At 66.7% G+C, this 109,796-nt stretch carries 110 protein-coding genes, 1 other RNA gene and 1 riboswitch (1 of these 112 cut by a window edge); of the genes, 60 read left to right on the top strand and 51 right to left on the bottom strand.

What is annotated here, in order from left to right:
* Both AC07O0_RS16760 and ffs read right to left on the bottom strand, forming a co-directional pair.
* Positions 1-823: the 5' end (the start) of a DNA polymerase III subunit gamma/tau gene (locus tag AC07O0_RS16760; RefSeq protein WP_494624816.1), read on the bottom strand. Its footprint begins 1,031 nt before the window's first position; only the first 823 of its 1,854 coding nucleotides appear in the window; its start codon is at positions 821-823; the stop codon falls past the left edge of the window.
* 106 nt (positions 824-929) lie between these two features.
* Positions 930-1,026: signal recognition particle sRNA small type (gene ffs / locus AC07O0_RS16755), an RNA gene on the bottom strand.
* A 234-nt stretch (positions 1,027-1,260) separates the two neighbouring features.
* On the opposite strand from ffs, the gene rpmH reads away from it, so the two are divergent.
* The 5 genes from rpmH (at position 1,261) to yihA (ending at position 5,209) form a co-directional block, all read left to right on the top strand.
* On the top strand, positions 1,261-1,395 hold the full coding sequence (rpmH, locus tag AC07O0_RS16750) for a 50S ribosomal protein L34 (protein WP_038364779.1): 135 nt from the start codon (positions 1,261-1,263) through the stop codon (positions 1,393-1,395).
* A 55-nt stretch (positions 1,396-1,450) separates the two neighbouring features.
* Positions 1,451-1,834: a ribonuclease P protein component gene (gene rnpA / locus AC07O0_RS16745; RefSeq protein WP_494624815.1), complete on the top strand. Its 384-nt coding sequence runs from the start codon at positions 1,451-1,453 to the stop codon at positions 1,832-1,834.
* 40 nt (positions 1,835-1,874) lie between these two features.
* Complete coding sequence (yidC, locus tag AC07O0_RS16740; RefSeq protein ID WP_494624814.1) at positions 1,875-3,764, top strand: membrane protein insertase YidC; 1,890 nt, start codon at positions 1,875-1,877, stop codon at positions 3,762-3,764.
* A gap of 137 nt (positions 3,765-3,901) precedes the next feature.
* Positions 3,902-4,534 (top strand): CatB-related O-acetyltransferase, encoded by a 633-nt coding sequence (locus AC07O0_RS16735; protein ID WP_494624813.1) that lies wholly within the window; start codon positions 3,902-3,904, stop codon positions 4,532-4,534.
* Positions 4,535-4,543: 9 nt separating this feature from the next.
* Complete coding sequence (gene yihA / locus AC07O0_RS16730) at positions 4,544-5,209, top strand: ribosome biogenesis GTP-binding protein YihA/YsxC (RefSeq protein WP_494624812.1); 666 nt, start codon at positions 4,544-4,546, stop codon at positions 5,207-5,209.
* A 3-nt stretch (positions 5,210-5,212) separates the two neighbouring features.
* On the opposite strand, the gene AC07O0_RS16725 is transcribed toward yihA, so the two are convergent.
* A complete protein-coding gene (locus AC07O0_RS16725) occupies positions 5,213-6,286 on the bottom strand; it encodes a LacI family DNA-binding transcriptional regulator (protein ID WP_494624811.1) in 1,074 nt (357 codons plus the stop codon).
* A 112-nt stretch (positions 6,287-6,398) separates the two neighbouring features.
* On the opposite strand from AC07O0_RS16725, the gene AC07O0_RS16720 reads away from it, so the two are divergent.
* The 5 genes from AC07O0_RS16720 (at position 6,399) to AC07O0_RS16700 (ending at position 12,581) form a co-directional block, all read left to right on the top strand.
* Complete coding sequence (locus tag AC07O0_RS16720; protein WP_494624810.1) at positions 6,399-7,415, top strand: TRAP transporter substrate-binding protein; 1,017 nt, start codon at positions 6,399-6,401, stop codon at positions 7,413-7,415.
* Positions 7,416-7,447: 32 nt separating this feature from the next.
* Positions 7,448-9,325, top strand: a complete 1,878-nt coding sequence (locus AC07O0_RS16715) for a TRAP transporter large permease (protein ID WP_494624809.1) — start codon at positions 7,448-7,450, stop codon at positions 9,323-9,325.
* 22 nt (positions 9,326-9,347) lie between these two features.
* Entirely contained in the window at positions 9,348-9,887 is a 540-nt protein-coding gene (locus AC07O0_RS16710; protein ID WP_494624808.1) for a VOC family protein, read from the top strand.
* A gap of 124 nt (positions 9,888-10,011) precedes the next feature.
* Complete coding sequence (locus tag AC07O0_RS16705) at positions 10,012-11,292, top strand: ribulose-bisphosphate carboxylase large subunit family protein (protein ID WP_494624807.1); 1,281 nt, start codon at positions 10,012-10,014, stop codon at positions 11,290-11,292.
* A gap of 2 nt (positions 11,293-11,294) precedes the next feature.
* Positions 11,295-12,581 carry a four-carbon acid sugar kinase family protein gene (locus AC07O0_RS16700; protein ID WP_494624806.1) on the top strand — a complete coding sequence of 429 codons (1,287 nt, stop codon included), beginning with the start codon at positions 11,295-11,297 and terminating at the stop codon, positions 12,579-12,581.
* 12 nt (positions 12,582-12,593) lie between these two features.
* Here the strand turns inward: AC07O0_RS16700 and AC07O0_RS16695 are convergent, their stop codons facing one another.
* A complete protein-coding gene (locus AC07O0_RS16695; RefSeq protein WP_494624805.1) occupies positions 12,594-12,917 on the bottom strand; it encodes a hypothetical protein in 324 nt (107 codons plus the stop codon).
* Positions 12,918-13,139: 222 nt separating this feature from the next.
* Here AC07O0_RS16695 and AC07O0_RS16690 point away from each other — a divergent pair, with 222 nt between their 5' ends.
* From AC07O0_RS16690 to AC07O0_RS16680, 3 genes are all read left to right on the top strand, one after another.
* On the top strand, positions 13,140-14,663 hold the full coding sequence (locus tag AC07O0_RS16690; RefSeq protein ID WP_494624804.1) for a serine hydrolase domain-containing protein: 1,524 nt from the start codon (positions 13,140-13,142) through the stop codon (positions 14,661-14,663).
* Complete coding sequence (locus tag AC07O0_RS16685) at positions 14,660-16,243, top strand: ABC transporter substrate-binding protein (protein ID WP_494624803.1); 1,584 nt, start codon at positions 14,660-14,662, stop codon at positions 16,241-16,243. The genes AC07O0_RS16690 and AC07O0_RS16685 overlap by 4 nt, the downstream gene beginning before the upstream one ends.
* Positions 16,244-16,329: 86 nt before the next feature.
* A complete protein-coding gene (locus tag AC07O0_RS16680; RefSeq protein WP_494624802.1) occupies positions 16,330-16,551 on the top strand; it encodes a hypothetical protein in 222 nt (73 codons plus the stop codon).
* 2 nt (positions 16,552-16,553) lie between these two features.
* Here AC07O0_RS16680 and AC07O0_RS16675 read toward each other — a convergent pair whose 3' ends face one another.
* The gene (locus AC07O0_RS16675) at positions 16,554-16,931 is read right to left on the bottom strand and encodes a hypothetical protein (protein WP_494624801.1); all 378 of its coding nucleotides are present in this window, start codon (positions 16,929-16,931) and stop codon (positions 16,554-16,556) included.
* Between the two features lie 120 nt (positions 16,932-17,051).
* Here AC07O0_RS16675 and AC07O0_RS16670 point away from each other — a divergent pair, with 120 nt between their 5' ends.
* From AC07O0_RS16670 to AC07O0_RS16650, 5 genes are all read left to right on the top strand, one after another.
* A complete protein-coding gene (locus AC07O0_RS16670; protein ID WP_494624800.1) occupies positions 17,052-18,173 on the top strand; it encodes an anhydro-N-acetylmuramic acid kinase in 1,122 nt (373 codons plus the stop codon).
* A 33-nt stretch (positions 18,174-18,206) separates the two neighbouring features.
* The gene (gene rfbC / locus AC07O0_RS16665; protein ID WP_494624799.1) at positions 18,207-18,785 is read left to right on the top strand and encodes a dTDP-4-dehydrorhamnose 3,5-epimerase; all 579 of its coding nucleotides are present in this window, start codon (positions 18,207-18,209) and stop codon (positions 18,783-18,785) included.
* Positions 18,782-19,837, top strand: a complete 1,056-nt coding sequence (gene rfbB, locus AC07O0_RS16660; RefSeq protein WP_494624798.1) for a dTDP-glucose 4,6-dehydratase — start codon at positions 18,782-18,784, stop codon at positions 19,835-19,837. The genes rfbC and rfbB overlap by 4 nt, the downstream gene beginning before the upstream one ends.
* Positions 19,838-19,918: 81 nt before the next feature.
* Positions 19,919-22,081: a protein-disulfide reductase DsbD family protein gene (locus AC07O0_RS16655; protein WP_494624797.1), complete on the top strand. Its 2,163-nt coding sequence runs from the start codon at positions 19,919-19,921 to the stop codon at positions 22,079-22,081.
* Positions 22,082-22,121: 40 nt separating this feature from the next.
* Entirely contained in the window at positions 22,122-22,760 is a 639-nt protein-coding gene (locus tag AC07O0_RS16650) for a thioredoxin family protein (protein WP_494624796.1), read from the top strand.
* 197 nt (positions 22,761-22,957) lie between these two features.
* Here the strand turns inward: AC07O0_RS16650 and AC07O0_RS16645 are convergent, their stop codons facing one another.
* From AC07O0_RS16645 to ugpB, 6 genes are read right to left on the bottom strand one after another with little or no spacing between them, the layout of a single operon-like run.
* Positions 22,958-24,037, bottom strand: a complete 1,080-nt coding sequence (locus AC07O0_RS16645; protein WP_494624795.1) for a sn-glycerol-3-phosphate import ATP-binding protein UgpC — start codon at positions 24,035-24,037, stop codon at positions 22,958-22,960.
* Positions 24,038-24,044: 7 nt separating this feature from the next.
* Complete coding sequence (gene ugpE, locus AC07O0_RS16640) at positions 24,045-24,893, bottom strand: sn-glycerol-3-phosphate ABC transporter permease UgpE (protein ID WP_092158190.1); 849 nt, start codon at positions 24,891-24,893, stop codon at positions 24,045-24,047.
* Complete coding sequence (locus tag AC07O0_RS16635; protein WP_494624794.1) at positions 24,893-25,651, bottom strand: creatininase family protein; 759 nt, start codon at positions 25,649-25,651, stop codon at positions 24,893-24,895. The genes ugpE and AC07O0_RS16635 overlap by 1 nt, the downstream gene beginning before the upstream one ends.
* Positions 25,648-26,178, bottom strand: a complete 531-nt coding sequence (locus tag AC07O0_RS16630) for a hypothetical protein (RefSeq protein ID WP_494624793.1) — start codon at positions 26,176-26,178, stop codon at positions 25,648-25,650. Before AC07O0_RS16630 ends, AC07O0_RS16635 begins: the two co-directional genes overlap by 4 nt.
* Positions 26,178-27,059 carry a sn-glycerol-3-phosphate ABC transporter permease UgpA gene (gene ugpA, locus AC07O0_RS16625; protein ID WP_494624792.1) on the bottom strand — a complete coding sequence of 294 codons (882 nt, stop codon included), beginning with the start codon at positions 27,057-27,059 and terminating at the stop codon, positions 26,178-26,180. The genes AC07O0_RS16630 and ugpA overlap by 1 nt, the downstream gene beginning before the upstream one ends.
* Before the next feature lie 60 nt (positions 27,060-27,119).
* The gene (gene ugpB / locus AC07O0_RS16620; RefSeq protein WP_494624791.1) at positions 27,120-28,436 is read right to left on the bottom strand and encodes a sn-glycerol-3-phosphate ABC transporter substrate-binding protein UgpB; all 1,317 of its coding nucleotides are present in this window, start codon (positions 28,434-28,436) and stop codon (positions 27,120-27,122) included.
* 203 nt (positions 28,437-28,639) lie between these two features.
* Between ugpB and AC07O0_RS16615 the strand changes: the two genes are divergently transcribed.
* Positions 28,640-29,818, top strand: a complete 1,179-nt coding sequence (locus tag AC07O0_RS16615; protein ID WP_494624790.1) for a fumarylacetoacetate hydrolase family protein — start codon at positions 28,640-28,642, stop codon at positions 29,816-29,818.
* Positions 29,815-30,837, top strand: a complete 1,023-nt coding sequence (locus AC07O0_RS16610; RefSeq protein WP_494624789.1) for a proline racemase family protein — start codon at positions 29,815-29,817, stop codon at positions 30,835-30,837. Before AC07O0_RS16615 ends, AC07O0_RS16610 begins: the two co-directional genes overlap by 4 nt.
* A 6-nt stretch (positions 30,838-30,843) precedes the next feature.
* On the opposite strand, the gene tolA is transcribed toward AC07O0_RS16610, so the two are convergent.
* Positions 30,844-31,155 (bottom strand): cell envelope integrity protein TolA, encoded by a 312-nt coding sequence (tolA, locus tag AC07O0_RS16605; RefSeq protein ID WP_494624788.1) that lies wholly within the window; start codon positions 31,153-31,155, stop codon positions 30,844-30,846.
* 210 nt (positions 31,156-31,365) lie between these two features.
* Between tolA and AC07O0_RS16600 the strand changes: the two genes are divergently transcribed.
* Positions 31,366-33,072, top strand: coding sequence for a hypothetical protein (locus tag AC07O0_RS16600; protein WP_494624787.1), 1,707 nt, complete (start codon positions 31,366-31,368; stop codon positions 33,070-33,072).
* Here the strand turns inward: AC07O0_RS16600 and thiE are convergent, their stop codons facing one another.
* From thiE to AC07O0_RS16555, 9 genes are all read right to left on the bottom strand, one after another.
* Entirely contained in the window at positions 33,073-33,741 is a 669-nt protein-coding gene (thiE, locus tag AC07O0_RS16595) for a thiamine phosphate synthase (protein WP_494624786.1), read from the bottom strand.
* On the bottom strand, positions 33,738-34,505 hold the full coding sequence (locus AC07O0_RS16590; protein WP_494624785.1) for a hydroxyethylthiazole kinase: 768 nt from the start codon (positions 34,503-34,505) through the stop codon (positions 33,738-33,740). Before AC07O0_RS16590 ends, thiE begins: the two co-directional genes overlap by 4 nt.
* A gap of 40 nt (positions 34,506-34,545) precedes the next feature.
* Complete coding sequence (locus tag AC07O0_RS16585; protein ID WP_494624784.1) at positions 34,546-35,517, bottom strand: HesA/MoeB/ThiF family protein; 972 nt, start codon at positions 35,515-35,517, stop codon at positions 34,546-34,548.
* Positions 35,518-35,530: 13 nt separating this feature from the next.
* A complete protein-coding gene (locus AC07O0_RS16580) occupies positions 35,531-36,301 on the bottom strand; it encodes a thiazole synthase (protein ID WP_494624783.1) in 771 nt (256 codons plus the stop codon).
* A gap of 4 nt (positions 36,302-36,305) precedes the next feature.
* Positions 36,306-36,503 (bottom strand): sulfur carrier protein ThiS, encoded by a 198-nt coding sequence (gene thiS, locus AC07O0_RS16575; RefSeq protein WP_494624782.1) that lies wholly within the window; start codon positions 36,501-36,503, stop codon positions 36,306-36,308.
* On the bottom strand, positions 36,487-37,473 hold the full coding sequence (gene thiO / locus AC07O0_RS16570; protein WP_494624781.1) for a glycine oxidase ThiO: 987 nt from the start codon (positions 37,471-37,473) through the stop codon (positions 36,487-36,489). Before thiO ends, thiS begins: the two co-directional genes overlap by 17 nt.
* Before the next feature lie 5 nt (positions 37,474-37,478).
* The gene (thiC, locus tag AC07O0_RS16565; protein WP_494624780.1) at positions 37,479-39,356 is read right to left on the bottom strand and encodes a phosphomethylpyrimidine synthase ThiC; all 1,878 of its coding nucleotides are present in this window, start codon (positions 39,354-39,356) and stop codon (positions 37,479-37,481) included.
* A gap of 78 nt (positions 39,357-39,434) precedes the next feature.
* Positions 39,435-39,539: riboswitch (TPP riboswitch) on the bottom strand.
* 103 nt (positions 39,540-39,642) lie between these two features.
* Entirely contained in the window at positions 39,643-39,843 is a 201-nt protein-coding gene (locus AC07O0_RS16560) for a hypothetical protein (RefSeq protein ID WP_494624779.1), read from the bottom strand.
* A 66-nt stretch (positions 39,844-39,909) separates the two neighbouring features.
* Positions 39,910-40,353 (bottom strand): hypothetical protein, encoded by a 444-nt coding sequence (locus AC07O0_RS16555; protein ID WP_494624778.1) that lies wholly within the window; start codon positions 40,351-40,353, stop codon positions 39,910-39,912.
* Between AC07O0_RS16555 and AC07O0_RS16550 the strand changes: the two genes are divergently transcribed.
* The gene (locus AC07O0_RS16550; protein ID WP_494624777.1) at positions 40,343-41,347 is read left to right on the top strand and encodes a hypothetical protein; all 1,005 of its coding nucleotides are present in this window, start codon (positions 40,343-40,345) and stop codon (positions 41,345-41,347) included. The two genes, AC07O0_RS16555 and AC07O0_RS16550, sit on opposite strands and share 11 nt — an antisense overlap.
* 52 nt (positions 41,348-41,399) lie before the next feature.
* Here the strand turns inward: AC07O0_RS16550 and AC07O0_RS16545 are convergent, their stop codons facing one another.
* From AC07O0_RS16545 to AC07O0_RS16520, 6 genes are all read right to left on the bottom strand, one after another.
* Positions 41,400-42,476, bottom strand: coding sequence for an OmpA family protein (locus AC07O0_RS16545; RefSeq protein ID WP_494624776.1), 1,077 nt, complete (start codon positions 42,474-42,476; stop codon positions 41,400-41,402).
* A 1,264-nt stretch (positions 42,477-43,740) separates the two neighbouring features.
* Positions 43,741-44,634 carry a polysaccharide deacetylase family protein gene (locus AC07O0_RS16540; RefSeq protein WP_494624775.1) on the bottom strand — a complete coding sequence of 298 codons (894 nt, stop codon included), beginning with the start codon at positions 44,632-44,634 and terminating at the stop codon, positions 43,741-43,743.
* A gap of 73 nt (positions 44,635-44,707) precedes the next feature.
* Positions 44,708-46,429 (bottom strand): dipeptide ABC transporter ATP-binding protein, encoded by a 1,722-nt coding sequence (locus AC07O0_RS16535; protein ID WP_494624774.1) that lies wholly within the window; start codon positions 46,427-46,429, stop codon positions 44,708-44,710.
* Positions 46,426-47,304: an ABC transporter permease gene (locus AC07O0_RS16530; protein ID WP_494624773.1), complete on the bottom strand. Its 879-nt coding sequence runs from the start codon at positions 47,302-47,304 to the stop codon at positions 46,426-46,428. Before AC07O0_RS16530 ends, AC07O0_RS16535 begins: the two co-directional genes overlap by 4 nt.
* A complete protein-coding gene (locus AC07O0_RS16525; protein ID WP_494624772.1) occupies positions 47,304-48,275 on the bottom strand; it encodes an ABC transporter permease in 972 nt (323 codons plus the stop codon). Before AC07O0_RS16525 ends, AC07O0_RS16530 begins: the two co-directional genes overlap by 1 nt.
* Positions 48,276-48,297: 22 nt before the next feature.
* Positions 48,298-49,062 (bottom strand): creatininase family protein, encoded by a 765-nt coding sequence (locus AC07O0_RS16520; RefSeq protein WP_494624771.1) that lies wholly within the window; start codon positions 49,060-49,062, stop codon positions 48,298-48,300.
* 31 nt (positions 49,063-49,093) lie between these two features.
* Here AC07O0_RS16520 and AC07O0_RS16515 point away from each other — a divergent pair, with 31 nt between their 5' ends.
* The 11 genes from AC07O0_RS16515 to AC07O0_RS16465 all read left to right on the top strand — a co-directional run bounded on the left by AC07O0_RS16515 (position 49,094) and on the right by AC07O0_RS16465 (position 61,111).
* Positions 49,094-49,645, top strand: coding sequence for a MarR family winged helix-turn-helix transcriptional regulator (locus AC07O0_RS16515; RefSeq protein ID WP_494624770.1), 552 nt, complete (start codon positions 49,094-49,096; stop codon positions 49,643-49,645).
* Positions 49,642-51,246 carry an ABC transporter substrate-binding protein gene (locus AC07O0_RS16510; RefSeq protein ID WP_494624769.1) on the top strand — a complete coding sequence of 535 codons (1,605 nt, stop codon included), beginning with the start codon at positions 49,642-49,644 and terminating at the stop codon, positions 51,244-51,246. Before AC07O0_RS16515 ends, AC07O0_RS16510 begins: the two co-directional genes overlap by 4 nt.
* Before the next feature lie 175 nt (positions 51,247-51,421).
* A complete protein-coding gene (locus AC07O0_RS16505; RefSeq protein ID WP_494624768.1) occupies positions 51,422-52,369 on the top strand; it encodes an isoaspartyl peptidase/L-asparaginase family protein in 948 nt (315 codons plus the stop codon).
* On the top strand, positions 52,366-53,406 hold the full coding sequence (locus tag AC07O0_RS16500) for a ketopantoate reductase family protein (protein WP_494624767.1): 1,041 nt from the start codon (positions 52,366-52,368) through the stop codon (positions 53,404-53,406). The genes AC07O0_RS16505 and AC07O0_RS16500 overlap by 4 nt, the downstream gene beginning before the upstream one ends.
* Positions 53,379-54,134 carry an SDR family NAD(P)-dependent oxidoreductase gene (locus AC07O0_RS16495; protein WP_494624766.1) on the top strand — a complete coding sequence of 252 codons (756 nt, stop codon included), beginning with the start codon at positions 53,379-53,381 and terminating at the stop codon, positions 54,132-54,134. Before AC07O0_RS16500 ends, AC07O0_RS16495 begins: the two co-directional genes overlap by 28 nt.
* Positions 54,135-54,267: 133 nt before the next feature.
* Positions 54,268-55,392, top strand: a complete 1,125-nt coding sequence (locus tag AC07O0_RS16490; protein ID WP_494624765.1) for a TIGR03364 family FAD-dependent oxidoreductase — start codon at positions 54,268-54,270, stop codon at positions 55,390-55,392.
* Positions 55,389-56,228 carry a phosphonoacetaldehyde hydrolase gene (phnX, locus tag AC07O0_RS16485; protein ID WP_494624764.1) on the top strand — a complete coding sequence of 280 codons (840 nt, stop codon included), beginning with the start codon at positions 55,389-55,391 and terminating at the stop codon, positions 56,226-56,228. The genes AC07O0_RS16490 and phnX overlap by 4 nt, the downstream gene beginning before the upstream one ends.
* Before the next feature lie 214 nt (positions 56,229-56,442).
* The gene (locus AC07O0_RS16480; RefSeq protein ID WP_494624763.1) at positions 56,443-57,651 is read left to right on the top strand and encodes an ABC transporter substrate-binding protein; all 1,209 of its coding nucleotides are present in this window, start codon (positions 56,443-56,445) and stop codon (positions 57,649-57,651) included.
* 108 nt (positions 57,652-57,759) lie between these two features.
* On the top strand, positions 57,760-59,652 hold the full coding sequence (locus AC07O0_RS16475; RefSeq protein ID WP_494624762.1) for an ABC transporter permease: 1,893 nt from the start codon (positions 57,760-57,762) through the stop codon (positions 59,650-59,652).
* On the top strand, positions 59,649-60,410 hold the full coding sequence (locus AC07O0_RS16470; RefSeq protein ID WP_494624761.1) for an ABC transporter ATP-binding protein: 762 nt from the start codon (positions 59,649-59,651) through the stop codon (positions 60,408-60,410). Before AC07O0_RS16475 ends, AC07O0_RS16470 begins: the two co-directional genes overlap by 4 nt.
* On the top strand, positions 60,407-61,111 hold the full coding sequence (locus AC07O0_RS16465) for an ABC transporter ATP-binding protein (protein WP_494624997.1): 705 nt from the start codon (positions 60,407-60,409) through the stop codon (positions 61,109-61,111). The genes AC07O0_RS16470 and AC07O0_RS16465 overlap by 4 nt, the downstream gene beginning before the upstream one ends.
* A gap of 303 nt (positions 61,112-61,414) precedes the next feature.
* Here the strand turns inward: AC07O0_RS16465 and AC07O0_RS16460 are convergent, their stop codons facing one another.
* The 5 genes from AC07O0_RS16460 to AC07O0_RS16440 are packed head-to-tail and all read right to left on the bottom strand — an operon-like array spanning position 61,415 to position 64,473.
* Entirely contained in the window at positions 61,415-62,212 is a 798-nt protein-coding gene (locus AC07O0_RS16460) for a MetQ/NlpA family ABC transporter substrate-binding protein (protein WP_494624760.1), read from the bottom strand.
* Positions 62,213-62,255: 43 nt separating this feature from the next.
* The gene (locus AC07O0_RS16455; protein ID WP_126114307.1) at positions 62,256-62,921 is read right to left on the bottom strand and encodes a methionine ABC transporter permease; all 666 of its coding nucleotides are present in this window, start codon (positions 62,919-62,921) and stop codon (positions 62,256-62,258) included.
* Entirely contained in the window at positions 62,911-64,020 is a 1,110-nt protein-coding gene (locus tag AC07O0_RS16450; protein WP_494624759.1) for a methionine ABC transporter ATP-binding protein, read from the bottom strand. Before AC07O0_RS16450 ends, AC07O0_RS16455 begins: the two co-directional genes overlap by 11 nt.
* 7 nt (positions 64,021-64,027) lie before the next feature.
* On the bottom strand, positions 64,028-64,222 hold the full coding sequence (locus tag AC07O0_RS16445; protein WP_494624758.1) for a hypothetical protein: 195 nt from the start codon (positions 64,220-64,222) through the stop codon (positions 64,028-64,030).
* Between the two features lie 11 nt (positions 64,223-64,233).
* Positions 64,234-64,473: a hypothetical protein gene (locus tag AC07O0_RS16440; protein ID WP_494624757.1), complete on the bottom strand. Its 240-nt coding sequence runs from the start codon at positions 64,471-64,473 to the stop codon at positions 64,234-64,236.
* 469 nt (positions 64,474-64,942) lie between these two features.
* On the opposite strand from AC07O0_RS16440, the gene AC07O0_RS16435 reads away from it, so the two are divergent.
* The gene (locus AC07O0_RS16435; RefSeq protein WP_494624756.1) at positions 64,943-65,659 is read left to right on the top strand and encodes a hypothetical protein; all 717 of its coding nucleotides are present in this window, start codon (positions 64,943-64,945) and stop codon (positions 65,657-65,659) included.
* A gap of 3 nt (positions 65,660-65,662) precedes the next feature.
* Here the strand turns inward: AC07O0_RS16435 and AC07O0_RS16430 are convergent, their stop codons facing one another.
* The gene (locus AC07O0_RS16430; RefSeq protein ID WP_494624755.1) at positions 65,663-65,878 is read right to left on the bottom strand and encodes a hypothetical protein; all 216 of its coding nucleotides are present in this window, start codon (positions 65,876-65,878) and stop codon (positions 65,663-65,665) included.
* Between the two features lie 121 nt (positions 65,879-65,999).
* Between AC07O0_RS16430 and AC07O0_RS16425 the strand changes: the two genes are divergently transcribed.
* A complete protein-coding gene (locus tag AC07O0_RS16425; protein WP_494624754.1) occupies positions 66,000-66,386 on the top strand; it encodes a SpoIIAA family protein in 387 nt (128 codons plus the stop codon).
* A 59-nt stretch (positions 66,387-66,445) separates the two neighbouring features.
* Here the strand turns inward: AC07O0_RS16425 and AC07O0_RS16420 are convergent, their stop codons facing one another.
* A complete protein-coding gene (locus AC07O0_RS16420; protein ID WP_494624753.1) occupies positions 66,446-66,868 on the bottom strand; it encodes a DUF2267 domain-containing protein in 423 nt (140 codons plus the stop codon).
* 125 nt (positions 66,869-66,993) lie between these two features.
* On the opposite strand from AC07O0_RS16420, the gene AC07O0_RS16415 reads away from it, so the two are divergent.
* Together AC07O0_RS16415 and AC07O0_RS16410 are read left to right on the top strand one after the other, a co-directional pair.
* Positions 66,994-67,290: a hypothetical protein gene (locus AC07O0_RS16415; protein WP_494624752.1), complete on the top strand. Its 297-nt coding sequence runs from the start codon at positions 66,994-66,996 to the stop codon at positions 67,288-67,290.
* A 991-nt stretch (positions 67,291-68,281) separates the two neighbouring features.
* Positions 68,282-68,755, top strand: a complete 474-nt coding sequence (locus AC07O0_RS16410) for a cytochrome P460 family protein (protein ID WP_494624996.1) — start codon at positions 68,282-68,284, stop codon at positions 68,753-68,755.
* A 455-nt stretch (positions 68,756-69,210) separates the two neighbouring features.
* On the opposite strand, the gene AC07O0_RS16405 is transcribed toward AC07O0_RS16410, so the two are convergent.
* The 3 genes from AC07O0_RS16405 to uvrB form a co-directional block, all read right to left on the bottom strand.
* Positions 69,211-70,002: a DUF1828 domain-containing protein gene (locus AC07O0_RS16405; RefSeq protein ID WP_494624751.1), complete on the bottom strand. Its 792-nt coding sequence runs from the start codon at positions 70,000-70,002 to the stop codon at positions 69,211-69,213.
* The gene (locus AC07O0_RS16400) at positions 69,999-70,481 is read right to left on the bottom strand and encodes a hypothetical protein (protein ID WP_494624750.1); all 483 of its coding nucleotides are present in this window, start codon (positions 70,479-70,481) and stop codon (positions 69,999-70,001) included. Before AC07O0_RS16400 ends, AC07O0_RS16405 begins: the two co-directional genes overlap by 4 nt.
* Before the next feature lie 88 nt (positions 70,482-70,569).
* Positions 70,570-73,230: an excinuclease ABC subunit UvrB gene (uvrB, locus tag AC07O0_RS16395; protein ID WP_494624749.1), complete on the bottom strand. Its 2,661-nt coding sequence runs from the start codon at positions 73,228-73,230 to the stop codon at positions 70,570-70,572.
* Between the two features lie 141 nt (positions 73,231-73,371).
* On the opposite strand from uvrB, the gene AC07O0_RS16390 reads away from it, so the two are divergent.
* A complete protein-coding gene (locus AC07O0_RS16390; protein WP_494624748.1) occupies positions 73,372-76,815 on the top strand; it encodes a class I SAM-dependent DNA methyltransferase in 3,444 nt (1,147 codons plus the stop codon).
* Between the two features lie 4 nt (positions 76,816-76,819).
* Here AC07O0_RS16390 and AC07O0_RS16385 read toward each other — a convergent pair whose 3' ends face one another.
* Together AC07O0_RS16385 and AC07O0_RS16380 are read right to left on the bottom strand one after the other, a co-directional pair.
* Positions 76,820-77,164, bottom strand: a complete 345-nt coding sequence (locus AC07O0_RS16385) for a hypothetical protein (RefSeq protein ID WP_494624747.1) — start codon at positions 77,162-77,164, stop codon at positions 76,820-76,822.
* The gene (locus tag AC07O0_RS16380; RefSeq protein ID WP_494624746.1) at positions 77,161-77,382 is read right to left on the bottom strand and encodes a hypervirulence associated TUDOR domain-containing protein; all 222 of its coding nucleotides are present in this window, start codon (positions 77,380-77,382) and stop codon (positions 77,161-77,163) included. Before AC07O0_RS16380 ends, AC07O0_RS16385 begins: the two co-directional genes overlap by 4 nt.
* A 77-nt stretch (positions 77,383-77,459) precedes the next feature.
* Here AC07O0_RS16380 and AC07O0_RS16375 point away from each other — a divergent pair, with 77 nt between their 5' ends.
* From AC07O0_RS16375 to AC07O0_RS16365, 3 genes are all read left to right on the top strand, one after another.
* Positions 77,460-77,906, top strand: a complete 447-nt coding sequence (locus AC07O0_RS16375) for a tetratricopeptide repeat protein (protein ID WP_494624745.1) — start codon at positions 77,460-77,462, stop codon at positions 77,904-77,906.
* A 92-nt stretch (positions 77,907-77,998) separates the two neighbouring features.
* A complete protein-coding gene (locus AC07O0_RS16370) occupies positions 77,999-79,369 on the top strand; it encodes an esterase-like activity of phytase family protein (protein WP_494624744.1) in 1,371 nt (456 codons plus the stop codon).
* Positions 79,370-79,570: 201 nt separating this feature from the next.
* Positions 79,571-79,933 (top strand): SPW repeat protein, encoded by a 363-nt coding sequence (locus AC07O0_RS16365; RefSeq protein ID WP_494624743.1) that lies wholly within the window; start codon positions 79,571-79,573, stop codon positions 79,931-79,933.
* Between the two features lie 50 nt (positions 79,934-79,983).
* On the opposite strand, the gene AC07O0_RS16360 is transcribed toward AC07O0_RS16365, so the two are convergent.
* The 4 genes from AC07O0_RS16360 to typA all read right to left on the bottom strand — a co-directional run bounded on the left by AC07O0_RS16360 (position 79,984) and on the right by typA (position 84,814).
* A complete protein-coding gene (locus AC07O0_RS16360; protein ID WP_494624742.1) occupies positions 79,984-81,216 on the bottom strand; it encodes a COG3904 family protein in 1,233 nt (410 codons plus the stop codon).
* Positions 81,217-81,369: 153 nt separating this feature from the next.
* Complete coding sequence (locus tag AC07O0_RS16355) at positions 81,370-82,308, bottom strand: aldo/keto reductase (protein WP_494624741.1); 939 nt, start codon at positions 82,306-82,308, stop codon at positions 81,370-81,372.
* Positions 82,309-82,421: 113 nt separating this feature from the next.
* Complete coding sequence (locus AC07O0_RS16350) at positions 82,422-82,988, bottom strand: hypothetical protein (RefSeq protein WP_494624740.1); 567 nt, start codon at positions 82,986-82,988, stop codon at positions 82,422-82,424.
* 2 nt (positions 82,989-82,990) lie between these two features.
* Positions 82,991-84,814: a translational GTPase TypA gene (gene typA / locus AC07O0_RS16345; RefSeq protein WP_494624739.1), complete on the bottom strand. Its 1,824-nt coding sequence runs from the start codon at positions 84,812-84,814 to the stop codon at positions 82,991-82,993.
* 194 nt (positions 84,815-85,008) lie between these two features.
* Between typA and AC07O0_RS16340 the strand changes: the two genes are divergently transcribed.
* Together AC07O0_RS16340 and AC07O0_RS16335 are read left to right on the top strand one after the other, a co-directional pair.
* Positions 85,009-85,470 (top strand): Rrf2 family transcriptional regulator, encoded by a 462-nt coding sequence (locus AC07O0_RS16340; protein ID WP_494624738.1) that lies wholly within the window; start codon positions 85,009-85,011, stop codon positions 85,468-85,470.
* Positions 85,445-86,350, top strand: a complete 906-nt coding sequence (locus AC07O0_RS16335; protein WP_494624737.1) for an NAD(P)/FAD-dependent oxidoreductase — start codon at positions 85,445-85,447, stop codon at positions 86,348-86,350. Before AC07O0_RS16340 ends, AC07O0_RS16335 begins: the two co-directional genes overlap by 26 nt.
* A 7-nt stretch (positions 86,351-86,357) precedes the next feature.
* On the opposite strand, the gene AC07O0_RS16330 is transcribed toward AC07O0_RS16335, so the two are convergent.
* Together AC07O0_RS16330 and AC07O0_RS16325 are read right to left on the bottom strand one after the other, a co-directional pair.
* Positions 86,358-86,693: a hypothetical protein gene (locus AC07O0_RS16330; protein WP_494624736.1), complete on the bottom strand. Its 336-nt coding sequence runs from the start codon at positions 86,691-86,693 to the stop codon at positions 86,358-86,360.
* Between the two features lie 75 nt (positions 86,694-86,768).
* Positions 86,769-88,064 (bottom strand): TAXI family TRAP transporter solute-binding subunit, encoded by a 1,296-nt coding sequence (locus AC07O0_RS16325; protein ID WP_494624735.1) that lies wholly within the window; start codon positions 88,062-88,064, stop codon positions 86,769-86,771.
* A gap of 88 nt (positions 88,065-88,152) precedes the next feature.
* Here AC07O0_RS16325 and AC07O0_RS16320 point away from each other — a divergent pair, with 88 nt between their 5' ends.
* The 12 genes from AC07O0_RS16320 (at position 88,153) to AC07O0_RS16265 (ending at position 98,003) form a co-directional block, all read left to right on the top strand.
* The gene (locus AC07O0_RS16320; protein WP_494624734.1) at positions 88,153-88,836 is read left to right on the top strand and encodes a phosphoribosylanthranilate isomerase; all 684 of its coding nucleotides are present in this window, start codon (positions 88,153-88,155) and stop codon (positions 88,834-88,836) included.
* Complete coding sequence (gene trpB / locus AC07O0_RS16315) at positions 88,833-90,080, top strand: tryptophan synthase subunit beta (protein WP_494624733.1); 1,248 nt, start codon at positions 88,833-88,835, stop codon at positions 90,078-90,080. The genes AC07O0_RS16320 and trpB overlap by 4 nt, the downstream gene beginning before the upstream one ends.
* Positions 90,080-90,436 (top strand): hypothetical protein, encoded by a 357-nt coding sequence (locus tag AC07O0_RS16310; protein WP_494624732.1) that lies wholly within the window; start codon positions 90,080-90,082, stop codon positions 90,434-90,436. Before trpB ends, AC07O0_RS16310 begins: the two co-directional genes overlap by 1 nt.
* A gap of 170 nt (positions 90,437-90,606) precedes the next feature.
* On the top strand, positions 90,607-91,344 hold the full coding sequence (locus AC07O0_RS16305; protein WP_494624731.1) for an SIMPL domain-containing protein: 738 nt from the start codon (positions 90,607-90,609) through the stop codon (positions 91,342-91,344).
* Between the two features lie 85 nt (positions 91,345-91,429).
* Positions 91,430-92,113, top strand: a complete 684-nt coding sequence (locus AC07O0_RS16300; protein WP_494624730.1) for a winged helix-turn-helix transcriptional regulator — start codon at positions 91,430-91,432, stop codon at positions 92,111-92,113.
* Positions 92,110-92,496 carry a DUF488 domain-containing protein gene (locus AC07O0_RS16295; RefSeq protein WP_494624729.1) on the top strand — a complete coding sequence of 129 codons (387 nt, stop codon included), beginning with the start codon at positions 92,110-92,112 and terminating at the stop codon, positions 92,494-92,496. Before AC07O0_RS16300 ends, AC07O0_RS16295 begins: the two co-directional genes overlap by 4 nt.
* Before the next feature lie 81 nt (positions 92,497-92,577).
* Complete coding sequence (locus AC07O0_RS16290; protein ID WP_494624728.1) at positions 92,578-93,519, top strand: PLP-dependent cysteine synthase family protein; 942 nt, start codon at positions 92,578-92,580, stop codon at positions 93,517-93,519.
* 48 nt (positions 93,520-93,567) lie between these two features.
* On the top strand, positions 93,568-94,416 hold the full coding sequence (gene trpA, locus AC07O0_RS16285) for a tryptophan synthase subunit alpha (protein ID WP_494624727.1): 849 nt from the start codon (positions 93,568-93,570) through the stop codon (positions 94,414-94,416).
* A 27-nt stretch (positions 94,417-94,443) separates the two neighbouring features.
* Positions 94,444-95,343 carry an acetyl-CoA carboxylase, carboxyltransferase subunit beta gene (gene accD, locus AC07O0_RS16280; protein WP_494624726.1) on the top strand — a complete coding sequence of 300 codons (900 nt, stop codon included), beginning with the start codon at positions 94,444-94,446 and terminating at the stop codon, positions 95,341-95,343.
* 34 nt (positions 95,344-95,377) lie between these two features.
* Positions 95,378-96,700 (top strand): bifunctional folylpolyglutamate synthase/dihydrofolate synthase, encoded by a 1,323-nt coding sequence (locus tag AC07O0_RS16275; protein ID WP_494624725.1) that lies wholly within the window; start codon positions 95,378-95,380, stop codon positions 96,698-96,700.
* 25 nt (positions 96,701-96,725) lie between these two features.
* The gene (locus AC07O0_RS16270; protein WP_494624724.1) at positions 96,726-97,145 is read left to right on the top strand and encodes a hypothetical protein; all 420 of its coding nucleotides are present in this window, start codon (positions 96,726-96,728) and stop codon (positions 97,143-97,145) included.
* A gap of 15 nt (positions 97,146-97,160) precedes the next feature.
* On the top strand, positions 97,161-98,003 hold the full coding sequence (locus tag AC07O0_RS16265) for an aldo/keto reductase (protein WP_494624723.1): 843 nt from the start codon (positions 97,161-97,163) through the stop codon (positions 98,001-98,003).
* 4 nt (positions 98,004-98,007) lie between these two features.
* On the opposite strand, the gene AC07O0_RS16260 is transcribed toward AC07O0_RS16265, so the two are convergent.
* Both AC07O0_RS16260 and AC07O0_RS16255 read right to left on the bottom strand, forming a co-directional pair.
* Positions 98,008-98,943 carry an acetamidase/formamidase family protein gene (locus tag AC07O0_RS16260; protein ID WP_494624722.1) on the bottom strand — a complete coding sequence of 312 codons (936 nt, stop codon included), beginning with the start codon at positions 98,941-98,943 and terminating at the stop codon, positions 98,008-98,010.
* 17 nt (positions 98,944-98,960) lie between these two features.
* Complete coding sequence (locus AC07O0_RS16255; RefSeq protein WP_494624721.1) at positions 98,961-100,055, bottom strand: DMT family transporter; 1,095 nt, start codon at positions 100,053-100,055, stop codon at positions 98,961-98,963.
* A gap of 243 nt (positions 100,056-100,298) precedes the next feature.
* Here AC07O0_RS16255 and AC07O0_RS16250 point away from each other — a divergent pair, with 243 nt between their 5' ends.
* Positions 100,299-101,393: an AbrB family transcriptional regulator gene (locus AC07O0_RS16250; protein ID WP_494624720.1), complete on the top strand. Its 1,095-nt coding sequence runs from the start codon at positions 100,299-100,301 to the stop codon at positions 101,391-101,393.
* 6 nt (positions 101,394-101,399) lie between these two features.
* On the opposite strand, the gene AC07O0_RS16245 is transcribed toward AC07O0_RS16250, so the two are convergent.
* Positions 101,400-102,200 (bottom strand): WecB/TagA/CpsF family glycosyltransferase, encoded by an 801-nt coding sequence (locus AC07O0_RS16245; protein ID WP_494624719.1) that lies wholly within the window; start codon positions 102,198-102,200, stop codon positions 101,400-101,402.
* A 371-nt stretch (positions 102,201-102,571) separates the two neighbouring features.
* Between AC07O0_RS16245 and AC07O0_RS16240 the strand changes: the two genes are divergently transcribed.
* The 3 genes from AC07O0_RS16240 to AC07O0_RS16230 all read left to right on the top strand — a co-directional run bounded on the left by AC07O0_RS16240 (position 102,572) and on the right by AC07O0_RS16230 (position 106,205).
* Complete coding sequence (locus AC07O0_RS16240) at positions 102,572-104,026, top strand: undecaprenyl-phosphate glucose phosphotransferase (protein ID WP_494624718.1); 1,455 nt, start codon at positions 102,572-102,574, stop codon at positions 104,024-104,026.
* A 103-nt stretch (positions 104,027-104,129) separates the two neighbouring features.
* On the top strand, positions 104,130-104,876 hold the full coding sequence (locus AC07O0_RS16235) for an SDR family NAD(P)-dependent oxidoreductase (RefSeq protein ID WP_494624717.1): 747 nt from the start codon (positions 104,130-104,132) through the stop codon (positions 104,874-104,876).
* A 69-nt stretch (positions 104,877-104,945) separates the two neighbouring features.
* Positions 104,946-106,205 carry an allantoate amidohydrolase gene (locus tag AC07O0_RS16230; protein WP_494624716.1) on the top strand — a complete coding sequence of 420 codons (1,260 nt, stop codon included), beginning with the start codon at positions 104,946-104,948 and terminating at the stop codon, positions 106,203-106,205.
* An 81-nt stretch (positions 106,206-106,286) separates the two neighbouring features.
* Here AC07O0_RS16230 and msrQ read toward each other — a convergent pair whose 3' ends face one another.
* The gene (gene msrQ / locus AC07O0_RS16225; protein WP_494624715.1) at positions 106,287-107,174 is read right to left on the bottom strand and encodes a protein-methionine-sulfoxide reductase heme-binding subunit MsrQ; all 888 of its coding nucleotides are present in this window, start codon (positions 107,172-107,174) and stop codon (positions 106,287-106,289) included.
* Between the two features lie 127 nt (positions 107,175-107,301).
* Between msrQ and AC07O0_RS16220 the strand changes: the two genes are divergently transcribed.
* Complete coding sequence (locus AC07O0_RS16220; RefSeq protein ID WP_494624714.1) at positions 107,302-107,913, top strand: HAD family hydrolase; 612 nt, start codon at positions 107,302-107,304, stop codon at positions 107,911-107,913.
* Between the two features lie 92 nt (positions 107,914-108,005).
* On the opposite strand, the gene AC07O0_RS16215 is transcribed toward AC07O0_RS16220, so the two are convergent.
* Positions 108,006-108,734, bottom strand: a complete 729-nt coding sequence (locus tag AC07O0_RS16215) for a hypothetical protein (protein ID WP_494624713.1) — start codon at positions 108,732-108,734, stop codon at positions 108,006-108,008.
* Between the two features lie 490 nt (positions 108,735-109,224).
* Positions 109,225-109,770, bottom strand: a complete 546-nt coding sequence (locus AC07O0_RS16210) for a hypothetical protein (RefSeq protein ID WP_494624712.1) — start codon at positions 109,768-109,770, stop codon at positions 109,225-109,227.
* Positions 109,771-109,796 lie beyond the last annotated feature (26 nt).

Below are 109,796 nucleotides of genomic sequence, written 5' to 3'. Positions count from 1 at the left end.
AGAGGCCGAGCATGTTGCGGACCTCGTCCAGCGTGATCCTGCCGCCGGCATGGGCGATCGCCTGGTCGAGGATCGAGAGCGAATCGCGCACCGAGCCCTCGGCGGCCCGCGCCACCGCGGCGAGCGCCTCCTCCTCGGCCTCGATGCCTTCAGCCCGGCAGATCCTGTCGAGATGGCCGACGAGCAGGGCAGCATCGACGCGGCGCAGGTCGAAGCGCTGGCAGCGCGACAGCACCGTCACCGGCACTTTCCGGATCTCGGTGGTGGCGAAGATGAACTTGGCGTGCGGCGGCGGCTCCTCCAGCGTCTTCAGGAAGGCGTTGAAGGCGCCTCCCGAGAGCATGTGGACCTCGTCGATGATGTAGACCTTGTAGCGCGCGCTGGTCGGGGCGTAGCGCACGGCGTCGTTGATCTGGCGGACATTGTCGACGCCGTTGTTCGAGGCGGCGTCGATCTCCATCACGTCGATATGGCGGCCCTCGACGATCGCCTGGCAATGCACGCCGAAATTCGTGAGATCGGTGGTCGGCGCGCCGCTGCCGTCGGCATTTTGGTAGTTCAGCGCCCGCGCCAGGATGCGCGCTGTCGTGGTCTTGCCGACGCCGCGCACGCCGGTCAGCATCCAGGCCTGCGGGATGCGGCCGGCGGCGAAGGCGTTGGTCAGCGTGCGGACCATGGCGTCCTGGCCGATCAGGTCGCCGAAATGCGCCGGCCGGTATTTGCGCGCCAGCACGCGATAGCCGGCGGGCGCTGCGGCCGGGGCTGGCGGCGGGGCCATGCCGGGGAAGCCCGGCTCGTCGGCGGGGACGGTCTCGTCGGTCATGCCCCTGCTTTCGCCAATCGCGGCGCGGCGGTCAACGCCGCATCTGCCGCAGGCGGCGCGAACACGTCAGCAATGTGAGAATAAGGCGCGTCGCGAGCGGCGCTGAAGTAGGAGGTTGGACGAAGACCCGTTCGGTCTCGTTACGGCTGCTTCCTTCCGGACCTGACCGGGTTGGCGAGTGAGACGTCCCTCGCCAACCTCCCGAGCGCTATATCGGCGCTTTGGCGGGCGAGCGCAAGTCCGCGGCAAAATGCGCCGCTGCGACGGCGCGGCGCAGGCGTTTCAGCATTGACTCAGGTCTCCCCATCCGCCATAAGCCCGCGACCTGCGCTGCCTACCGGGCGGCGCGGACCCTTTTTGCATGACAGGCCTGGCTGGCATCGGCTTTCCTGCGAAAGCTGTGCTCGCCCTGCCGATCAAGGCCCCGGAGACGGACCGTGAAGAGAACCTATCAACCCAGCAAGCTGGTGCGTAAGCGCCGCCACGGCTACCGCGCCCGCATGGCGACCAAGGGCGGCCGCAAGGTCATTGCCGCCCGTCGCGCCCACGGCCGCAAGCGTCTGTCGGCCTGATGAGCTCAAGGCGCGCGGTCAAGGCGCGCCCGTTCCGGAAGACTGGCCAACCGCCATGCGCCTCGCCCGTCTGACGCAACGCAAGGACTTTCTCGCGGCGGCCGAGCACGGCCGCCGTTTTCGTTCGTCCGCCTTCACCGCGCAGGTCCTCGACAAGCCGGAGCAGGAAAGCCTGCGCCTCGGGCTGACCGCCTCGCGCAAGACCGGCAACGCTGTGGTGCGCAACCGCATCCGCCGGCGCCTGCGCGCTGCCGCCGCGCTCGCTTTGGCGGAGCAGACCGGCAAGCCCTGCGACCTCGTGATCGTCGCGCGGCCCGAGACCGTGAACGCGGCATTCACGGTCATGGTCGACGACATTGCGATCGCGCTCGACCGTGCCCGCCCGAGCAGCGGCAAGCGCCGCCCCGATCGGCGCTCATCTCCGCGCCAAGCCTCATAAGGCCCGTCAGGGCCGCCAGCGAGACCGTTTTCAGACGATGATGAAAGAAGATAACCGCAACCTGCTGCTGGCGATCACGCTCTCGGTCGTCGTGCTGCTCGGCTGGCAGTATTTCTACGGCCTGCCGCAGGCCGAGAAGCAGAAGCAGATCGCCCAGCAGAACCAGCAGACGCAGAGCCAGCAGGCGACGCAGCCCTCCGGGGCGCCTACCGCCTCCGGCGCCGCTCCGGCGCCCGGCGCTGTACCGGCCCAACCCGGCCAGGCGCCGGTCACGGCGGCCCCTGCCGCAGCGACCCGCGAAGCGGCGCTCGCCGCCGGTCCGCGCCTCAAGATCGACACGGGGAAGATCGCCGGCTCGCTCTCGCTGACCGGCGCACGCATCGACGACGTCTCGCTCAAGGCCTATCACGAGACGGTCGACCCGAAGAGCCCGATCATCGTGCTGCTCTCGCCCGCCGGCGGGCCCAACGCCTACTACTCCGATTTCGGCTGGGTCGCCGGGCCGGGCGCCAATGTCCCGCTGCCGAACGCCGCGACGGTCTGGACGGCCGACAGCGATGTCCTGACCTCGGCCAAGCCGGTGACGCTCACCTGGGACAACGGCCAGGGCCTCACCTTCAAGCGCACCATCGCAGTCGACGACAACGCCATGTTCTCGATCCGCGACGAGGTCGAGAACAAGGGCGCGAACGCAGTCTCGCTCTACCCCTATGGCCAGGTCGTGCGCGTCGGCAAGCCGGCGACCCTCGGCTACTACGTGCTGCATGAGGGCATGATCGGCTCGCTCGGCGAGCAGGGCCTGCAGGAGTACACCTACGACGCCATCGACAAGGAGCCGGCGCTCGGCTCGGCGACGCATGGCAAGGCCTGGAAGGATGTCGTCGGCGGTTTCGTCGGCATCACCGACAAGTACTGGGCCGCGGCCGCGATCCCGGACCAGGGCAAGAAGTACGAGGGCCGCTACTCCTCGGTGCAGACCGGTTCGGTGCGCACCTACCAGGCCGACTTCCTCGGCGAAGCTGTCAATGTCGCGCCGGGCGCCTCGGCCAGCGCCTCCTCGCGCCTGTTCGCCGGCGCCAAGGAAGTCGCGGCGATCGACGGCTACGAGAAGAACCAGGGCATCAAGCGCTTCGAGCTGATGATCGACTGGGGCTGGTTCTACTTCATCACGAAGCCGATGTTCTACGTGATGGACTGGGTCTACAAGCATGTCGGCAATTTCGGCATCGCCATCCTGGTCGTCACCGTCCTGCTGAAGCTGCTGTTCTTCCCGCTCGCCAACAAGTCCTACGCCTCGATGGCGAAGATGAAGGCGGTCCAGCCGGAGATGATGGCGATCCGCGAGCGCTATGCTGACGACAAGATGAAGCAGCAGCAGGCGCTGATGGAGCTGTACAAGACGCAGAAGATCAACCCGCTCGCCGGCTGCTGGCCGGTGCTGGTGCAGATCCCGGTCTTCTTCGCGCTCTACAAGATCCTGTTCATCACCATCGAAATGCGGCACGCGCCGTTCTATGGCTGGATCAAGGACCTTGCCGCGCCCGATCCGACCAATCTCTTCAACCTGTTCGGCCTCCTGCCCTTCACGCCGCCGGCCATGCTGCATCTCGGCATCTGGCCGATCCTGATGGGCATCACGATGTTCGTGCAGATGAAGATGAATCCGGAGCCGCCGGATCCGGTCCAGAAGATGATGTTCACCTGGATGCCGGTGTTCTTCACCTTCCTGCTCGGCTCGTTCCCGGCCGGCCTGGTGATCTACTGGAGCTGGAACAACCTGCTCTCGGTCGCCCAGCAGGGCTACATCATGCGCAAGCACGGCGTGAAGATCGAGCTCTGGGACAATCTCAAGGGCATGTTCAGCAGGAAGCCGGCCGAATCGACGGCGAGCGCCACGGCGCCGAAGCCCGCGAACAGCAACAAGAAATAAGGCGCGGGGCGAGAGCCCCGACCGCAACGACATGAAACGCCGGATGCCTCCTGGGCTCCGGCGTTTTGCGTTTGCTGCCAGGTTTGCGCCGCTTCACGGCTTGTCCCTGATGATGGCGATGTGCTTAGTGCCGGGCCATGCCTCTTCCCGACCCGAAAACCCGCCATCCGATCGCCGGCTGGAAGGGCACGGCCTTCCTCAAGGCCATCGTGGATCACCCGCTCGTGGAGGTCGGCGACTACTCCTATTACGACGACTCGCGCGGCCCGGAGCATTTCCTCGCCCGCTGCGTGCGCTATCATTTCGACTTCATCGGCGACCGGCTGATCATCGGCAAGTTCGTCGCGATCGCCCAGGCGGCGCAGTTCATCATGAACGGCGCCAACCATCCGATGGGCGGCTTCTCGACCTACCCGTTCGGCATGTTCGGCTTCGAGAACGTGCCGGACTTCACCCGTGACGGCCTTGGCTTGCGCGGCGACACCGTGATCGGCAACGATGTCTGGATCGGCCGCGAGGCGGTGATCATGCCGGGCGTCAGCATCGGTGACGGCGCGATCATCGGCACCCGCGCGCAGGTTTCCCGCGACGTTCCGCCCTATGCCGTCGTCGTCGGCAATCCCGGCCGCGTCGTGAAGATGCGCTTCCCGCCGGAAGTGGTCGCGGCGCTGCTCGAGATTCGCTGGTGGGACTGGGAGCCGGAAAAGATCGCGCGCAACCTGCCATTGATCGCGGGCGCGGACATCGACGCGCTGCGCGCCGCCGTGTAGGCAGGGGCGATGACCACAGATCAGACTACGCCCTTCAGCGACGACGAACTCGAATCCGCCCGAAAACTGTTCGAGGGCCCATGGGACTTCGTCTGGGCCTCGACCCGGATCGACGACCTGCCGCCCATGGTCGGGCAGGAGATCGCTTTCGCCGGCCGCTCCAATGTCGGCAAGTCGAGCCTGATCAATGCGCTCACTCGCCGCAATGCCTTGGCGCGGACTTCGCACACGCCGGGCCGGACCCAGCAGCTCAATTTCTTCCGGCAGGTCGGCCATGACGAGCGGCTGACCGTCGTCGACATGCCCGGCTATGGCTATGCTGCGGTCGGCAAGGAGAAGGTCGCGGCCTGGACCAGGCTGATCCATGATTATCTGCGCGGCCGCGCCAATCTGATGCGCGTCTACGTCCTGATCGACGCCCGCCACGGCCTGAAGGATGTCGACGACGACGTCCTGAAGACGCTCGACAAGGCGGCGGTGTCCTATCAGGTGATCCTGACCAAGGGCGATGCGCTCAAGAAGTCCGAGCAGGAGGCGACGATCGCGGCGACGGCGGAGAAGATCAGGCGCCGCCCTGCCGCCTTCCCCGAGGTGCTGCTGACCTCCAGCGAGAAGGGTCTCGGCATCCCCGAGTTCCGGGCGGCGATCGCAAGGGCGCTGGCCGAGCGCGCCTAACGATCAAGGCAGGTTCTCGCGCAGCACGATCTCGATGGCGGGCCGAGCCGTGCCCTCGGCTGCCGGCCGCCCGGCGCGCAGATTGGCGAAGATCGAAACGCAGCTCATCAGCGTCGCGAGCGGCTGCTGGGTGATGACCGCGTCCATGGTGCCGTCGACGAGCAGGCCGCGCGTCTCCGGCGTCAAGCCGTGGCCGACGAAGACCACATCCTGCCGCCCGGCCTCCTTCAGCGCCCGGGCGATGCCCTCCGGCCCCCCGCCGATATTGTAGATGCCGGCGAGGTCCGGATGCTGGCCGAGCAGGGTCTTGGTCTGGCGGTAGTTCTTGGCCTCGTCGTCATGGCCTTCGCGCAGGCCGACAACCTTGATGTCCGGATAGAGCTCCTCGAAGAGATGCAGGAAGCCCATCTCGCGCTCCTCATGGGCGCGGTAGCTCAGGCTGCCGGCGATCATGGCGACTTTGGCGACCTTCGCCCGGCGCGGCCCGATGAAGCGGGCGATGAGCTGCCCCGCCGTGCGCCCGGCGGCGCGGTTGTCGAGCCCGACATAGGCGGCCCGGGCGGTATTGGCGATGTCCGAGATCAGCGTGACGCTCGGCACGCCGCGCTCGGCGAGGGCATCGACCGCCTCGCGCACCATCGGATGCTCCAGCGCCATGAAGGCGACGCCGTCGACCTCGCGGCCGATCCGCCGGAGCTCGTGGGCGAGCAACTCCGGCTTGAAGCTCTCGATATGCTCGACACGGGCGCGCATGTTGAAGGAGGCCAGCTGGCCCTGCGAGCCGGCGATCAGCCGGCCGAGCAGGCCGAGGAAACGGTTGTTGCCAGCCGGCAGCAGGAAACCGAGCCGCAAGGGACGGAGCGCGCTCGCCGGCAGGGCGCCCTCCATGACATAGCCGAGCTCGCCCGCTGCCTTCAGCACGCGCTGCACCGTCGCAGGCCGCACGCCTGGCCGCTGGTTGAGCACCCGGTCGACCGTCGCGGTCGATACCCCGGCCAGGCGCGCGACATCCTCGACCCGCGCCATCTGGCGGCGGCGCGGCACCTCATCGGCAAGCTTGGGTATCGGCGCATTCATTCAATCAAAAACCATCAGAAAATGAGCTTGAAGACCATCAGAGGCGATTTCTATGCTGAGCGTCAAGCACTCAAGAGCGATCAAATCGCATCAGTCGTCCAGGGAGGACATCATGACCGGACCGAGCCGCCGCACGCTCATCAAGGGCCTCGCCGCCGCCCCCGCCGCATCGCTGATCGGCATGCCAATGATCGCGCGCGCCGCCGAGATCGAGCTGAAATACGGCAACAACCTGCCGCTCAGCCACCCGCTCAACATCCGCGCCCAGCAGGCGGCCGAGCGCGTCGCCAAGGAGACCAACGGGCGGGTCGAGATCAAGATCTTCCCGAACAATCAGCTCGGCGGCGACACCGACATGCTGAGCCAGGTCCGCAATGGCGGCATCACCTTCTTCACCCCGTCGGCGCTGGTGATCGCGACGCTGGTGCCGGTCGCGGCGATCAATGCGGTCGGCTTTGCCTTCGCTGATTACGACCAGGTCTGGAAGGCGATGGACGGGCCGGTCGGCGCGCATGTCCGCGCCGCCATCGAGAAGGTCAATCTCTATGCCTTCGAGAAGATGTGGGACAACGGCTTCCGCCAGATGACCACCTCGGGCAAGGCGATCGAGCAGGCGGCCGACATGGCCTCGCTGAAGATCCGCGTACCGGTCTCGCCGCTCTCGATCTCGATGTTCAAGGCGCTCGGCGCGGCGCCGGCCAGCCTGCAGTTCTCAGAAGTCTATTCGGCCCTGCAGACCAAGGTGGTCGACGCGCAGGAGAACCCGCTGCCGATCATCCAGGTCGCCAAGCTCTACGAGGTCCAGAAGAGCTGCGCGGTCTCGAACCATATCTGGGACGGCTTCTGGTTCATCGCCAATGGCCGCGCCTGGCGCGGCCTGCCTGCTGACATCCAGAAGATCGTGGCGTCCGCGATCAACGATGCCGGCGTCGCCCAGCGCGGCGACATCAAGAGCCTCAACGAAACCGTGCAGGCCGATCTGCAATCCAGGGGGCTTGCCTTCAACAAGACCAACCCCGACAGCTTCCGGGCCAAGCTCCGCGACGGCGGGTTCTACAAGGAATGGCAGGAGCGCTTCGGCGCCGAGGCCTGGGGCCTGCTCGAAGGAGCGGTCGGCAAGCTCGCCTGAGCCCTGCCGGGACCGGATCTCGAGGACACGCCATGGACGTTCACGCCGTCACCCTGCCATCGCCGGCCATGCCGGCGACCGGCCTCGGTCGCCTCGCCGACAGGCTCGATCGTGCCGTCGGCACGGTGGTCGAGCTCGTCGCGGCCGTGCTCGTCCTCGCCGAGATCATCATCCTCGGAGCGGGCGTCACCGCCCGCTATGCCTTCCACGCACCTTTGGTCTGGTCGGACGAGCTCGCCTCGATCCTGTTCCTGTGGCTCTCCATGCTCGGCGCGGTGGTGGCGCTGCGCCGTGGCGAGCACATGCGCATGACCGGGCTCGTCACCCGCGTCGGGCCACAGGCGCGCCTCCTGCTGGAGGCGCTCGCCATCACCGCCGCGATCGCCTTCCTGGTGATGATCCTGCCGGACGCGCTCGAATACGCCGAGGATGAGCGCTTCATCGTCACGCCAGCGCTGGAGATCGCCAATTCCTGGCGCGCCGCGGCGCTGCCGATCGGCATCGTGCTGATGCTGTTCGCCGCCTTCTGCCGGCTGCTGCGCTTCGGTGCCTGGAAGACCGTCGCGCTCGCGGTCGGGATCACGGTGGCGCTCGTCATCCTGTTCTGGCTGCTCGGCCCGGCGCTGAAGCCGCTCGGCAAGCTCAATCTGGTGATCTTCTTCGTCGGCGTCGTCGCGGCTAACGTCTTCGCCGGGGTGCCGATCGCCTTCTCCTTCGCGCTCGCCACCTTCGGCTATCTCTCGCTGACGACCTCGACGCCCATGGTCGTGATGGTCGGCCGGCTCGACGAGGGCATGAGCCATCTCATCCTGCTCGCCGTGCCGCTGTTCATCTTCCTCGGCGCGCTGATCGAGATGACCGGCATGGCGCGCGCCATGATCCAGTTCCTGGCCTCGCTGCTCGGCCATGTCCGTGGCGGCCTGTCCTATGTGCTGGTCGGCGCGATGTATCTGGTCTCCGGTATTTCCGGCTCGAAGATCGCCGACATGGCGGCGATCGCCCCGGTGCTGTTCCCGGAGATGCAGAAGCGCGGCGCCAAGCCCGGCGACCTCGTCGCGCTGCTCTCGGCGACGGGCGCTCAGACCGAGACGATCCCGCCCTCGATCGTGCTGATCACCATCGGCTCGGTCACCGGCGTCTCGATCGCGGCGCTGTTCACCGGCGGCATGCTGCCTGCGGTCGTGCTCGGCATCGCGCTCTGCTTCGTCGTCTGGTGGCGCAACCGAGGCGAGGATCTCAGCCACGTCACCAAATATTCGAAGCGCGAGATCGGCAAGCTCTGCCTGATCGCGGCACCCGCGATCGCGCTACCCTTCGTCATCCGCGCCGCCGTCGTCGAGGGCGTCGCCACCGCGACCGAGGTCTCGACCATCGGCATCGCCTATGCGGTGCTGGCCGGCATCCTGATCTACCGGCAATTCGACTGGCGCCGGCTCAAGCGCATGCTGGTCGACACGGCATCGCTCACCGGCGCGATCATCTTCATCATCGGCTGCGCCACGGCGATGGCCTGGGGGCTGACGCAATCGGGCTTCTCGCAGGACCTCGCCAGGATCATGGCGGCGGTGCCCGGCGGTACCTGGGGCTTCCTCACCATCTCGATCGTCGCCTTCGTCATCCTCGGCAGCGTGCTCGAGGGCATCCCGGCGATCGTGCTGTTCGGACCGCTGCTCTTCCCGATCGCTAAGCAGATCGGCGTGCACGAGGTGCACTACGCCATGGTCGTGATCTTCGCGATGGGCATCGGGCTTTTCGCCCCGCCCTTCGGCGTCGGCTATTACGGCGCCTGCGCGATCTCGAAGATCAATCCCGACGAGGGCCTGAAATACATCTGGGCCTATGTCGCCGCCCTTCTGGTTGGCCTCGTCGTCGTCGCCGCCGTGCCGTGGTTCTCCATCGGCTTCCTCTAGGCATCTTCGCAGGAAAGCACCCATGAGCCGTCATTTTGGCCAGATCCGTCAGGCCGGCTATGTCGTCCCCGATATCGAGGCGGCGATGGACTATTGGAGCCGGGTGCTCGGCGTTGGCCCATTTTTCTACAATCCAAAAGTCCCGATCCGGAACTATCGCTACAAAGGCGAGGCCTATGAGCCGCATAATTCAGTGGCGCTCGCCAATTCCGGCCCGCTGCAGATCGAACTGATCCAGTGCCGCAACGCCGTGCCGTCCATGTACAAGGACTTCACCGATGCCGGGCATTCCGGCCTGCAGCATGTCGCCTACTGGACCTCGGACTATGATGCCGACCTCGAGCGGCTCCTCGCCGAAGGCTTCAAGCCGGTGATGTCGGGCGAGGTCGGCGAGCGCGGCCGCTTCATCTATTTCGACACGCATTACCATCCCGGCACGGTGATCGAGTTGTCCGAGGTCGCCGGCCCCAAGGGCGAGATGTTCCGGCTGATCCGCGAGGCGGGCGAGAACTGGGACGGCAAGGACCCGGTGCGTCCGTTCCCCGATCTCAGCAAGCTCTGAGCGATCATGGCGACCTTCGGTCATTGCGAGGAGGCGAAGCCGACAAAGCAATCCAGAAGGATTGCGCGAGACCTCCTGGATTGCTTCGCTACGCTCGCAATGACGGGAGCGACGACTTCGGAACATGACCATGGCGACTGACCGCTTCACAGCCACCTATCTGATCGAGACGCCGCTCGATCCACGCAAGGTCGCGGACGTCATGGCCGGCGAGCAGTCGAGCGGCACCTTCACCCGCGTCGCCGGCGAGACCGACGAATTGCGCGACCGAACCCGCGCCGTCGTCATCGCGGTCGAGGACCTCGGTAGCGCTGCCGAGCCGAGCCTGCCCAATGCCTGGCTGGCACGGAAAGGCGTCAGCGGACCATGGCGCCGTGCCCGGATCACGCTCTCCTTCCCGGTCGACAATGTCGGCGCCAATCTGCCGACGCTGGCCTCGATCGTCGCCGGCAACCTGTTCGATCTCGGCGAGGTCACGGGCCTGCGCCTAGAGAGCATGGCCCTGCCGACGGCCTATCGCCGCCTCTTCCCGCTGCCGACGCGCGGCATCGCCGGCACCCGCCGGGCGACTGGCGTCATACAGGGGCCGATGATCGGCTCGATCATCAAGCCCAATGTCGGCCTGCGCCCCTATGAGACCGCCGAGCTGGTCGGCAAACTCTGCGCCGCCGGGCTCGACTTCATCAAGGATGACGAGATCTGCGCCGATCCGGTGCATGCGCCGCTGGCCCAGCGCGTGCCGGCGGTGATGGCCGCGGTGCGCCGCCATCAGGACCGCACCGGCAAGGCGGTGATGGTCGCCTTCAACATCACCGCCGAAACCGACCAGATGCGCCGCCATGCCGAGCTGGTCGAGCGTGAGGGCGGCACCTGCGTCATGGTCAGCCTGAACTGGTGCGGCTTCTCGGCGGTCGAGACTCTGCGCCGCTCGACCAGCCTCGCTCTGCACGGCCACCGCAACGGTTTTGGCGCGCTCTCGCGCCATCCTTTGCTCGGCATCGGCTTCCAGGCCTACCAAACCCTCTGGCGGCTCGCCGGCGTCGACCACATGCATGTGCATGGCTTGCAGGGCAAGTTCGCGCAGGAGGACGAGGAAGTCGTGACCTCCGCGAAAAACTGCGTCACGCCGCTCACCGATGGCATCGACGACCGCGTCCTGCCGGCCTTCTCCTCCGGGCAATGGGCCGGCACGGCGCAGCCGACCTGGGATGCGCTCGGCCATGACGACCTGCTGTTCATGGCCGGCGGCGGCATTCTCGCCCATCCCGGCGGCCCGGCGGCCGGCGTCGCCAGCATCCGCCAGGCCTGGCAGGCGGTCGCGGCCGGCGTGCCGCTGAGCGACGCGGCGAAGAGCCAGAACGAGCTCGCGCAGGCGCTCGCCTTCTTCGGCAAGGGCGGCGGCTGAGCATGGCTGAGGCAGGCCCACGCTACGGCTGGTATGGCGACGACTTCACCGGCGCGACCGATACGCTCGCGACATTGGCGGAAGCCGGACAGCGCGCTCTGCTCTTCCTGCGCATTCCGACATCCCAGCAGCTCGCCAGTGCCGGTGCGCTCGACGCAGTCGGCATCGCCGGCGCGACGCGGGCGATGGCGCCGGAGGCGATGGCGCGAGAGCTGGACGAAGCCGGGCGCTTCTTCGCCGCGCTCGGGATCGGCCTGCTGCACTACAAGTGCTGCTCGACCTTCGACAGCGCCCCTGCGGTCGGCAGCCTCGGTGCGGCGGCGCGCGCCTTGCGGCCGCATTTCCCGAACCCGCTGCTGCCGGTGATCGGCGGTCAGCCCAATCTCGGGCGCTACTGCCTGTTCGGCACTCTCTTCGCCGCGGCCGGAGCCGGCGGCGCGGTCCACCGCATCGACCGGCACCCGACCATGAGCGTCCACCCGGTGACGCCGATGGGCGAGGCTGACCTACGCCGGCATTTGGCGGCGCAGGGGCTGGAGTGCGTCGCGCTCGTCGATTATCGGAGCCATGAGGGTGATGGAGCCGGACAGGCGCTCGATGCAGCGCTGGCTGGAGAGCCTCAGGCCGTGCTCTTCGATGTCTCGCGCCCGTCGGATCTCACGGCGATCGGCGTTCTGCTGCGCGAGCGGCTGAGCGCGGGCCCGATGCTCGCGATCGGCGCGAGCTCGGTGGCGCAGGCTTTCGCCGGCTTCCCGCAGACTGCACAGCCGGCAATGCCGAAGCTCGTGCGAGCCGGTTCCGGCGGCAACCTGCTCGCCCTGGTCGGCAGCCTGTCGCCAGTGACCCGCACTCAGGTCGAGCTCGCCGAGGGCTATGACCGGATCGCGATCGACCCGGCGCAACTGACCAACGAGCCCGCTTACCTCGACGCACTACGCGCCGAGGCGCTCGCTCGCCTCGCCGAATGCAATGTCATGCTGATCACCGACAAGCCGGCCAATGCACCAGCCGAAACCGGCAAGGTCGCCGCCGCCACTGGGGCGTTGCTGCGCGCGATCATGAACGAGGCGAAGGTCGCGCGGCTGGTCGTCGCCGGCGGCGACACCTCGACGCTGGCGATCCGCGCGCTCGACCTCTGGGGCCTGTCGTATCGCTCGCCCTGCACGCCGGGCGCGCCGCTCTGCCGCGCCCATAGCGACGATCCCCGCTTGGACGGCCTCGATATCGTGCTCAAGGGCGGCCAGATGGGCACGCCCGACTTCTTCAATCGCGTCGCCGAGACAGCTTGAGCCGGTCCGCGCTTACGGGCAGACGAAGCCCCCCTGATTGTCGGGCACGCAGCGTGAGCCGTTCGGCAGGTTGAGCGCGCCGGAGCGGTCACGCCGGACATAGGCGCCATTGGGCAGGCTGAAGCCGCCGTTCTGATCGGTCTGGACGCGCGTCCCATCGGGCAGCTGAAGGCCACCGGCACCGTCGCTGACAATGCGCTTGGTCATCACGGTGGCGCCGGGCGCAGGACTGGGTGCCAGGCCGGGAGGCGGGGCGCCGAAGCGTTGCGGCTGCGAGCAACCCGCCGCGATACCGGCGAGGCCGATAGCACCGGCCACGATGAATGCGCGTCTCATCCCAATCCGCCTCCTCAATATCGCTTCATCAAATCCGCAGTCTCCGACAGGTCCGGGCTGCGGTCCAGCGCACCGCCGCGTGCGCGGCGGCAGGATCGACCAGTGATTGTGCCGCTTTCATGACGAGTAGGTCGGCTTCCGACGCATGGCCGGGAGGATTGCCTAGCCGCCCCTTTATCCGCGACAGTTCCATCCGGGACGGACGCCGGAGACAAGAAGCGCATGGTCGACTGGACGAAGGGGCGCGCCGAGGCACAGGCGATCGCCGAGCCCTGGACGCGGCAAGGCGGGCCGGGCGGCGCCATCGTGCTGTTCGACCGCGACGGCGTGCGCGAGAGTGCGAGCGGCGGCTTTGCCGTGATCGAACATCGCCTGCCCTTCACCGCCGATACGCAGAACCGGCTGGCCTCGATCAGCAAGCATATCTGCGCGGCCCTGCTGCTGCGCGAAGGCGTGCCGCTGGAGGAAACCCCCGGCAGCTTCATCCCGGAGCTGCCGGAAGCGCTGGGCACAGTGCCGCTCGGCCGGGCGCTCGACATGACCGGCGCGCTGCCGGACATGATGGAGGCGCTCTGGCAGCAGGGCACGCCTTTCACCGCGAATCTCAGCGCCGCCGAGATCTTCGCCTCCGCCTGCCGCCTGCCCGGGCTCAATGCTGAGCCCGGCACGGAGATGGCGTACTCCAACACCGGCTGGCGCCTGGCGCAGGTGATCCTCGAACGCCGAACCGGCAGGAGCGCGGCGCAACTGGTCGAAGAGCTGATGGCGCCGGCCGCGCTGCCGATCCGCTTCGTTTCCGACGAAAGCGAGGTCGTCCCCGGCCTCGCCACCGGCTACTGGCATGACGGGCAGGGCTGGCGGCGCGGTTTCTACGGCTTCAACTTCTCGGCCTCGGGCGGCATGGCCGGCAGCGCGGCGGGGCTGGCGCGCTGGGCTGCCGGCCTGATGGCCGGGCGCGGCTCCCAAGCCGGCCTGCTCGACCGGCTCACCGCGCCACGCCAATTCGAGGATGGCAGCGAGAGCCTCTACCGGCTCGGCCTGGTCGCGACGCAGCTCGGCGCTACACGGGTCATCGGCCATGGCGGCTCGCTCACCGGCTACCGCAACCACATGCTGATGGCCCCGGAGCAGGGCGTCGGCGTCGTTGTCCTGACCAATCGCGAGGAGGACGCGCTCTGGCCGGCCCTGCGCACGCTGGCGGCGCTGCTCGGCGAGGACTTGCCGGGCGATCCCGAGCGCGTTCCGACCGGGCTCTACGCCGCCGAAGACGGGCCGTTCTGGGCCGAATTCGCCGGCAGCGCGATCAGCTTCATGGGCGGCTATGAGAAGCTCGTCTCGGATGGCGAGGGCGGAATGCGCAGCCTGCCGGCCTATCTCGACATCAGGCTGAGGACCGAAGCCGATGGCGCACTAGTGGGCAAGATCGGCGGCGTTGCACGCCGGCTGCTGCCGGTGCCGGCCGAAACCGCGCTCGATGAGCGCCTCGTGGGGCGTTGGCGTGATGACCGGCTCGGCGTCGCGATCGCCATCCGCGCCGACGGTACGGCATCCTGGCCCTGGGCCGGTACGATCGGCCGTGAGACCCGGCTGACGCCGTTGCCCGGGGGGCGGGCGCTGGCCGATCTCAGGCATGGCCCGTGGCGACACCGGCCTTGCCTCTGGCTGCCGCCGGACGGAAGCTTGCGGCTCGCCGGCCATCGTTCGCGCATCCTACATTTCCAACGCATCGAGGGAGGCCAATCATGACCCGTTCCCGTCTTGCCGCGACACTCATCGGCACGGCCGCGCTGTTGCTCGCCGCCGGCGCAGAGGCACAGCCGGCGCCGAAGAATGTGCTGCGGGTCGCGCCACATGCCGATCTCAAGACGCTCGATCCGGTCGCCGCCTCGATCGTCATCACCCGCATGCACGGGCTGATGATCTACGAGACGCTGTTCGCCTGGGACGCCAACCTCCAGCCCAAGCCGCAGATGGTCGAGAGCTTCTCGACTGCGCCGGACGGGCTCAGCTGGACCTTCACGCTGCGGCCGGGCCTGAAATTCCATGACGGCCAGCCGGTGACCACCCGCGACGTCATCGCCTCGCTGACACGCTGGATGAAGCGCGACACGATCGGCGGCAAGCTCGGCGAGTACACGGACGGCATGGAGGCGAAGGACGAGCGGACCTTCGTGCTCAAGCTGAAGAAACCGATGGCGCTGGTGCCGTTCGCGCTCGGCTCGGCCGTCGGCCAGATCCCGGTGATCATGCGCGAGGCCGAAGCCACGACCGACCCGATGAAGCCGGTGACCGAGACGATCGGCTCCGGCCCGTTCAGGTTCAACCGCGCCGAATGGCGCAGCGGCGCCAAGATCGTCTACGACAAGAACCCCGACTATGTGCCGCGCGCCGAGCCTGCCGACGGGCTCGCCGGCGGGCGCGTCGTCAAGGTCGACCGGGTCGAGTGGATGATCATGCCCGACGCGGCGACGGCGGCAGCCGCCTTGCAGACCGGCGAGATCGACATCTGGGAACAGCCGAGCCAGGACCTGATCCCGGTGGTTGCCGCAGCCAAGGACGTCAAGGTCGAGCGCTATTCCAACCTCGCCAACCAGGTGATGCTGCGGCCGAACAGCCTGCATCCGCCCTTCGACAATCCGAAGGCGCGGCTCGCTCTGGCCTATGCCACCGACCAGGCCGAGTTCCTGGCTGGCGGCTTCGGCGACGAGGAATGGTGGAAGCGCTGCGCCGCCTATTTCATCTGCGGAGCGCCCAATGGCACGCAGGCCGGGACGGAAGGCTATGCCAAGCCCGATCTGGAGAAGGCGAAGCAGTTGCTGGCGGAGGCCGGCTACAAGGGCGAGAAGCTGGTGCTGACCACCAGCAACGACATCGCCGCGATCGGCCGGATGGCCGAGGTCGCCGCCTCCCAGCTCAAGAAGGCCGGCGTCAATGTCGACGTCCAGTTCTCCGACTGGGGCACCGTCACCACCCGCCAGCAGAACAAGAGCCCGCCGGACCAGGGCGGCTGGAACCTGTTCGTGACCTATGCTTCTGGCGCGACCATGCAGTCGCCGATGACCAATATCGGCACCAACATGGCCTGCGAGAAGGCCTGGGCCGGCTGGCCCTGCGACTCCGAAGCGGAGAAGCTGCGCGGCGCCGTGGTCGATGCGCCCGACGATGCCGCCCGCAAGGCCGCGGTCGAGGCGCTGCACAAGCGCCTAGCCGAGATGCAGCCCTATCGCGTGCTCGGCCAGTTCGACCAGCCCTATGCCCGGCGCGCTACCGTCTCGGGCGTGCTCGCCGCGCCGGTGATGCTGTTCTGGAACGTCGAGAAGAAGTGAGGCCGACGCGGCGTTAACCGGTTCCTGACCGATTGCGGACGAGACTCAGGCGGAACGATTCGCCTTCTTAGTCTCGTGAGAGCGTAATGGGTCAGGTCCTGATGGGTCAGGTGTTGCAGTTCCGTTTGAAGCCGCCCGCCGTCGAGCATGACGGCGATGCGCTCGATCTCATGTCGGCGATCGACTTCGCCCTGCGCGACCTCGCCGACATCACCCCGCACATCCTGCACGAGCCCAGCCGCGAGCAGGCCCGGCAATGCCGGCAGATGCTGCAGGACGCCTTCGACGCGGCGCTGCGTGTCGGCTGAACTCAGTCTCGCCTGACGTCGACGACATAGCCCTCGTCATTGATGACGACGCGGATGTCTTCGCCCTCATCGTCGGTGCCCGAGACGATCCACATGCCGCGACGGCGACCGACGTTCTCGACATCGACGACGCCGCGACGGCGGGCGATGCGGACAGCATCGCGTCGGCTGATGCCGTAGTCATCGTCCTCGTCATAGGTCGGCGCCGGCACCCGGGGCGGGCGCGGCGGCGCGATGGGCACCTCGGGTGGCGGAACCTCGATCGGTGGCGGCACGGCGCGCGGCGGCGCACCGACCCCGCCGCTCAACGCCTGCGCAAGCGCCGGCGCGGCCGGAACGAGGCCGAGGCAGGCGGTCAGGACGAAGCGACGGGTCAGCATGGCCGATCTCCAGCGGAGGTTCGCCTTTGCGTAGGCAGAGATTGGGTCAGAATCTGGTCGGGATTGCGGGCGAACCTTGCCTGTGACAGGCATCGCTCGGGGCGAGAGGAGATGCGGCGCATGCAGCCAGCCTGGGCGATCGGCCTGATGACCGGAACGGTCCTCGACGGCAATATCGACATCGCCGCCATCCGCACGGACGGTGCTGTTGTCGCCGAATTCGGGCCGTGGCGGCTTTCGCCCTATCGCCAGGAGGTTCGCGGTTTGCTGGCGGAGGCCGTAAAGGCAGCGCTCGGCTGGCGTTTCGAGGGACCGGAGCCGGCGATCTTCGCTGAGGCCGAACGTGCCCTGACGCTGGCGCAAGGCGAAGCCGTCGCCGAGTTCCTCGCCGCGGAAGGAATCGCTGCCAGCGATGTCGCGGCCATCGGCTTCCACGGCCAGACCGTGCTGCATCGCGCCCCGACCAGGGAACGCCAGGGCGACACCCGCCAGCTCGGCGACGGGGCGCTGATGGCTGGGAAGCTCGGCATCGATGTCGTCTATGATTTCCGTACCGCCGATGTGCGCGCCGGCGGCCAGGGCGCGCCGCTCGTCGCGAGCTACCACGCCGCGCTGATGCGCAGCCTCGGCGCGGGACAGGAAACCGCCGTGCTCAATCTCGGCGGCGTCGGCAATCTCAGCGCCTTCGCCGACGCGACCCAGGTGCTGGCCTTCGACACCGGGCCGGGCAATGCGCCGCTGAACGACTGGATCAAGCAGCATGGCAAGGGCGAGATGGATCGCGACGGCGCCTTCTCGCTCGCCGGCACGGTCGACGAGGAGAGGCTCGCGCGCCTGCTCGAACACCCCTACCTCTTCGCGCCCTATCCGAAATCGCTCGACCGCCATGATTTCACTGCCGCCATGGCCGAAGGCCTCTCCTTCGAAGACGGTGCGGCGACGCTGACCGCCTTCACCGCCGGCGCGGTCGGGCGCGGACTCGACCTGCTTCCGGCCAGGCCGCAAAGGCTGATCGTCTGCGGCGGCGGGCGGCGCAATCCAGCGATCATGGCGGCGCTCAATGCCCGCACCGGCACCGAGACGATTCCGGCCGAGGCCGTCGGCTGGCGCGGCGACGCGATCGAGGCGGAATGCTTCGCCTTCCTCGCCATGCGCCGCAAGGCCGGCCTGCCGATCTCCTTCCCGCTGACCACCGGCGTGCCGGCGCCGATGACAGGAGGGAAAATTGCCCACGCAGATTGACAGCAATGTCATCCCCGACGTTTAGAGAGGGCCATGAGCAAGTTCGCCTTCGAGCCCCTCGCCATTCCGGCTGTCGTGCTGGTCCGCCCGAAGAAGTTCGGCGATGCGCGCGGCTACTTCATGGAAACCTATAGCTCCGAGGCCTTTGCGGCCGCGGGCATCGATGCCGCCTTCGTCCAGGACAACCAGTCGCTCTCGGCAGCGCGCGGCGTCGTACGCGGTCTGCATTTCCAGGCACCGCCCGCGCCGCAGGCCAAGCTGATCCGGGTGCTGAGGGGCGCGGTCTTCGACGTCGCCGCCGATATCCGCGTGGGGTCGCCGAGCTATGGCAGATGGTGCGCGGCGACGCTCACGGCAGATGGCGCGGAGCAGCTCTTCGTGCCGCGCGGCTTCGCCCATGGCTTCTGCACGCTCGAGCCCGGCACCGAGGTCGTCTACAAGGTCGACGGCCCCTACGCGCCTGAGACCGAGGGCGGTATCGCCTGGAACGACCCAGAGCTTGCGATCGACTGGCCGATCGCAACGGGCGAGGCGCAGCTCTCCGGCAAGGACGCCGTCCTGCCCGGCTTTGCCGGCTTCACCAGCCCATTCCGCTACGAGGCCCAGCCGTGAAGCGCTATCTCGTCACCGGTGGCGCCGGCTTCATCGGCTCGGCCGTGGTACGCCATCTGATCCGGCAGACGCCGCACCAGGTTCTGGTCGTCGACAAGCTCACCTATGCCGGCAATCGCGACAATCTCAGCTCCGTCTCGAACGATCCGCGCCTCGCCTTCCTGCAGGCCGATATCGGCGATGCGGCGGCGATGCGGCAGGCCTTCGCCGAGTTCAGGCCCGACATCGTCATGCATCTCGCCGCCGAGAGCCATGTCGACCGCTCGATCGATGGCCCCGCCGCCTTCATCGAGACCAACATCGTCGGCTCCTTCGTGCTACTGCAGGAAGCATTGCGGCACTGGCGCTCGCTTGCGCCGGCGGAGCAGACAGGCTTCCGCTTCCACCAGATCTCGACCGACGAGGTCTTCGGCTCACTCGGCGAGGACGGGCTGTTCAGCGAGACCTCGCCCTACCAGCCGAACTCGCCCTATTCGGCCTCGAAGGCGGCCTCGGACCATCTCGCGCGCGCCTGGCACCACACTTACGGGCTGCCGGTCGTGCTCTCGAACTGCTCGAACAATTACGGGCCCTATCACTTCCCCGAGAAGCTGATCCCGCTGATGATTCTCAACGCGCTCGAGGGCAAGGAGCTGCCGGTTTACGGCTCGGGCGCCCAGGTCCGCGACTGGCTGCATGTCGAGGACCACGCGCGGGCACTCGCCTTGATTGCCGAGCGCGGCCGGATCGGCGAGAGCTACAATGTCGGCGGCTCGGCGGAGCGCAGTAATCTTCAGGCGGTCAAGGCGATCTGCGCGCTGATGGATGAGCTTGCGTCCGATGCCGCGATCGGCCCGCGCGCGAGCCTGATCCGCTTCGTCGCCGACCGGCCGGGCCACGACCAGCGCTATGCGATCGATGCCTCCAAGATCGAGCGCGAGCTCGGCTGGCGGCCGCAGGAGAGCTTCGAAAGCGGGTTGCGCAGCACGGTCACCTGGTATCTGGAGAACCGCGACTGGTGGAGCCGGATCCGCTCCGGCGTCTATCGCGGCGAACGCCTCGGGGCCGGCTGACTGGTCTGAAAGCTGCGACCTCGCGCCGCTATCACCCGCTTGTCATTGGCTTTTCCCCGCGGAAGCGGGCATCTGATCGGCATGATCGCGACGAGCCTCCCGCGCCGGACCGCATTCCGGCTGTTGCAGCGCGCCTCATTGGCGCTGGCCCTGCTGGCGCCTGCGCCGCTGCTCGCCGCCGAATCCGCCGCCGTGACCTCGCCGCGCGTCACCGCCACCTTGCTGTCGAGCCGCGATGCCGTCGCCCCGGGCGAGCGTTTCCAGGTCGCCCTTACCCAGAAGCTGGCGCCGGGCTGGCACAGCTACTGGCAGAACCCCGGCGATTCCGGCGAGGCGACGCGGATCGAGTGGACCTTGCCGGAGGGCGTCAGCGCCGGCGCGATACAGTGGCCAGCGCCAAAGGCGATCCGGGTCGAGCCTCTCGTCAATTTCGGCTTCGAGGACCATGTCCTGCTGCCGGTCGAGATCACGGTTCCCGCCAATGCCAAGCCGGGCGAGACGCTGACGCTCTCGGCCAAGGCGACCTGGCTGGTCTGCGAGAAGATCTGCATTCCCGAAGAAGGCGCCTTCAGCCTCGACCTGCCGATCGCGCCGGCCGGCTCTGTCGATACTACTGCGGAAGCGCGCATCGATGAGGCTCGTGCCGGCCTGCCGAAGCCGGCGGGCTTCACAGCCAAGCTGACGGCGAAGGGCGAGGACAAGCTCGCGCTCACCTTGCCCGGCCTGCCGGCCGGTGCCAGCAACATTCACTTCTTCCCGGTTTTGGATACGCTGATCGAGCATGCGGCCGAGCAGCCGGTCGCGAACGGCGCGGTCACTCTCACCCGCTCCACTGCCTTCAAGGTGGGCACACCGACGACCGACGGCGTCCTCACCTTCGACGAGGGCGGCACCAGGCGCGCTTTGGCGCTCAGCGCCGAGGTCGAGCCTGCCCTGCTGCAGGCCGCAGCCGCCCCGGCACAGGCGCCCGCGAAGGTCGTTCTGCCGCCGCCTCCGGCAGAGGACCTGACGCTCTTTCTGGCGCTGGCCTTTGCTTTTGCCGGTGGTTTGATCCTCAACCTGATGCCTTGCGTATTGCCGGTGCTATTCATCAAGGCGCTCGGCTTCGCCCAGGTGGCGCAGGCGAGCCGGAGCGAGGTCCGCCAGCAGGGCCTGCTCTTCCTCGCCGGCGTGCTCGCGACCTTCTTCGTGCTGGCCGCGGCTGTGATCGCGCTCGGTGCCGGCTGGGGCTTCCAATTGCAGTCGCCGCCGCTCGTCATCCTGCTCGCCGTGCTGATGACGCTGATCGGCTTCAACCTGATCGGCGCCTTCGAGATCGGCGGCAGACTGCAGGGCGTCGGCGACGGGCTCGCCAGCCGTAGCGGGCCGGTCGGCGCCTTCATGACCGGCGCGCTCGCCGTCGTCGTCGCGACCCCCTGCACCGCCCCCTTCATGGGCGCGGCGATGGGCTATGCGCTGACGCAACCGCCCGCGGCGGCGCTGTCGATCTTCATGGCGCTGGCGCTCGGCTTCGCAGCGCCGGTGGTTGCGCTCTCCTTCGCGCCCGGGCTGCTGCGCCTGCTGCCCAAGCCGGGCCGCTGGATGATCATCCTGAAGCAGGCCTTCGCCTTCCCGATGTTCGCGACTGCGATCTGGCTGATCTGGGTCGCCACCATGCAGGCCGGTGCCAATGGTGCGCTCGCCGCGCTCGTCGCGATCCTGGTCGCCGGTTTCGCGCTCTGGCTGATCGGCGTGACGCGCGGCAGCGGCCGGGGCCTTCGCGCGGTCGCGGCTGCGGCGGCCATCCTGCTCGTCGGCGCGGCCTCAGCCTTCGTGATCGAAAGCGCGACGCCGGCGCCGCAGGCGACCGCCCAGTCCGGGACGGATGCGCCAGGCGTCTGGTCGCCGGCGCGGGTGGCGGAATTGCAGGCGCAGGGCAAGCCGGTCTTCGTCAATTTCACCGCGGCCTGGTGCATCACCTGCCTCGCCAATGACCGGGTCGCGCTGTCGCGGCAAGAGGTGAAGGACGCTTTCGCCAAGCTCGGCGTCACCTATCTCAAGGCCGACTGGACCAATCGCGATGCGACGATCGCCGCGACGCTGGCCGAGTACGGCCGCGCCGGCGTACCGCTCTACCTGTTCTATCCGGGAACGAAGGGCGCGCAGGCCGAGGTGCTGCCGCAATTGCTGACGCCCGAAACCGTGGTGAGCGCCGCACAGCGCGCCGCCGGCAAAGAGGTGAAGACCGCATCAAGCCAGAAGTGAAGCCAAGCCCCGACATTTCAACCTCAGAAGGAGACTGAAGATGAAAGCCGTGAGCCGACAGACCTTCCTCGCCGGCCTTGCCGCCACCGCATTGGCCCTCGCCTCCGGCGCCGCCTTTGCACAGAGCGTAGCGAAGCCCGGCGCGAAAGCCCCCGATTTCTCGGTCGTCGATGTCGACGGCAAGCTGCAGAAGCTCTCGGATTATGCCGGCAAAACGGTGGTCCTCGAATGGACCAACCATGACTGCCCCTATGTCCGGAAGCACTACAACAGCGCGACCATGCAGACCCTGCAGAAGGACATGGCCAAGGATGGCATCGTCTGGCTCTCGGTGATCTCCTCGCCCGTCGGCGAGCAGGGCCATGTCGACGCGGCCAAGGCCAAGGAGCTGAGCAAGACGCGCGACGCCGCCCCGGCCTCGATCCTGCTCGATCCGAAGAGCCAGCTTGCCCGCGCCTATGGCGCCCAGACGACGCCGCATATGTACATCATCGATCCCAAGGGCACTCTCGCCTATGCCGGCGCGATCGACGACAAGCCCTCGTCGAGCGCCTCCAGCCTGACCGGCGCCAAGAGCTATGTCCGCCAGGCGGTGGCCGAGCTCAAGGCCGGCAAGGCCGTCTCGGAGCCGGCGACCAAGGCCTATGGCTGCGTGGTCAAATACGCGCCGGTGAGCTGAGGCGAAGCAGCGCCATCGACGAGAAAGGCGCGGAAACCCTCTCCTGTAAGGAGAGGGTAGGGTGAGGTGTAGGTGGTTCACCCAGTTCCGCGAGGCCTGACTGCGCAGTCGGATTCAGGCCAACGTTTCCAGTCCGAACACCTCACCCCTGCCCCTCTCCTTACAGGAGAGGGGTTCTCCGTTGGGGTTCGATAGCCCTAAGCCCGTCCCAGCCGGACACCGCTCTCCGCGTCGAAGACGTGGACCTTGTCCGGATCGACGCTGATCCAGAGCCGCCCGGCCTGGGCCGCGACCTCGCCGGTCGCCGCCTGCATGACGAAGGGCTTGCCGGCGAGCTGGCCGTGGAAGAGCTGGGTCGCGCCGAGTTCCTCGATGAACTCGACATCGAAAGGCAGCGAGCCGGCCGCGCCCTCCGAGGCGATCTCGATATCCTCCGGCCGCAGGCCCACCTCGACCGCGGTGCCTACAGCTAAGTCCTCGCGCAGGTCGCGCGCCTGCAGCAGGGCATCGCCGAGCGCGATGATGCCGGCGCCGTCGACCTTGGCCGCCAGCAGGTTCATCGGCGGCGAGCCGATGAAGGTCGCGACGAAACGGCTGGCGGGCTTGCGGTAGACCTCGGAGGGCACGCCGATCTGCTCGACCTGGCCGCCATTCATCACCACCAGCTTGTCGGAGAGCGTCATCGCCTCGACCTGGTCATGGGTGACGTAGATCGCAGTGACGCCGAGCGCGCGCTGCAGCTTCTTGATCTCGACCCGCATCTGCACGCGCAATTTGGCGTCGAGATTGGAGAGCGGCTCGTCGAACAGGAAGACCTGCGGCTTGCGCACGATGGCGCGGCCCATGGCGACGCGCTGGCGCTGGCCACCGGAAAGCTGGCGCGGGCGGCGCTGCAGGAAGGGCTCGATCGCGAGGATGCGGGCGGCCTCGGCAACGCGCTTCTCGATCTCGTCCTTGGGCGTGCCGCGGTTGCGCAGGCCATAGGCCATGTTGTCGTAGACGCTCATATGCGGATAGAGCGCGTAGTTCTGGAAGACCATGGCGATGTCGCGGTCGGCCGGCTCGACCTGGTTGACGACGCGGGGACCGATCGCGACCTCGCCGGCCGAGATCGTCTCCAGCCCGGCGACCATGCGCAGCAAGGTCGACTTGCCGCAGCCGGAGGGGCCGACGAGGACGCAGAAGCCGCCATCGGGGATGTCGAAGGAGACGCCCTTCACCGCCTCGACGCCGCCGGCATAGATCTTCTTGACGTTGTTGAGCGTGACCTGAGCCATTGGCGGGCTACTTTTCTGTCTCGACGAGGCCCTTCACGAAGAGCCTCTGCATGGCGATGACGACGAAGACCGGGGGCAGCATGGCGAGCATGGCGGTGGCCATGGCGAGCTGCCATTCGGTCAAGGCGTCGGAGGTGGTGATCATCTTGCGAATGCCGATCACGATGGTCTGCATCGAGTCCTTGGTCGTGATCAGCAGCGGCCAGAGATACTGGTTCCAGCCATAGATGAACTGGATGACGAACAGCGCCGCGATCGTCGTCAGCGAGAGCGGCAGCACCGTGTCCTTGAAGAACTTGAACGGGCCGGCGCCGTCGATCTTCGAGGCTTCGAGCAATTCGTCCGGGATGGTCATGAAGAACTGCCGGAACAGCAATGTGCCGGTGGCCGAGGCGATCAGCGGCACGGCGAGGCCCTGATAGCTGTCGAGCATGCCGAGATCGGAGACGATCTTGAAGGTCGGGAAGATGCGGACCTCGACCGGGAGCATCAGCGTGACGAAGATGATCCAGAACGCTGCCATCCGGAACGGGAAGCGATAGTAGACGATGGCGTAGGCCGAGAGCACCGAGATGAAGATCTTCCCGATCGCGATCGTCATCGCCATCACGAAGGAGTTCAGCATCATGCTCGCCACCGGCTCACGGGTCGAGCCGGAGGTGCCGACGAAGAGGATGCGGTAGTAGTTGTCCAGGAAGTGCGGCCCTGGATAGAGCGGCAACTGCCCGTTGATGATGGTAGCGTTGTCCCAAGTCGAGGCGACGAAGGTCAGCCAGACCGGAAAGGCGCAGATGAGTACGCCGATCGTCAGGATGATATAGGCGATCGCATCGCCGAGGCGGCGGTCTTCGACCATCAGCCATGTCCTCCGCGGTCACTCAAAAGCTTCGCCAGTGCATCCGCCGCAGCGTCGAGAAAGGCCGTGCCTTTCTCCGGCGTCGCCTTGCGGGCATCGCCGATCACGCCGGTTTCAGTCATCTGACGGAAAGGCTGGTAGCGACCGACTGTCGGGCGGGTCAGTGCGGTCAGGTCGGCACCGAGCATGCCGAAGGCTTCCGGCAACCGCTCCTGCCTGACTGTCTCCGGCGCCAGCACCATCATCATCGAGGTCTCGACCTCGCAGGCATGCAGCACGCTGACCTGATCGTCCATGAACGGCGCCATCGCCTCCTGCGCCAGCAGGAAATAGGTGGTGGCGCGGATCTGGAGCGAGGTCTCGCGGGCGAAGTCCGGCAGGAAGGCCGCGAGCGCGGCGATGTTGCCGCCATGGCCGTTGACGATGACGACACGGTGGAAGCCGTGGCGCTCGAGGCTCTTCAGCAGGGCCAGCAGCATGGCGCGATAGGTCGGGATGTCGAAGGTGAAAGTGCCGCCGAAGGCCATGTGATGCTCGGCCATGCCGCACCACAAGGTCGGCGCGACGACCACCTCGACACCTTCGGCACGCTCGGCCGCGAGCTTGCAGACGCCGCCGCACAGGATGGTGTCGACGCCAACCGGCAGATGCGGGCCATGCTGCTCCATCGAGGCGACCGGCAGCACGACGACGGCGTCCCTGGCCGCCTTCTCGCGCAGTTCCTCGGCGGTGAGATCCTGCCAGAGCACCGAGGTCATGGCCGCGCCTTCAGCATCGGGACGAAGAACAGCTCCGCCAGCGTCTGCGCCACCCAGGGCGCCCGGGCGGCGGCCTCGCCCTCGTTGATCGAGATCATCGGCGTGTAGCTCAGCAGCTTGTAGGGTCCGTCCTTGCGCATCTCGAACAGCGAGCCGGCGCTCAAGGACCGCAGGACGAGAGTGAGGTCGCGGTTCTTCAGGCTGCCTGTCGGCTGCGAGACGCCGAAGCGGACGTGGATGATGCTGAAGATATCGAGCCCCTCTTCGGAGGCGCGGCGGTCGAGCGTCACGTCGTCGGAGGGGGTCGGCACCGCGACGAAGGCGATCTTCGCGGCATCGGCCTGCTTGCGCATCTCGCCAATCAGCAGCTTGCAGATGCGATCGGCCCAGGCCAGCTCCGTGCCCGGGCCGCAATTGAGCACCACACCCTTCCAGGCGTCGATCATCCGGCCCTGCGCTGACGCCAGGGTTGGTACGAGGCAGAAGCCCGCGAGCGCCGCGAAGCCAAGGCGACGGCCCCACCGCATCAATAGTTCACCTTCCGCTCGATGAAGCGGAACTGGAAGGCGGTCATGGCGATGACCATGGCGAGCAAGATCACCGACTGTGCCGCCGAGCCGCCAAGATTGGTGCCGCCCTTGCCGTCCGAATAAACCTTGTAGACCAGCGTCTCGGTCGCGCCCGAAGGGCCGCCGCCACTGACCGTGTCGATGATGCCGAAGGTGTCGAAGAAGACGTAGACGAGGTTGACGACGAGCAGGAAGAAGGTCGTCGGCGAAAGCAGCGGGAAGACGATGGTCCAGAAGCGCCGCATCGGCCGGGCGCCGTCGATCACCGCCGCCTCGATCACGCTCTTCGGGATCGACTGCAGGCCGGCGAGGAAGAACAGGAAATTATAGGAGATCTGCTTCCAGGTCGCGGCGAGGATGACCAGCGTCATCGCATCATTGCCGTTGAGGCGCGGATTCCAGGCGATGCCCAGGCTTTGCAGTCCACGCGCCAGCATGCCGAGGGAGGGATCGAACATGAAGATCCAAAGCACGCCGGCGATGGCGGGCGCGACGGCATAAGGCCAGATCAGCAGCGTCTTGTAGATCTCGGCACCGCGGATGGCGCGGTCCGCCATCACCGCAAAGAGCAGCGCCAGCGAGAGCGAGAGCAGCGCGACGAAGACCGAGAAGATGCCGGTGTTGATCAGCGCCTTGTAGTATTCGGGCTTGGAGAACAGGTCGCGATAGTTCTCGAACCAGACGAACTCGGTCGATATGCCGAAGGCGTCCTGCAGCAGGAAGCTCTGCCAGACCGCCTGGCTCGCCGGCCAGTAGAAGAAGACGACCGTGATCGTGAGCTGCGGCAGGAGCAGCAACAGCGGGATCGTCAGCCCCTTGAAGTGAGCGTATTTCTGCATCGGCCAGCCCGGCAGCAAGGAAGGCCGGGATTATGGTCCCGGCCTTCGATCATTCTTGTTTCACTTGGCGGTGCGCTCGAATTGGCGCAGCGCCTGGTTGCCACGGTCATTGGCCGCATCGAGCGCCGCCTTCGGCGTCTTCTGGCCGTTCAGGGCCGCCTCGATCTCCTCCGACCAGATGTCGCGGATCTGGACCAGGCCGCCGAAGCGGACGCCGCGGGAGTTGTCGGTCGGTTCCTTATTGTTGAGCTCGAGCAGCGGGGTCTCGAGATAGGGGTTCTGCTTGTAGAAGCCCGAAGCCTTGACCTTCTCATAGGCCGCCTTGGTGATCGGCAGATAGCCCGACTCGGTGTGCAGTTTCACCTGCCGGTCGACGTCGGACAGGAAGGTGAAGAACTTGGCGACGCCCTTGTACTCGTCAGCCTTCTTGCCGCCCATGACCCAGAGCGAGGCACCGCCGATGATCGAGTTCTGCGGGGCGCCGGCGACATCCGGATAATACGGCATCGGCGCATTCGACCAGTCGAACTTGGCGTTGGCCTTGACGTTGCCGAAGAAGGCCGAGGAGGTCAGGAAGAGCGGGCACTCGCCCGAGGTGAAGCGGCCCTCGCCGGTGTTGGTGCGGCCGGAATAGGAGAACACGCCTTCCTTCTGCAGGTTGGCGAGGTTTGTCAGGTGCTTGACGAAGAGATCGCTGTTGATGCGGAACTCGGTGTCGAAGCCATCGAAGCCGTTGGCCTTGGTGCCGACCGGCACGTTGTGCCAGGCGCCGAGCTGCTCGATATTGGCCCAGGTGGTCCAGGCGGTCGAGAAACCGCACTTGTCGAAGCCGGCGGCCTTCAGTTTCTTGGCGGCCTCGAACACTTCGGGCCAGGTCTTCGGCGGGGCTTCCGGCAGGCCGGCCTTCTTCAGCGCGTCCTTGTTGTACCACATCACCATCGAGGACGAGTTGAACGGGAAGGAGAGCATCTCGCCCTTCGTCGTCGAATAGTAGCCGGTGATCGCCGGCAGATAGCTCTTGGGATCGAACTTCTCGCCCGCGTCCTTCATCACGTCGGCGACCGGCTTGATCGCGCCCTTGGCCGACATCATCGTCGCGGTGCCGACCTCGAAGACCTGCATGATGTGCGGGGCGTTGCCGGCGCGGAAGGCGGCGATGCCGGCGTTCAGCGTGTCCGGGTAGGAACCCTTATAGGCGACGACGACCTTGTAGTCCTTCTGCGAGGCGTTGAACTCCTCGGCCAGCTTGACGACGACGTCGTTGTTGGCGCCGGTCATGGCGTGCCACCACTGGATTTCGGTCTGCGCCATAGCCGGCGAAGCAGCGGCGAGTGCGAACACGCCGGCCGCGGTCAGGGTCTTGAATTTGAAGGTCATGATCAGCTCCCTCTCAGCCCCCGATACGCGCGGGCGTTCTTGTCGTTGGTGCGCAAGCTAGCATGAAGCCGGGGCGACAGTTCAATGACAAAACGATGACATTTCCGCCCCGCTGTGGACGCGCATCCGCGCACTTGCGATTTCCTGCGGAAGCGGCTGTTCTTGCCACCCTTCCTGTACACTGCACACAAGCTGGATCAGCCATGGCCTCGCTCTCGCTCACGCCCGCCAACACCTTGCCGGCCGATGCCGACCGCGCCGCGCTGGCCGGCCGCGTCTGGCGGCCGGATCTCGCTGGGCCGTCAGTGATCAAGCTCGAAGGCAACGAGGTCATCGACGTCACCGCGACCTTCCAGACCATGCGCGACCTCTGCGAGACCGCCGACCCGGCGACAGCGCTGCGAGCCGCGACCGGCGAGAGCCTGGGCTCGCTCGCCGACCTCCTCGCCAACAGCTCGGCCGCAGACCGCAACGACGGCAAGCCCTGGCTGCTCGCCCCGGTCGACCTGCAGGCGGTCAAGGCCGCCGGCGTCACCTTCGCCGTCTCGATGCTGGAACGCGTCATCGAGGAGAAGGCCCGCGGCAACCCGGCGGCCGCGGCCGCGATCCGCACCGAGATCGGCAAGCTCATCGGCGACGACCTCTCCAAGCTGAAGCCTGGCTCGCCCGAGGCGATGAAGCTGAAGGAGGTGCTGATCGCCCAGAACAGCTGGAGCCAGTATCTCGAGGTCGGGATCGGGCCGGACGCCGAGATCTTCACCAAGGCGCCGCCGATGTCGGCGGTCGGCACCGGCGCGGATGCCGGCCTGCATCCGGGTTCGAGCTGGAACAATCCCGAGCCGGAGATCGTGATCATCGTCGCCTCGGACGGGCGGATCGTCGGCGCCAGCCTCGGCAACGACGTCAACCTGCGCGACTTCGAGGGCCGCTCGGCCCTGCTGCTCGGCAAGGCCAAGGACAACAACGCGGCAGCGGCGATCGGCCCGTTCATCCGCTTCTTCGACGGCGACTTCTCGCTCGACCATGTCCGCAGGACGACGGTGAGCCTCACCGTCGAGGGCGAGGATGGCTTCACGCTGGAGGGCTCGTCCTCGATCGCCATGATCAGCCGCGACCCGGCCGATCTCGCGGCGCAAATGCTCGGCCCCAACCATCAATACCCGGACGGGGCGGTGCTCTATCTCGGCACCATGTTCGCGCCGATCAAGGATCGCGACGCGCCGGGCGGCGGCTTCACCCATAAATACGGCGACGTCGTCACCATCGCGGCGCCCGAGCTCGGCGCGCTGGTCAACCGCATGCGCCGCACCGACGAATGCGAGCCCTGGCGCTTCGGCGCCTCGCATCTGATGCGCAATCTCGCCAAGCGCGGACTGCTGTGACGCGGCTCTCCTACATCGACTACCACACCTGCGGCGAGCCGGTGCGCATCGTCACGTCGGGCTACCCGCAGCTCACCGGCGCCGGCATCCTCGACAAGCGCCGGCAGGCCCGCGAGCAGCATGACAACCTACGCCGCGCGATGATGCTGGAGCCGCGCGGGCATGACGGCATGTACGGCGTCATCCCGGTCGCGGCGAGCCATCCCGAGGCAGCCTTCGGCGTGCTGTTCACGCACAATGAGGGCTATTCGACCATGTGCGGCCACGCGACCATCGCGCTCGGCCGCTATGCGATCGAGCAGGGGCTGGTTGAGGCGACCACGCCGGTCACCCGCTTCGCCATCGAGGCGCCCTGCGGGCTGGTGCGCCTCGCCTGCAAGGTCGAAGGCGGCAAGGTCGGCGACGTCAGCTTCGAGAGCGTGCCGGCCTTCGTCGAGGCACGTGATCTCGTAATCACAGTACCCGGCTACGGCGATGTCATCACCGACATCGCCTATGGCGGCGCCTATTACTGCATCCTGCCGGCCTCGCGCTTCGGGCTCGACCTGATGCAGACGCCGGTCGAGGAGATCGTCGCGGCAGCAGGCGCGCTGACCGACCAGGTCCGCGCGAGCCGCAGGATCACGCATCCGACCGAGCCCGATCTCGGCTTCCTCTATGGCACGATCGTCACCGACGAGGCTGCACCGGGTGAGGACAGCTTCAATCTCTGCGTCTTCGCCGAGCGCCAGATCGACCGCTCGCCGACCGGCTCGGGCGTCACCGCCCGGATGGCGCGCGACCATGCCAGGGGGCTGATCCCGATCGGCCGGAGCCGCAGGATCCGCAGCATCACCGGCGGCACCTTCACCGGGACGGTGATCGGCCCGGTCGACTTCCCCGCGGCCGGCGCGGTCACGGTCGAGGTTGGCGGACGCGGTCATCTTTCCGGCGAGGGCAGCTTCGTCATCGAAGCAGACGATCCGCTCGGCCACGGCTTTTCCCTGCCGAAGCGCTTCGCCGAGATCGCAGGCATCTGAGCCGGCTTATTCGGGCTGTCGAAAATTCAGGACGATTTCACGCCAGCGCCGATAGAGGGCGCCGTGCCGCTTCAGCCCGTCATAGGGAGCGCAGCGGATGATGGCGCGCCGCGCGCTCTCGGCCAGTCGCGCAGCACCTGTTTCCAGGGGTTGATCGAGCACGACTGGCTCGCCGACCACTGCGCCGGCGCGATCAAGCTCAAAACGGATGCGCACGATCGTGCCCGCCGGCGCTGCGCCGGGGGCAACGTTCCAGCACGAGACGACCTTGTCATGCACATAGCGAACGGCGTCGGCGAAGGCACGATCCTCGGCCACGGCGGGAGCCGCTACGAACAACACCAATGCCGAACCTAGGAGCCCGGCGGCGGGCGGCAGTCGGCGCGCCGGCTGTCTTGCCATCAGGATGACCTCGCAGCCATTCGAGAACGGGCGGCTCAGTCGAGGTAAACCCCCTTTTCATCTTGTCGGGAAGGGGCCCGGTAAGATTCTTCTGCTACTTCGCGGTGCGTGACGCGGGAACGAACCATGGACGCGAGCCCGGACCGGCCGATCGCCGCAGCAGACGCGAAGGAGTTCGTCTCCGCGCGTCCCTGGGCTGCTCCGTCGATCTGGATCGCTGCCTTCCTCGCCTTCGTTCTCGCCGGCCTGCTGCTGCCGCTGCGCCTGCCGCTGGGACCGTATTACTGGGACACGGCGGTCTATTTCGACGCGGTCCAGCGCATCCGCGACGGTCAGGTTCCGAACATCGACTTCTTCACGCCGGTCGGCCCGCTCGGCTATTATCTCGTCTCCGGCCTCGACCGGCTGTTTCCGGACGCGCACCCGCTACTGACCGCGAACTGGGCGCTGCTGCCGATCGCACTGCCTCTGCTGGCGATCCTCGTCTTCCATATCGCGCAGCGCTCGCAAGGACAGGCACTGGCGCTGCTGCTGCCCTTCCTGCTCTTCGCCTCGCTGCCGATCAACCTGCACGAGGTCTACCCGCTACCGGGCTTCGACGGCTACGGCCATTACAACCGGCACGTCGCGCTGCTGCTCTACACCCTGATCGCCGTGCTGATGTTCGTGCGCGAGCGCGCGCTGACGATCTGGCTCGTCGCGGCGCTGATGCTGACGCTCTTCCTGGTCAAAGTCACCGGTGCGGTCACCGGAGCGATGCTGATCGGCTACGCCATCCTCGCCGGGCAGATGCGCCTGCGCGACGCCTGCCTTGCCGCCGTCGCAACGATCGGAGCCCTCGCTTTCATCGATCTGGCAAGTGGTGGACTGACCCTGGCCTATGTCGACGACATCCTGATCCTGCTCAAGCTCAATACAGGGGCACTGCTGCCGCGTTTCCTCACCGTGGCCTCGTTCAAGTTCGAGGTCATCGGGCCAACGCTCGTCCTGATCGGTCTGCTCACCTATTCGTCCTGGCAGGCGAGATCGGCTGGCACCCTGCCCTGGCTGCGCGAGCTCGCCATCTCGCCAGTGGGCTGGCTCGCCATCGCCTTGCTGGCCCTGACCTTCTTCGAGACGCAGAATACCGGAAGCCTCGAATTCATCGGAGTCTGGCCGATCCTGCTCGTGCTCCTGCTCGACTGGCGTCGGCGCAACGACAAGCTGCGGCCAGCGGTGCTGCTGCTGATCTGCGTCATCGCGGCGCCCTCGGCCGTGAGCTTTATCGAGCGCGGCGCCCGCGCTGCCTTGGGCGCGCCGACCTATCTGCCGCTCGCGGTCGACGATGTCGGCAAGCTCGGACGCGTCAGCGTCAAACCCGAGATCGCCGAGCGGGCTCCGACCATGCTGCAGCACTATGCCAAACATCAGCCCGCCTATGCCGATCTCGCCGCGACCGGACAGAAGCCTTCGCTCACGCTCTACTCCGAGATCGACCACCACGCGATCTGGCTGCTCGAGGTCGAGCAAGGCATCGCGGCGATCAAGGCCTGGGAGCATGCCAACAGGCGCGAGCTCAACAGCATCTTCACCCTCGACTTCGTCGACATCATGAACCTCCTGCTCGACCGCAGGCCACCGCGCCATGTCCCCATCGGCATCGATCCGACGCGGAGCACTCCGCGGCTCGAAGCGCAGATGATCGAGAGCCTGCACCAGGTCGACGCGATCCTGGCGCCGAAATGCCCGCCAACCTCGATTCGCGCCACGATCTTCAAGCACTTCGAGCCGACACTGGACGGCCGCAGCAAGATCGCGCTGGCGCCCTGCTGGGACATGTATCTGAAACCCTGATCAGGCGCTCGCCGCAACGCGCTGCGACAAGGCGGTCTCGATCGCGAGCCGAAGATCGCGCGCCGCCTCGCGGATATCGTCGCCGCCGAAGAGCGCGCCGATCACGGCAACGCCGTCGGCGCCCGCCGTGATGACCGAGCCCGCATTGCCGGCGGTGATGCCGGCAATGGCGCCAATCGGCAGAGCACCGAGCGCGCGCGCCGCCGCGAGACGCAGGGCGGCGAGCCCATCCAGCCCGAGCGGGGCGTCGGCATTGTCCTTGTGCGCGGTCGGGAAGACGCCGCCGATGCAGGCATAGTCGATCTTCGCCGCGGCGAGCTCGGGCAATTCGCTTTCATGCTTCAGCGTCGCGCCGATGATGGCGCGCGGCCCGAGCAGGCGGCGAGCATCGACCAGCTTCATGTCGTCGGCGCCGAGATGGACGCCATCGGCTCCGGAGGCGAGCGCGACGTCGACGCGATCGTTGATCAAGAGCGGCACATTGGTGCCGTGCAGGGCCGAGCGGATGGCGCGCGCCTCGCGCACCATCTCGCGCGTCGTCTCGGTCTTGGCGCGCAGCTGGATCAGCGTCGCGCCGCCCTCGACCGCCGCGCGCGCCATATCGGCCATGGAGCGGCCATTGGCGATCTGTGGATCGACGATGCCGTAGAGGGTGATGTCGACGCTCATCGTCCGGTTCCCATTCGTGCAGCCAGTGTCGCCGCATCCATAGCCACGACCGCGTCGATCAGCTCGACTTCGAAGCTGCCCGGGCCGCGGCAGTGCTCGGCCGCGATTTCGCCGGCAATGCCATAGGCGGTCAAGGCCGCTGCCGCCGCGACCGCCTTGTCGGCCTCGACGGCACAGCAGGCCGCGATCAGCGCCCCGGCGGCGCAGCCGATGCCGGTGACCCTGGTCATCAGCGGGTGGCCATGCGCGACGGCGAAGCTCGCTGTCTCGTTCTCGATGCGGTCGACCTTGCCGGTGGTGACGCGGGTGACGCCCTCTGCCGCAGCCAGATCGGCGGAGAGCGCCGCCATCTCGGTGGCGTTTCCGCGCACCAGGACGTCGGGCAGGCGCAGCACCTGCCCGGCGATATGCCGGCGCAGCGGCGAGAGCTCGACGAAGACCGGGTCGAAGACCACAGGCTTGCCGCGATCGCGCGCCACCTCCAGCAGCTTGGGAATGGCGAGCTCGCTCTCGGCATTGATCGTGCCGATATTGATCAGGATCGCGCCGGCGCCCTCGGCCATCGCCGCGACCTCGTCGACATGGATCGCCATGGAGGGGATCGCGCCGAAGGCGAGCAGCATGTTGGCGGTGATGTTCTGCGCCACCGTATTGGTGAGGCACTGCACGCGCGGCCGGATCTTGGCCACGCGGGCGAGGACGGCGGCGACCTCCTGCGGCAGCAAGGTCCGCGCCGGCATGATCTCGGTGGTGTCGCTCGTCATCTCGTCTCCATCGGGCTCACCAAGGGATATGGGGGAGAATCTAGCCCAGCGCCATCAGGGCCAGATCGCCGGCGCCCCGCGCTGCGAGTTTGCCGGCGGCGCGCGCCGCCCTGATACCCGTGCGGCAGCAGAGCACCACGCGTCGGCCATCGATTTCATCCAGCGAAAGCCGGTCGATCTCGTCCACCAATACCCTGATGGCGTCCGAAGCCGCCGGGATTGGTGCCTCCTCGACGCCGCGCAGCTCAACCACGATATCGCCGGCAGCAAGTTGCGACGGCGCGATGAAGCGGAACGAGCCGGCAACTGGCTCCGGCGCCCCGGCGAAGGAGAAGCCGCCGAAGCCGAGGCGGCGCGCGTCGAAGCTGATCACCCGGCCCAGCGGCGATGGCTCCAGGCCCAGCGCCAGCAGCAGGGCCATCTGCGCCTGCAGCAGGCCGAGGGTGGCGACCGCCGGGCCGAGCACGCCGGCCGTGGCGCAATCGGCGGCGCGCGCCGGCATCTCCGGAAAGACGGCGCGATAGCTCGGCCCACCGCCGCAGAAGGCACCGACATAGCCCGACAAGCCGACGATCGAAGCACTGATCAACGGTTTGCCAGCCTCACGGCAGGCATCGCTCAGGACGTAGGTCGCGGCGAAACTGTCGGCGGCGTCGACGACGATATCGGCCCGCGCCACCAGCTCCGAGGCATTGTCGGGCGCTAGCCTGAGCGCCAGCGCCTCGACCGCCACGCCAGGATTGTAGCCAGCGAGCGCTTCCACTGCCGCCTCGACCTTGAGCCGCCCAACATCGCTCATCCGATAGAGCGGCTGGCGGTGCAGATTGCTTTCCTCGACCCGGTCGGGATCGACCAGGACGACCCGACCGATGCCGGCACCAACCAGGTATTGCAGCACCGGACAGCCGAGCCCTCCCGCCCCGACGACGAGGATGCTTGTGCGGGCCAGCCGCGCCTGTCCCTCGGGGCCGATCTCCGGCATGACGATCTGGCGGGCGTAACGGTCGGTCATTGCTCCCTCCTTGTCAGCCCAGCAGAGCCCGGCCGAGCACCGGGGTCGAGGGCGCGGCCATGTCGCGCGGCTCCATCGGCCCGGCTTCGAAGGCGAGACGTCCGGCCTCGACGGCGCGGGCGAAGGCCGCTGCCATCGAGGCGGGATCGCCGGCCTTGGCCACGGCGGTATTGAGCAGCACCGCGTCATAGCCGAGCTCCATCGCCGCGGCGGCATGCGAGGGCAGGCCAATGCCGGCGTCGACGACCAGCGGAATATCGGGAAAATGTGCCCGCAGCGCGCGCAGGCCATAAGGATTGTTCAAGCCCTTGCCGGTGCCGATCGGCGCACCCCAGGGCATCAGCACCCGGCAGCCGGCCTCGACCAGCCGTTCGGCCACGACGAGGTCCTCGGTCATGTAGGGGAAGACCTCGAAGCCCTCGGCACAGAGAATGCGCGCCGCCTCGACCAGGCCGAAGACATCGGGCTGGAGCGTGTCGGCCTCGCCGATCACTTCGAGCTTGATCCAGGGCGTGCCGAAGACCTCGCGCGCCATCTGCGCCGTCGTCACCGCTTCCTTGACCGAGTGGCAGCCGGCCGTGTTCGGCAGCACCCTGACGCCAAGACCGCGGATCAGCGCCCAGAAGTCCTGGCCGCCGCCGAGCCGGCCGGCCTCGCGGCGCAGCGAGACGGTGACGACGTCGACACCGGCCGCCTCGACCGACTTTTGCAGCACGGCTGGCGAGGGGTATTGCGCCGTGCCGAGGAAGAGGCGCGAGCGCGGGGCGAAGCCGTAGAAATCCATCGTTTCAGCCTCCCTGCATCGGCGCGAGAATCTCGAGCCGGTCGCCGTCGGCGAGGACTGTCTGCGTCCGCGCCCCAGCGGGCACGAAGGCCTCGTTCACGGCCGTGGCGACGACCGCGCCGGCATAACCGAGCTCGGCCAGCGCCTCGGCCAGAACGGGGGCGGCGACTTCACGCGTGTCGCCGTTAACGATGATGCGCATCGGACAACTCCCTGGATACGAGAAGACGATCGGCCACCTGCCCGGCCAAAGCCGGCGAGAGCAGGAAGCCGTGGCGGAACAGGCCGTTGAAGCGCAGCACCCGGCCGTCCTCCACGATCTCCGGCAGATTGTCGGGAAAGGCCGGGCGGACATCGGCGCGCAATTCGACGATCTCGGCCTCACCGAAAGCGGGATGCAGCGCATAGGCGGCGCTGAGCAGCTCGATCGTCGAGCGGGCGCTGACCTGGCTACGATCATCGCTCTCAATCATCGTCGCGCCGATCATGAAATGCCCGTCGGAGCGCGGCACGACATAGAGCGGAATGCGCGGATGCAGCAGCCGGACCGGGCGGCTCAGCCTGATCTCGTCGGTGCGCAGCACCAGCATCTCGCCACGCACGCCCCGCAAAGTACCGATCTGGTCGCGGGCAGACAGGCCCCGGCAATCGACGATCCGATCGGCATCGACAGCCGTCTCGTCAGCCTCGACGCCGTAGTGGATCGGTACGCCGGCCGCCTGCAGCGCTTCAGCGAGCGCCGCCATGGCGAGGCGGGGGTCCAGATGAGCCTCCTGCGCGAAGAACAGGCCCTGCCGGAAGCGACCGGCAAGATCAGGCTCCAGAGCGGCGACCTCATCAGCGTCGAGCCGGTCGAATCCGGCCGTTCGCGCCGCGAAACGCGTCAGCTCGCCGGCATCACGGGCTGGGGCAAGCACCAGCGTGCCGTGGGCGAGCGTCCCGGGATAATGGCGCGACCACCAGTCGAGCGCCTGTTGGCCGAGAGTGACGACAGCCTCTTCGGCGCTCTCGCGCTCGCACCAGGGCGCCAGCATGCCGCCGGCGGCCCAGGAGCAGGCCTGCTCGCCGAGGGCTGCACCGCGTTCGAACACGTCGACCGCGATGCCCCGCTCGGCCAGCTCGAGCGCCGTCACGAGGCCGGCGACGCCGGCCCCGATCACAGCGACGCGCATGACCCCTACTCCGCCGCCGGCAGATAGAGGTTGCCGCCCTTCTTCAGGAACTCCTCCGATTTTTCCGCCATGCCCTGCGAGGCCATGGCTTCAAGCGCCGCCCGCTCATTGTCGCCCATCGCCTGTACCTCGGCACGCAGGTCCTGGGTGATCTTCATCGAGCAGAACTTGGGGCCGCACATCGAGCAGAAATGTGCGACCTTGTGGGCATCCTTCGGCAAGGTCTCGTCATGGAAGGCGCGGGCCGTATCGGGATCGAGCGCCAGGTTGAACTGGTCCTCCCAGCGGAAGTCGAAGCGGGCGCGGGAGAGTGCGTCGTCGCGCAGCTTCGCCGCCGGGTGGCCCTTGGCGAGATCGGCGGCATGGGCGGCGATCCGATAGGTGATGACGCCGGTCTTGACGTCGTCGCGATCGGGCAGACCGAGATGCTCCTTCGGCGTGACGTAGCAGAGCATGGCGCAGCCGAACCAGCCGATCATCGCAGCCCCGATGCCGGAGGTGATGTGGTCATAGCCGGGCGCGATGTCGGTGGTCAGCGGTCCCAATGTGTAGAACGGGGCTTCGCCGCATTCGCGCAGCTGCTTGTCCATGTTCTCCTTGATCTTGTGCATCGGCACATGGCCGGGGCCCTCGATCATCACCTGGCAGCCCTTGTCCCAGGCGACCTTGGTGAGCTCGCCCAGCGTCTCCAGCTCGGCGAACTGGGCGCGGTCGTTGGCGTCGGCGATCGAGCCCGGACGCAGGCCGTCGCCGAGCGAGAACGAGACGTCGTAGCGCCGCATGATCTCGCAGATCTCGTCGAAGCGCTCGTAGAGGAAGCTCTCCTTGTGATGCGCCAGGCACCAGCGCGCCATGATCGAGCCGCCGCGCGAGACGATGCCGGTGACCCGGGAGGCCGTCAGCGGGACATAAGGCAGCCTGACGCCGGCATGGATGGTGAAATAGTCGACGCCCTGCTCGGCCTGCTCGATCAGCGTGTCCTTGAACACCTCCCAGTCGAGCTTGATCGGATCGCCGCCGACCTTCTCCAGCGCCTGGTAGATCGGCACCGTGCCGATCGGGACCGGCGAGTTGCGCAGGATCCAGGAGCGGATGTTGTGGATGTTGCGGCCGGTCGAGAGGTCCATGACCGTGTCGGCGCCCCAGCGGATCGCCCAGACCAGCTTCTCGACCTCCTCGGCGGCGCCGGAGGTCACGGCCGAATTGCCGATATTGGCGTTGATCTTGACCAGGAAATTGCGGCCGATCGCCATCGGCTCGAGCTCGGGATGGTTGATGTTTGCGGGGATGATGGCGCGCCCGCGGGCGATCTCGTCGCGGACGAACTCCGGCGTGACGAATTCGGGAACCGAGGCGCCGAAGCTTTCGCCATCGGCATGACGCTCGCGGGCGCCATCCAGCATGGCGGCGCGGCCGAGATTCTCGCGGTGGGCGACGTAGATCATCTCGGGCGTGATGACGCCGGCTTTGGCGAACTCGTACTGCGTCGCCATCTGGCCGGACCTGGCCTCGAGGATCGGGCGCTGGGCCGGACAAGCCGGCACCAGCTGCTCGGCCGAGATATTGCCGTTGTCGGCGGCAGTGACGGCACGTCCCGCGACCGTCTCGAAGCCGCGGGCGTCGAGCCAAGCGCGGCGCGGCTGCACCAGGCCGGCATTGAGATCGATCTTCGCATCGGTCTCGGTATAGGGGCCGGACGGATCGTAGATGCGGACCGGCGGCTCGGCGTCGGTGGTCAGCACGACCTCGCGGAAGGGCACGCGCATCCCGGGATGCTCGGGTGCGGCGACATAGATCTTGCGCGAGCCGATGATCGGGCCGGTCGTCACGCTTTGCGGCGCGGCCTTGACGCTGTTCTTCTGCGGTTTGGTGTGGGCGTTCATCGTAAGGATCTCCTCCCTTGCAGGTCCAGGAGATCCGGGGCGTCTGACGGTCCAGTCGCTGTCTGCGGATGCATTTGTGGCGCAGCCGCGTTCCAGTCCCTCCGCCGGTATGACCCGGATCAGGTTCGATGGGTTCGGCCGTCAGGCCATCTCAGCTCTTATCGAGCACCCCTCGGAACGAGGTGGAGGTTAGAACCGTCCTGATCTCAGCGCAACTGGCAAAGGAGCACGGCTTCACGCTGCACTGGCATGCGCCATAGGCATTGCACGCGATGGAGAGGGAGAATCAGGCCGTGATGTCGAGATTGCCGCCCTGGCCGGCGGGTAGCATTGCCTGCTGCTGCTCAGTGGCCTGCTGGAGCATGGCGACGAGAGCCTGGTCGGAATCGGCGTTCTGCTTGACCATTTCGAGCTGCATGGCCTGCTGCGTCGCAGCCGACTTCATGCTCATCAGGCTCTGGGCGATCACGACCGACATCTCACTCATGGCAGGCTCCTCGCCGTCACCATAGGTAGCGATCGTTACCTGAATCTAAACCTAAAGCCGCAACCGCTATCGAGCAGGCGCGATGATCGACGGCACCGGCTTCGGCATCGGAATCTCGCGGTTCGGCTCCGGCGGCGCGGAGCGATCGCGCGCCAGCTGCTCACGCTCGCGCCGCGCCTCGACACGATCGGAGCGCGGTTCGAGCTTCTGCACCTCGCCCGCATTCGGCGCCATTGGCACGCCAGGCGCCCGCTGACGCTGCGGTGAAGGCGACTGAGCGGCAACGGCCTCAGCTGCGACAATGCCTACGAAAATCAATCCGACGAGGAACCAGCGACGCACGTGCATGACACCCCCTCCAGTCGGGCCGGCAGCCATGACCGGCCTGATGGAACAACCCGCGCGGGCGACGCCGGTTCCAGCGTGGCAGTGGGATTGTCCGCACTTCGCGCCGTTGTAATAGTCGCCGCAAATAGAGCGACGTGCCGGCAGGACCACGATGACCGACAAGGACTCGGCCGCCACATTGCTGCGGCAGTTCATCAACCTCCAGGGGAATGCTCTCGCCACCGTGCCGCAAGCCGAGTTCGCGGCGCTGCAACACGCCTACCGCGGATTTCTGCCGCTGAAGAATGGGCTGCCCCTGCTCTGGCTCTTCGGTTTCGACGAGAACGGGCCGGTGGCCGGCGGGCCGACGGTGGATACCTCCGCGCTGAAGCAACGCCTCAAGCTGCTGGCCTATGTCGGCAAGTTCACCAACCTGCCCGGGCAGCGCGCCAAGGCCAGGAACTTCGTCGCCTTTGCCGGTGAGGGCGAGCGCTTGCTCGCGACGCTGCGCCATCTTGGCTATCGGCACGTGAAGCGCGACGACGGCTATTGGGTCACCCAGCTCGACTTCTGGGGCATGGTGCTGATCGTGCTGCTGACACCGGGCGCCCGCGTCGCGCTGCTGCAGGATTTCCTCGACGGCAGGCTGAATCTGCCGCGGCAGGACGAACACCATGCCATTCTGCTCGGCCATGCCGAAGCCGCCTTGCCTCTGACTCAGCCGGCCGAGCCGGAATTCATCGCCCTGATCGAACGCCTGTCACAAGCCGAGCGCGCACGCCGCGCCAAGAGCGAAAGCATGGGCCTGGCGAAGGCGCTTGGTCTCGGCCTCGCTGGCGACGACTGGGTGATCGGGATCTCGGTGCCAGAGGCATGCGGCTCGGGCTACGGCTACCTGCTCGGGCTGTCGCTGCGCCCAATGCCCGAATTCGACTGGTCGCTCCATATCAGCGACCGCGACAACCATAGCCGCTTCGACGAACGGAACGGCACGATGCTTCGGAATGATGCCGGGATCACGCCGCTCGGCACCGGCAACCTCCAGGCCTTCCCGCGCTGGCTGAAACAGGCTGAGCGAGAGCTGGGAATCCGCTTCGATCTCGGCGCCTCCAACTTCACCGTCGGCCGCAAGCGCTCGGCCGTGGCGCCTCTGCGCGCCTGGATCGAAAACGGCTGAAACGAGACGAGGCGGCGCCGAGCGCCGCCTCGCAAACTGCGTTGGTCTTGTCTTACTGCTGGTTCTGGCCGGTGAGCAGCGGCGTGATCCGGCGCAGGGTCACGCGCCGGTTCTCGCGCGAGTCGCCCTGCGTCTGGACCTTGGGATACTGCTCGCCATAGCCCTGCGTCGTCAGGTTCTCGGCGGGAATGCCGAAATCGCGGGTCAGGATCTCGGCGACCGACTGCGCCCGCCGGTCCGACAGCGACAGGTTGTCGACGTCGGCGCCGACCGCGTCGGTATGGCCCTCGACCATGAAGACCTCGTTCGGTGCGCGCTCGACCGCCTGGCGCACCGCCTGCGCGATGACCTGCAGGCGCCCGGCCTGGTCGGGCGTGACCGTCCAGGAGCCGGAATCGAAGTTGATCGTGTCGATGTCGACGCTGCGCATATGGGCGCGCAGATCGGGCGAGTAGCGGACTTCGTCGAGCGTGTAGCGGCGTGGCACCGGCGCGACCGGCGGAGCGGTGATCGTCTCGTAGATCAGTCGCTCGTCGGCGCGCTCGGCATCGACGATATAGCGCTCGCGCGGGATGCGCAGCGGCGGCGGCGGCAACTCGACCACCTCCTCGGCGAAGCGGGCCTGCGGCCCGTCGCGGCGGACATTGTCGATGATGACGAATTCGCCGCCGTCGCGCTCGCGCCGCGAGCGGCGGATCAGCCGGCCTTCGGCGTCGGTCACCGTGACGATCTGCGTGCCATCGGGACGATTGTAGACCGTCACCGTCTCCTCGCCCCGACGCTCGCTGCGGGTATCGAGGCCGAGATCGCGGAAGCGCTGCGTCTCGTCATAGCGGATAACGGCCCGATCATCGTCGCCGCGAATGATGGTGCGGCCGGGCTCGCGGATGATGGTGACATCGCCCTCGCGACGCTCCTCACGCCTGCTGCGGATGTCATCGAGCCGGCTCGCGCCCTGCGTCGCCATGATGCCGCCAATCGCGGCGGCGCCGAGACCGATCGCGGCGGCGCCGCCAAGCCCGATGCCACCGCGGCGACCTTGCCGATCGGGCACGGGCTGGCCGGCCTGACCGGGGATGCCGGGTTGGACCGGCTGCACCTGGCCGGGCGCAGCGCCCGGTTGCGACAAGGCTCCAGGCTGCTGGCCGGGAGCTGGCGCAGATTGCGTCGGCGCGGTTCCGGGCTGCGATAGAGCGCCCGGCGTACGGCCGGCGTTCGGAGCCGGGGCAGGCTGGCCGGTAGTCGGCTGACCAGTGCCGCCGAGCCCACCTTGACCGGGCGCCGGCTGCGCAGGTGCCGCTTGACCCGGAGCGGTCTGCCCGGGCTGACGGCTCAGGCCCGAGGGCTGCTGGGATGGAGCTGTCGGTGCCGGCGCGCTGCCGGGCTGCGACAGAGCTCCTGGCGCGCGACCAGCGGGCGGCGCGGCAGATGGCTGGGTCGGCGCAGGCTGGCTCGGGGCCGCCTGGCCGGGCTGGCGATTCAGGCCAGGGGCCTGCTGAGAGGGCGCCGGCTGCGATGGAGCCGTTCCGGGCTGCGACAGAGCCCCAGGCGCGCGGCCGGCCGGCGGCGCGGCCGAAGGTTGGCCGGGTTGGGGCTGAGCGTTGCCGCCGGGGGCAGCCTGACCCGGCGCGGGGCGAGCGGGCACTGCCGGCGACGACGGTGCTGCCGCGGGCGGCTGGCCTGGCGCAGTCTGCGCGGGCGCTGGGCGGCGCTGGGGCGCGTCTCCCGATGGTGCTCCAGAAGCGTTGGGCTGGGCTGCCGGAGCACCCGGACGGGCAGGCGAAGGCTGCGGCGCGATCTGGCCGGCAGCCGGCCGCTGCGGTGCGGCCGGGGCCGCCGAGGGGGCACGCGGCGCGCCTTGCGGGGCAGATGGAGCGACCTGGCCCGGTGCAGCGCCTGCGGGCGGCGTGGGGCGACGCGGCTGCTCGGTCTCGGCCGGTGCGGCCCGGCCGGCAGGCGAGGTGGGGGGAGGCGCGACCGCAGGCGAACGGGGAGCGGAAGGCGGCGCGGCTGCCGGACGTTCCGGCGCCGATGGCGCAGCGGGGCGGGCCGCCGGCGGCTGGCCCGGTGCAGGACGGGCACCAGGACGTTCCTGACCGCCTCGATCGGGGCGCTCCTGCCCGCCGGAACCGCGCGGGCGGCGCGGGTCCTGCCGGTCGTCATCGCCCGACTGGGCCTGGGCGAGTTGGAGCGATGGAGCGGCGAAACTGCCCTGCGACAGTGTGATGGCGGGGATGAGGGTGCCGAGCAGGAGCAGGTTCTTAGTGCGCATCATGACATCCGTTTCCAGTTGTTCTTCCGGAGATGAACGCCCCCGCGCCCTGAATTCCGAATGAACCGAAAACGGCCGAAATCGGGCACGGTTCCACGACCGACCCGATTTCACACAGAGCTCAGAGCCCCGCCTGCTCCTTCACATAGGCCGCGATCTCAGCATGCGTCGCGAACCAGACATCGCCCTTGGCCTTGGCGTGGCGCACCAGCTCCTCGAGGATCCAGAAGCGCGAGCGATAGGTGATGACATGCGGGTGCATGGTCAGCAGGAAGAGCCCGCCTTCGGCGTATGCGCCGTCGAATTCGCGCTTGAAGATGTCGAACACCGCCTCGGGCGCCGTATAGGGCCGCAGCGCCTGGAAGCGGTTCATGTTGAAATAGACCGCATCGTCGCGGATCCACTCGACCGGCAATTCGACCATGCCGGTCGGCTCGCCCTTCTCGATCAGCTCATAGGGGTCGTCATCGGCGAAAAGCGATGAATCATAGATCAGGCCGAGCTCGCGCTCGACGGCGAGCGTCACCTCGGAAAAGTCCCAGGACGGCGTGCGCATGCCGACCGGCCTGACGCCGGTGACCTTCTCCAGTGTATCGGCCGAGCGCAGATGCAGCTCCCGCTCCGCCTCGGGCGGCACCGCTGTGTTGACCTCATGGATCCAGCCATGCAGGCCGATCTCGTGACCTTCTGCAATCACGCGGCGCTGCTCGTCGGGATAGAGCAGCGCGGTCACCGCCGGCACGAAGAAGCTCGCCTTGATCTCCTCGCGCGCCAGCATGGAGAGGATGCGCGGCATGCCGGCGCGGTTGCCGTACTGGCCCCAAGAGAGCCGGCCGACCGACTTGCCGCCATCGCGCAATTCATTGGTCTCGTGGTCGACGTCGAAGGAGAGCGCGACGGCGCAGCGTGCCCCGCCCGGCCAGACCTTTGGCTTGAGGTTGCGGCCGGCGCGGACCTGCTCGACCTTGCCGCGCCAGGTCTCCTCCGGCCATTGCCAGGGTTTCAGTTCGGTCATGGCGTTCCTCCTCTGGCATCGGACCGAAAGTGGATTCCACTTTTCGGTCCGATGCGATCACGATGATCTATGCTCAGGCCGCCGCTACGGGCAGCACTGGCACGGCCGCGAGCAGCCGCCTGGTGTAGTCATGCTGCGGGTTGTCATAGACCTCGCCCGCCGGCCCTTCCTCGACAATGCGGCCGCGATACATCACCGCGACCCGGTCGCAGAGATGTCGGACGACCGAAAGATCGTGCGAGATGAAGATCAGGGTCAGGCCGAGCTCGGCCCGCAGGCGCATCAAAAGGTTGATGATCTGCGCCTGGATCGAGACGTCGAGCGAGGCGACCGGCTCGTCGCAGACGACGAGGTCGGGCTGCATGGCGAGTGCGCGGGCGATCGCGACGCGCTGGCGCTGGCCGCCGGAGAACTGATGCGGATAGCGCTCGGCGAAGGCCGGATCGAGCCCGACCGCGGCAAGCCAGTCGCGGACATAGTCGCGAGCGCCGGCCTTGCCGACGAGCCCATGGGCGAGCGGCCCCTCGGCAATGCCGTCGCCGATGCGCATGCGTGGATTGAGCGAGGCGAACGGGTCCTGGAAGATGGTCTGGATGCGGGTGGTGAGCTTGCGCGGCTCCTGCCCCTCGCTCATCACCGGCCAACCCTCGAAGCGGACGGTACCGGAAGACGGCGCGTAGATGCCGGCGGCCATGCGCCCGAGCGTCGACTTGCCCGAGCCGGACTCGCCGACCAGCCCGAGCGCCTCGCCGTGCGGCACGGTCAGGCTGACCTCGTCGACGGCCATCACGGCGGGAAGCGGCTGCACGAGACCAAGTTTCTGGCCTAGTCCGCGCAGCGCGCCGGGCCGCGACTCGAAGCGCTTGCTGACGCGGTCGGCGACGAAATAGGCCGCGCCGGGCACCGGCGCGGCGACCGCTGCCGCCGGCTGGCGGGCGGGCGGGGCGGCATCGGGAACGCCGCCGCCCCGCAGCAGGAATTCACCGGGCCTGGCGCGCGAGGGCAGCGCGTCGAGCAGAGCGCGGGTATAGGCGTGCTGCGGGCGCGTCAGCACTTCGAGCGTCGGGCCGGCCTCGACGATCTTGCCGAGCCGCATCACCGCGACGTGCTGGGCGATCGAGGCGACGGTGGCGAGATCATGGCTGATCCAGATCAGCGCCGTGCCGAGCTCGGTGACGAGCTCCTTCATCTCGGCCAGGATCTCGGCCTGGATCGAGACGTCGAGTGCCGTCGTCGGCTCGTCGCAGATGATCAGCTTGGGATGGTGCAGCAGCGCGATCGCGATGGCGACGCGCTGGCGCATGCCGCCGGAGAGCTGGTGCGGATAAAAGTCGACCGTCGCCTCCGGGCGCGGGATCCGGACCTGGACAAGGCCGGCAATGGCGCGCTGGCGCGCCTCGGCAGCGGAAACCTTCTGGTGCGCTTCCAGCGCCAGCCTGATCTGCTCACCGATGGTCAAGACTGGATTCAGCGTCATCAGCGGGTCCTGGAAGACCATCGAGACGACGCGGCCGCGCAGCTTTCGCAATTCGTCCGGAGGCAGCCCGACGAGCTCGCGGCCATCGAGCTTGACCGAGCCGCCGGCGACGCGGCCAGGTGGATCGATCAGGCCGATGATCGAGAAGCCGGTGACGCTCTTGCCCGAACCGGATTCGCCGACGAGCCCCATCACCTCGCCGCGCCGAAGCGAGAAGGAGACGCCGTCGACCGCCTTGACCACACCGGCCCGGGTGAAGAATTGCGTGGTCAGGTCTTGGACCTCCAGAAGCGGCGCCGCGGCCGCGCCGTCGCTCATCGCTTCAGCCTCGGGTTGACCTGGTCGCGGATCTGGTCGCCGACCAGGTTGATCGCAACAATCAGCAGGATCAGGGCGAGGCCGGGATAGATCGAGATCCAGTAGCGGCCGGAGAGCATGTACTGGAAGCCATTGGCAATCAGCGAGCCAAGCGAGGGCTCGGTCACCGGTAGACCGACGCCGAGGAAGGACAGTGTCGCCTCGAGCGCGATCGCATTGGCGACCTGCACGGTCGCGACCACGATCAAGGGCGGCAGGCAGTTCGGCAGGATGTGGCGCCAGATCACCTGACGCGCCGGGAGCGGCGTCGAGAGCGCCGCCTCGACATAGTCCTTGCCGCGCTCGGCCGAGGCCGCGCCATGGGCGGTGCGGGCGAAATAGGCGTATTGCGCCGCGACCAGCGCGGCGATCAGCTGCGCCTTGCCTTGGCCGAGCAGCGCCGAGATCACCAGCGCGAGCAGGATCGCCGGGAAGGCGAGCTGGAGGTCGATGACCCGCATGATGAAGGCCTCGCGCCGTCCGCCGAGATAGGCAGCGGAAACGCCGAGCGTCACGCCGATGCTGAAGGCGATCGCGCCGGCGACCAGCCCCATCTGCAGGGAGATGCGCAGGCCGTAGAGGATGGCCGAAAGCAAATCCCGGCCCTGAGCATCAGTGCCGAGCCAATGGGTATAGCCGCTGGAGCCGACATAACCAGGCGGGCGGCGCGCATCCGAAAGGACGAGATTGGCGAGGTCGTAAGGGTTCTGCGGCGCGAGCAGCGGTGCGAGCAGGGCTACGCCGATCATCAGGGCGACGACGACGAGCGCCGCGACCGAGACGCGGCTCTCCTTGAACTCGCTCCAGAAGCGGGCGATCGGCGTTTCCGTCCGCATCACGCCCGTCCCTTCCGCAAGCGCGGATCGAGCGCGAAATAGGTCAGATCGACCAGGAAGTTGATCATGATGAAGACGAAGGCGACCAGCATCAGATAGGCGACCATCACCGGCCGGTCGAGCGACTGGATGGAGTCGATGATCAGCTTGCCGATGCCGGGCCAGGAGAAGATCGTCTCGGTCACCACCGCGAAGGCGAGGGTCGAGGCGAATTCGAGCCCGAAGACGGTGACGAGCGGGATTGAGATCAAACGCAGCACGTGCCGGCGCAGGATGACGCCTTCCGAGATGCCGGCGGCGCGGGCGAACTTCACCGTATCGGTCAGCATGATCTCGCGCGTGCCGGCCCGCGCCAGTCGCGTCATCAGGGCGAGCTTGAAGAAGGCGAGGTTGAGCGCCGGTAAGAACAGATGCGAGAGACCGTTCAGCGTCAGAAAGCTCCACTGAACACCGAAGAGCGCGGCGGTCTCGCCGCGCCCGCCGGCTGGCAGCCATTGCAGCTCGACGGCGAAGGTCATGATCAGGACGAGGCCGATCCAGAAGGTCGGCACCGAGAAGCCGAGAATGGACAGCGCCATGATCAGCTTGGACAGCTGGCTATCCGGCCGGTAGCCGGCATAGATGCCGGCGGGGATGCCGATCAGCGCCGCGCCGAACACCGCCGCGAGCGTCAACTCCAGCGTCGCCGGCAGGCGCGACAGGATGAGCTGGAGCACCGGCATGCCGAAGACAAAGGAGCGACCGAAATCGCCGTGCAGGACGCGGCCGAGGAAGGTGAAATACTGCTCCCAGAGCGGCTTATCCAGGCCGTAGCGGGCGATGGTGTCGAGCCTGATGTCCTGGCTGACATCGGGGCCGATCAGCACATCGATCGGGTTGCCGATGGCGTAGACGCCGACGAAGACCAGCGCCGACATGACGAGCATGACGGCGAGCGCCTGCAGGATGCGCTCGATGACATGGGTCAGCATCGGTGCCGTCCCATTGCTGACCTCACGGCCAGCTCTCGACCATCACCGCCCGTGTCTCCTCGACGCCGACGGCCCAGAGTGCCAGCATTTCCTCGTCCGGTCGCTGGTAGCGGCCGTGGAAGTTACCATCGCCGAGGATCTCGCGCTTCCGCTGCGGGTTGGCGGCCTGGTAGAGCGCGGTATCGAAGGGCGGCTTCACCGCATCCGGCAAGGTCACGCCCTCGAGCCGGGTCCAGGGGAAATTCTCCATCCAGGAGGCGTGCGAAGCGGCCATGTCGACTGCCCTGACCGCCTTCTGGAAGCGCGTCCCCGCCCACCAATTGTGCATCTTGACGCTGGCGTCGGGGCGCTTGCCCATCCATTCGGTCACCGCCGTCATCACCGGCGCGTTGCCGCCATGACCGTTGACCAGCACGATGCGGCGGAAACCGGAGCGGTAGACGCCTTCGAGCAGGTCCTCGATCAGCGCGATATAAGTGGTCATTCTGAGCGAGATCGTGCCGGGATAGGCGGTGAAGCCGGGTGTCATGCCATAGGCCAGCACCGGGAAGACCGGGATGCCGAGCGGCTCGGCGGCCTCGGCCGCGACACGCTCGGACAGGATCGCGTCGGTGGCGAGGCTCAGATAGGCGTGCTGTTCGACGCAGCCGAGCGGCAGCACGCAGCGATCGTCGCGCTTCGCCTGTTCCTCGATCTGCATCCAGTTCATCCGGGCGACGAGCACGGTCTGATCCTTGCGTTTCGGCGAAACCGCGTCATCCTTGACAGTCGCATCAGCGACCGTCAAGTTCCATATGGAACTAAATTGGATGTCCGAGATGGCACGCGCCCCGACTTCCTTGTCCAAGCTCGATCGGGAGCGCGAAGCGGCGCTGCGCGAGCTCGATCCGCTCACCGTCACCAAGCTCTGGGACAATCCCTGCTGGCTATCGTTCCGGCTCAATTTCATCGCCTTCCGCTTCAACGACCCGGTCTATCGCTGGATCGAGACCCGCTACGGGCTGGTGCGGCCGGAATTCGTCGCGCTTTATGCCGTCGGACTCAAGGGCGGCGTCGCAGCCAAGAACATCGTCTCCTCCTCAGGCCTGCCGAAGAACACGCTCTCGCGCGCAATCCAGAAGCTGCTGCAGCGGCGCCTGCTCAAGCGCGAGACCGATCCGGAGGACCTGCGCAGCTATGTGCTGGCGCTGACGCCCGCCGGGCGCGCCATCTTCGACGAAACCATGCCGATGATGGTGGGACAGCAGACCGCGATGCTCTCGGTACTGACCGAGGCCGAGCAGCGGCAGCTCTGCGAGCTGATGGACAAGATGGTGATCGCCTCCCCGAGCTGGCCTGCCGATCTCGAACCTGAAGGGACCAAATCATGACCAAGCCGCTGTCGCACCGGTCCCCGCTCTGGCGGACCGCCGCCCTCGCCGCGCTGATCGGACTGCCGCTCTCCGGCGCAGTCTCGGCGCAGACGCTGACCATCGGCGTGCGGGCCGGGCCTGAATCGATCGACCCGCACTTCACCGCGACCGGCACCCATGCCGAAGCGCTGAAGCATGTCTTCGACACCCTGACCTGGTCGGGCGACAAGCTGCAGATCGAGCCGCGCCTCGCCACGAGCTGGAAGGCGATCGAGCCCTCCGTCTGGGAGTTCAAGCTGCGCCCGGGGGTCAAGTTCCATGACGGCTCCGACTTCACCGCCGAGGACGTCAAGTTCTCGATCGAGCGCATCCCGGTCGTCGCCGGGCCGAACCCGACGACGATCTATGTCCGGCGCGTCAAGGAGGTGAAGATCGTCGATCCGCTCACCGTCCACATCGTGACCGACGGGCCGGCGCCGAACCTGCCGAACGATTTCATCCGGCTGTTCATCGTCTCGCACAAGGCGGCGGCCGGGCTGACCAAGGACAGTGCCAACGACGCCTTCAACACCGGCAAAGCGGCGATCGGCACCGGCCCCTACAAGTTCGTGTCCTGGACGCCGAAGGACCAGCTCGTGCTCGAGCGCTTCGACGGCTACTGGGGCGAGAAGGAGCCGTGGCAGCGCGTGCTGCGCAAGGAATTGCCGAACGACGCCGCCCGCGTCGCGCAGCTCAAGGCCGGCCAGGTCGACATCATCGTGCGCGCCCCGGCCTCCGACGTGCCGACGCTGAAGCGCGACGCCAAGCTCACGGTCGCCACGATCGACACGGTCTATGTCTTCAACATGGAGCTCGACATGCGGGACAAGTCCCCGCAGGTCAGCGCCAAGGACGGCTCGGCCTTAGCCAAGAACCCGCTGCAGGACGCCAAGGTGCGCGAGGCGATCGACCTCGCCATCGACCGGCCGGCGCTGGCCGAGGTCGCGATGGAAGGGCTCGGCGCTCCGGTCAACCAGCTGGTGACGCCGGATATCGCCGGCTACAACAAGAGCCTGCCGCCACTGAAGCCCGACCTCGCCAAGGCCAAGAAGCTGATGGAGGAAGCCGGCTACCCGAACGGCTTCAAGATCGGCTTCTCCTTCACCAATGACCGTCTGCCGGGCGACCGCCAGGTCGGCACCTCGATCGCGCAGATGCTGGCGCGCATTGGCATCGAGGTGAACGCCAATGCCCAGCCCGGCGCCGTCTTCTTCCCGGCGCGCCTGCGCGGCGAGTTCTCGATGTCGATGTCGGGTTGGGGCACGCTGACGGGCGAAGCGAACTACACGCTCTCCTCGGTCGTGCACTCGAACGACCCGGCCAAGAAGCTCGGCGCCTTCAACGTGCTCAATTACAAGAACGCCGATCTCGACAAGCTGATCGAGGACGCCGCCATCGAGATGAACGAAGCCAAGCGCAACGACCTCTTGGCGCAAGCCAACGCCATCGTCGCCAAGGACCGGCCCCGCCTGCCGATCGTCGCGGTCGGCTCGGCCTGGGCGATGCAGAAGGCCAAGGTGACGATCCGCCCGCGCGTCGATGAAGATACCCTCGCGATGGACATCAAGCCGGCGAAGTAAGGCTCTTCCTTCTCCCCACGGGGGAGAAGGTGGCAGCGCGAAGCGCTGACGGATGAGGGCCGGCCGCACAGCGCAGGCCGGACCTTGTTCACCCAGCCGCACTGCCCTCATCCGTCTGCTTCGCAGACACCTTCTCCCCCGAGGGGGGAAGGATTCATGTCGAGGATAACCCAACATGACCATCGCCCTCGCCATCCATGGCGGCTGCGGCACCTTGCCCAAGGCCGAAATGACCGACGCCGAATGGGCCGAGGCCAAGGCCCATCTCGCCAAGTCGCTGCGGGCCGGCTGGGCGATCCTCGCCAAGGGCGGCAGCGCGGTCGACGCGGTCGAGGCCGCCGTGCTGGTGATGGAGGATTCCGTCCATTTCAACGCCGGCCATGGCGCCGCCTTCAATGCCGATGGCGAGCACGAGCTCGACGCCTCGATCATGGACGGCTCGACGCTGGCCGCCGGCGCGCTCTGCGCGGTCAAGCGCATCCGCAACCCGGTCAGCGCCGCCAAGGCGCTGATGCATCGCGGCGACCCGCTGCTGCTGACCGGCCCGGCCGGCGACGCCTTCGCCCAGACCGAGGGTCTCGACATGGTCGAGAACGAGTATTTCTCGACGGAGCGGCGGCGCAAGAACCTCGCCTCGATGAAAATCCGCGAGCTCGTCGGCACAGCCGGAGAAGCGAGCGAAGCCGAGAAGCACGGCACGGTCGGCGCGGTCGCGCTCGATGCCGACGGCCATCTCGCCGCCGCGACCTCGACCGGCGGCTACACCAACAAGCCACCGGGCCGCGTCGGCGATTCCCCGATCATCGGCGCTGGCACCTATGCCCGCGATGGGCGCTGCGCGGTGTCGGGCACCGGCAAGGGCGAGTTCTTCATCCGCTACTGCATCGGCCATGAGATCGCGTCGCTGATCGGCTATGCCGGCCTCTCGTTGAAGGACGCATCCGACCGCGCCATCGCCGAGTTGACCCAGCACAAGATCGGGGCCGGCCTCGTCGCCGTCGGGGCCGATGGCGCGATCGTCGCGCCTTACAACTCCGAGGGCATGTATCGGGGCTGGGTGACGTCGGACGGGCTGGTCCATGTCGGAACCCATGCCGACGTCGAAGTGATGGGGCAGGCATGAGCAGTGGGCCCATCCTGATCTGGGGCGCCGGCGCGATCGGCGGCACGCTCGGCGCCTATTGGGCAAGGGCCGGGGTGCCGGTGCTGCTGGTCGACATCGTGCCTGAGCATGTCGAGGCCTGCCGGACATCGGGGCTATCGATCACCGGGCCGGTCGAGGAGTTCCGGCAGGTCGTGCCGGCGGTGACGCCGGATGAGCTGACCGGCACTTATTCGCGCATCGTGCTGGCGGTGAAAGCCGGCGCCACCGAAGCCGCGCTCGCCGCCTTGAAGCCGCATCTTGCCGCCGATGGCTTCGTGCTCTCGGCCCAGAACGGGCTCAACGAGATCGTTATCGCCAAGGCGGTCGGCGCAGCGCGGAGCATGGGCTGCTTCGTCAATTTCGGCGCCGACTGGCACGGGCCGGGCGAGATCCTCTACGGTAATCGCGGCGCCGTGGTCGTCGGCGAGCTCGACGGCGCGATGAGCGAGCGGGTGCGCGAGATGCACCGGCTGCTCGCGATCTTCGAGCCGGACGCGATCCTGACCGACAACATCTACGGCTATCTCTGGGGCAAGCTCGCCTATGGCGCGATGCTGTTCGGCACCGCCCTCACCAACGACTCGATGTCGGCGAACTTCGCCGATCCGAAGCGGCTGCCGGTCTGGCTCACGCTCGGGCGCGAGGTCGGCGCGGTCGCGGCGGCGCGCGGCGTCACCTCGCTCGGCTTCGGCGAGTTCGACCCCAGCGTGTTCGCGCCGGGCGCACCGGAAGGTCCGCAGATCGAGACGATCGCCTGGCTCACCGACTACACCTCGAGGACGGCCAAGACCCATTCCGGCATCTGGCGCGACCTCGCCGTGCGCAAGCGCAAGACGGAAGGCGGGCCGCAGATCGGCATCATCTCCGCGCTCGGCCGCGAGGTCGGCGTCGCCACGCCGGCGTTGGAGCTACTGGTATCCCTGATCCAGGACATCGAGGAGGGCCGCCGCCCGATGTCCCTGGACACGCTGAAGGTTCTGATCGACCAATGCAGATCCGCTTCGACGACCGCGTAGCCCTCGTCACCGGCGCCGCCCAGGGCATCGGCCGCGCCATCGCTGCGGCGCTGGCGCAGGCTGGTGCGAAGGTCCATGTCGCCGATCTCGATGCCGACGGCGTCGCCGCCAGCGCGGAAGCACTCGGCGCGAAGGCTCATGTCGCCGATCTCGGCAGTCCGGAGGCCGCGAAGGAGCTGGTCGACGCGATCCTCGCCGCCGAAGGCCGGCTCGACCTCCTGGTCAATGCCGCCGGCGGCGTGCGCGGCCAGGTCGGCCGGCCGATCGAGGAGATCTCGGAGAGCGACTGGCGTGCCGTCTTCGCCGCCAATGTCGACGCCGCCTTCTTCCTGTCGCAGGCGACCGCGCCGGCGATGAAGCGGGCCGGGTATGGCCGCATCGTCAACATCTCCTCGGGCGCCGGCCTGCGGCCGAGCCTGACCGGCATCCAGGCCTATGCCAGCGCCAAGCATGCGCTGGTCGGCCTGACCAGGCAGCTCGCCTGGGAGTTCGGGCCTGATGGCATCACCGTGAATTCGGTCGCGCCCGGCTTCGTCCGCTCCAACCCGGCGACCGAGCGGCAATGGGAATCCTATGGCCCGGACGGCCAGAAGCGATTGATCGAGGGCATCCACACTCGCCGGCTCGGCACGGCCGAGGACATCGCCCATGCCAGCCTGTTCTTCCTCTCCGAGCAGGCGGGTTGGGTGACCGGACAGATCCTTTCGGTCGATGGTGGTCGCTCCTGACTATGCACAATTGCACGCAATGCGTGCAGTGAGCCGGCTGCAATCCGCACTTCGTCACAGTTCTGCATTGCAAGGGCCTTAAGCGGCCCCGAATGGCATGGCGCGAATCGCAAGAGCGCCGGGAGGAAAGTTCGTGGAGCGTAGTTTCGATCTCGCCATCGTCGGCGCCGGCATCGTCGGCCTCGCCCACGCGCTCGCGGCGGCGCGGCGCGGGCTGAAAGTGGTGGTGATCGACCGCGATGCGCAGGCCAACGGCGCCTCGATCCGCAATTTCGGCTTCATCACCGTGACCGGCCAGCAAGCCGGCGAGACCTGGCGGCGAGCGAAGCGCTCGCGCGATGTCTGGGCCGAGATCGCGCCGAAGGCCGGCATCGCCATCGCCCATGCCGGGCTCTGCACGACCTCGCGCCGGCCGGAAGCGACCGCCGTGCTCGAAACCTTCCTGAAGACCGAGATGGGCGAGGGCTGCGAGCTGCTGAGCAGCAGTGCGCTCGGCAACCGTTTCCCCTTCCTTGCCGGCCAGGAAGCGGCGCTGTGGAGCCCGCATGATCTGCGCGTCGAATCGCGCGAGGCGATCCCGCTGCTCGCCAACCATCTCGAACGGGACTGGGGCATCACCATCCTGCGCGGTACGACGGTGCGCGGCGTCGCGCTGCCGGTGATCGAGACCTCGAATGGGCCCTTGCGGGCGGACGCCGCCATCATCTGTCCTGGCGATGATTTCACCGGCCTTTATGCCGACGAGCTCAAGGCCGCCCACCCCGCGCTGACGCGCTGCAAGCTGCAGATGCTGCGGGTGCGGACCGCTTCCACCGGCCCCGATCTGCCCTGTGCGGTGATGTCCGACCTCTCGCTGGTGCGCTATCTCGGCTACGCCGAACTGCCGGAGGCTGCTGCCCTACGCGCCCGGCTCGAACGCGAGCAGCCGGAGCAGCTCGCCAACGGCATCCACCTGATCACCGTCGCCTCGGGCGACGGCACGCGCGTCGTCGGCGATTCCCATCACTACGCGGCGACGCCCGACCCGTTCGGTGACACCGAGGTCGACGAGCTGATCCTCGACGAATACGCGGCGGTGTTCGGCACCCGCCCGCCGGTCGAGGCGCGCTGGCTCGGTACCTATGCCAGCCTGCCCGACCAGCCGATGCTGCGCGAATGGGTCGCCGACCGGGTCGGCCTGGTCATCGTCACCTCAGGGACGGGAGCGTCCACCTCCTTCGCCATCGGCGAGGAAACCATTGCGGAGATGTTCGGATGAGCGCGCTGTCCTTGCTTCCCTTCCAGACCGTCAGGGCTGTGGTGCTCGACTGGGCCGGCACCGTCGTCGATTTCGGCTCGCGTGCGCCGATGGGCGCCTTCGTCGAGGTTTTCGCCCGCTTCGGCGTTACGATCACGATCGCCCAGGCGCGCGGACCAATGGGCCTGCCCAAGCGCGCCCATATCGCGGCGCTGATGGCCGAGCCGGCAATCGCGGAGGCTTGGCGTAAGGCCCATGGCGAAATGCCGGGCGAAGCGGCGATCGACGCCGTCTACGCTGAGTTCGTGCCGCTCAACGCCGCCGTCGTCACCGATTATGCCGACCTCATCCCCGGCGCGGCCGACAGCATCGCGAACCTGCGCCGACGTGGCCTCAAGATCGGCTCGACCACCGGCTATACCCGCGAGATCATGGAACGGCTGCTGCCGGTCGCGGCGGCGCAGGGCTACGAGCCCGACAATCTGGTCTGTGCCGGCGACCTCGTCGAGGGCCGCCCGAGCCCGTTGATGATGTATCGCTGCTTTGCCGATCTGGGTGTCTATCCACCGTCCAGCGTGATCAAGGTCGACGACACCGAGCCCGGCATCGCCGAGGGCGTCGCCGCCGGCACCTGGACGGTCGGGCTCGCCATTTCCGGCAATTGCGTCGGCCTGTCTTTGGCCGAATGGAACGAATTGCCGCTGCTCGAACAGCAGAAGCTGCGCGGCGAGGCGGCGGCGCGCTTGAGAGCGGCCGGCGCCGACTACGTCATCGACAGCATCGCGGAGCTCGTCGGCGTGGTCGAGGCGATCGACGCGACGCTGACGGCCCGGCAAAGCGCGAAGCAGTCCGCCTGACGAGTTTCCGCCCGTCTTCGCTGCCGCCGGACGCGGCAGCGCGCGCCCAATTTTGAATGATTGACAAACAAAAATCCGCGGCTGACAATTCATACGCATACAAACGAATTTCCACCTCGGCTTGGCGCCCTGCGCTCGGCCAGCCTACGGTAGGAAATCGCGCAGCGAGGGGCTGTGGATGCGGAAGACCAGCGAGTCACGGGAGAGCCACCAGATGGACCGTCGCCAATTCGTCAGCGGAGCTGCACTCGGCGCCGTCGCGCTGACCACGCCGTCGCTGCTGCGCGCACAGGGCGCGCCGATCAAGATCGGCGAGATCAACAGCTACACCTCGCAGCCGGCCTTCCTGAAGCCCTATCGTCAGGGCTGGGAGCTGGCGTTGGAGCAGGTCAACGCCGCCGGCGGCGTGCTCGGCCGCAAGATCGAGACCCTGTTCCGCGACGATGCCGGCAAGCCCGAGGATTCGGTGCGCCTCGCCGGCGAGCTGATCAACGCCGAGAAGGTCGATCTGCTCTCGGGCGGCTTCCTCTCCAATGTCGGCCTCGCCATCGCCGACTACGCCCTGCAGAACAAGCGGCTCTATGTCGCCTCCGAGCCGCTTTCGGACGCGATCGTCTGGGCCAAGGGCAACCGCTACACCTTCCGCCTGCGCCCCTCGACCTACATGCAGGCGGCGATGCTGGTCGAGGAAGCGGCCAAGCTCCCGGCCAAGAAATGGGCGCTGGTTGCGCCGAACTACGAATACGGCCAGTCGGCGGTGAAGTGGTTCAAGGAGCTGCTGAAGAAGGCCAAGCCAGACGTCGAATTCGTCGCCGAGCAGTTCCCGGCGCTCGGCCGCATCGATGCCGGCGCGACCGTGCAGGCTCTCGAGGCAGCCAAGCCCGATGCGATCTTCAACGTCACCTTCGCCGCCGACCTCTCGAACTTCGTCCGCCAGGGCAACACCCGCGGCCTGTTCGAAGGGCGCACGGTGGTCTCGATGCTGACCGGTGAGCCTGAATATCTCGACCCGCTCGGCGCCGAGACGCCGGTCGGCTGGATCGTCACCGGCTACCCGCATGCCGACATCCAGACGCCTGATCACGTCAAGTTCCGCGATGCCTACAAGGCGAAGTACAACGACTATCCGCGCCTCGGCTCGGTGGTCGGCTTCGACACCATGAACGCCATCGCCGCCGGCATCGCCAAGGCGGGCACGACCGACAACGAGAAGCTCATCGATGCCATGAAGGGGCTGAAGTTCACCTCGGCCTTCGGCCCGGTCGAGTTCCGCGCCTCCGACCACCAGGCGACGCTCGGCGCCTATGTCGGCAAGACCACGGTCAAGGACGGCAAGGGCGTCATGGTCGACTGGCGCTATGCCGACGGCGCCAAATACCTGCCGTCGGATGCAGAGGTGAAGACGCTTCGCCCGGCGGGCTGACGCGCCAGGCTTCGACCTGATCTAGACTATGGCTGACCCGGCCGCGGCTCCCCGCTGCGGCCGTGGGAGGATTGCGCCCTTTTTTCGGTTGTTTCGACGGAACCTCGCATGATCGATCTGATCTTCGCGCAGACGCTCAACGGCCTGGCCTCGGCCTCGTCGCTCTTCCTCGTCGCCTGCGGGCTGTCGATCATCTTCGGCGTGACGCGGATCGTGAACTTCGCGCACGGCTCCTTCTACATGCTCGGCGCCTATCTCGCGTTCACGCTGGTCTCCCGCTTCGGCCCGGCCGATGCGCTCGGCTTCTGGGGCGGCGTGCTGCTGGCGGCTGTTATCGTCGCGGCGCTCGGTGCGCTCGTCGAGATCGTGATCCTGCGCCGGATCTACCAGGCGCCGGAGCTGTTTCAATTGCTCGCGACCTTCGGCCTCGTGCTGATGGTGCAGGACATCGCGCTCGGCATCTGGGGTCCGGAGGACAAGCTCGGCCCGCGCGCACCCGGCTTCAAGAGCTTCGTCGTGCTGATGGGCAGCCGCTTCCCGAGCTACGAGCTCTTCCTGATCGTGGTCGGGCCGATCATGCTCGGCCTGCTCTGGTTCCTGTTCCAGAAGACGCGCTGGGGTACTTTGGTGCGCGCCGCGACGCAGGATCGCGAGATGGTCGGCGCACTCGGCGTCAACCAGCGCCTGCTCTTCACCTCGGTCTTCGCCTTCGGTGCCGGCCTTGCAGCACTCGGCGGCGCGCTGCAGCTCCCGCGCGAGGCGGTGAACCTGCACATGGACCTCTCGATGATCTCGGAGGCCTTCGTCGTCGTGGTCGTCGGCGGGCTCGGCAGCGTCACCGGCGCTTATCTCGCCGCGGTGCTGATCGGCATCATCCACGCCTTCGGCATCCTGATCTTCCCGAAGATCACGCTGGTGCTGGTCTTCCTGGTGATGGCCGTCGTCCTGGTGATCAAACCCTATGGGCTGATGGGCAAGCGCCCGGTCGGCAGCGCCCATACCCATGGCCCGGTCGAGCCGCTGCTCCTGCCGGCGAGCGCCAACGTCAAGCTGATCGGGCTCGCGGCGCTGGCCGTGCTGCTGATCGCGCCCTTCATCGTCGCCGATCACTGGCTGCTGACGCTGACCGAGCTTTCGATCTTCGCGCTGTTCGCGGCCTCGCTGCACTTCATGATGGGCCCGGGCGGCATGGCCTCCTTCGGCCACGCCGCCTATTTCGGACTGGGCGCCTATGGTGCGGCGCTGGCGGTGAAGTGGCTGGGCATGCCGATGGTGCCGGCCCTTGCCTTCGCGCCCTTCCTCGCCGGCATCGCCGGGGTCGTCTTCGGCTGGTTCTGCGTACGGCTCTCGGGCGTCTATCTCGCCATGCTGACGCTCGCCTTCGCCCAGATCGCCTGGGCGACCGCCTTCCAATGGGTCGACGTCACCGGCGGCGACAACGGCATTTTGGGCGTTTGGCCGGCGGCCTGGGCAGCTCCGAAGCTGGTCTATTACTATCTTGCCCTGGCGGTCTGCGTCGCGGCGATCCTTGCCCTGCGCATCGTCGTCTTCGCCCCCTTCGGCTATGCCTTGCGGGCCGGGCGCGACAGCCCGCTCAGGGCCGAGGCGATCGGCCTGCCGGTGATGCGCATCCAGTGGATCGCTTTCATCATCGCCGCGGTCGCAGCCGGCATCGCCGGCGCTCTCTTCGCCTTCTTCAAGGGCTCGGTCTTTCCGACCTATATGGCGATCCCGCGCTCGGTCGACGGCCTGCTGATGGTGCTGCTCGGCGGCGTCCAGACCGTCTCGGGCCCGATCGTCGGCGCCTTCGCCTTCATGGGCCTGCAAGAGCAGTTGATGAAGGCGACGATGTACTGGCGCTTCGTCATGGGCGCCTCGATCGTCCTACTCGTCATCCTGTTCCCGCGTGGCCTCGTCGGCACGGCGCTGGCCTTCTCCGAGCGGCGCCGCGAGGCCGAGCCCGCCCCTCCCGTCACCGCCACGCCGGAGCCCGCCCGATGAGCCCGGTCCTCGAAGTCCGCAATCTCGGCAAGTCCTTCGGCGGGGTGCGCGCCGTCGACGATGTCAGCTTCTCGGTCGAGGCCGGCAAGCTGCTGGCGCTGATCGGCCCGAACGGCGCCGGCAAGACCACCTGCTTCAACATGCTGAACGGCCAGCTGCCCTCCGACCGCGGCGAGGTGATCTTTGATGGCAAGAAGATCACCGGCCTGAAGCCACGCGAGGTCTGGCGGCTCGGCGTTGGGCGCACCTTCCAGATCACCGCGACCTTCGCCTCGATGAGCGTGCGCGAGAACGTGCAGATGGCGCTGATCTCGCATGCCGGCGAGACCTGGACCTTGTTCGGCCGCGCCAAGGACCGCCATGTCGCCGAGGCCGACGCGCTGCTGAGCCAAGTCGGCATGCTCGACCAGGCCGAGCGCGCCTGCGGCGTCCTCGCCTATGGTGATCTCAAGCGGGTCGAACTCGCGGTCGCGATCGCCAACAAGCCCAAGCTCCTCCTGATGGACGAGCCGACCGCCGGCATGGCGCCGCGCGAACGCATCGCGCTGATGGCGCTGACCGCCGAGATCGCCCGGGAGCGCGGCATCGCCGTGCTGTTCACCGAGCACGACATGGACGTTGTCTTCGCCCATTCCGACGCGATCCTGGTGCTCGATCGCGGCAAGCTGATTGCCAAGGGCCGGGCCGAGGAAGTCCGCAACGATCCGGCCGTGCGCGCCGTCTATCTCGGCTCCGGCGCGACCTCGGGAGGCCACTGATGCTCGAGATCGAAGGCCTCAACGCCTATTACGGCCGTGCCCATATCCTGCATGGCGTCGGCTTCTCGATGGGGCGCGGCGAGGTGCTGGCGCTGATGGGCCGCAACGGCGCCGGCAAGTCGACGACGATGAAGGCGGTGATGGGGCTGGTACCGCCGCAAGCCGGCCGCGTCACCTTCGAGGGCCATACGATCGTCGGGCGCGAGCCGTTCGAGATCGCCCGCCTCGGCATCGGCTATGTGCCGGAGGAGCGCCGCGTCTTCTCCGAACTCAGCGTGATGGAGAACCTCTCCGTCGCGCAGAGGCCCAAGCGCGAGGGCGCGCCACACTGGACGCCGGAGCGGCTGTTCCAGCTCTTCCCCAATCTCGGCCGCATGCGCGACCGGCCGGGCGGGGCGATGTCGGGCGGCGAGCAGCAGATGCTGACCATCGCCCGTACCCTGATGGGCAATCCCAAGCTCGTCCTGCTCGACGAGCCCTCGGAAGGCCTCGCCCCGGTGATCGTCGAGGAGATGGCCAAGACCATCCTGGCGCTGAAAGGCGAAGGGCTCTCGGTGCTGATCTCGGAGCAGAACCTGCATTTCGCCGGCTCGGTCGCCGATCGCGCCACCATCATCGAGAAGGGCCTGATCCGCTTCACCGGCACGATGGACGAGCTCAAGGCCGACGACGCGGTGCGGGCGCAGTATCTGTCGGTGTGATCCCGCCGCCTTTCCGGGGCGCTGCGCAGCAGCGAGCCCGGAATCCATGAACACGACGCTGTTCCAGTTCGTCATGCTCGCCCTTGTGGCGAGCATCCACGTCTTGAATACCGCTCTCGAAGAACGAAGACGTGGATGGTCGGGACAAGCCCGACCATGACGGGAAAGGGCGGTGTTCATGGGTTCCGGGCTCTTCGCTACGCGAAGCCCCGGAAAGACGGAGAGCCCAAACGAAAAACCCCGGAAGCTTGCGCTTCCGGGGCAGGTGCCCGACCAGGACCGTCCAGCCGGGAGGGAGGAACGTTACCAGCCGGCGAGGACCGAACCCTTGAAGCGCTCGGCGACGAAGGCCTTGATCTCGGGGGTGTGATAGGAGGCGAGCAGCGCCTTGACCCAGGGCTTGTCCTTGTCGGCCTCGCGCACGGCGATCAGGTTGACATAGGGGCCCTTCGGATCCTCGCGCAGGATCGCGGAGGTCGGCTCGATCTTGGCGTCGACGGCGTAGTTGGTGTTGATCGCGGCGGCGGCGACGTCGGCGAGCGAGCGCGGCGTCTGGGCGGCCTCGATCTCGATGATCTTCAGCTTCTTCGGGTTGCTGGTGATATCAGCGACGGTCGGCTTGAAGCCGACGCCGTCCTTGAGCTTGATCGCGCCCTTGTCCTGCAGCAGCAGCAGCGAGCGGCCGCCATTGGTCGGATCGTTCTGGATCGCGACGGTCGCGCCATCCGGCACCTCGGTCCAGCTCTTGTGCTTCGAGGAGTAGATGCCGAGCGGGAAGTTCACGGTCAGGCCGACGCTGACCAGCTTGAAGCCGCGATCCTTCACCTGGTTGTCGAGATAGGGCTGGTTCTGGAAGGAGTTCGCCTCGAGCTCGCCGGCGGCGAGCGCCTGGTTCGGCACGACATAGTCGGAGAACTCGATGATCTTGAGGTCGATGCCGTTCTTGGCGGCGATCGGCTTCACCTTCTCCAGGATCTCGGCATGCGGGCCGGGCGAGGCGCCGATGCGGACGACCTGGTTCTGCTGGGCGAGCGCCGGGGCGGTGAGGACGAGTGAGGCGGCGAGGCCGAGCGCGAGGCGACGGCTGAACTGGGCGGACATGGTGGCTCCTTGGTGGACTGAACGGTTGGAAACGAAAAATCGATCAGGCGTGGCGCAGGCGCTTGTTGAGGCGGCGCGAAAGACGGTCGCCGACGCTCTGCACGGTCTGGACGAGGACGATCAGCACGGCGACGACGATCGCCATCACATCCGGCATGAAGCGCTGATAGCCGTAGCGGATGCCGAGATCGCCCAAGCCCCCGCCGCCGACCGCGCCGACCATGGCGGAGAAGCCAAGCAGGCTGACGAGCGCCAGCGTCAGGCCGAGCACGATCGCCGGCAGCGCCTCGGGCACCAGCACCTTGCGGACGATCTGCAGCGGGGTCGCACCCATCGAGCGGGCAGCCTCGACCAGGCCCTGATCGACCTCGCGAATCGCGCCCTCGATCAGGCGAGCGATGAAGGGCGTCGCGGCGACGGTCAGCGGCACGGTCGCGGCGAAGGTGCCGATCGAGGTCCCGGCGATCAGCCGGGTGAACGGGATGATCGCCACGACCAGGATGATGAAGGGCGTCGAGCGGGTCGCATTGACCAGCGCGCCGAGCACGGCATTGACCGCCGGCGCCGCGAAGAGCTCGCCCTTTTTGCTGGTCGCCAGGAAGACGCCGAGCGGCAGGCCGAGCGCCGTGCCGAGGCCGGCGGCGATCGCGACCATCAGCAGCGTGTCGCCGGTCGCCTCGATGATCAGACGGATGAGTTCAGGAGACATGGCCGACCAGCTCCGCCTTGAGATCGAGGGATTTCAGCGCGCCGAAGACGGCGGCAAGCTCGGGTTCGCTCGCCGGCACCGAGACCAGCAGGCTGCCGAAGGGTTTTTCGCCGATCGCGTCGATGCGGCCGGCAAGTATGTTGACGTCGACGCCGATCACGGCGCTGAGGCGGCTGATCACCGGCGTCGTCGCGTTTTCGCCGGTGAAGGCGATGCGCAGCACGGCGCTGTCGCCGGCGAGTGCCTGCTTATGGATGCGGCCGGCGAGGTAGTCGGGCACCTCGACGCCGGTCACCGCCTCGACGAAGCTCGCCGTAGTCGGGTGGCGCGGCCTTGTCATCACCTCGAAGGTCTCGCCATCCTCGACGATGCGGCCACCCTCGATCACCGCGACCCGGTCGCAGATCTCCTTGATCACCGGGATCTCGTGGGTGATCAGCAGGATGGTGATGCCGAGCTCGCGATTGACCTGCTTGAGCAGGGCCAGGATCGCGCGGGTCGTCTCGGGATCGAGCGCCGAGGTCGCCTCGTCGCAGAGCAGCACCTTCGGCTCGGTCGCCAGCGCCCGGGCGATGCCGACGCGCTGCTTCTGGCCGCCGGAGAGCTCGGCCGGATAGCGCTCGCGCTTGTCGGCAAGCCCGACCAGGGTGAGCAGGCGAGAGACCTGTGCCTCGATCTTCGCCCTGGGCACGCCGGCAATCTCCAGCGGCAGCGCGACATTGTCGAACACCGTGCGCGACGACAGCAGGTTGAAGTGCTGGAAGATCATGCCTGTGGCCCGGCGACGCTCACGCCAGCCTGCCTCGGTCAGGTTGGTGACGTCCTCGCCCTCGATCAGGATGCGGCCGGCAGTGGCGCGCTCCAGCCCGTTGACCAGGCGGATCAGCGTCGACTTGCCGGCGCCGGAGCGGCCGATCACGCCGACGATGCTGCCGCGCGGCACGACAAGGTCGATGCCGGCAAGCGCCGTGACAGGTTCCTGACTGTCACGGCTGGCGAAGGTCTTGCCGACGGCTTCGAAGCGAATGATCGCATCGGCCGGCGGCACTGGAAGGAGGGCCTCGACGCGAAAGGCATCGGGCTTCACGGGGGCGTTCATCATGTCCTCAAAAATGCGTGTGGCACGACCAGTGCACAATGCCCAATTGCTCGAGCGTCACCTCACGGATCGAGCGGCGGCGCTCCTCGGCGCCGAGCTCGGCGAAAGACCGCTCCTGCCAGCGCGGCTCAGCCAGCTCGGCGGGCACGGCCCGCTCGAACCAGGACGCGAATGCCGCGCGCAGGGTCTCGAACAACGTCACCGGCATGCTTCTCAGGCCGCCAGCCGCAGGCCGGGACGCGAACGGACGAGCTGGCGCGCCGCCAGTTCGGCCGCGACCGGCGTGGCGAAACGCTGGCCCTCGAGCCGGTCGAACGCCGCCGAGGCAGAGATGAAGGTGTAGAAGCGCTCGTCGGCGCCACGGGCGACGAGGCCCGCCTGGGTCTCGCCGATCTCGATGACATAGGCCTGGCGGGCCGGCGGACTGGAAACGATCTGGGACTGGAACGGCATGACGATCTTCGCCGCGTTGCGGCGCCCTGTGCTGTAGCGATGTCGGAAATGATGCCGATAAACGGCGTCAGCGCTGGATCAGCGGCGACAACAGCACATCATCGAACGGCGGAGCGGTTCGACAGGGCGGAGAACGGAGCCGGTCATGTTCATCTCCTCAAGCTGGGGAGCCCACGACCACGTCGTGGCGCTTTAGCGTTTGGTGACGCGGCGCAAGCTGCTCGCTCAAATCTCCGCGGCCGCCGGTAACCCGACGACACCGGCAATCTAGGAAATGCTGTTCTGCATGTCAATCCAAACGTTCTTTTAAAGGTACAGGCCGATCGGGAAGAGGTTTTCACCGAACGGGCGGAGAAGGAAATTTTCTTTTCCGGCTCGGCCCCATATCGACCTTGGCGTAGAACAACCTGCCATTCTGGCATCCCCCTGCCGACCTGCTATCGTCCGCACCGACTCAGGCGGGGACGGGATGAACGACAGGACGGACAGCGCGAGCATCGTGGACGGGCGGATGACGCTGCCGGGCGTGGCCGGCGCCTTCGTGCAGGACGCCGCCAGGCCGCTCGCCTTCGTGGCGGACAGGCTCGTCGCGGTGGCCGGCCACGACTGGCGCGACGGCGCGCTGCACGATGCCACCAGGATCGAAGCCCATGCCCGGCCGGATGGCGCGACGCTCGCCCGGATCGACCGGCCGGGACCGGCGCAGGACTTGTCGCTGACCATCCGCTCCTTCCCCGGCGAGAGCGCGCCGCTGCTCCGGCTCAGCTTTGCCGCCGGCGCGCAGGGTGATCTCGACGACCGGCTCGCCGCCGAGCTCTTCCTGCCGCAACCCTTGTTCGCCGGGCTGCGGCAGGACCTTACTGACGGTCGCGCCGGGCTCCTCTCCTTCGCCGCGACGACCAATCTCTGGCTGCGCGAGGGCGCCAGCGACGACGAGCCGCCGGTCTTCCATCTCGCGCCGGAGGCCGATGGCCGCCCGGCGCAGGCGCATGGCCGGGTGCAGAGCATCAGCTGGCGACCGCTGGACCTGGCGGGCGAGCCCGCCTTCCTCGCGGCCGGCCAGCCGGATCAGGAGGTGGAAGAGCCGGAAGACCCGGTCGCCGAGCAGCTCAGGCGGATCAACTGGAGCCTGAAGCAGGTCCTGATCATCTTGGTCTTCCTGATGCTGATCATCGCGCTGAAATAGGGCTCATTCCTCCTGCGAGCGCCGGTTTCCTTGCGTCTCGTAGACCTGCTCGTTCTCGATCCATTTGCCGTCGAGGCCGCGGCCGCGGTTGAGCTGCGTCTTGTCGCGATTGGAGAGCACCTTGTGATCGGGCAGCGAGGCCGGCCGCGTGCTCGTCGCGCCGGTGCCGTCGCCCTTGCCCTTGATGCTCGGACCGAGCTTCCCGCCAGCATTGGCCATCATCGTCTCCTTTGCGTGCGTTGAGCCCCCATACATTGCCAACGCCTCCGCCCCGCGATGGTTCACCCGCGAACTTCCCTCGCACGCCAGCGTTGTCCCTGGTGCAGACCAGGAGGCGCCGATGCTCGATATCCTTCCCGCCGCCGACCATGTCGCGGCCTTCCGCATCACCGGCACGCTCGACGAGCCGGACTTCGACCGGCTGATCGCCGAGATCGAGGCCAAGCTCGAACGCCACGAGAAGCTCGGTATCCTCGCCGACCTCACCGGCTTCGAGGACATGACCTTCCGCGCCGGCCTGAAGGATGCGCGCTACGGTTTTGGCAAGATCCTGCAATGGCACCGCTTCCCGCGCGAGGCGGTGGTCACCGACAAGGGCTGGATCGAGACGCTGGTCGCGATCGCCAGCCCGCTCGTGCCCTTCGTCGAGGTCAGGAGCTTCAAGCCCGACGCCTTCGACGCGGCATTGGCCTGGGCGAGCGAGATCGAGGGCGGGCCGAACGCCTAGAGCATTTTCAAGCGAAGTGGATACCGGCTCGCCTGAAGAAAATGCGATAAAATAAAGACTCAGGACACCGTCCAGAACGCGCGCGCCTCTGGCGGCAACGTCTCCAGCATGCGCTCGAAGGCGCGCCGGTCGACGTTTCGCCAGAGCGCGGCGGCGACATCGGCGATGCCGCTCTCTGGCAGGATGCTGTGGTCGCCGCGAAACGCCATCGCCTCCCTGGCCAGGTCGGCTCGCGGCGCGAAGGGCGCAGGCTGCTGCGCCGGGTCCCAGTCGAGCAACACCATCGCTCCGAGCAGCGGCGGCAGTGCCTGGGCAAAGGCGATCACCTGCGGCGCAGTCAGCCGCGCCCGGAAGGTGACGATCACCGCGAACACCGACTGCCAGGTCTGGTGCGTGGTCTGATGACTGAGCTGGTCGCGGGCATCGAGCAGGAAGCGTTCGAGGTCGCGCGAGGCGTGGACGAAGTCGGGCGGCACGGTCATGGCGCCATTCTAGCCTCCCGGCCGCGCGGCCGGAACACAGCGAAGATGAACGCCGGCGAACAATTCCGTTCAGCTGGAGTTCCAGACAGGACCGCTTCAATCGCGGCAACCAAAGGAGATGCCCCATGCGACACCTTCTCATCGCCGCCACCATCGCGCTCGGCGCCGCCGTGACCCCGGCCGCCGCCGGCGAAGCCTTCAGCGGCGCGGCCGCGCTCGACAAGGTCGAGGCGACCTATGTCCGCCACAACCGCGAGCACCGGATGTGGGAGATCCAGCGCAATCTCGATCGCCAGCAGCGCTACGGCTATCGCGATCGCGGCTATGACCGCGGCTACGGCTATCGCCGCCATCATGGTGGCCCGCCGCCCTGGGCTCCGGCCCATGGTCGCCGCTATCACGACCGTTACGACCGCTTCTAGGCGGTCGCCGCGCCCTTCGCCTCCCTGTCCCCCCAGGGCGAAGGGCGCGGAAGTTTTTCAGCCTCCTTCTCCCCTAGGGGGAGAAGGTCCGGCAGGGGATGAGGGCGGTTCGACCGGGTGAGACGATGAGCGTCGTGCTGGACTTCCCTCATCCGACCCGGCTACGCCGGGCCACCTTCTCCCCCGAGGGGAGAAGGGAAAAACCAAGCGTCTTCCCCGCCCGCAGGCTCATCCTGCGGGCGTTGTTGCATGTGAGGGGCAGCGGAGCGCCGCGAGGCGCTGGTTTGGTGATCCGCTTCCATTGAGCCAGGAAGCGGCGCGGATGGATTGAGCCACCATCCGCACGCCCCGTGGCGCTCCGCCAGGCGGCGATTTGAAAACTCCGGGCCGCGCTTCTGTCGCCCCGGCTTGTGCAGCCGGCGCGGTCTAGCGAGCTCCTCGCGCAGGGATCGTGGTGTCCCCAGGTCGGTTCCCGAAGCCTCCCGGGAGTGGGGTGCAAACCCACCCGCAGGCGCCGCACCCACCCCGCCAATCAGCGTGCCTCCGGTCGGCCGCCCCTCGGGGATGGGATGGCTGGGAGTATACGGGAGGTTGGGAGGGCGGGGATAAGTTTCCGCGGGAACCGCCCACGCGCCGCACCCCTCGCCCGCAGGCGCCGCACCGGCGCGCCATCATACGCAGGTATGGCGCAGCGATGCCTCAGTCCGATTCAGGCTCCGGCCGGCCGACGCTAGGCTTCGGGGACGAACTCCAGGGCGCGGCAGAGGAACGGACCATGGCCCGGCACGACACGAACCGGCGTCCGGTGCGCGGCTCCGCCAGCGCGGTTTCTGCCGCTTTGGGCCGCAACCTCTTGAGATCGACATGACGCCGGCTTCTTCACCGGATGCCGGAACCCGCTGCGGCACGCCTCGACGCTGCCGATCTCCGATCTGAACCGTGGACTGACGATATGAGGCTCCCTTCTTTCACGCCCTATGCCGGAGCGGCCATGGCGGCGGCGATTGTCGTGGCCGGCGCGCTCGCCCAAGACCACCAACCGGCCAAGCCGGCCTCGCCGATCTACGGGGTCACGCTCCCCGATGGCTACCGGCAATGGCAGCTCGTCGCGCCGGCGCTGGAAAACCAGCCGCTCGACGAGCTCCGCGCCGTGCTTGGCAACAAGGTGGCGATCGACGCCTATAACGCCGGTTCGCTGCCATTCCCGGATGGCACGGTGCTGGTCAAGCTGGCCTGGAAGCACGTTCAATCACCGGAATTCGAATCCGCCCTCGTCCCTGGTCACTCGACCACGGTGCAGGTCATGGTCAAGGATTCGAAGCGCTATCCCGACAGCGGCGGCTGGGGCTTCGGGCGGTTCATCGACGGCAAGCCGGTCGACGCGGCCCAGCACGAAACCTGCTTCGCCTGCCACGCGGCACGGGTGAAGGGCCGCGACTACGTCTTCACGAAATTCGCGCCGTAGTCATTCGTCCCCGGTTGGCCGCCCCTCGGGAATGAGATGCGGCGGATGATACGGGAGGGTGAGGATAAGGTTGCGGGTTATCCCCGCATCCACCCTCCTCGTCATGGTCGGGCTTGTCCCGACCATCCACGTCTTCGCACCCGAGCGACCGGGCACGGCAGCGGCCAGCATGTCATCAGCGCCGCAAGACGTGGATGGTCGCCACAAGGGCGACCATGATGGTAGAAGGCCGAAACCTCGACCCTCCCTTCTCCCGGATGGGAGAAGGTGGCGCGGAGCGCCGGATGAGGGCCTGTCCTCGCCGGTTTAGGTGGCGCGGCTCCGTTGCGTTCCGATGATCAGCGGCGGTCCCTCACCCCTGCCCCTCTCCCATCCGGGAGAGGGGTTCCCCGCGCGCTTCGCCTTGTAGCGCTCATCGAGTAAGAGACATTCGAGAGCACGGAAGACATAGATAGCTAATGAAGAATCATACCTGCTGTACCGACAGCCTCACGAACGATACGTTGAATCGCAGAGCTTTCATCGTTCTTAAAAATGGGAACGGCGCTCAATCTGTTTGATGCCCTCTGTCTCAATTTTGCACTTATCGATATGTCCGACTCGATCATTGCAATAACAGACACCGAATCCTGAGATTCGTACATCGCAGCCATCTGTAGAAATATTGCGTCATTTACCCTTTGCGATGACTGCGCTAAGAATACCGCTACAGGGTCTCTATTTGGCGCTCTGATAACAAGATCCGGCCTAACCTCAGATAATCTTTCGCTAACGACGCTATCTTCGGAGACAATTGCCCTATCACCGATAGCAATCTTGATTCGAGCTTTCGCATCATCTTTGAAGGCGCTCTCGACGTGATCTTGAGATAGCAACAGAAAATCCGAAAGCCTGAGGAGCATCGCAGCAAACCCGATTGAAGCTCGTGCGAGATCACTCTTGGGCATATACTCGGTGCGTATTACCGCCTCGTCTTCATCAAAATATGCACCGTACTCCTCAAGTATTTGCGCCAGTGCTCTGGCTCTCGTTTGCGTGTCAAAATCGACACCGACGGCCTCCAAATAGGGAATAGTTGTGCCATCATCTTCCAAACAAGCCATGTGTGGGCGGAGTTTGTCAGCAATCACATAAAAGCCGATAGCGTCTCCGTCTCCACGGCGCAGAGCTGTGCTTATCGCGAGCCCAGCAGGCACTTCACGCACACGAATCTCATTGCAAAAGGCTCTGCAAATTTCATCTTTCATAGCAGGGAGCCTTTAGCCTCGATGCGATAACAGCGAAACGCAAAACGCTGCGCGTCCTGAATGGTAGCTATTGGAAAATCTAGGCGCGAATGGGTTGCTCTGCCCCCGGGCATTCGGCGGACCCACGGCCCACGCATGTAGCCAGCGGGCACTCGACTGACTTCATCACATGCTGCATGGCAATGCCAGCCAGGCTCGGACGCATGGAACTCATACGAGCACAGCACGTGCAACGCAGCTTTTCCCATTACTCCGAGAATGGCTTCAAATTTCTGCTTTTCAAAATTTACAACGATCAGAACACGGCAATCCAAGCCGAGCGCATTGAAGGATACTACGCACCACTGAAACGACTTCCCGATGCCGTAAGCTTTCTTCGCAATTGGAAAATCAGCCCGAGGAACTTTTCCAGAGTGCCATTTGCCAACTGTAATATTCGCCTTTGGCGCCATCACTATTCGGCGCAAGCCTACCGTCATGTCGTCTCCCCCTCTCGGGAGATTACGCTACCGCACGTTAAGCTTGCGTCAACTTCCTAGCCGTCGTTCTACGTGCCGTTGCCGTCATCTACCTCCGCCGCCCCCGCCTCTCCCCCGCCCCCTTCGGCCGCGCCTCCGGCACTGGGCCCATCTCGTCGAGCGTCGGCTTGCGCGGCCGCGCCACGCTCGCCTTCGGACGGCCCTCGCCACCACCCCAGTTGTGCGGGCCCATATCGGCGTCGGTCGGCTTGCGGGCGCGGGTCGGCAGGTTGGCACTCAAGCCGTAGCTGCGCTCGCCCTGGTATTTGCCGGCGCTGCCCTCGACATCGCTCTGGCGGGCGAGCGGGTCGTCGGCGATGGCGAGCTCGGTCGCCTGCAGGCGCTTGATCTCGTCGCGCAGGCGGGCGGCGGTCTCGAATTCGAGATCGGCGGCGGCCTCGCGCATGCGCTTCTCGAGATCGGCGATCGCGGCTTTCAGGTTGTGGCCGGCGACGGGGCCCTCGACCAGGCCCTTGTCGACGGTGACATGGTCGCGCTCGTAGACCGAGCCGAGGATGTCGCCGATGGCGCGCTTGATCGTCTGCGGCGTGATGCCGTTGGCGGCGTTGTAGGCCTCCTGCTTCTCGCGGCGGCGATTGGTCTCGGCCATCGCCCGCTCCATCGAGCCGGTGATGTGGTCGGCATAGAGCACGACCTTGCCGTCGACATTGCGCGCGGCGCGGCCGATGGTCTGGATCAGCGAAGTCTCGGAGCGCAGAAAACCCTCCTTGTCGGCGTCGAGAATGGCGACGAAGCCGCATTCGGGAATGTCGAGACCCTCGCGCAGCAGGTTGATGCCGACGAGGACGTCGAAGGCGCCCAGCCTGAGATCGCGGAGAATCTCGATGCGCTCGATCGTGTCGATATCGGAGTGCATGTAGCGCACGCGCACGCCGTTCTCGTGCAGGTACTCGGTCAGATCCTCGGCCATGCGCTTGGTCAGCACGGTGACGAGGGTGCGGTAGCCCTTGTCGGTGACCTCCTTGACCTCGTCGAGGAGGTCGGCGACCTGGTGCTTGGCGGGGCGGATCTCGACCGGCGGGTCGATCAGCCCGGTCGGGCGGATGACCTGCTCGGTGAAGACGCCGCCGGTCTGGTCCATCTCCCAGCCGCCAGGCGTGGCCGAGACATGGATCGAGGAGGGGCGCATCGCGTCCCATTCCTCGAAGCGCAGCGGCCGGTTGTCCATGCAGGAGGGCAGGCGAAAGCCGTACTCGGCGAGTGTCGCCTTGCGGCGGAAGTCGCCTTTGTACATCGCGCCGATCTGCGGCACCGTGACATGGCTCTCATCGGTGAAGACGAGGGCGTTGTCGGGCAGGTACTCGAACAGGGTCGGCGGCGGCTCGCCCGGCTTGCGGCCGGTGAGATAGCGCGAATAGTTCTCGATACCGTTGCAGGAGCCGGTCGCCTCGATCATCTCGATGTCGAAGGTGCAGCGCTGGTCGAGCCGCTGCGCCTCCAAATAGCGGCCCATGCGGTTGAGCTCGTCGAGGCGGCCCTTGAGCTCCTCCTTGATCGACTTGACCGCCTGGTTCAGCGTCGGGCGCGGCGTGGTGTAGTGCGAATTGCCGTAGACCTTGATGAATTCGAGCTCGCCGGTCTTCTGGCCGGTCAGCGGATCGAACTCGCTGATGCTCTCGACCTCGTCGCCGAACAGGCCGATGCGCCAGGCGCGGTCCTCATAGTGGGCCGGGAAGAGCTCGACCGTGTCACCGCGCACGCGGAAGGTGCCGCGCGCAAAATCGTGCTGGACGCGCTTGTACTGCAGCGCGACGAGGTCGGCGATCAATTGGCGCTGCTCGATGCGCTCGCCGAGCTTCAGCGAAAAGGTCATCGCCGTATAGGTCTCGACCGAGCCGATACCGTAGATGCAGGAGACCGAGGCGACGATGATGACGTCGTCGCGCTCGAGCAGAGAGCGTGTCGCCGAATGGCGCATGCGGTCGATCTGCTCGTTGATCGAGGATTCCTTCTCGATATAGGTGTCCGAGCGCGGGACGTAGGCCTCCGGCTGGTAATAGTCGTAATAGGAGACGAAGTACTCGACCGCGTTGTCGGGGAAGAAGCTCTTGAACTCGCCATAGAGCTGGGCGGCGAGCGTCTTGTTCGGCGCCAGGATCAGCGCCGGGCGCTGCGTCTCCTCGATCACCTTGGCCATGGTGAAGGTTTTTCCGGAGCCGGTGACGCCGAGCAGCACCTGGTCGCGCTCCTGCCGTCTGATGCCGTCGACGAGATCGCCGATCGCGGTCGGCTGGTCGCCTGACGGCGAGAAGTCGCTCTTCATCTCGAAGCGAACTCCGCCTTCCGATTTCTCGGGGCGCTCGGGCCGGTGCGGCGTCCAGGGCTTGCCCGGCTCGATGAACGGGCTGCCGGTCTCCAAGAGCGCCTGCAGCGATTTCGCCGTCAGCGAGGCCGCGCTGTCGCTGTCGGGATCGAAAGCCGAGTCCGCCTTCTTCGAGAGCTTGCGCGGCTTTGCCTCGCCGGCATCGCCCGGCCGCGCCTCGTAGCCGGCCTGCGGCGCGTCGCTGAAGCCGGCCGCACCACCCGGCACCGCCTTGCCGCGGTTGATCGCCGGGTTGAGCAGGTCGGCGAGATAGCCGTCGAGGGGCTTCAGCTCGGGCTTGCTCGCCTTCGAGTTCGGCGTGCGGGTCGCGGCGGATTTCTTCGCGGCTTTGGGCTTGGCGGAGGTCGTGTCGGTGCTCTTGGGCATGGCCGCAATATGGGCGCGATTTGCCGCCGATGCGAGGGGGATAAGGCGCAGCAGGGGCGCGTTGGTGACAGGAGTTGACAGGATCGATAACGCTCGCATTAATTGCATTAATAGCCAATTATCAACCATAAGGCTGCAGCCATGCCGGGGGGCGAAGCCGGAGAGGGCGTCGACGATGTCGAAGCCTTCATTGCGCGCTGGCGTGCTTCGGAAGGGGCCGAGCGCGCGGCCTATGCACAGTTCCTGACCGAATTCTGCCGACTGATCGGTGTCGAGACGCCACTGCCGCCGACCAGCGACGCCGAGGCGGTGACCTACCGCTTCGAGTATCCGGTGAAGTTCCGGGATCCGGCGGGCGCGGCGACTACCGGGCGGATCGATCTCTACAAGAAATCCTGCTTCGTCCTCGAAGCCAAGCAGAGCCGGCTGAAGGGCCAGATCAAGGAAATCCTGCCGGCGCAGGGCAGTCTTGCCCTGACCGAGCCATCAGGCCCGCGCGGGCGACGCGGTGCCGATCGCGGCTGGGATGTGCTGATGCTCAACGCCCGCCGCCAGGCCGAGGACTATGCCAAGGCGCTGCCGGCGACGCATGGCTGGCCGCCCTTCCTGATCATCTGCGATGTCGGGCACTGTTTCGAGCTCTATGCCGACTTCACCGGCCAGGGGAAGAACTACGTCCAGTTCCCCGACCGGCAGCGCTACCGCGTCTACCTCGACGATCTGCGCGAGCCGGAAGTGCGCGAACGCATGGCCGCGATCTGGCGGGAGCCGCTCGTGCTCGACCCGACCCGCAATGCCGTCAGGGTGACGCGCAAGATCGCCGAACGGCTCGCGGCAGTGTCGAAGGCGCTGGAGCGCGAGCACGATCCGGAGGAGGTCGCGCTGTTCCTGATGCGCTGCGTCTTCACGATGTTCGCCGAGGACGCCGAGCTGATCCCGAAGGATTCCTTCAAGGCCCTGCTGCGCGACTGCCGCGACAACCCGACCGCCTTCCGGCCACTGGTCGAGGAACTCTGGCGGGTGATGGACAAGGGCGGCTACTCGATCACGCTGCGCACAACGATGCGGCGTTTCAACGGCAAGCTGTTCGAGGACGCCCGCGTCTTCGCGTTGGAGAAGGCCGAGATCGGCGAATTGCTGGCCGCCGCCGAACACGACTGGAAGGGTGTCGAGCCCTCGATCTTCGGCACCATGCTGGAACAGGCGCTCGATCCCGCCGAGCGCGCCCGGCTCGGGGCGCACTACACGCCGCGCGCCTATGTCGAGCGGCTCGTGGTCGAGACGGTGATCGCGCCGCTGCGCGAGGACTGGCGCCATGTGCTCGGTGCCGCCCAGCAGGCGCGCGATTCCGGCGACCAGCGCAAGGCGCTGGCGCTGATCGAGGAGTTCCATCGCTCGCTGTGCGAGACGCGCGTGCTCGACCCTGGCTGCGGTACAGGCAACTTCCTGCATGTCGCGCAAGAGCTGATGAAGAAGCTCGAAGGCGAGGTGCTCGACGCCGCCGGCGAACTCGGCAGCCGCGAGCGGCTCGGCGGTATCGCCGACCGCCATGTCGGGCCGCACCAGTTCCTCGGCATGGACACCAATCGCCGCGCCGTCGCGATCGCCGATCTCGTGCTCTGGATCGGCCATCTGCAATGGCATTTCCGGACGCGCGGCTACGCGCCGCGCGAGCCGATCCTGGAGCGGCTCGACCACATTTACCGGCGCGACGCCGTGCTCGCGTGGGATGGCTGGCCGGTGCCGCAATGGCGCGACGGCAAGGAGACGCTGCCCAAGCCACGCCGGCCGGCCTGGCCGGAGGCCGAGTTCATCGTCGGCAACCCGCCCTTCATCGGCGGCAAGGACATCCGCGCTCGCCTCGGCAGCCTCTACGCCGAGGCGCTGTGGGCGGCGCATCCGCAGATGAACGAGAGCGCCGATTATGTGATGTACTGGTGGGATCGGGCCGCGGAATTGCTGACGCGCCCGGGAACGAAGCTGCGGCGCTTCGGCCTGGTCACCACGAACTCGATCACTCAGCTCTTCCAGCGTCGCGTGGTTCAGCGCCATCTCGACGGCAAGAAGCCGATCTCGCTGCTGTTGGCAGTCCCCGATCACCCTTGGACCCGGGTCGGCAAGGACGCAGCAGCGGTGCGGATCGCCATGACTGTCGCCGAGGCCGGCCGGCACGAAGGGCGGCTGTGCGAAGTGATCTCCGAATCGGCGCTGGACAGCGACCAGCCGCAGATCGCGCTGAACGAACAGCAGGGCCGTATCAATGCCGACCTCACGATCGGGACCGACATCACTTCGGCCCAGGAGCTCCGGGCGAATGGCGGACTCTGCTCGCCCGGAATGAAGCTCCACGGCTCCGGCTTCCTCATTACGCCTGCCGAAGCACAGGCGCTCGGCCTCGGCCGGCGGCAAGGGCTGGAAGACCATATCCGGTCCTATCGCAATGGCCGCGACCTGACCGCCCGACCGCGTGGCGTCATGGCGATCGACCTGTTCGGGTTGACGGCGAGCGAGGTGCGTGAGCGCTTCCCGGAGGTCTACCAGCACGTCAAGCTGCAGGTAAAAGAAGAGAAGGACGCTACCGGCAAGCTGATCGGACGAGATGCCAACAACCGCCGGTCATACCGCGATCTCTGGTGGATTTTTGGCGAACCGCGCAAAGAGCTTCGTCCGGCCCTTCACGGCCTGCAGCGCTATATCGCCACGGTCGAGACGGCGAAGCACCGCGTCTTTCAATTTCTCGACGCTGGCGTGCTGCCGGACAACATGTTGGTCGCCGTCGCACTGTCGGATGCCTTCCATCTCGGCGTGCTGTTGTCACGGTTCCATTGTGTCTGGGCATTGCGTGCAGGCGGCTGGCTGGGCGTCGGCAACGACCCACGCTACTCAAAATCCCGCTGTTTCGATCCCTTCCCTTTTCCCGACGTGAGCGAAGCACAGAAGGAAGTGATCCGAGCTCCGGCCGAGGCGCTCGATGCGTTACGCAAGCAGGTGCTGGCCGAGCATCCCGGCCTGACGCTGACCAAACTCTACAATGTTCGCGAGGCAGTACTGGCCGGCGCGCCGCTCTCGCCCGCCGAGGCCGAGATTCGGGATCGCGGCCTGGTGCTGATCCTGAACGAGCACCACGACGCGATAGATGCTGCAGTCGCCGCAGCTTACGGGCTAGCGGCCGATGCCGGCGAAGAGGTGATCCTCAAAAATCTAGTCATGTTGAACCGCGAAAGGACTCGGGAGGAGAAGCGCGGCGAGGTCCGCTGGCTCAGACCGGATTATCAACGGCCGCGCTTTGGGCGGGAAGCGGCGGCGGGCGAACAGATCGCGGCGGCGGAATTGCTCGTCATGCCGACGCCGGCCGTCAAGCCGAGCTTTCCGACCCAACCGGTCGAGCGCGTTGCAACCGTCCTCGCGATTCTGGCCGCCTCAGAGGCACCGCTCGACGCCAGTGCGATCGCCCTGCGCTTTCACCAGGGACTCCGTATCAAGCCGGCCGTGCATGGAATTCTCGTTTCGCTCAACCGTGTCGGTGAGGTCTCGACGGGAGATGGCGGCGGCAGCTTCGCGCGCCGGCTGCTGGCGACCGGCTGAATCCTCACGCCCTTTTCCGCTCGTCCTGCCCGGCGATCTCAGCCAGCTTGCGCTGCGCCCAATCGTGGCCTTCGTCGCCGCCCCAGAGCAGCCAGGCGATGTAGCCGGCAGACGGCTCCTTGCTGTCACCGAAACCCTTGGCCTGCTTGTCGACGGCGTGGCGGGAGAAATAGCTGGCCATGCGCTCGATCGTCTCGGTGCTGAGGCAGCGGCGGTTGCTGAGGTCGCGGGCGCGGGCGACGCCGATCACCGTGCCGCCGCGATTGAACTGCCGACGCAGGCGCAGGCCCTTGCCGGCGTTCTCGGCGACACGATGCGGCGGGGTCAGGTCGACATGGGCGATGCTCATCTCTCGTCCTCGAGTTCGCTGTGCGACTTCAGGGCGCGACCGCCATCGTCCTGACGCAGGAGATAGGCCGGTTCCTCGACCGTGCCCTTGCGGCGGATGCGCTTGCCCTTGACCGTGCGGCTGACGGCGCGGGTGAAAGCCTGTTCGACCTTGCCCTGCGCCCTGTGGGCGTCCCATTGCCAGCTCACCGGCGTTCCCTGTCGCAAAACCTCTGTCATGGAAGCGTTCCATCCTGCTCTGCTGGTGGAAACGCCGGGGCCGTGCTTTGGTTTCGGCTGGAAGCAGGGAGGATGGGATGCGCAGCGGTTTTATCGGCGGCGCGCTGGCGCTGCTTTTCTCGCTTGGGACGGCACAGGCCGTCGGCCCCGACTGGACCTATCTCGACGAGGACCCCGATTACCGCCAGGCGCGGCGCTGGATCGAGGAGAAGAACTACGCGCCAGCGATCGAGAAGCTGATGACCCTATTGAAGCACCAGCCGGATTCGCCGGTGCTGCTCAACTGGATCGCCTTCTCGCAGCGCAAACTGAAGAACTATCCGGTCTCGAAGCAGTTCTACGACGCCGCGCTGCTGCGCGACCCGACCTATCTGCCAGCGCTGGAATATCAGGGCGAATGGTTCATCGAGACCGGCGACATGGCCTCGGCCAAGGCCAATCTCGACAAGCTCGCCAGGCTCTGCGGCCGCTGCCATGAATGGCAGGACCTCGACGAGGCGATCCGCAGGGCGGAGGGCAAGTAGCGCCGTCACGCAAGCGTCACGCCGCTGTCGCGCGACTGCAAGATGCGGGCGCGAAGCGGGGCCGTCCCGCTCTTCCCTAACTGGAGTGTCCCATGCGTCTGCGCCTCGCCGCCGCCCTGCTTCTGTCGTCCACCATGCTCGCCGGCGCGCAGGATGCGCCGCAAGGAGCGCCCAAGGAATTCCCGGCCAAGCTGGTCGGCCATGCCCTGCTGCCGGCCAACACCATCATCCCGGCCCCGGCCGATGCTCCGGCCGACCTCAAGGTCTCCGGCAAGTTCACCACCCCTGGCAAGCGCATCGAGCAGATCGGCACGGTGGTGGGCACCTCGGGCGGGCGCCCGACCGGCCTCTCCACCCCCTTCGCCGGCCAGCCGGTGCAGGGCTTCTCCGGCATCCGCTCGCTCGGCAATGGCGAGTTCCTGGTGCTGACGGACAACGGCTTCGGCGCCAAGGCGAACTCGCCGGACGCAATGCTGTTCTTCCACCGCCTCAAGACTGACTTCAATGCGGGTACGGTCGAGCGTACCGCGACCACCTTCCTGCACGATCCCGACAAGAAGGTGCCGTTCCGCATCGCCAATGAAGGCACCGAGAAGCGCTACCTGACCGGCGCCGATTTCGACCCGGAATCGATCCAGCCGATCGGCGGCAAGTACTGGATCGGCGACGAGTTCGGCCCCTATCTGATCCGCGTCGACGCCAACGGCAAGGTCGAGGCGGTGTTCGAGACCACGGTCGACGGCAAGCCGGCCCGCTCGCCCGACCATTATGCCGTGACCACGCCGGGCGCGCCGAACCTGCCGGTCGAATTCAATGTCCGCCGCTCCAAGGGCTATGAGGGCATGGCGCAGTCGCCGGATGGCCGCTTCCTCTACCCGCTGCTGGAAGGCCCGCTCTGGAACGCCGAGACCAAGGGCAATGAGGAGGTCGACGGCAAGGAAGTGCTGCGCATCCTCGAATTCGACGTGCAGGCCGAGAAGTGGACCGGCCGCTCCTGGTTCTTCCCGCTCGAGCAGAAGGGCCTCGCCATCGGCGACTTCAACATGATCGACGCCACGACCGCGCTGATCATTGAGCGCGATAATGGCGAAGGCACCGCCGACAAGGCCTGCGCCGCCGGCCAGAAGGGCCCGGACTGCTTCCACGACCTCGCCAAGTTCAAGCGCATCGTCAAGATCGAGATGACCGACGCCAATGTCGGCAAGCCCGTGCGCAAGGTCGGCTATATCGACCTGATGAAGATCGCCGACCCCGACAAGAAGGCGAAGCAGGGCGCGATCGACGGCGTGCTGCCCTTCCCGTTCTTCACCATCGAGAACGTCGACGTGGTCGACCTCGCCAATGGCATCATCGTCGTCGGCAACGACAACAACCTGCCGTTCTCGTCGTCGCGCGATCCGAAGAAGGCCGATGACAACGAGCTGGTGCTGCTTTCGGTCAAGGAACTGCTCTCGGCCAAGTGAGCAGCACCATCAGCTTAAGTCACGACGAAGTTGAACACCGCCTGCGTCAAGTTGTCAGGCGCCTCATGGCCGGCTCATGCCGGCCATGTCCGTTTATCGGCCAATCTTGAGCTATTTTTACCTTGAGCGTATAATGATCGCGACCAAGCGCCTCGTGCGCGAGGCGCCGTGGTTGGATGATCTTCACCGATGGAGGTGATCATGTTGACCGCGAATATGAGTGGAAGACGACCGCAGGACTGGCTCAACCTGATCCTCGGCGCACTCCTGTTCATCTCGCCCTGGATGATGGGTTTCCTGGCCGACACCATGCCGACCCGTAATGCCTGGCTGGTCGGCGCCGTCCTCGCCCTGATCGCGATCGCGGCGCTCACCGCCTTCGCCGAATGGGAGGAGTGGGTGAACCTGGCGCTCGGCCTCTGGCTGATCGCCGCGCCCTGGATGCTCGGCTTCACTGGCAATACCAGCGCCTTCCGGACGCATCTGGTGCTCGGCCTGCTGACAGCCGCCGTCTCGGCTTGGGCGGTCTGGGACTACCGGCACGAGCCGCATGCCACGGCCTGAATGATCGGTCCGGGCCCGCCGACCAGGCGGGCCCGGCCGAGCGAGTGTCATCAACGGCAGAGCGCGCTGCGCAGGGTCGGCAGGCGCAGCACCTCGGCTGCGGTTCCTGTCCGTTGCCAGCTGGCCGGGGTGCTGTCCTCGGCCGGCGGATCGACCCGAAGGAAGACCGAACTGCGGTCCGTCAGCCGGCAAATGAACTCGCGCTGGACCTCGGCCGTCATCGGCCCTTCGGGGCTCGAGCCATCCTCATTCGAGGCAACGATCAGCGGGCTCCCCGGCAGGGTTATCGTGACAGTACGCAGCCGGGTCGGCAGGGCCGCCTGGCCGACGAAGAGATGGAACTGCAGGGCGGCGGTCTGCTGGTAGCGCCCTTCCCCGGCTGACAGCGCCAGCCGCAAGGTGCCGCCACGGTGCGGGCCGAGCTCGACCGAGCCGATCGGGGTCGCCGGCGCAACCAGTGTCGCCGGCAGCACCGGCGCCGCGTTCAGGCTCGCGGGCGCGTTCGGTGCCTGCGAGGCCCGCAGGCCCGAGAAGGCGAGCGCAGCCGAGCCGAGCTCGGTCGCGATCGTGGTCGCCAGCATCTCCTCGGGCTTGAGGTAGCGCATGGTGTCGGCCGGCGTCGACACCGTCACCTCGATGAAGGAGCGATCGAGCCCCATGGCATCGAGGTAGCGCCTCATCTTGGCGTCGATTTCGCCAGTCGCCTGCTCCTGCTTGACCGTCCGCGTCTCCGTCCTCTCGTCGACCAGTTCCCTGCGGCCACGCACGATTCTGTAGTCACGCACCGTCGTCGTCTCGGTCTCGACGATGGTCTGCTGGTGCACGCCGATGCGCGACTGCGACGGGATGATCCGGCGTTGCCCGCCGGCGAGGAAGAGCGTGCAGGCCGAGGCGCAGAGGGGGCTGCGCTCGTCGATGGTGCCGATAGCAGGGTCGCGCTGGCTGAAAGCGGTTCGGGCGACGGCGATGTCGAGGCCGCTCCTGCGGACGAGTTCGCCCATGGCGATCGCGGCTTCGACGGTTCCGCCCGTCGAGTAGACCAGCAGCGGTACCTTGCGCCCGTTCAGCTCGGCGATGGCGCGACGCAGCTCGGCGGGCGTGTCCTTGGTGATGGCGCCCTGGGCGGCGAGCCATTCACGGCAATCGGGCTCGCACGGCTCGGCGCTGCGTGTCAGCACGATGCGCATCGGCTCCGGCGCAGGCGCCGCAGCCGGCTTGTCCTGCGCTGCGGCAGGCAGGGCGAGCAGCGAAAGAGCCAACGCCAAGAGAGGAACGATACGCATCACGAAACCGGCGTTCTCCGACGCGATTGACGCAAGGAAGCCCAGGCGCACAGATTTGACAACAGCCTCCCCGCCCCGTCGCGAGGGCAGGGAGACAAGGTTAATGCTTTCGCTGTGCCGTTGGGCGTCTTTGAGGCGCTCTCGCGGCGGATTTCAGCGCGTGATCGCGTCGATCTCGGCCAGCTCTTCCGGGGTCAGTGCCCAGTCAGCCGCCTTGACGTTGGCGGCGATCTGCTCCGGCTTCGTCGCGCCGGCGATGACGCTGGAGACGACCGGCTGCGCGGCGAGCCAGGAGAAGGCGAGTTCCAGCAGCGTCTTGCCGCGTGCCTCGCAGAAGGCGGCGAGCTTCTCGGTCTTGGCCCAGTTCACCTCGGTCAGCACCTCGCCGGCGCGCTGCGCCTCGCGGGTCATGCGCGCGCCGTTCGGCATCGGGGCGCCGCGCTGGTACTTGCCGGTGAGCAGGCCGTTGGCGAGCGGGAAATAGGGCAGGAGCCCCATGCCGAAATGGCTGATGGCCGGGATCAGCTCCTTCTCGGCGCCGCGGACCAGCAGGCTGTACTCGTCCTGGGCCGAGGCGAAGTTCTCGATGCCGAGCATCCTGGCCGTCCAATGCGCGTCGGCCACCTGCCAGGACGGCAGGTTCGAGCAGCCGATATAGCGGACCTTGCCCTGGCGGATGAGGTCCTCCAGCGCGCGCAGCGTCTCGGCGATCGGAGTCAGCGGATCAGGCCGGTGGATCTGGTAGAGATCGATCCAGTCGGTCTTCATCCGCTTCAGCGAGGCCTCGACCGCCTCGATGATGTAGCGCCGCGAGCCGCCCTTCTTCACGCCCTCTTCGTCCATGTTCATGCCGAACTTGCTGGCGAGCACGATGTCCTTGCGGCGGGCGCCGAGCAGTTCGCCCAGCGCCAGCTCCGAACCACCGCGATTGCCGTAGATGTCGGCGGTGTCGAACAGGGTGATGCCGTGCTCGATCGCGGCGTCGACGACCTTGCGCGCCGCCTCCAGATCGATCCGGCCGCCGAAATTGTTGCAGCCGAGGCCGACGAGCGAGACGCGCAGGCCGGAGCGGCCGAGATTGCGGAACTGCATGGTTGAATCCTTCCCCTCTATAGCGGAGCGCAAGGGAGCAGAGCCGCAAGCGGGAGACAATGGCGCCCGCTGCAGGGCGGGCCCGCGATGATCGAACGGCCCGACCTTGGCGGTCAGGAGACCGGCAGCCAGCCGGCCTTGCCGAGCACGTCGTGCGCCAGCTCGGCGGGCGTGATCCCATCGGTATCGACGACAATGAAATCGCCGGCGGCCTCACCCGCAAACCGGCGCGCCTGACGCAAGGAGCGCTCGATCTGGGCGTCGCGGCCCGCTCCCGTTTCGCGACGGTCGAGGCGCTCAAGCAAGCTCTCGTCGCCGGCGCGCAGGCGCACCACGGTGATGCGGGCTTGCGGGATCGCGGCGAGGATCCAGCGCCTGTCGAAACCGACATGGAGCATCACGCCGGACATGATCAGGCGGGTATGGCCGAGGGCACGATAGGTGCCCCAGAGCGCGGCGAGATTGAGCTGGCTGACATCGCGGGCGCCGGGCGCGAGGGGAGCGAGATCCTCCGCGCCGGGCTTGGGGAAGACGCGGTCGAGCTCATCGCTCTCGATCGCAACATGGGCGATGCCGGCCTCAGCCAGCACTGCGCCCATCTCCCAGCACAGGGTCGACTTGCCGATCCCGGCCGGGCCGGTGATCAGCAGGATCTCGACCGGAGTATCGGCAGTGGCCAAGCTCAGGCCACCTCGGCCTTCTGCTTCTGCGAGCGCTTGCGCTCGTTCGGATCGAGGATGCCCTTGCGCAGGCGGATCGACTTCGGGGTGACTTCGACGAGCTCGTCGTCGTCGATCCAGGCGAGCGAACGCTCCAGCGTCATCCGGATCGGCGGGGTGAGGCGCACCGCCTCGTCCTTCGACGTCGTGCGAATGTTGGTGAGCTTCTTGCCCTTGAGCACGTTCACTTCGAGATCGTTCTCGCGGGTGTGCTCGCCGACGATCATGCCCTGATAGACCTTCCAACCCGGCTCGATCATCATCGGGCCGCGGTCTTCGAGGTTCCAGAGCGCGTAGGCGACGGCCTCGCCGGTCTCCATCGCGATCAGCACGCCGTTGCGGCGGCCGCCGATCTCGCCCTTATAGGGCAGGTAGTCGTGGAAGAGCCGGTTCATGATCGCGGTGCCGCGCGTGTCGGTGAGCAGCTCGCCCTGATAGCCAATCAGGCCGCGGGTCGGAGCATGGAAGACGAGCCGCAGGCGATTGCCGCCCGACGGGCGCATCTCCAGCATGTCGGCCTTGCGCTCGGACATCTTCTGCACGACGACGCCGGAATGCTCCTCGTCGACGTCGATGACGACCTCTTCGATCGGCTCGAGCAGCTGGCCGGCCTCGTCGCGCTTCAGCACGACGCGCGGACGCGAGACGCCGAGCTCGAAGCCCTCGCGGCGCATGGTCTCGATCAGGATGGCGAGCTGCAGTTCGCCGCGGCCGGAGACGATGTAGCTGTCCTTGTCGGAGGCCTCCTCGATCTTCAGCGCGACATTGCCCTCGGCCTCCTTGAACAGGCGGTCGCGGATGACGCGGGTGGTGACCTTGTCGCCTTCGGTGCCGGCGAGCGGGGAATCGTTGACCATGAAGGTCATCGACACCGTCGGCGGATCGATCGGCTGCGCCGTGATCGGGGTCTCGACGCTCGGATCGCAGAAGGTGTCGGCGACGGTGCCCTTCACCAGGCCTGCGATCGAGACGATGTCGCCGGCAACGGCTTCCTCGATCGGCTGGCGCTCGAGGCCGCGGAAGGCGAGGATCTTGGTGATGCGGCCGGTCTCGACGGTCGAGCCGTCGCCGGAGAGCACCTTGACGGTCTGGTTCGGCTTGGCGCTGCCCGAGGTGACGCGGCCGGTGATGATGCGGCCGAGATAGGGGTTGGCTTCGAGCAGCGTGCCGATCATGCGGAACGGACCGTCCTCGACCTTGGGCTCGGGCACGTGCTTCAGGATCAGGTCGTACATCGGCGCCAGGCCCTGGTCCTGCGGACCTTCCGGCGAGGGCGCCATCCAGCCCTGCTTGCCCGAGCCGTAGAGGATCGGGAAGTCAAGCTGCTCGTCGGTGGCGTCGAGCGCGGCGAAGAGATCGAAGACCTCGTTGATCACCTCGGTGACGCGGGCGTCGGGCTTGTCGACCTTGTTGATCGCGACGATCGGGCGAAGGCCGAGCTTCAGCGCCTTGGAGACCACGAACTTGGTCTGCGGCATCGGGCCCTCGGCGGCGTCGACCAGCACGATCGCCGAGTCGACCATATTGAGGATGCGCTCGACCTCGCCGCCGAAATCGGCGTGGCCGGGGGTATCGACGATGTTGATGCGCGTATCCTTCCAGACCACCGAGGTGGCCTTGGCCAGGATGGTGATGCCGCGCTCCTTCTCGAGGTCGTTCGAATCCATCACCCGCTCGGCGACGCGCTGGTTCTCGCGGAAGGCGCCGGACTGCTGCAGCAGCTTGTCGACGAGCGTGGTCTTGCCGTGGTCGACGTGGGCGATGATGGCGATATTGCGCATGGACATGCGGGAAACGGCCTTGGTTCAAGACCGCGAGCCGGCAGGGAAAACCCGGCCGGCGCAGCCTGTGCGTTGCGTGAATCTGGAATTCGTTGCGCTGCACATAAACGCTTGACGCCGTTTGGGCAACCGAAACCGGGCGGTGCCTGCACTTCCGGAGACGCTTGACAGGCACTCGGTCATGTAACATTGAAAGTTACATGAAACAGGACAGTCGCCTCTCGGCCACCCTGCACGTGCTGCTGCATATGGCCGATCGCGGCACACCGATGACCTCGGAAGAGCTCGCCGCCTGCCTCGGCACCAATCCGGTCGTGATCCGCCGCACCATGGCGGGTTTGCGCGAGACCGGGCTGGTGCGCTCGGAGAAGGGCCATGGCGGCGGCTGGACGCTCGCGCGCCCACTCGACGCGATCACGCTTGGCGACGTCCATCGCGCGCTCGGCGAGCCCGCTTTGATCGCGCTCGGCCATCGCAGCGAGAACCCGCAATGCCTGGTCGAACAGGCGGTGAACGCAGCGCTGGGCGAGGCTTTCGCTGAGGCTGAGGCGCTGCTCGCCGGCCATTTCGACCGGGTGCGGCTGTCCGAACTTGCGGCGGATTTCAGCCGCCGCTTCGACGAACGGAGACAAGTCCATGCCAAGCACGACCAAGCCCTATGATGCGATCATCGTCGGCGGCAGTTTCGCCGGCCTCTCGGCCGGGCTGCAGCTGGCGCGGGCGCGCCGCAGCATCCTGGTGATCGACGAAGGCCAACGGCGCAACCGTTTCTCCAGCCATTCGCATGGCTTCCTCGGCCAGGACGGGCGCGAGCCGGCGGCGATCGTCGCGGAGGCGAAGGCGCAATTGCTCGCCTATCCGACTGTTGTGTGGCGGGATGCCAGGGCGAGTTACGCTCAAGTCGCAGCCGGCGGTTTCAGCGTCGCCGACTCCAGCGGAGAGCAGCATCGAGCGAAACGCCTGTTGCTTGCTACAGGCGTACGCGACGAACTGCCCGCGATCCCAGGTCTCAAGGAGCGTTGGGGCAAGAGCGTGCTGCATTGCCCCTATTGCGACGGCTATGAGCTCGGCGGCGGCAAGCTCGGCGTGCTGGCGAGTGGCTCCTTCTCGGCGCTGAAGGCTTCGCTCGTCGCCGATTGGGGCGAAGTCACGCTGTTCATCAACGGCGAGGCCGAACCCGATGCCGAAGCGAGCGCGATGCTGAGGCGGCGCGGCGTCACAGTCGAGCGGACCCCGATCGTGGCCGCAGAGGGCGACGGGACGGCGATGGCGGGCCTGCGCCTCGCCGATGGCCGGCTGGCGCCGGTCAAGGCGCTCTTCGTCGCCGCCGGCATCTGCCCGGCGAGCCCGCTGGCCGAAGACCTCGGCTGCGCCTTCGACGCTGGCCCGTTCGGCCCGCTGCTGCGCGTCGACGGCATGAAGCAGACGAGCGTCACCGGCGTCTATGCGGCAGGCGATGCCGCAACCGCCCGGCACAGCGTCGCGCTCGCCGTCGCCGACGGTGTCGTCGCCGGGACCGGCCTGCACATGTCCCTGCTCTAGAGCCGGATCACGACTTCCGGCAGGCATAGGGCATGAAGGTCGAGGAGAGTCTGGCATTCATGCCCGCCATCACCATGACATTGGCGAAATTGAGCTCCTCGGCGCTGCGCGGGCAGACATCGAGCGGGCTCTGGCAGCCGGAGGTGATGAAGGCCTCGTTGCCGGCGATGAACTCCTGTCCCAGCCCCTTCCTACCGAAGCGCTTGAGCGCCTCGTCATAGGCGCTGCGCCAGCGCTCGCACTTCACCTGCGGCCAATTCTCGGGAACCTGGGCCTGGAGCGGCGCGGTGGCGGAGATCGCGAGCAAGGTCCCGAGGGCAAGCGAGGCGAAGGCGGAGGTCATGAGGGGGTCTCGAGCTGTCTGTCGGTGCGGCCGCGCCACTCGCATGACCCGCCTTTGCGGCAGGAATAAAGCTGATCACTCCGCCTCGGCTTCCGCCAGGACGATGCGCCGTTCGGTCGCCGCGCGGCCGAGCTGGTCCATGGCGAAGCGATAGGCGCCGATCCCGCCGGAATCGATGTCGCCGCGGGCATAGTTCGCCAGCACGCCGGCGAGGATAGCGTCGGCCTCGCGCTCCATCGCCGAAAGCTCGGGCTCGTCCGCCGCAGTCCGCATCGCACCGAGCAGAACGACGAGACGGCTGAGATCGGCCATGGCGCGCTTGCGGCGGGTCGAACTGTCATAGCCGAGCAGACCGGCCGCGCCGGAGCCGACCAGCGAGAGGGCCATCACGCCGAGATAGAACCAGTCGCCATAGCGCTCGAAGAAGGTCTCCTGCTCGCCATCGATGAAGGCGGCGGCGCCGGTATGCACCGCGAGCGGCGCGTCCTTGTCGGTCTCGGGCGTCTCTAGCCCCTGGATCGCCGGAAGATCGGCGGCGAGGGTGACGCGCAGCGACAGGATCGCGCTGACCAGTTCACCCACCCTGTTGTCTTCGAGCGACTGCGCCGCCATCAGGCGCGAGGTGATCGAGATGCTCGGCAGGTTCTCGGCCGGAAGCGGCGGATCGCCGCCGAGCGCACCGCGGACGATCTCGCCGCTCTCGATGGCGCGGTTGCGGGCGGCGAGGGCATCGGCCTCGCGGATCGGAATGATGGTCGGGCTCTCGCCGAAAGCCCGGTGCAGGCGCGAGCCGACCTCGGTGACGACGCGGGCATTGAGCACGTTGACGGCGAAGAGCACGTCGATATGGCCGTCGGTGATGGCAGTCGCGACATCCTCCGGCCCGAGCGGGACGATCGTCACCTCCTCCGGCCGCACCTCATATTGCGAGAGCACCAGCTTCAAGAGGTCGAGATTGCCCGAGGGTGCGCGCACCACGCCGATGCGCTTGCCGCGCAAGCCGGAGATGCGATCGGTGCCGAGATCCTTGGAGCCGATGAAGAAGGGGAATGAGCGGCGGGTGATCAGCGCCGTATCGGCCTTGGCCGGCAGGGCGACATCGGGGCGAACGATGGCGAGATCGACCTTGCCGGCATCGATCGCTCTGGCGCTTTCGGCCGAGCCCTCGGTCAGGACGAGGCGCAGGCGCACCGGCTTCTTCTCGCGGCTGAGCCCTTGGACAAGGGCGGCGGCAAGCCTGGCATCGTCCGAGCCGAGTGGGCCGACCGCGAGCTTCAGCGTCCTGGGCTGGCTCCACATGTAGATGCTGAGCGCGACGAGGCCGGCCATCAGCAGGAACGCCGCCAGACCTGCAAAGAAACGCCGCCCCATGCCTCGCCCGCTCTCGCCCCGCACTGCCGGTTTCAGCCGGCATCATGTCACGAGTGCGGCAGCAAGGGCTATGTGCTAGAGCGCCCGCATGACACATGGCGACGCCTTTCCCATCAAGATCTGCGGCCTCTCGACTCCGGAGACGCTGGAGGCCGCGCTCGCCGCCGGCGCCGAGATGATCGGCCTCAACTTCCACCCGAAGAGCCCGCGCTATGTCACGCCCGCGCAGGCCGCCGAGCTCGCTGCGCAGGCGCGCGGCACGACGGAGGTCGTCGCGCTGGTCGTCGACTACGCGCCGGAGCAGGCAGCCGAGCTCGCGCGGATCGTGCGGCCGGACTGGATGCAGTTGCATGGCAAAGAGACGCCGGAGCAGGTCGCCGCGATCAGGGCCGCGACCGGCCTGCCGGTGATGAAGGCGCTCGGCGTCGCCAGCGCTGCCGATCTGGCTGAGGTCGCGCTCTATTACGGCGTCGCCGACCGCATCCTGCTCGACGCCAAGCCGCCCAAGGACGCCGCTTATCCCGGCGGACACGGAAGGCCCTTCGACTGGGGCCTGCTCGCCGGCCTCGACCCGGCTTTCCGCTTCATGCTATCGGGCGGGCTCGATCCGGCGAATGTCGCGGAGGCCATCCGCATCGCGAGGCCGGACGGCGTCGACGTCTCCTCCGGGGTCGAAAGCGCGCCCGGCATCAAGGATGCCAGGAAGATCGCGGAATTCGTCAGGGCCGCCCGTTCGGCAGCCGCACAGTTGAAGAAGGCAGGCCAGGCATGAACGCGCCGCACGCACCGAACAGCTTCCGGAACGGCCCGGATGAGAATGGCCGCTTCGGCCAGTTCGGCGGCCGCTTCGTCGCCGAGACGTTGATGCCGCTGATCCTCGAGCTGGAGCAGGCCTACAACGCCGCCAAGGCCGACCCAGCCTATCATGCCGAGATGACGAGCGGGCTGAAGCACTATGTCGGCCGGCCCTCGCCGCTCTATCTTGCCGAGCGCCTCACCGAGCACTTTCGTAGTGTTGCGACGGCCTCCGGCCTATCGGGCGGCGCCAAGGTCTACCTGAAGCGCGAGGAACTGAACCACACCGGCTCGCACAAGGTGAACAATGTGCTCGGCCAGATCCTGCTCGCCCGGCGCATGGGCAAGAAGCGGATCATCGCCGAGACCGGCGCCGGCCAGCACGGCGTCGCGACCGCCACCCTCTGCGCCCGCTACGGGCTCGAATGCATCGTCTACATGGGCGCGGTCGACGTCGCCCGGCAGGCGCCGAACGTCTTCCGCATGCAGATGCTGGGTGCGACCGTCGTTCCCGTCGAATCCGGCACCAAGACGCTGAAGGATGCGATGAACGAGGCGCTGCGCGATTGGGTGACCAATGTCGCGTCGACCTTCTACTGCATCGGCACGGTTGCAGGCCCCCATCCCTATCCGGCGATGGTCCGCGACTTCCAATGCGTCATCGGCAATGAGACGCGCCAGCAGATGCACGAGCTTGAGGGCCGCCTGCCGGATTCGCTCGTCGCCTGCATTGGCGGCGGCTCCAATGCGATGGGCCTGTTCCACCCCTTCCTTGACGACAAGAGCGTCGAGATCTACGGCGTCGAGGCCGCCGGCCACGGCATCCCCTCCGGCCTGCACGCGGCCTCGCTGACCGGCGGGCGCCCCGGCGTACTGCACGGCAACCGCACCTATCTGCTGATGAACGAGGACGGGCAGATCAACGATGCCCATTCGATCTCGGCCGGGCTCGACTATCCCGGCATCGGCCCGGAGCATTCCTGGCTGCACGAGACCGGCCGCGCCACCTATCTCTCGGCGACGGACGAGGAGGCGCTCGAGGCCTTCCAGCTGATCTCGAAGCTCGAAGGCATCATCCCGGCGCTGGAATCGGCGCATGCGCTGGCGCGCGTCGCCGAGCTCGCCCCCCAGAAGCCGAAGGACCATCTGATGGTCGTCAACCTCTCCGGCCGCGGCGACAAGGACATCCCGCAGGTCGCCGAGATTCTGGCGGGGCGCTGATGCGATTTGTCGGGCTGGTAGCGTTGGCATTGCCGATGTCGCTTCCGGCCGTCGTCCATGGTCAAGCATCGGATGATGGCCGGACCAAGCTCCATGTCGGTGGCTTCCAAATTTCGAAGGGGTGGCTCGGATACGTAGCGACCCAGCAGCTCGGCATCGAGAATTTGACCGACCAGCCCATCGCTTCCGTGGTGATCGAGTGTGGCTTCCTATCCGAGCACGGCTACACGGATGGCAATGGCGGCATTTTTGGACCTATAGCCGCGCGTCAAACACTTTGGGTCAAGGTTGGCGGCTCCAGCTCAACCTCCACCAGCCGAGCCGAATGCGGAATTCCCGAGGGGGGTGTGCGATGACGCTGACGAGGCAATGCTGCCAGCGGTAGTGCTCGTTCTAAACTCGCAGGGTGAAGATTCTGGCGGGGCGGTGACGGGCATCGTCCTGATGCTGCCCCAATAGGTTGTGAATGGTCTGATCGCAGGAGCGGTCCCCGCTTCCGCGGACTATTCCTCAGCGAAGGACGATCATGTCGAAGACCAAGAAGGCCCTCATCATTGCCGCGCTCGCGGCCCTCTCCGCCCCGGTCCAGGCCCAGACTCCGGGCCCGCTCGCACCGGCGGAAGGCATCGTGATCCAGACCACCGGCGAAGTCAGGGTGAAGCCCGATCTCGCCACCGTCCATGCCGGCGTGGTCAGCGAGGGCAAGACCGCGGCCGAAGCGCTGTCGAAGAACACTCCGGCGCTGGCCAGGCTGATCGAGGCGGTGAAGGCAGCCGGCGTCGCCCAGGGCGACCTCTCGACCTCCCAGATCGCATTGTCACCGCGCATGACGCAGCCCTCGGCCTCGTCCTCGCCGCAGGCGCGTGCGCCGAAGATCGACGGCTACGAGGCGCGCACCGGCATCACCGTGATCGTGCGCGACCTCGCCAAGGCCGGCCCGCTGATCGATGCGCTCGTCGCTGCCGGTGCCAACGACATGTCCGGCATCAGCTTCGGCCTTGCCGACGAGGACAAGGCCAAGGACCAGGCCCGCGACAAGGCGGCGGAAGCGGCGCGCGCCCGGGCCGAAATCTATGCCAAGCGCCTCGGCGTCAAGGTCGGCGAGCTCGTCTCGATCGTCGAGGCGGAAGCCGAGCCGCCGGTGCGGCCGATGGGCGATGTCAGGGCCTATCGCATGGCAGCCGGCTCCGCGCCGGTCCAGGTCGAGCCGGGCGAGGTCACCGTCAGCGCCGCGCTCCGCACGGTCTGGCGGATCGAGAAGTAATTTGTCAGCCATTTAGGCATGAATGAACCTGATGCGGTCCGGATTTCGGACCGCATCGACGCCTCGCCCATGCTAGGCTGGCGCCATGACCAGCTATGGCCAGTTCTGCGCGATGGCGCGCGCCCATGAGACGCTCGGCGGGCGCTGGACCCTGCTGATCGTCCGCGAGATCCTCTGCGGCGCGAGCCGCTTCAACGACATCCGCCGTGGCATTCCGCGCATTTCCAAGACGATGCTGTCGGAACGATTGCAGGCGCTGATCGAGGTCGGTGCGCTTCGTCGCAGCGAAGGCGCCGCCGGCCCCGACTACGCGCTGACCGAAGCCGGGCTGGAGCTCGCCGAACTGGTCAAGGCAATGGGCGTCTGGGGCCAGCGCTGGCTGCCGCGCCATGCCGAACGCGAAGACCTCGATCTCGAGCCTCTGCTGGTCGACATGCAGCGGCGCGTGCGCTTCGCGGCGCTGCCGGACGAGCCTTTGGTCATCCGCTTCGAGATCAGCGGCCATCCCGTTCGCTTCCTGCTGCTCAAGCGTACGGAAGTCTCGTTCTGCAGCCAGAACCCAGGCTTTCCCGAGACGCTCACCTTGCGTGGCCCGCTGCCGGCGCTGGTCGCGTGGTGGCGCGGCGATGTCAGCTTTGCCGGAAGCAACCGGCTTGGCCTGTCGCTATCGGGACCGCGCGAGCTGATCCGGGCGTTTCCCGACTGGTTCGAGCTCTACCTCTTCGCCGGTATCGCACCGGCACGCCGCGATGAAAGGGCCAGCGCATGAGCGTCCGCATCGTCCGCCTCGGCACCGAGCGCGCTCCCTCGGAAGGCACGCGCATCGGCACGGTCCGGCGCGTGCCGCGCGGCGTGCCGAAGGAGCGCTATGCCAGCGAGAACTGGTTCGACGTCTGGTTCCCCGTGCTGTCGCCGACCCCCGAATTGATGGCGCAAGCCAAGGCCGCCGAGAGCGAAAAGGACTGGGCCAGCTTCACCCGCGCCTTCAAGGCCGAGATGGCCGAGCCGGCGCCGCGCCATGCGCTCGACCTGCTGGCGACCCTGTCGCATGGCAGCGACTTCTCGGTCGGCTGCTATTGCGAGGACGAAGCCCATTGCCATCGCTCGGTGCTGCGGGCGCTGCTGGCTGAACGCGGCGCCAAGCTTGCCTGAGTGCGGTCCGGATTTCGGACCTGACCGGATGCGGTTTTCGGGCAAGAAGGCGGAAAGCCCCTCCCCTTGAAGGATCGCCGCATGACTCAATCCACCATTCTCGACCGCATCGGCAAGACCTCGCTCGTCCAGCTGCGCCACATCGTGTCGTCGAACGGCGCCCGCATCCTGCTCAAGCTCGAAAGCGAAAACCCGACCGGCAGCATGAAGGACCGGATGGCGCTCGCCATGATCGAGGCCGCCGAAACGGATGGACGGCTAAAGCCGGGCGGGTCGGTGGTCGAATACACCGGCGGCAGCACCGGGGTCTCGCTGGCGCTGGTCTGTGCGGTCAAGCGCTACCCGCTGCACATTGTTACCTCCGACGCCTTCAGCCGAGAGAAACTCGACCATATGGCGATCCTCGGCGCGAAGCTGACCGTGATCGAAAGCGAGAGCGGCAAGATGACGGAGAAGCTGACCCGCGACATGATCGCGACGGCGGGCGTCATCGCCGGGGAGACCGGCGCCTTCTGGACCGACCAGATGAAGAACCGCGACCAGCTTGCCGCCTATGAGACGATGGCGGCGGAGATCTGGGAGCAGACGGGCGGGCGTATCGACGGCTTCGTCCAGAGCGTCGGCACCGCCGCCTCGCTGCGCGGCATCGCCGCCGGCCTGCGGGCCCGGAACGACGGCGTCCGCATTACCGCAGTCGAGCCGGCGGAATCGCCGGTGCTGTCCGGTGGTCCTCCCGGCGCGCACAAGATCGACGGCGTCGGCGCCGGCTTCGTCGTGCCGCTCTGGCAGGACGAAATCGCCGATACGATCGAACGGATCTCCACCGAGGAGGCGCGCGCGATGGCGCTCCGGCTGGCGCGCGAGGAGGGCCTGTTCGCCGGGCTCTCCACCGGCGCCAACGTCATCGCCGCCTTGCGGCTGGCCGAGACCCTCGGTCCGGGCGCAACCGTGGTCAGCGTGATGTGCGACACCGGCATGAAGTATTTCGGCAGCTATCGCGCCGCGCTGACAGCCCAGGCCTGAACCCACGCCCTCTCGCCAGCCGGGCGCGGCCATGCTAACCGCTCCGGCATGACCGAGACTGGACAAGCCCGCATCGAAGCCCGCTTTGCCGCCTGCGCCGCGGCGGGCCGCGCCGCGCTGGTGACCTATGTCACTGCCGGCGACCCCGATTTCGACACCGGCAGCGCGATCCTGAACGCCTTGCCGGCGGCCGGCGCCGATATCATCGAGCTTGGCGTGCCCTTCACCGACCCGATGGCCGACGGCGTGCCGGTCCAGCTCGCCGGCCAGCGCGCCCTCAAGGCCGGGCAGACGCTGAAGAAGACGCTCGCCATGGTCACGGCCTTCCGCAAGGCCGGCAACGATACGCCGGTCGTGCTGATGGGCTATTACAACCCGATCTGGGCCTATAGCGTCGACGCCTTCCTGAGGGATGCCCGCATTGCCGGCATCGACGGGCTGATCGTCGTCGACCTGCCGCCGGAAGAGGACGAGGAGCTCTGCCTGCCGGCGCTGGCCGCTGGCGTGAGCTTTATCCGCCTGGCGACGCCGACCACCGACGACAAGCGCCTGCCGCGCGTGCTGCAGAACACCTCCGGCTTCGTCTACTATGTCTCGATGACCGGCGTGACCGGCGGTGCGATCGCGAATTACGACGCGGTCGGCGCGGCGGTCGCCCGGATCAAGCAGCACACCACCTTGCCGGTTGCCGTCGGTTTCGGCGTCAAGACGCCGGCCGACGCGATCGCGATCGCCAAGGGGGCGGACGGCGTCGTCGTCGGCTCGGCCCTGGTCGACCGTGTCCGCCTCTCGCTCGACGCCGATGGCAAGGCCACGGAAAAGACGGTTTCGGCTGTCACCTCGCTGGTCGCCGAGCTCGCGGCCGGCGTCCGCTCGGTCGCCAAGGCCGCGGCCTGAGCGCCTGCGTAATTCAAGGATGATCCGATGAACTGGATTTCCGAAGTCGTCCGTCCGCGCATCAAGACGCTGTTCAAGCGCGAGACCCCAGAGAATCTCTGGATCAAGTGCCCGGATTCCGGGCAGATGGTCTTCCACAAGGATGTCGAGGCCAACGGCTTCGTCATTCCCGGCTCCGACCACCATATGCGCGTCACCGCGCAGGACCGCCTGCGGCTGACCTTCGACGAAGGCAAATGGGTCGACGTGCCGCTGCCGGAGGCGGTGGCCGATCCGCTGAAGTTCCGCGACGAGAAGCGCTACACCGACCGGATCAAGGACGCCCGCGCCAAGACCGGCGCGGCCGACGCTTTCAAGGTCGGCTATGGCCGCGTCCAGGGCCTGCCGATGACGATCGCGGTGCAGGACTTCCACTTCATGGGCGGCTCGCTCGGCATGGCCGCCGGCGAGGCCTTTATCAAGGGCGCCGAGACGGCGCTGGAGAAGAAGACCCCTTACGTCGTCTTCGCCGCCTCGGGCGGCGCGCGCATGCAGGAAGGCATCCTCTCGCTGATGCAATTGCCGCGCACCACGGTCGCGACCCGCATGCTGCGCAAGGCCGGCCTGCCCTATTTCGTCGTGCTGACCAACCCGACCACCGGCGGCGTCACTGCCTCCTACGCCATGCTCGGCGATGTCCACATCGCCGAGCCGGGCGCGCTGATCGGCTTCGCCGGGCCGCGCGTGATCGAGCAGACGATCCGCGAGAAGCTGCCCGAGGGCTTCCAGCGCTCGGAATATCTCAAGGATCACGGCATGGTCGACATGGTCGTGCACCGTCACCAGATCCCGGCGACACTGGCCCGGCTCGGCCGGCTCCTGACCAAGCAGCCCTTGCCGGCCGTCAACGTACCTGCGCCGGAGCCGCTGCCGGCCGCCGCGGTCTGACCGTTTCCACCCCGGCCGGGAGGCCGGTGTCCGCATGAGCACATCCGACCTCTTGCTGGCGCGCTTCCTCGCGCTGCATCCCAAGCTGATCGACCTCTCGCTCGGGCGCATCCTGCGCCTGCTCGAGCGGCTGGGCGATCCGCAGAAGAAGCTGCCGCCGGTGATCCATGTCGCCGGCACCAACGGCAAGGGCTCGACCATCGCCTTCATGCGGGCGATCCTCGAAGCAGCCGGCCTCTCGGTCCATGTCTATACCTCGCCGCACCTGGTGCGCTTCCATGAGCGCATCCGGCTGAGCCGGCCGGGCGGCGGACGCTTCGTCGACGAAGCGCTGCTGGTCGACGCGCTGGAGCGCTGCGAGAAGGCCAATGCCGGCGATCCCATCACCTTCTTCGAGATCACCAACGCTGCCGCCTTCCTGCTCTTCTCCGAGCACAAGGCCGATGTCGTGCTGCTCGAGGTCGGGCTCGGCGGGCGCTTCGATGCGACCAATGTGATCGACCACCCGGCCTGCGCGGTGGTGACACCGGTCTCGCTCGACCATTCCGAATATCTCGGCGACACCGTCACCAAGATCGCCGGCGAGAAGGCCGGCATCTTCAAGCGCGGCGCCCCCGCGGTGATCGCGCCGCAGGAGCCGGAGCCGACCGCGGTGCTGGAAGCCGCAGCCGAACGCGTCGGCGCCTCCAAGCTCCTGGTCGGGATGCAGGACTTCAACGTCCATGAGGATGGCGGCCGGCTGGTCTACGAAGATGGCGACGGCCTGCTCGACCTGCCGCTGCCGCGCCTTGCCGGGCGCCATCAGCACACCAATGCCGGCACCGCGATCGCGGCCCTGCGCGCCGCCGGCTATGGCGGGCTGCCCGCCCAGGCCTTCGAGCGCGGCATGACCGAGGCGGAGTGGCCGGCGCGCCTGCAAAGGCTGGCGCGCGGCAAGCTCGCCGAGCTCGCGCCTGCCGGCGCCGAGCTCTGGCTCGATGGCGGCCACAATCCCGATGGCGGGCGCGTGCTCGCCCAGGCCATGGCCGATCTCGAAGAGAAAAACCCGGCCCCGCTCGTGATGATCGCCGGCCTGCTCGCGACCAAGGATGCGCGCGCCACGCTCGGCCATTTCAAGGGGCTGGCACAGGGGCTGTTCGCGGTCTCGATCCAGAACCAGCTCGCCGCGCGCTCGGCCGAGGAGGTTGCGACGCTGGCACGCGAGGCGGGCCTCAAGGCCGAGATTGCGGGTTCGGTGGAGCAGGCGCTCATGGAGATCGCCCGGCGCGACTGGAAGGCCCCGCCGCGCATCCTGATCTGCGGCTCGCTCTACCTCGCCGGCGAGGTGCTGGCGGCCAACGGCACGCCGCCGGTGTGATCAACCGGCTGCAGCGAGGAGCGTGATGCCAATCCCCGGACTGACGACGCTCGGCCTCATCCTGCTCTGCGGCGCGCTCGGTGGCTGCGTGAGCTCCGGCGACAAGGATGATGCAGCCGACGGTATCGACCGGGTCGCCGCGGGCGAGCCCACCTTCATGCAGCAGACCTACATGACCATGGACAAGCGTTGCCGGCAGGTGAAGCGGCCGACCGCCGTGCTGACGCAGAAGCCGCAGCATGGCAGCGTCCGGATGCTGACGCGCAAGGCCGCTGCAGTCTACGGCCCCGGCCCCTACGAGCATTGCGACGGCAAGGTCGGCAAGGCGCTCGCCTTCGAGTACACCTCCGCTCCCGATTATCGCGGCCGCGACAGCTTCGAGGTACGCGTGCGCTATTCCGACGGCGAAATCCGCCATGGCCGCTACGAGGTCGAAGTCCGCTAAAGCAGGAGCAGAGGCGTGAACAGAGTTTTCGGAAATGGCGGTCCAGCCGTCTCGCGGGTCGGCCAGGGCACCTGGAACATCGAGCGCGCGCCTCGCAGCGAAGCGATCGCGGCGCTGCGGCACGGGCTCGATCTCGGCCTCTCCCATATCGACACCGCCGAGATGTATGGCGATGGCTTGGCCGAAGAGATCACCGGCGAGGCGCTCGCGGGGCGGCGCGACGAGGTCTTCCTGGTCTCGAAGGTGCTGCCGCACAACGCCTCGAAGGCCGGGACGCGCAAGGCTTGCGAGCAGTCATTGCGCCGGCTCAAGACCGATCGACTCGACTGCTATCTGCTGCACTGGCGTGGTTCCTATCCTCTGGCGGAGACCTTCGCGGCGTTCGAGGAGCTCCGGGCCGAGGGCAAGATCCTGTCCTGGGGCGTCAGCAATTTCGATGTCACCGATCTCGACGAGGCGTTGCAACTCGTCGGACCCGGCAAGATCGCCTGCAACCAGGTGCTCTACCACTTGCGCGAGCGGGCGATCGAGCATGCGGTGATCCCGTGGTGCGAGAAGAACGGCGTCGCCGTCACCGCCTACAGCCCGTTCGGACAGGACGATTTCCCGGAAGAGCGCTCGGCGCAGGGCAAGCTGCTGGCCGAGATCGCCAGCGCCCATGGCGCGAGCCCGCGCCAGGTCGCGCTCGCCTTCCTGACGCGCAAGCCATCCGTCTTCGCTATCCCGAAGGCGGCCAAGGCCAGCCATGCACAGGACAATGCCGGCGCGCTCGGGTTGCAGCTGAGCGACGAAGACACTGCCCGGCTCGACGCGGCCTTCCCGCGCGGACCGAAGCCGCGCGGTCTGCCGATGCTGTGAGGCTTTAGGCCACCAGGCTCTTCGGCAGCATGCAGTGGATGCCCTTGGAGCCATTGACCGTCTGGGTGACGCGCAGATCAGCGGCGAGGCTGCAGAGCATATAGGCCTCGTCCCGCGTCAGCTTCGTCCTGGAGGTGATCAGGTCGATCATCTCCCTCAACGCGTTCTGGGCGCAGATGTCGAGATCCGGATCGATGCCCATGGTGATGTGGTGGCTCCGAGTCTCCGCGCGCGGCATCGCATAGGAGAGATCCTCGCGCAGATGGAACTCGAAGGTGCCCTCCAGCGCCGTCTCGATCGCGGTAATGCAGACCTCGCCATCGCCCTGGGCGCCATGGCCGTCGCCGCAGGAGAACAGCGCGCCCTCGACGAAAACCGGCAGATAGAGCGTCGCGCCGGCGCCGAGTTCCTTGTTGTCGATATTGCCGCCGAAGGCACGCGGGATCAGCGAGGTCACCCGCCCCCAATGCGCCGGCGGCGCCGTGCCCATCACGCCGAAGAAGGGCGCAAGCGGCAATTCCATGCCCCAGGGCAGGTTCGCAACGTTCCGCTCGCGGTCGAGATGAATATAGCGGAAGGCGTGATAATCGAACTCGTCCGGCAGCGTGCCGCCGAGCGGCCGGAACATGGTGTAGCCGAAATCGGTGCGCGGCTTGACGCTCCTGATCTGCACCTCCAGCACCTGGCCGGGCCTGGCGCCCTTCACCGCGATCGGGCCGGTGAGGATGTGGCCGGGCACCATGCGCTCGGCCTTCTCATGGATCTCGTGGATCTCCGGCGGGATCGTCGCATTGCCCTCGGGCTGATGCGCCGCGCCGCCGGTGACGGTGCGGATGGTGACGCTGTCGCCGCTCTCGATCTCCAGAACTGGCTTCAGCCCAGCGTCGAAATAGCCCCAATGGCAGGTGGCGAGCGAAGCGTCGAGCTGGTGATGCGCCATGGTCTGTCCGTTGGTCGTCAGGGCGGGGAGGAAAGGTCGGAGCCGGGGCGGCCGCGGGCATTGCGGCGCATGGTGTAGAGGGTCGCACCAATGACGATAGCGGCGCCGACGAGCGTCGTCAGCGACGGCACCTCAGCGAAGAAGACGAAGCCTGTGAAAACCGCCAGGATCAGGCGGCTGAAGTCGAGCGGCGCCAAGGCCGCCGCCTCGCCGACCTGATAGGCCCTGGTGATCAGCCACTGCCCGGCCGTGCCGAACAGGCTGAGCAGCACCAGCCAGAACCATTGCTCCGATGTCGGCCAGACCCAGAGCGCCCAGGCCGGCCAGGCGAGGACGACCATCAGGACGAGGCCCTGATAGATCAGGATCGTCTCGGTGCGCTCGCTGGTACCGAGGATGCGCACGCTGATGGTGATGCCGGCACCGAACAGCGCGCCGCCGACCGACATCAGCGCCCAGACGTTCAAGCCCTCGCCCGAAGGGTTGAGCATGATCAGCACGCCGACGAAGCCGAGGCCGGTCGCGATCCAGCGCGCCGCGTCGACGCGCTCCTTCAGGATCAGTACGGCGGCGACGGTGACGAACAGCACCTGGCTGAAGCTGATCGAGGTCGCCTGGGCGAGCGGGATATGGACGAGGGCGCTGAAGCCGCAGAGCATCGAGGCCAGCGTGATCAGGCCGCGGAAAACCTGCAGGCCCGGCCGATCCGTCTTCAGCGCCAGGGGCAGGCTGCTACCGGCGATGGCGACGACCACCGCGCTCATGATGATCTGGCGGATCATCAGCGTTTCGACCAGCGGGATCGCTGCGCCCAGATGCTTGAAAGCGCCGACCATCACCGCATAAACCAGCAGCGCGGTGATCATGTAGACGGTGCCGCGCAGGTTCGGGCTCGCCCGGCGCCACCACAGGCGGGTGCGATTGCTGCGCGCCGTGAGCCAGTTCTCGCGGGACGGGGCGGACAGAACCGGCGGCAGCGGAACCGCTATAAGCCTCGAATCCGGCGGTTCCGCCGGATTGCCGTCCTCATCGGCAGGGACAGGCAGCGCTTCGGCCAAACCGATGCCTTCGCTGCCGCGACCGGTCGCTTCCGAAAGGCGGTCTTCGCTCATGGCTGCCTCGAGCCGGGCGGAAGACGCCGACGGCCTATCAGATATCTGCAGGGGCCGACTGTCGCCGATTTTCTGCCCGTTCGTCAGCGGCTTGCAGGCATGGCTGAGTTGTCGCCAGGTCCATTCGCCCCGCCGCGAAGGCAAGGGCGGCATGCCGACAAAGCCCTGTCATCGCCATGCGGATGGCGTATAGCAGCGCCGTGGCGCGGCCATGGGTATGCGCCTGGAGAGGTGATCGGGGCGATGCGGGATCTGCTGAGGGATGCGGTCAATGGCGTGCGTGAATTGTCGCCGCGACGCTTTCCCTGGCGCCGTTTCCTGTTCGCCCTCGCGCTCGGCACGATCGGGGGCTGGCTCTTCGCCCATTACCGCCTGCCACTGCCCTGGATGCTCGGCTCGATGGTGTTCTGCACCGCCGCCGCGATCGCCCGCGCTCCGGTGGCCGCCCCACCGGTGATCCGGCCGCCGATGTCGGCGGTGATCGGCGTGCTGCTCGGCTCCGGTTTCAAGCCGGAGATCGTCGCGCAGATGCCGAACTGGCTGCCGACGCTCGGCGGGCTCGTGCTGTTCATGGTCGCCTGCGGCCTGTGCTGCGTCACCTATTTCCGCCGCGTCGCCGGCTACGATCCCGTGACCGCGTTCTTCTCCGGAATGCCGGGCGGGCTCGTCGAGATGGTGATCACCGGCGAGGAGAAGGGTGGCGATGCCCGCACCATCGCGCTGATTCATTCCGCCCGCATCCTGCTGGTGGTGATGACGCTGCCCTTCATCGTGCAATGGCTCGAAGGCGTTTCGCTCGGCATCAACCGCAACCAGGGCCCGTCGATGTTCCAGACGCCGGCGCTGGGCTGGTTCTGGCTGGTCGCCAGCGCGATCGCCGGGGTGATGCTTGCCCATGCGCTGCGCCTGCCGGCCAAGCAGTTGCTGGGGCCGATGCTGGTCTCGGCCATCGTGCATCTCGTCGGCTTCAGCGATTCCGTGCCGCCCTACGAGATCGTCAACGTCGCCCAGCTCATCCTTGGCGTCACCATCGGCTGCCGCTTCGTCGGCACGCCGCCGCAGGCGATCCTGCGGATCCTCCTGATCTCTTTCGGCTCGACCGTGATCCTGGTGGCGCTGACGCTGGTCTTCGCCTTCGCGGTGGCGCATGTCTCGAGCTACAAGCCGGTGCCGCTGATCCTGGCCTACTCGCCCGGCGGCCTCGCCGAGATGAGCCTGATCGCGCTGGCGCTGCACACCGAGGTCGCCTTCGTCGCGGCCCATCACATCATCAGGGTGTTCTTGGTGATGATCGGCGCCGGACCGCTCTTCGGCGTCATCATCGGGAAGAAATCCTAGAAGCCGTCAGGCGCTCCGCCCTACCAGCTTCTGGTGCAGCACCCGCATCAGGAAGGCGGGGTTGCCGACGACATAGCGCCGCCAGAGCCGGCGCGGCTCGAGCCAGAGGCGATAGACCCATTCGATCCTGAGGGCGCGGAAGGTTTCCGGCGCCCGCGCCACCTCGCCGGCGAGGAAGTCGAACAGCGCGCCGATGCCGGCTGCGACCGCGCAGTGGCGGGCATCGATCCTGTCGGCGATCCACTGCTCCTGCCGCGGATTGCCGAAGGCGACCAGCAACAGATCGGGCCGTTCATGCGCGAGCCGCGCCAGCAGGGCCGGCTCCTCTGCCGGTTCGAAATAGCCATGGCTCAGCACCGAAAAGCGATGCTGCGGGTGGTCGGCGCGCAACCTCGCCGCGGCACGCTCGGCGACGCCCGGCCGACCGCCGAGCAGCATCACGCGGAGTGGGCGCTTTTGGGCGGAAAGGATGGCCGGCGTGAAGTCGGTGCCGTTGAGATTGGCCGGGAAGGCCGCGCCGTAGAGCAGGCGCGAGCCGATATCGACGCCGATCCCGTCAGGCAGGACCAGGAAATCGGCGAGGCGTTCGCGCAGCCCCGGATCCCGCGCGGCGATGTTGACGAGGTTGGCGTTGCAGTAGGCCAGGCGCAGGTGGCCGCCGCCATCGAAGGCGTGATCGATCAGCGCGAGCGCGTCCTCGCGCGTCAGCGCTGCGACCGGGACGCCGGCGATGACGCGGCGCGGCGGTTCAGGCGGGGCGGAAAGGGCAGCCCGTCGCTGCGAAGTCTGGAAGAGAACGACGTTCATCTCGATCGCTGCTGGCGCACGTCGCCCATGCTGACGGCGCAGATTATTGTCTTCATTGCGTTTCTTGTGGGGGTCAAGCAGAACCCCAGCATAGGATGAACGCCGTCTTTCCCTGATCCGATAACGCGTCGGATCGCTCCGCCAGCCTCTGTCCCACGGCCTGTCCCGTAATGGGACGCACTCCGCTGACGCTGCGCTCGGCTCCGGTCCAGCCGGGCCGAATCCGGTGCGTTTTCCGCGAAATCAGCCGCATGCCCCGGCGGCATCACCCTTGCCACCTCGTCAGGCAAGGCGGCCGTCGGCGCATCCCCTGTGCCGATTCCGGACCGCCCGCGACTGGCTTTGCCGGTCTTCGAAGCGAGCGCGGCATGATGAGTGTCAACGACCTGAACTACGAAGTCGCCACGGCAGCCGACCAGCGCGCCAATGCGCTGCGTCACTGGATCGGGCTGATCACCGCGGCGGTCGATGCGGTGACCGTGCTGACCGTGGTCGGCGGCACCTCGATCGCCTACCACTTCGTCGCCTACGGCCATCTCGGCAACGACAAGGTCACCGCCGAGCTCGCCTCGATGATCGCCGCGATCTTCGTCTTCACCAATCTGATGCGCGGTCGCTACCGGCTGGAGAACTATCTCTCGACCAAGGGCCAGATCACCTCCGCCTTCACGGTCTGGAACCTGACGATGATCGCCTTCGTCGCCATCGTCTTCATGGCCAAGGTCAACGACCAGTTCTCGCGCGCCGTCGTGCTCGCCACCTATGTCGCCGGCATCCCGCTGATCGCGCTCGCCCGCTCGGCGATCGTGCGCACCATCTCGATGGCCTCGAAGACCGGGCGGATCACCTCCGAGCGAGTCTTCCTGATCGGGCGCGAGAGCGAGGTGATGTCCTTCGTCTCGCGCCACCAGCCCTGGAACATCGGCTTCTCGATCGTCGACGTCGCCTTCCTGCGCAGCAACGATCCGCGCCGGATCAACGATCCGCAGGCGGCGCTCGCGGCCGACCTCGTCACCGCCTCGGCCCGCGCCCGCGATCTCAAGCCGGATGCCGTCTTCATCGCCCTGCCCTGGTCGGACCAGGAGACGATCGACGCCTGCATCGACGCCTTCATGAACCTGCCGGTCGCGATCCACCTGACGCCGGAGCGGGTGATGGACCGTTTCGACAACCCGCACATCGTGCGGATCGGCTCGCTCGCCTCGCTCAGGCTGACGCGCCCGGCCCTGTCCTTCGCCCAGATCCTGTTCAAGCGCGTCTTCGACGTCTTCGCCGCCAGCGCGATCCTGCTCGCCAGCCTGCCGGTGCTCCTGCTCGTGGCGATCGCGATCAAGCTCGATTCGAAGGGGCCGGTGCTGTTCCTGCAGCGCCGCTACGGTTTCAATCAGCAGCCCTTCCGAATCTTCAAGTTCCGCACGATGACGACGACGGACGATGGCGACGTGGTCAAGCAGGCGACGCGCAACGATCCGCGCATCACCAGAATCGGCAGCTTCCTGCGGCGCTACAATCTCGATGAGCTGCCGCAACTCCTGAACGTCATCGCCGGGCAGATGTCGCTGGTCGGGCCGCGCCCGCACGCGCTCGCCCATGACCGCGAATTCCAGCGCAAGATCGCGCTCTATGCCAGGCGCCACAACGTCAAGCCCGGCATCACCGGCTGGGCCCAGGTCAACGGGCTGCGCGGCGAGACCGACACCGACGACAAAATGGCTCGCCGCATCGCCTATGATCACTGGTACATCGACAACTGGTCGTTCTGGCTCGATATCGGCATCCTCTTGCGCACCGCGTTCAGCCCGCGCGCCTTCCGGAATGCCCGCTAAGCGGTCAACCTGACGCAACCCTCCCCTCTGGCCATCGCGGCTTTGCGACGGCCGGCTTTGCGCTAGAATTCGGGCGCAAATTCCAGGGAGGGATTCCGTTTCAATGAACCAAATCGATTTAAAGGGCCGCGTCGCCATCGTCACCGGCGGTGCGCAGGGGATCGGCCGCGCCGTTGCCGAGCGTCTTGCCGCCAGCGGCGCCAAGGTCGCGATCTGGGACCTCGACGGCAAGCTCGCCAACGAGGCGGCCGCCGCGATCGGCCCGGCCGCGAGCGGGCTCGCCATCGACGTGACCGATGCCAGGGCGGTCAATGCGGCCGCTGCCGAGCTGGAGCAGCGCCATGGCAGCGTCGACATCCTCGTCACCAGCGCCGGCATCGCCGGGCCGAACCTGAAGACCTGGGAATATCCCCTCGACGAATGGGCGAAGATCATGCGCCTCAATGTCGACGGCACGCTGCATTGCTGCCAGGCGGTGATCCCCGGCATGATCAAGCGCAATTACGGGCGGCTCGTGCTGGTCGCCTCGATCGCCGGCAAGGAGGGCAACCCGAACGCCTCGGCCTATTCGGCCTCGAAGGCGGCGGTGATCGCGCTGACCAAATCGCTCGGCAAGGAGCTGGCGCAGCAGGACATCGCGGTGAACTGCATCACCCCCGCTGCCGCCCGCACCCGCATCTTCGACCAGATGAGCGAGGAGCATATCGGCTACATGCTGGCCAAGATCCCGCGCGGCCGCTTCCTGCAGCCCGACGAGGTCGCCTCGATGGTCGCCTTCCTGGCCTCGGCCGAGAACAGCTTCACCACCGGCGCGGTCTTCGACCTGTCCGGCGGGCGCGCGACCTACTGACAGCCAAATCGATCCGATTACACTAAAGCGGGCTGGCCATGCCCATGGCCGGCCCGCTAGGTTGATCCCATGACCACGACCCTGCCTTCTCCTGCCGTCCTCGGCGCCCGCGCCTTCGCCGCCCTCGCCGGCCTCAACCGGTTCAGCGACGAGCCGGGCAAGCTGACGCGGCTCTATCTCTCGCCCTCGCACCGGCAGGGGGCGGAATACGTCAAGGGCGCGATGGAAGTGTCGGGGCTGACCGCCTTCATCGATGCCGCCGGCTCGGTGCAGGGCCGGCGCGAGGGCGCCAGCCCCGGCCTGCCGGCAGTGCTGATCGGCTCGCATATCGATACGGTCCGCGATGGCGGCCGCTTCGACGGCAATCTCGGCGTCGTCGCCGGCATCCTGGCGGCGCAAGCGATCCGCGACGCCGGCATCACCTTGCCTTTCGCACTCGAGGTCATCGCCTTCGGCGACGAGGAGACGGTGCGTTTCCCGACCTCGCTCTCGACCTCTTCGGCGCTGATCGGCCATTACGACCCGGCCTGGCTCGATTCGCGCGACGCCGACGGCGTCGCCCTGCGCGATGCGCTCATCGCCTTTGGCGGCGACCCGGCAGGTATCGCGGCGCTCGCCCGCAAGCCCGGCTCGGTCAAGGCTTATCTCGAAGTCCATATCGAGCAGGGCCCGGTGCTCGAGGTCGAGAACGAGGCGGTCGGCATCGTTACCACGATCAATGCCCAGAGCCGTGCTGCCGTGCGCGTCACCGGCGAGGCCGGCCATGCCGGCACCGTGCCGATGCCTCTGCGCAAGGACGCACTCACCGCCGCCGCCGAAATGGCGCTGGCGCTGGAGGAGATCGCCGGTGCGCATGACCAGGCGGTCGGTACGGTCGGAGTGTTCCGGCCCGACCCCGGGGCGACCAACGTCGTGCCCGGCGCGGTCGATTTCACCATCGATTATCGCGCTCCTCAAGGCGAGACGGTCGCCAGCATGGAGCGCGCGATCCAGCAGCGCTTCGGCGAGATCGCCACCCGGCGCGGCGTCGGCCTGACCATCACGCCCTATTCGCGCGAGGATGCGACGCCGATGGCGGCCGAGCTGCAGGAGGCGCTCGCCACCGGCATCGCCCGCACCGGCTCCAATCTCTCGGCACGGCGGCTGCCTTCCGGCGCCGGCCACGATGCCATGGCGATGGCGCGGCTCTGCCCCTCGGCCATGCTGTTCGTGCGCTGCGAGAAGGGCATCAGCCATTCGCCGCTGGAGAACATGACCGAGCTCGATGCCGGCATCGCCATCCGCGTGCTGATCGAGACCATCCTGGAACTGGCGCGGCGCGAGGGCTGACAGAGCGTCATTCTCGGGCGCAGCGAAGCGCAGACCCGAGAATCTCAAGACCAGTTGGTACTGGTTTACGAGATGCTCGGGTCAAGCCCGAGCATGACGGCGCATTCCTTCCGGCCTTGCGGCCGGCTTGCGGAAGAGATGCAGCGCGGCGAGCACGAGCCCGACAGCTGCGACCCAATGACCGGGACGCAGCGCCGTCCAGTCCTGGTAGACGACGATGTCGGCATTGGCCTGGAAGATCAGCCAGGCCGAGGCGCCGGTGGCGAAGGCATACCAGGCCGTCTCCGCCAGCGCGGTGGCGAGGCCGGTCGCCAAGGCGGCCAGCGCCAGCGAGGTGAAGCTCAAGGAAATGCCGAGGCGATTGAGACCGCGATAGGCCATCAGCAGCGCGAACAGGCCGGTCAGCAGCACCGGCTGGGTGACGTCGATCTTCGACTGCAGCGCGAAATGGAACAGACCGAGACAGGCGATCGGGTAGACGAGGTTGTGCAGGCGCTGCCAGCGCCCCGAGCCGAGCCGGCGGATCATGCCGTCGGTCGAGGTGATGCCGAGCACGACGAGGCCGATGAGCGCGGTGATGCCGACGACGAGATAGAAGCGCTTGACGATCTCGGAGAGGATCAGGCCCCAGTCGAAGGCGAGATCGATGCAGTAAAGTGTGAGATGGCCGAGCGCGTAGGCCATGGCCGAGAGGCCGAGCATGCGGCGGATGCCGATCAGCTTGTTCCAGTCGAGGATGCGACGCAGCGGCGTCACCGCGAGGGTGATGACGAGGATGCGCAGGGCCCAGGTGCCGGTATCGTGCACGGCTTGCGTCCACGGTTTCGAGCCGAGCTGATGGCTCCAGGCCTGCCAGGCAAGAATCAGCGCGGGGACGAGCACGAGCACGAAGCAGCCGGCGCGCAGGGCGGAGAAGCGCCCCTGCCGGTCACTCCACGGCCAGTAGCTGCCTGTTGCTGCGAAAGCCATTCGTCACCTTGATTGTCGATGCCTAACGCGAATACGCCAGAATCGGTGTGAAGGTTACGCAGGTCCGCACACAAGGACGTGAGTCGCGCCGACCTCGTCGCCGCAAACGCAGTGGAGAATCTTGCCTATGCCTGAAAATCGCAAGGTCGTGTTCGATGTCGGCAATGTCCTGCTGCGCTGGGATCCGTTCCATCTCTATCGCGACCTGATCCCGGACGACGCCAAGCGCGACTGGTTCCTCAGGAATGTCTGCACCGCCGCCTGGAACATCGAGCAGGATCGCGGCCGGCCCTGGTCGGAAGCCGTCGCGCTGCTGATCGCAGAGCACCCCGAATGGGAAGCTGAGATCAAGGCTTTCGACGAGCGCTGGCACGAGACGGTACCTTCGACGATCGAAGACAGTGTCGCTGTACTCGCCGATCTCAAGGCGAAGGGCGAGGAGGTCTATGCCATCACCAATTTCTCGCGCGAGAAATGGGCGGAGTGCCTGATCCGCTTTCCCTTCCTGCAAAGCTTCGACGGCGTCATCGTCTCGGCTCATGAGCGGCTGCTCAAGCCCGATCCGGCGATCTACAATGTGCTGCTGGAGCGCTACGGGCTGAGCGCCGGCGAGTGCATCTTCGTCGACGACAGCGCCAAAAATATCGACGCCGCCCGCTCGGTCGGCATGCAGGCGGTCCATTTCGTCGAGCCGATCGATCTGAGGGCGCAGCTGCGCAGGTTGGGGGCGAGGATTTAGCGGCACAAACTGTTTATTTGTGCCAGCTTGTTCGGGCTCAAGTACGAAACGGACAGCTGCGGCCTTATAAGTTGCGAAATGTATATTTAGTGTTAATCCAGAGCTTCTTTAAGCTCTTGCCAGTATTTTTCTAGTTTCAAATCAAAATAAATTCCACTTAGTAGTCGTTTCCTTGCAAATGGCCTAGTCACTCGGAATGGTAAGTCCGATCTTTCATTGATTATTCGTCTCATCTCAAGCCTAGACAGCCAAAGTTGGCTAACAGATTCTGAGTTTATAAAGCTATACTCTACATCTTTCGGAAGCTTGATGGCTGCCTGCTTTGCAACATCACGTTGGTTTGATATAAAACTACACAAAATAAGATGGTATCGTAACCAACTTGGATCGGTGCTCAAAATGATCGAATTCTCTAAGTATGCCGCCATATCTTTGTCATTTTCAAAACTTACGGTGGCATCCAAAGAGTTAATGTAAAGAGCTTGCTTGCAGTATAAATCAGGCAAATAAGCAGATACAAGATAGTTAGTTTTATACTCAACAATTCCGTCAAGAAGATGTTTAACTAAACGGCGCGATGAGTGAATTAGATTAATAATTTCGTCTCGCGATTTTTTTTCTTCTTCGTAACTTGATAATATCATATCGTTGTGTGCAAACAAGTACTTAACTAGTAAATCGATCAAGGTTTGCTTTTTAGAGCTGCTTTTGACGAAATTCACTATCGAAATTTCATTTGATTTGTTCAAATTTAAACCAAAGACCTTTATTGCTTCTTCATACTTAGTTTTTGCTTTCGAAATATTTTCGTAACCGCCCATGCGGTGATATATTCTAGCAATGTATCGCTTCGGCTCGTACCGAAGAGGGAAGTGCAACTCGACTTCCTTGCACAAGGCTAGGCCATTTGGAAATTGCCCAACGTCATCCAAAGTACTTGACAGCTGACACGGTGAAACTTGTGTTAAAAAAAAACATCTGCTACCCTGAACATTGCGCCCTTTGGGTTAAGCATCAAAACAATAATCAGCACCGCGAAGCCCCCCGTGCCCCTAATTATTAGTCTCTCGTGTTGTCTTTGTCTAAAGTACTCTATTTTACCTGACAATTCGTATGTAACGATACCTGCGCTAACAGCGATTAAAACGTTGGCGAGCCAGAAAAACATATCAATGAAGGGGCCAGAGGACGCTTGTCCTGTCCAGGCTCCAACAATAAATAAAATTAGCAATAGCGCAAATGAAATCCATGCGCAAATCAATGACACACGATTCATGGTGTATCTGCCTCTTTACGCTTTAAAAGCTTCAATTAGCGAATTACGCCTTCACGGATATGTTCAATTGTAACCTCTGATTCAATTGCCGGATTCTCTCCGTTCCAAAACAAAATGCCTCGTGCAATCGCATGTTCCATCGCAGCGATCTGAAATTCATCTTGAGAAAGTTCAGTTAGGTCTTGCGGACGTGAATCAGGCGGCGGAATAACGACAATGTTTTTAGGTACAAAATCGGAAGTAAGGTAGGTTGCGCTCTTAGGCGTTTTGCCAAAAGTAATGACTAGGTCTTTTTTCGAATCGAACGTACGTTTTTTATTAATGAAATCGGAATCGGATAGCCGAATTACATTAAAATTCGCGTGGTGTAAGATTGCTCCATATTGGAATTTTATCCTTTTTAAAGCAATTTTAGCAAAATTTTCATCTCTCATCTCTGAAGATATAATTTCTATGTTATATTCTCCATGTGGCAACCCGACCGTAATAATGCATTTTACAAGGCCGCCGCCTGCGACAGCGGAGGTTAGATTTAAAAAAGCAATAAATCCGAGGGTAATGAGAGCCAGAAAGACCTGCATTTATCCCTCCCTATAACTCATATTAG

This window comes from Allobosea sp. GW821-FHT10B12 (assembly GCF_059415545.1).
The sequence above is the reverse complement of the archived record's forward strand: the minus strand, read 5'-3'. Positions and strand labels throughout refer to the sequence as shown.

Excerpts from the sequence above, each read along its gene's own strand:
- AC07O0_RS16475 (WP_494624762.1), top strand. The coding sequence starts at position 57,760 with ATGATCGATCTGATCTTCGCGCAGACGCTCAACGGCCTGGCCTCGGCC.
- AC07O0_RS16645 (WP_494624795.1), bottom strand. The coding sequence starts at position 24,037 with ATGGCTCAGGTCACGCTCAACAACGTCAAGAAGATCTATGCCGGCGGC.
- AC07O0_RS16580 (WP_494624783.1), bottom strand. The coding sequence starts at position 36,301 with ATGGATTTCTACGGCTTCGCCCCGCGCTCGCGCCTCTTCCTCGGCACG.
- AC07O0_RS16680 (WP_494624802.1), top strand. The coding sequence starts at position 16,330 with ATGGGTCAGGTCCTGATGGGTCAGGTGTTGCAGTTCCGTTTGAAGCCG.
- AC07O0_RS16250 (WP_494624720.1), top strand. The coding sequence starts at position 100,299 with ATGCGGGATCTGCTGAGGGATGCGGTCAATGGCGTGCGTGAATTGTCG.
- AC07O0_RS16270 (WP_494624724.1), top strand. The coding sequence starts at position 96,726 with ATGCCAATCCCCGGACTGACGACGCTCGGCCTCATCCTGCTCTGCGGC.
- AC07O0_RS16725 (WP_494624811.1), bottom strand. The coding sequence starts at position 6,286 with ATGAATGCGCCGATACCCAAGCTTGCCGATGAGGTGCCGCGCCGCCGC.
- ugpE (WP_092158190.1), bottom strand. The coding sequence starts at position 24,893 with ATGGTCGAAGACCGCCGCCTCGGCGATGCGATCGCCTATATCATCCTG.
- AC07O0_RS16375 (WP_494624745.1), top strand. The coding sequence starts at position 77,460 with ATGCGCAGCGGTTTTATCGGCGGCGCGCTGGCGCTGCTTTTCTCGCTT.
- yidC (WP_494624814.1), top strand. The coding sequence starts at position 1,875 with ATGAAAGAAGATAACCGCAACCTGCTGCTGGCGATCACGCTCTCGGTC.
- AC07O0_RS16550 (WP_494624777.1), top strand. The coding sequence starts at position 40,343 with ATGACCGACAAGGACTCGGCCGCCACATTGCTGCGGCAGTTCATCAAC.
- AC07O0_RS16450 (WP_494624759.1), bottom strand. The coding sequence starts at position 64,020 with ATGAACGCCCCCGTGAAGCCCGATGCCTTTCGCGTCGAGGCCCTCCTT.
- AC07O0_RS16210 (WP_494624712.1), bottom strand. The coding sequence starts at position 109,770 with ATGCAGGTCTTTCTGGCTCTCATTACCCTCGGATTTATTGCTTTTTTA.
- AC07O0_RS16480 (WP_494624763.1), top strand. The coding sequence starts at position 56,443 with ATGGACCGTCGCCAATTCGTCAGCGGAGCTGCACTCGGCGCCGTCGCG.
- thiS (WP_494624782.1), bottom strand. The coding sequence starts at position 36,503 with ATGCGCATCATCGTTAACGGCGACACGCGTGAAGTCGCCGCCCCCGTT.
- AC07O0_RS16425 (WP_494624754.1), top strand. The coding sequence starts at position 66,000 with ATGCTCGATATCCTTCCCGCCGCCGACCATGTCGCGGCCTTCCGCATC.
- AC07O0_RS16355 (WP_494624741.1), bottom strand. The coding sequence starts at position 82,308 with ATGCAGTTCCGCAATCTCGGCCGCTCCGGCCTGCGCGTCTCGCTCGTC.
- AC07O0_RS16675 (WP_494624801.1), bottom strand. The coding sequence starts at position 16,931 with ATGCTGACCCGTCGCTTCGTCCTGACCGCCTGCCTCGGCCTCGTTCCG.
- ugpA (WP_494624792.1), bottom strand. The coding sequence starts at position 27,059 with ATGCAGAAATACGCTCACTTCAAGGGGCTGACGATCCCGCTGTTGCTG.
- AC07O0_RS16460 (WP_494624760.1), bottom strand. The coding sequence starts at position 62,212 with ATGTCCGCCCAGTTCAGCCGTCGCCTCGCGCTCGGCCTCGCCGCCTCA.
- trpB (WP_494624733.1), top strand. The coding sequence starts at position 88,833 with ATGAACGCGCCGCACGCACCGAACAGCTTCCGGAACGGCCCGGATGAG.
- AC07O0_RS16590 (WP_494624785.1), bottom strand. The coding sequence starts at position 34,505 with ATGACGAGCGACACCACCGAGATCATGCCGGCGCGGACCTTGCTGCCG.
- thiC (WP_494624780.1), bottom strand. The coding sequence starts at position 39,356 with ATGAACGCCCACACCAAACCGCAGAAGAACAGCGTCAAGGCCGCGCCG.
- AC07O0_RS16330 (WP_494624736.1), bottom strand. The coding sequence starts at position 86,693 with ATGACCTCCGCCTTCGCCTCGCTTGCCCTCGGGACCTTGCTCGCGATC.
- AC07O0_RS16530 (WP_494624773.1), bottom strand. The coding sequence starts at position 47,304 with ATGCGGACGGAAACGCCGATCGCCCGCTTCTGGAGCGAGTTCAAGGAG.
- AC07O0_RS16340 (WP_494624738.1), top strand. The coding sequence starts at position 85,009 with ATGAAACAGGACAGTCGCCTCTCGGCCACCCTGCACGTGCTGCTGCAT.
- AC07O0_RS16360 (WP_494624742.1), bottom strand. The coding sequence starts at position 81,216 with ATGCGTATCGTTCCTCTCTTGGCGTTGGCTCTTTCGCTGCTCGCCCTG.
- AC07O0_RS16435 (WP_494624756.1), top strand. The coding sequence starts at position 64,943 with ATGAACGACAGGACGGACAGCGCGAGCATCGTGGACGGGCGGATGACG.
- accD (WP_494624726.1), top strand. The coding sequence starts at position 94,444 with ATGAACTGGATTTCCGAAGTCGTCCGTCCGCGCATCAAGACGCTGTTC.
- AC07O0_RS16420 (WP_494624753.1), bottom strand. The coding sequence starts at position 66,868 with ATGACCGTGCCGCCCGACTTCGTCCACGCCTCGCGCGACCTCGAACGC.
- AC07O0_RS16230 (WP_494624716.1), top strand. The coding sequence starts at position 104,946 with ATGACCACGACCCTGCCTTCTCCTGCCGTCCTCGGCGCCCGCGCCTTC.
- AC07O0_RS16495 (WP_494624766.1), top strand. The coding sequence starts at position 53,379 with ATGCAGATCCGCTTCGACGACCGCGTAGCCCTCGTCACCGGCGCCGCC.
- AC07O0_RS16540 (WP_494624775.1), bottom strand. The coding sequence starts at position 44,634 with ATGACCGAACTGAAACCCTGGCAATGGCCGGAGGAGACCTGGCGCGGC.
- AC07O0_RS16635 (WP_494624794.1), bottom strand. The coding sequence starts at position 25,651 with ATGACCTCGGTGCTCTGGCAGGATCTCACCGCCGAGGAACTGCGCGAG.
- AC07O0_RS16600 (WP_494624787.1), top strand. The coding sequence starts at position 31,366 with ATGGACGCGAGCCCGGACCGGCCGATCGCCGCAGCAGACGCGAAGGAG.
- AC07O0_RS16260 (WP_494624722.1), bottom strand. The coding sequence starts at position 98,943 with ATGGCGCATCACCAGCTCGACGCTTCGCTCGCCACCTGCCATTGGGGC.
- AC07O0_RS16220 (WP_494624714.1), top strand. The coding sequence starts at position 107,302 with ATGCCTGAAAATCGCAAGGTCGTGTTCGATGTCGGCAATGTCCTGCTG.
- AC07O0_RS16440 (WP_494624757.1), bottom strand. The coding sequence starts at position 64,473 with ATGCCGTTCCAGTCCCAGATCGTTTCCAGTCCGCCGGCCCGCCAGGCC.
- AC07O0_RS16630 (WP_494624793.1), bottom strand. The coding sequence starts at position 26,178 with ATGCGGTGGGGCCGTCGCCTTGGCTTCGCGGCGCTCGCGGGCTTCTGC.
- AC07O0_RS16275 (WP_494624725.1), top strand. The coding sequence starts at position 95,378 with ATGAGCACATCCGACCTCTTGCTGGCGCGCTTCCTCGCGCTGCATCCC.
- AC07O0_RS16410 (WP_494624996.1), top strand. The coding sequence starts at position 68,282 with ATGGCGGCGGCGATTGTCGTGGCCGGCGCGCTCGCCCAAGACCACCAA.
- AC07O0_RS16300 (WP_494624730.1), top strand. The coding sequence starts at position 91,430 with ATGACCAGCTATGGCCAGTTCTGCGCGATGGCGCGCGCCCATGAGACG.
- phnX (WP_494624764.1), top strand. The coding sequence starts at position 55,389 with ATGAGCGCGCTGTCCTTGCTTCCCTTCCAGACCGTCAGGGCTGTGGTG.
- AC07O0_RS16370 (WP_494624744.1), top strand. The coding sequence starts at position 77,999 with ATGCGTCTGCGCCTCGCCGCCGCCCTGCTTCTGTCGTCCACCATGCTC.
- msrQ (WP_494624715.1), bottom strand. The coding sequence starts at position 107,174 with ATGGCTTTCGCAGCAACAGGCAGCTACTGGCCGTGGAGTGACCGGCAG.
- AC07O0_RS16510 (WP_494624769.1), top strand. The coding sequence starts at position 49,642 with ATGACCAAGCCGCTGTCGCACCGGTCCCCGCTCTGGCGGACCGCCGCC.
- AC07O0_RS16305 (WP_494624731.1), top strand. The coding sequence starts at position 90,607 with ATGTCGAAGACCAAGAAGGCCCTCATCATTGCCGCGCTCGCGGCCCTC.
- AC07O0_RS16525 (WP_494624772.1), bottom strand. The coding sequence starts at position 48,275 with ATGCTGACCCATGTCATCGAGCGCATCCTGCAGGCGCTCGCCGTCATG.
- AC07O0_RS16735 (WP_494624813.1), top strand. The coding sequence starts at position 3,902 with ATGCCTCTTCCCGACCCGAAAACCCGCCATCCGATCGCCGGCTGGAAG.
- AC07O0_RS16720 (WP_494624810.1), top strand. The coding sequence starts at position 6,399 with ATGACCGGACCGAGCCGCCGCACGCTCATCAAGGGCCTCGCCGCCGCC.
- AC07O0_RS16470 (WP_494624761.1), top strand. The coding sequence starts at position 59,649 with ATGAGCCCGGTCCTCGAAGTCCGCAATCTCGGCAAGTCCTTCGGCGGG.
- AC07O0_RS16320 (WP_494624734.1), top strand. The coding sequence starts at position 88,153 with ATGACACATGGCGACGCCTTTCCCATCAAGATCTGCGGCCTCTCGACT.
- AC07O0_RS16455 (WP_126114307.1), bottom strand. The coding sequence starts at position 62,921 with ATGTCTCCTGAACTCATCCGTCTGATCATCGAGGCGACCGGCGACACG.
- AC07O0_RS16615 (WP_494624790.1), top strand. The coding sequence starts at position 28,640 with ATGGCCTCGCTCTCGCTCACGCCCGCCAACACCTTGCCGGCCGATGCC.
- AC07O0_RS16700 (WP_494624806.1), top strand. The coding sequence starts at position 11,295 with ATGGCTGAGGCAGGCCCACGCTACGGCTGGTATGGCGACGACTTCACC.
- AC07O0_RS16560 (WP_494624779.1), bottom strand. The coding sequence starts at position 39,843 with ATGAGTGAGATGTCGGTCGTGATCGCCCAGAGCCTGATGAGCATGAAG.
- AC07O0_RS16290 (WP_494624728.1), top strand. The coding sequence starts at position 92,578 with ATGACTCAATCCACCATTCTCGACCGCATCGGCAAGACCTCGCTCGTC.
- AC07O0_RS16650 (WP_494624796.1), top strand. The coding sequence starts at position 22,122 with ATGAAAGCCGTGAGCCGACAGACCTTCCTCGCCGGCCTTGCCGCCACC.
- typA (WP_494624739.1), bottom strand. The coding sequence starts at position 84,814 with ATGTCCATGCGCAATATCGCCATCATCGCCCACGTCGACCACGGCAAG.
- thiO (WP_494624781.1), bottom strand. The coding sequence starts at position 37,473 with ATGCGCGTCGCTGTGATCGGGGCCGGCGTCGCCGGCCTCGTGACGGCG.
- AC07O0_RS16235 (WP_494624717.1), top strand. The coding sequence starts at position 104,130 with ATGAACCAAATCGATTTAAAGGGCCGCGTCGCCATCGTCACCGGCGGT.
- yihA (WP_494624812.1), top strand. The coding sequence starts at position 4,544 with ATGACCACAGATCAGACTACGCCCTTCAGCGACGACGAACTCGAATCC.
- AC07O0_RS16380 (WP_494624746.1), bottom strand. The coding sequence starts at position 77,382 with ATGACAGAGGTTTTGCGACAGGGAACGCCGGTGAGCTGGCAATGGGAC.
- AC07O0_RS16710 (WP_494624808.1), top strand. The coding sequence starts at position 9,348 with ATGAGCCGTCATTTTGGCCAGATCCGTCAGGCCGGCTATGTCGTCCCC.
- AC07O0_RS16325 (WP_494624735.1), bottom strand. The coding sequence starts at position 88,064 with ATGGGGCGGCGTTTCTTTGCAGGTCTGGCGGCGTTCCTGCTGATGGCC.
- AC07O0_RS16400 (WP_494624750.1), bottom strand. The coding sequence starts at position 70,481 with ATGACGGTAGGCTTGCGCCGAATAGTGATGGCGCCAAAGGCGAATATT.
- AC07O0_RS16255 (WP_494624721.1), bottom strand. The coding sequence starts at position 100,055 with ATGAGCGAAGACCGCCTTTCGGAAGCGACCGGTCGCGGCAGCGAAGGC.
- AC07O0_RS16245 (WP_494624719.1), bottom strand. The coding sequence starts at position 102,200 with ATGAACGTCGTTCTCTTCCAGACTTCGCAGCGACGGGCTGCCCTTTCC.
- AC07O0_RS16390 (WP_494624748.1), top strand. The coding sequence starts at position 73,372 with ATGCCGGGGGGCGAAGCCGGAGAGGGCGTCGACGATGTCGAAGCCTTC.
- AC07O0_RS16335 (WP_494624737.1), top strand. The coding sequence starts at position 85,445 with ATGCCAAGCACGACCAAGCCCTATGATGCGATCATCGTCGGCGGCAGT.
- AC07O0_RS16505 (WP_494624768.1), top strand. The coding sequence starts at position 51,422 with ATGACCATCGCCCTCGCCATCCATGGCGGCTGCGGCACCTTGCCCAAG.
- AC07O0_RS16690 (WP_494624804.1), top strand. The coding sequence starts at position 13,140 with ATGGTCGACTGGACGAAGGGGCGCGCCGAGGCACAGGCGATCGCCGAG.
- AC07O0_RS16430 (WP_494624755.1), bottom strand. The coding sequence starts at position 65,878 with ATGGCCAATGCTGGCGGGAAGCTCGGTCCGAGCATCAAGGGCAAGGGC.
- trpA (WP_494624727.1), top strand. The coding sequence starts at position 93,568 with ATGACCGAGACTGGACAAGCCCGCATCGAAGCCCGCTTTGCCGCCTGC.
- AC07O0_RS16585 (WP_494624784.1), bottom strand. The coding sequence starts at position 35,517 with ATGACCGACCGTTACGCCCGCCAGATCGTCATGCCGGAGATCGGCCCC.
- AC07O0_RS16415 (WP_494624752.1), top strand. The coding sequence starts at position 66,994 with ATGCGACACCTTCTCATCGCCGCCACCATCGCGCTCGGCGCCGCCGTG.
- AC07O0_RS16655 (WP_494624797.1), top strand. The coding sequence starts at position 19,919 with ATGATCGCGACGAGCCTCCCGCGCCGGACCGCATTCCGGCTGTTGCAG.
- AC07O0_RS16500 (WP_494624767.1), top strand. The coding sequence starts at position 52,366 with ATGAGCAGTGGGCCCATCCTGATCTGGGGCGCCGGCGCGATCGGCGGC.
- AC07O0_RS16310 (WP_494624732.1), top strand. The coding sequence starts at position 90,080 with ATGCGATTTGTCGGGCTGGTAGCGTTGGCATTGCCGATGTCGCTTCCG.
- AC07O0_RS16240 (WP_494624718.1), top strand. The coding sequence starts at position 102,572 with ATGAGTGTCAACGACCTGAACTACGAAGTCGCCACGGCAGCCGACCAG.
- AC07O0_RS16515 (WP_494624770.1), top strand. The coding sequence starts at position 49,094 with ATGGCACGCGCCCCGACTTCCTTGTCCAAGCTCGATCGGGAGCGCGAA.
- rnpA (WP_494624815.1), top strand. The coding sequence starts at position 1,451 with ATGCGCCTCGCCCGTCTGACGCAACGCAAGGACTTTCTCGCGGCGGCC.
- thiE (WP_494624786.1), bottom strand. The coding sequence starts at position 33,741 with ATGAGCGTCGACATCACCCTCTACGGCATCGTCGATCCACAGATCGCC.
- AC07O0_RS16365 (WP_494624743.1), top strand. The coding sequence starts at position 79,571 with ATGTTGACCGCGAATATGAGTGGAAGACGACCGCAGGACTGGCTCAAC.
- AC07O0_RS16535 (WP_494624774.1), bottom strand. The coding sequence starts at position 46,429 with ATGAGCGACGGCGCGGCCGCGGCGCCGCTTCTGGAGGTCCAAGACCTG.
- ugpB (WP_494624791.1), bottom strand. The coding sequence starts at position 28,436 with ATGACCTTCAAATTCAAGACCCTGACCGCGGCCGGCGTGTTCGCACTC.
- AC07O0_RS16705 (WP_494624807.1), top strand. The coding sequence starts at position 10,012 with ATGACCATGGCGACTGACCGCTTCACAGCCACCTATCTGATCGAGACG.
- uvrB (WP_494624749.1), bottom strand. The coding sequence starts at position 73,230 with ATGCCCAAGAGCACCGACACGACCTCCGCCAAGCCCAAAGCCGCGAAG.
- AC07O0_RS16715 (WP_494624809.1), top strand. The coding sequence starts at position 7,448 with ATGGACGTTCACGCCGTCACCCTGCCATCGCCGGCCATGCCGGCGACC.
- AC07O0_RS16215 (WP_494624713.1), bottom strand. The coding sequence starts at position 108,734 with ATGGGCGGTTACGAAAATATTTCGAAAGCAAAAACTAAGTATGAAGAA.
- AC07O0_RS16685 (WP_494624803.1), top strand. The coding sequence starts at position 14,660 with ATGACCCGTTCCCGTCTTGCCGCGACACTCATCGGCACGGCCGCGCTG.
- AC07O0_RS16695 (WP_494624805.1), bottom strand. The coding sequence starts at position 12,917 with ATGAGACGCGCATTCATCGTGGCCGGTGCTATCGGCCTCGCCGGTATC.
- AC07O0_RS16385 (WP_494624747.1), bottom strand. The coding sequence starts at position 77,164 with ATGAGCATCGCCCATGTCGACCTGACCCCGCCGCATCGTGTCGCCGAG.
- AC07O0_RS16405 (WP_494624751.1), bottom strand. The coding sequence starts at position 70,002 with ATGAAAGATGAAATTTGCAGAGCCTTTTGCAATGAGATTCGTGTGCGT.
- AC07O0_RS16670 (WP_494624800.1), top strand. The coding sequence starts at position 17,052 with ATGCAGCCAGCCTGGGCGATCGGCCTGATGACCGGAACGGTCCTCGAC.
- AC07O0_RS16295 (WP_494624729.1), top strand. The coding sequence starts at position 92,110 with ATGAGCGTCCGCATCGTCCGCCTCGGCACCGAGCGCGCTCCCTCGGAA.
- rfbC (WP_494624799.1), top strand. The coding sequence starts at position 18,207 with ATGAGCAAGTTCGCCTTCGAGCCCCTCGCCATTCCGGCTGTCGTGCTG.